Origin of the sequence: Streptomyces sp. NPDC014727, from assembly GCF_043083485.1 — a bacterium.
Classification (GTDB): Bacteria; Actinomycetota; Actinomycetes; order Streptomycetales; family Streptomycetaceae; genus Streptomyces.
Genome location: NZ_JBIBYR010000005.1, coordinates 56864 through 171583 on the forward strand (window position 1 = coordinate 56864; position 114720 = coordinate 171583).

Here is a 114720-nt window from a genome sequence, read left to right on the forward strand (position 1 = left end):
ACGGCAGGCAGAGCAGGACGTGCACGCCGGAGCCGCCGAAGTTGACGGCCGCGCGGGCGCACTCCTCGGAGATGATCGCCTCGAACTTGAAGGACTCCACACCGGCGCCGCCGTACTCCTCCGGCACCTCGATGCCGAATATGCCCAGCTCGGCGAGCTTGTAGTAGAAGTCACGGGGCACCTGGCCCGCCGCGAACCACTCGTCGTAGACGGGGGCGACCTCGGCCTGGATGAAGGCGCGGATGGTCTCCCGGAACGCCTCGTGGTCCTCGTTGAATACCGTACGGCGCACGGGGGTGCCTCCTTGGTCAGCTTCGATCGGCTTCGGGTGAGCTTCAGGCGAGCTTCGGCCAGGCCGGCTAAGCGCTTGCTCAGTCCTGGTCAAAAGTTACCCGGCGGTCATCGACGCTGTCCAGGGTGATGCTCAGCACGCCCCGAGCCGATCTTCCGGCCGCGGACGCGCGGGAGCCCTCCCCGGCCATCGGCCGGGAAGGGCTCCCGTACGTTCTGCCCACTCCTGCCTACTGGGGCTTGAAGGAGCGGATCTGGTAGCTCCCCTGGAGGTTGCCGCCGCTTCCGGCGGGGGTGGATCCGACCCGGGAGTTGTAGTTGGTCTTGGTGTAGTACTGAACGCGGTGGCCGGTCCCGTTCCAGACGGAGCGGACGTTCTGGCCCCGCTGGATGAAGGAGCAGTCGTCGGCGGTGTTCGCCCGCTGCTTGTCCGACCACTGGCAGCGGGTGCCACCTCCGTTCCAGTCGCTGTAGATACAGAAGTAGCCGGGGCTGCAGCTGTAGGACGCCGCGGCGCTCTCGGTGGTGGCGGGCCCGGTCCCGGCGTTCTCGGCGGCTCCGGCCGCGGCGGGCCCGGAGCCGAGGCCCAGGGCCAGGGCGATCGAGGTGACGGCGAGCGCGGCGATGCGGTTCATGGCGAAATCCCTTCATTCCCATGTGTGACGAAGTGGGCACTCTCGGTGATCACCACCGTGGCACGGCTGTTACCGCAGAAGCCAGGGCGGAGGGAGGGGCGCCCGAAGCGTGGGTCACGGCTCGGGGCGCCCCTGTCTACACCGGCGCGCACGGTCGCCGTTCGCCTGCCCGGACTACGGGGTCATGGGGGCAGGCCTCACGGGATCACTGAGTCGGGATCACCGAGTGCGGTAGGCGTCGATGACGGTCTGGGTGAGGGTGTTCCTCTCGGTGTCGGTCAGCACGGCGCGCAAAGAGACGCCGGTGCCCGCGCTCGGGTTGTGGATCTCGACGGCGCCCCGCTCGACCGGGACCCGGGTCCACGAAGTGCCACCGTCCACGGACACCGAGACCGCCACCGAACGTACGCGTCCGTTCGCGGCGGCGCCCAGCACGGTGACCGGGACACGGAGCGTCTCGTTCGCCGGCGCGGTGCCGGTCGGGCTGAGTTCGGGCGAGAACCGCACGGCGCTCACCGGCACCGGGACCGGACCCCTCGTCGTGTCCGAGGTGAAGGTCCACGACGTGGTCACCCGCGTGGCGACGCCGGGCGCGCCGCCGCGCTTCACCGTGCTGGTGAGCCGGTACGCCGCGCGCCCCGGCGCCACGGTGAACCCGGCCTTTCCGGGGATGCCGGTCTTCGTCCCGACGCGCACGCCGTTGCGGTGCAGAGTGGTCGAAGCCGTGTCGTACGACGGTGACGACGGCACGTGGCCGTCGCCGTCGGCGAGCAGCGGGACATCGACGGCGAGCCGGTCGCCGTCGCGCACGACGCCGGGGCGGTCGGTGAGATCGGGGCCGAAGACGGCGTTGTCGAAGGTGTGGGTGGTCGTACTTCCGGCGCGTACGGCGATGCCGTTGGCGCTGTAGCGGTTCGATGCCGCGCCGGGCGCGGTGGGGGCCCAGTAGGTGATGTCCCAGGTGCCGCGTTCAGGCGTCACGAAATAGGTGGCGGTCGCGGGGGTCGGCAGGGTCCGGGAGACGCCGAGGGTCGGTCCGGCAGTGGGCTGCAGGTCGACGGTCGCCCGCCCCTCGGTGCCCGGCCGCGCCGCGCCGCGGATCCGCACAGTGGCCAGGTCCTTCGCGGCGGGGTGCCGGACGAGCCCGGTCAGGGCGCGGCTGCCGGTGAAGGTGTGGCCGAGCGCGTATCCGGCGGTCTCGGTGCTCCAGTAGGAGTCGAACCACTGCGCCACCGATCCGGGTTCGCTGTCGGGGCCCAGGTGCGCGACGCGCAGGTTCGGTGTGCCGTTGACGAGGTTGGCGGTCCGGACCGCGCCATCGTGCTTGACCTGGACGAACATCACGCTGTGCTGGAAACCTGCGGAGCGGTCGGGCGGAGTCACGTCCACAGGGGCGGTGGTCCGCGCGTCGACGGTGATGGTGGTGTCGTGGTCGAGGTCGAGGCGCGGCTGGACGACCCAGTCCGTGCCGTCCGCCGCCGTGCCGGTGGTCAGGGCACTGTCCAGGAGGTACCGGCCCTTGGGCAGACGCACGGTGGTCGTGCCGGAGGCGTCGTACGGCTGGACGGCCTCGTCGGCACCCGGCCCGGAGACTCCGGTGACGTGGGTGGTGTAGTCCGCTGTCTTGTGGCCGGTGCGGTCGAGGTGATTGATCGTGAGGGTGTACGTCGCCGGCTCCGCGGCGAAGGCGGCGGTGTTCCACGCGGGCGTCGTGCTGCCGACCAGGGCGACGGCGAGAGCGAGTGTCCGGAGCGCGCTCCGGCGGGATACGGAAGAACTGTTCATGACTTGCACTGCGCTGCCGGGCGTCGGTGTTCCCGTGAGCTGAGTCACACGGGAAGCGGGGCGTGACCCCGGCGCGGGCACGCGTGTGGCGCACGTCACCGGAACCGGCGCAACGGGCGCGGCAGGGCAGAGTGTGGAATCACTCATGAGGAATCGCTTCCGCCGCGGAGACCGCGACGCTCTGGGGGAGCTGTACGACGAGCACGCCCAAGCGGTGTACCGCTATGCCCTGCGGGTGACGGGCAACTGGGCGGAGGCCGAGGACGTCGTCTCGTCGACCTTCCTGGAAGCGTGGCGCAGCCGCGAGAAGCTGCGCCCCGACGGGGACGGTCTGCGCCCGTGGCTGCTGGGCATCGCCACCAACATCATGCGCCGCAACGCGCGCACACGCCGAAGCCGCGAGACCGCGCTCGCCCGCGTCCCGGAACGCGGCTCGATCCCGGACTTCGCCGACGATCTCGTCACGCACCTCGCGGACAGCGAGCAACTGCGTGCCGCGCACGCCGCTCTCGCCCGCCTGCGGCGCCGGGACCGGGAGGTCTTCACGCTGGTGGTGTGGGCCGGCCTGGACTACGCGGCAGCGGCCGAGGCGCTCGGCGTGGCGGTCGGCACCGTCCGGTCGCGCCTGTCCCGCGCCCGTACCCGACTGCGCGAGCTCACCGAGGCCGAAACCCGCGCCACACGCGCGCGGGACACGCGGGCCGAAACCGAACGGTCACCCGCGGCGGGAAACGGAGCCCCCGCCGCGACCACCCCCGCCACCACCACCCCCGACAAGCCACTGCCGGGCCGCACCCCCGTGGCCCCGTTGCTGACCCAGGAGAACCACGGATGAACTTCACCTCGCGGCGCCGTACGCACCACCGGTCCGAGGAGACCGAAGGTCCCGGCCTCACCGCACTGCTGCCCCCGCCGTCGGTCCCCGGCCTGGACCCCGACCGTGAACTGCTGCTGAAGGAAGCGCTGCTGCGCGAGGCCGCCATCGCCGAACCGCGTGGCGGCCTCACCCCCCGGGCCTCGCGCCCGCGCCGACGTCTGGTCCGGGTCATGGTGCCCGCTGTCGCCTGCGCCCTGGCGGTCGGCGGCGTCGTGGTGGTCAACCTCCCGGACGCGCCGGGGCACGGCACCACCGCGGTCCCGGGCGGCCGCACCCCCGGCACGTCGAAGGCGGCCCAGCTCCTCGATCACATCGCGCTCGCCGCCGCCGGGGAGAAGCAACCGACGGTCCGCGCCGACCAGTTCGTGTACATCGAGAGCAAGGTCGCCTTCGCCGGGCAGGGCGCCGGGGGCGGCAAGGTGACCACGCCTTCCGCGCACACGCGGCAGGTGTGGCTGTCCGCCGACGGCAGCCGCCCCGGCCTGTTGCGCGAGGAGGGCGAGCCCGACTCCTCGCTCGGCGGCGACGCACCGGTCTACGACCTCGACCGCCGAGGGGCGACACCCCGACCCCGCACCGCACACAAGAAGGGCGCGTCGATCAGCGACCCGACGCACGCGTACGTCGCGTCGCTGCCCACCGACCCGGACGCGCTGCTGAAGCTGATCCGGGACGAGACCCACGGGCAGGGCCAGGACCCGGACCAGCGAGCCTTCACCGCGATCGGCGACCTGCTGGCCGAGACCTGGGCACCCCCGCAGGTCGGCGCCGCGCTCTACAAGGCCGCCGCGAAGATCCCCGGCGTCACGGTGATCGATGCGGCCACCGACGCCGCAGGACGCGAGGGCGTAGCCGTCGCCCGTACGGCACACGGGCAGCAGACGCAGTGGGTCTTCGACCGGACCACGTACGCGTTCCTCGGCGAGCGCACGGTCCTCACCGAATCCGGCGACGCCGGACCGGCCGGAACCGTTGTCGGCACCTCCGCGGTCCTCACCAGGGCCGCGGTCGACCGTACCGGCGAGACTCCCGCCCCGACGAGGGCGTAACACGGCAGCCCCGCACACTCGCGCGGCCTGAACGGCCCCGTCCCCGGTCCGTCTTCGCTGCGGGCCGGGGACGTGGCGTTCAGGTGGGGAAGCTGTCGTCCTTGACCGCGGCGACGAAGGCCGACCAGTCGGCCGCCGGGAAGACGAGGGCGGGGCCGTGCGGGACCTTGGAGTCGCGGACGGGGACGCCGGAGGGGTGACTGTCCAGGACCTCGACGCAGCTGCCGGATTCGCTTCCGCTGTGCGACGACTTGCGCCAGCCGCTGAGCGTGGATGCGTCCAGGACGGTGCGGTCAGTCATGGTGTGCGTATTCCTTCACTGTCGCCCTCAGCAGGGCTTGTGACTCCTTCAGCGGCAGGGCGTCGCTCAAAGCGAGATCGTAGCGGCTCTGCAACTGCCTCACCACGGACGGAGAGTCATGCACCTTCCCCATGCGTAGGGCCTCGCTGTACGCCACGGGCGGTTGGTCCTCGAACCACATCAGGGTGAGCATGCTCTCCATGAGCGGGTGAAAGCCCAGCGCGAAGGGCAGCACGTGCACACGGATCCGCTCGGTCTCGGCCAGCCGGACGATGTGCATGAGCTGCTCCGCCATGACGTCGGGCCCGCCTACGGGGCGATGCAGCACTGCCTCGTCAAGCAATGCCCAGACTACGGGCGTCACCGGATCATTCAGGATCTTGGCTCGTTCAAGGCGTGTGACGACGTGCTTGTCACGCTCTTCGTCGCTCTTGGGCGGGAACGCCGGGCCGAGCACCGCGCGAGCGTATCTCTCCGTCTGAAGGATGCCGGGCACGAAGTTCAGAGCGAACTCTCTGATCATCGTGGCCTGCTGTTCGAGCTGGCGCGCGGGCTCGAAGAAGTCGGCGATCGTGCCGTCATTCTTGCCCGGCAGAAAACTGCTCAGTACGTTCCCCGTGTTGAGGGCCTTGTCCAGGCGCCGGGCGTCCTCCTCCGACGGGATGCGGCGCCCCGCCTCGATGTGCGAGATGTGCGACCGCGTCATGATCGCCGCGTCGGCCAGCTCCTGCTGCGTCAGTCCGGCCGCTTCCCGCTGCGCCTTCAACCAATCGCCATAGGTATTACTCATGGTCAACTCCCGTGCGCCAAAGGGCCTGTCACCTGGAACCCCCTGGCGAGCCTAGTCCGGACCGTCTCACTCTGTGAGTGGATCGCTACACAGCGATGACTCGCCCGGACGTCGGCCGCCGCCGTCGCACGGTCCGGAAAACGGCCATCTACTTCAACGGAGTTGACGACGTGCTGCGCTGTATCGCCGATGCTTTTGAGCCGCCGCTGCGGTCCCTGTTGCTTGCCCAGGGGTGTCACCGGCCCATGGACTCGTATCGCGCCGCGTCTCCCGCAGGCGTACGCCCCGTGCCGGGCATCGGTATCGCGCCTCGCCCGATCCGTGGTGTCGAGGTGACCGCGTGATCGCCCCGAACGCCCCTGGCTCCGATTCGGTACGACTGCTTCCGTGGTCCGGCGTGGACGGCAACCCGTGTTACGTCATCGGTGACGGGACCGGATACGTCTCCCGCGTCGCCGACAACGTCGAGAGCGTGCAGCTCGGCATGGCCGCCGAACTCCTCGACCACGTCGACGACATGCTCGGCGATTCCGAGGTCACGTCGGTGCAGCTCCGTTATGTCGTGGCCCGCATGGCCGAGGCGCTGCGCGATGTGTGCCGCATTGCCGAGAGCCGGGGCCTTCGTCTCCGGGCCTCCGGCCAGGGGCCCGGCGTCCCGGACGCCGACGCGTGTCCTTCGGAGTCCTGAACCACCCTGAACCCAGCATGCCCCGGCCCGGTGATGCCCCTCGCGTCCTGGGCCGGAGGCGGTGCGAAGCCTCTTGGGAGGTCCGGGGTGACGAAGTCGGCGAGCGGGCCCGGTCGCACATGACCGTCTCAGCGGGGGAGTCGACCGTGAGCACCGATTCGCGCGACGGCGCAGACGACTACGCGTGTTCCTCATGGACGCGCCAAGCGCACACTCGTTCATAATGTGACTAATTGAAATATCTCTTTCAGTTGGTGGCAAAGCGGGAAATGAGGTGGGTGAAGGGCCCGGGAGGCCCGACACCAGCAGGCAGGACGGCTTCGGCCCCCCCCGACCCCCGCGCATCCGGCTCGACCGGCTCGACCGGCGAGCGTTGCGGCTTCTGCCGCATTCCATGAACCCGCGGGCGACACAGAGCGAAACCAAGGGCTTCTCCCGATGTTCCGGACACATCCGCGGCAATGCACCGCGGTTCGTGAGGGGCCCTGCCGTGCCGGAACCACGACACACGGAGGTGCCATGCCGAGGGTGGAGCACCCGGAGGCGAGCTGGGTGGAAGTGAACCTGGCTCCGCGGTCGAGTGCGTGGCCGCGTCTGTACGCCTGGCTCGCCGACACCGCGCGCGACCTCCTCGACGCGCACACCGCACACGCCTTCTTCTTCATGCACAAGCAGCCGGGGTTGCGCGTGCGCTTCCAGGCGTTCGGGGCGGACGACGCCGTAGGGCTGCGGGTCGAACTCCAGGGCCGCTTGACGGAGTTCGACGGGCTCATCGCCCCACCGGTGTACGCGGTGTACGAGCCGGAGTCTTATCTCTTCGGCGGCCCCGCCTCCATGCCGTGGGTGCACGAGGTGTTCACGGCGGACTCGCTGGCCTGGCTCGACCACCACGCCCGACGCTGGGACGGCGACGGGCAGGCGCGGGCCGACTGGCGGCTCTCCCTCCTGCTGATCCGCGAGATGTTCGACGGCCTGGGGATCGTCGAGCGGGAACACCGGAGCGTCTGGGAGGCGGTGCGCACGGACACCGGACGCGCCCTGGCCGACGGCCCCCGGGACATCGCGCTCCGCCAGGCCGCCCAGGGCATCCGCGTCTACTGGCAACGGCCGCGCGCCCAACTGCTGGACGGGATGCCGGAGGCCTGGCGCGCGTCGCAGGAGCTCCATGGTGAGGCCGTGCGCCGGGCGGCGGATCGCTGGCGCACCGGCTACTTCGAGTCGGGCGTCGCGGTGCGTGGACCGCGCCGTGCCGCCGCCCACGCCGTGATCTTCCACTGGAACCGGGGGCGGCTGTCGTACGCCCGGCAGAGCCTGGTCGCCGAGGCCCTGGCCGACGACGGGGCGGTGGACTGACATGGCCGAAGCCCGAATCCGCTCGCGTCACGCCGCGACCGGGGCAGGCTCCTCGGCGGTACCGCTCCGGGGCGCGCCTCCGGGGGCCCCTGTTCGACCATGCCGACGCGGTCGAGCGGCAGACATCAACTGCTGACGGCTCTCCACCCGGACATCACCTGTCCACCGCCGAGTTGAACGGAGCCACCCGGACCTATCCGGGTGGCTCCCCCCGACGAGGAGCTCCGATGTACCCAGGCAGCCAGGCCCCGCCGCGCCGCGCGGCTCTCGATAGCGCCGTCCGAATCGCCGTCCGACTGCTCGACGACTTCTCCGAGGGCGAGCATGCGACGCCCGATCCCGGCATTCCCGTACTTGCCTGTCTGGTCGCCGAGACGCGGGGTCCGGCGGCGCGGACGCCCGACCCCGTGGCGGCGGCGAGCGCCGGACGCGCGGTGGACGCGTGGGCGCGGGACATCGGCCGCGGCGCCTGCCATTGCGGGCTGTACGACGGCGGGTTGGCCGGAACGCTCGTCGGCCTGCGGCTCGGCGCCCGCATCCACCCACCCCTGCACCACGCCGCCGACCGGCTGCTCGACCACCTGCTGGACACGGCGGGGGCGCGCCCCTGGCGGACGGCGGACGTCGGCCTGTCCGACTACGACCTCATCAGCGGACCGTCCGGCACCCTGCTGGCACTCTGCGTCGGCACACCCCAGCCGAGACGGGGCCAACTCCTTCCATTCACGGCACACTTGACGGAGTTGTGCGACAGCGGTGACCTGCGCCGGCTGCGGGCCGGCCAGTACTCCGGCCACCCGCACCTGGGCTGGATGCAGGGCCGCGTGAACACCGGCATGGGGCACGGCGTGGCGGGGCTCGTCGCCGCGCTCACCGCCGCCGTCCGCCGCGTCGGTCCGGAGCAGGAGCTGCTGGACGCGCTGCGCGGTGCCACCCGTTGGCTGGTACGGCAGTCCTTCGACGACAACCGGTCCATCCGTAGCTGGGACCCGGCCGGGCTCGACGGCCTGCCTCCGTCCGGGGCTCGCTCCCGGCAAGCGTGGTGTTACGGCACCCCCGGTGTCACCTGGGCGCTGTGGGACGCGGCCGATGCCCTGGGCGACCGGTCGACGGCCGACTGGGCGGCGACCGCGTTCACCACCCTCGCGGAGCGGTACGACGAGGACCTCGACCTCTTCGGTGATCCTCTGACGGACCGACTCGGGCTGTGCCACGGTGCCGCGGGTGTGCTCGCCGTTGCGGACGCGTTCCACCGCTGGGCCGGCCTGCCGGCCGCCGCCATCCTCGGCGACCGCCTGGCCGATCACCTGGGCCGACGGCTCCCGGCGGCGCTCACCTCCGGCGCACCCCGAACCAACCGGCCAGGTGGGACCTCGGCAGCTCGGACCTCCCTGCTCGACGGAGCCCCGGGCGCACTGAGCGCCCTCCTCACCGCCGACCACAACGCCTCGCGCGACTGGCTGCCCTGCCTCGGGCTGCGGTAGCGGAACCAGGTGTTGCGGGACATGACGGTAGCGGCCATCAACGAGTGACTGCGGCCAGTGTGCTCGACACCTTCCCGGCACGGAGGGCCCTCTGCCCGGGTACAGATGCTGCACCGTCCGACCCCGGGGGCCGGCTTCCTTGAGCGATGGTGCACTCGGAACTGCATAAGCACGTTTGGCTGCGCCTGACCGGGCGACTGCCCGGACACAGGGCGCAGCTCTCACTGATCGAGGGTGCCGCAGTACGGCATCGGCCTGACGCGACGGCCGGTCAGACGCCGGTCAGGTGGTCAAGACGTTCGTGATCGTCTCCGCGACCACCAGGGCCTGGAGGTCGCGGCCGGTGCGGTTCGGGTGGACGTACCAGGGCAGCCGCATCCCGAGGGCGTCAACCTCGGACGGCTCCAGCATGGCGCCGATGCCCCGTCGATAGCCGTCGCACGCGGTGTGGGCGCCGGACTGGTGATAGATGTCGGCGAAGGTGACCCCTGCGGCCTGTGCCTCGCGGTCCATCAGGTCGTTGAGGGGTTCCTGGACTTTCCGGTCCAGGAACTTCAGGGCGTCCTGCTTGATGTCGGCGAGTGGCTTCTCGGTACCACCCGGGACGGCGTTGAGGCACCTGGCGGTGTCCTCGGGCACGATCCTGGGGTAGCCCACCAGCACGGTCTTCGCGTGGGGGGACGCTTCGTGGATCTCCTTGAACATCCGGCGCAGGTCTTTCTCGACCGTCGCGAAGCGTTCCTTGAGCCAGGTGGCCCCGTCACCGTGCTCGAAGAACTCGGCGCAGTCGGCGGCCGGGGAGTCCTCGTCCACGGGGGCGGCGGGCAGCAGCACTCCCTCGAAGCCCCGCAGCCGATCGGAGCACTGCTTCATGATGGGGGCGAAACCGACGGTGTTGCCGCCGAGACTGCCCACCACCAGCTGGGTGTCCGCGCGCAGGGCGTTCCGCTGCGGTTCGGCGCTCGTGCCGTCCACCAGTTGCTGCGGCTCCCACACATGGCGGATCTCCGCGCCGCCACAGGACACATCCGCCTGGACGTCGACGTCGACGCCCTCCTCGGCCAGCTCGTCGACGGCCACCGCAGGGTAGCTGTCCAGGGCCCGGAAGCACCAAGGGGCCGAGTGGTGGGTGGGCGCGATACCGAAGTTGGCGGTGTAGGAGTCGCCGATGAACACGGTGCGCACTGGCTCCGCCGGGGCACCGGCGGCCGGGGCCACGGCAGACAGACACGTTCCCAGTGCCACGAACGCGGCAACGATCACAGACTTTCGCACGAAGGATTCCTCCACGAAGGGGCGGCCTGAGCAGGGCCGAATGCGGCATGGGACGGTGCGGTGCGCCGATACGCACCAGCGGTGCCCCTGCCGGGTACGCCGACCTGATTGGTGCGACGCTGCCTCCCCGCTCGCTCATGACAGTGGCAGAGACAGAAGCCCAGGTGGCAGCGGTGATCGGCCATGTCACTCACAGGGGGCATGCGTCCGGCATTCCTCACACCAGTGGCAATCACGGCGCCTGGTCACTGCCCGGCGTACGCCGTCGGCTCACCAGCGGCTGCCCAGAGCAGGAAGTGCCTCGGGATCGACGACGCCGCAGGTCCGTGCGCTGGCGCTGTGTGAACCGCGTCGCGCTTCTGGGGTTCCCCCGCTGCGCGGAAGATGCTGATCAGCTGGCCAGGAGGGGGTGATGGGTGTTCAGGTTCGTTTGTTCAGCGGTCGCCTGCTTGGTGTAGTGCTTCTCCTCGAACTCGATCGGACTGAGCCAGCCGAGCCGCTCCTGGATGCGTCGGCTGTTTTAGAAGCCGTCGATGACGCGGCGGTGCTGGCCGCCTGGCGCTCCACTGCTCGGCGCCGCCGGACCGGGAACCGGCGGCCCAGAGGCCGTACGGCGCCCGCCCGCGAGGCCATCGGATCACCGCCGGGCCGGGCTGCTCGCAGCGGCGGTACCGCCGTCCGCAGGGGAGGCGGCGAATCCCGGCCCGGAGCATCAACGAGTGGCCGGAGTCCCCTCCGCGTAGCTCAGCCCGTGCCCGAACGAGTACAAGGGGTCGGCGGTGTCGAAGGGAACGTCGGAGCGGCTGGCCACGACGGCCTCCATCGACGACGGCAGATCGAAGGGCAGATTGCCCTGCGGCTCCGCCTCGCCGAACAGCACCTTCACGAACGCCTCTTCGGCGGCACCGAAGTTCACGGTGAGTGCGGCGGCGCCCTCGCTGAGACCGGTGAGGACGGCGGGGCGGTCGAGGTAGACGTCGATGACGGTGGGCACGGTCCGGCAGATGCGGCCCACCCGCTCGATCTCCTCCTCGGGGAAATCGAGGGAACCGGCGTGGAAGAAGGACTCCAAGGTGCCCTCCTCGCCGCGCTGCTCGAAGGGGGCGGCCAGGCGCAGCACGGCGACGTCGGCCTCTTCGGGGGTGCCGACGAGTTCGGCCCGAGTACCGACCGCGGCGGCGGAGAGGCCCTCGGCGTACAGGCGCAGCGGGCCCACGGTCAGGGGGAGCTGTGCCGGCCCGGCGGCGTTGGCGAGCAGGACGTGCGCGGCCGACTGGGCAGCGAGCCCGACGGCGCGCGCCCCGGCCGTACCGACGCGGACGTCGGCGCTGTCCGCGTCGACGAAGGGGTTGTCGAACAGGCCCAGGCGGAACTTCTCGCGCAGCAGACGGCGTACCGAGGTGTCCAGGCGCTCTTCGGTGACCTTTCCGGCCTTGACCAGGTCCGTGAGCACCTGGGGCCGGAACTCCCCGCCGAACTGGTCGACTCCGGCGTCCAGCGCCTTCAGCATGCGCTCCTCGAAAGAGAGGTGCTCCACACCCCAGTTCTTGTGGCTGAGGATCGACCAGTCGGTGCACACGATTCCGTCGTAGCCGAGCGTGTCGCGGAGCAGTCCGCTGATGATCCCCTTGTTGAAGCCGAAGCCGACCTCTTCGTGCTCGGTGCCGACCGGCATGCCGTAGTACGGCATCATCTGGGCGACACCGGCTCCGATGACGGCCTTGAACGGTTCGAGGTGGTAGTCGAAGTTGCCGCCCGGGTAGACCTGCTCGCGCCCGTAGTCGAAGTGCGGGTCCTCGCCGTCCAGTTGCGGTCCGCCGCCGGGGAAATGCTTGGCCATCGCCGAGACCGACTCCGGTCCGACCTGGTCGCCCTGGAGCCCCTGCACGTAGGCCACGGCCAGTTCGGAGGTGAGGGAGGCGTCCTCGCCGAAGGTGGTGCTGATGCGCGCCCAGCGCGGTTCGGTCGCGAGGTCGATCTGAGGGTGCAGCGCGACCCGGATGCCCACGGCGAGGTACTCGCGCCGCACGGTGTCGGACCACTTCTTCACGAGGTCGGGCGAACCGATGGCGGCGAAGCCGAGAGGCTCGGGCCACTGGGAGAACGGACCGGCCATCAGCGCGGTTGCGGGGTTGTCGGTGAAGGCATGGCGCGGGTCGCTGGAGATGGTCGCCGGGATTCCCAGCGGCTGTTCGAGGGCCATCCGCTGGATCATGTTGTGCCATTCGGCGAGCTCGCGGGCGCCCTTCGCCCACAGGATGTTGAAGTGGTTGATGCGCCTGGAGAGGAGGGTGGCCATGCTCGGCATCCCGAACAGACCGGGTTCTTCGAGGTCGGCGATGTTGCCCATGGCGTGGAACATCAGGCCGGCCTTGGTCTCGATCGGCATGCGGGCGAGCAGGTCCTCGACCCTCTGCTCGACGGCCAGTGTCGGGTCCTGGTAGGGGAAGCGGGATTCGGTACCCATGGCGGAGACGACCTTCTTCGGTTGAGGGGTGAGACGGGACATGGCTGGCAGGGGTGGGACGGGACGCGTCCCGGGTGCGCGTGCCGAGTGCGCTCGTCAGGCGGCGTTCTTGATCCGGGTGACGAGCAGGGCCCCGACGAGGCAGAACGCAGCGGCGACGGCGAACCACACCGAGTAGCCGGAGCCTGCGAACAGGGCGTCACCCATCGGGATGACGACGAGGCCGGCCAGGAACGGAGACAGGGAACTCGGCAGTGTGTTGGCGATGTTGAGCACGCCCAGGTCCTTCGCAGTGTCGTCCTTGTTGGGCAGCAGGCTGATGCTGAGCGCGTTGTCGACCGCGAAGAACATGCCGGCGCCACAGCCGAGAACGGCCTCCAGCACCAGCAGGGCGCCCAGTCCCGCACCGTCCATGAACGGCGTGACGGTCACGACGGCGAGTGCCGCGGCCATGACCAGGCCCGATCCGATCACGAACGGCTTGCGACGGCCGGTGCGGTCGGACAGCACCCCGCCGACGATGCTGAACACCACGAGTGCGGCCACGCTGACGCCGTTGGCGAGGGCGTTGAACCGCAACTGCTCATCGGTGTCCTCCATGCCGAAGTCCGCCGCGAGGAAGAGCGTCAGATAGCCGGTGAGCGCCCCGTAGCCGAGCAGGATGAAGAACTTGCTCAGCCAGACCCATCCCAGGTCGGGATGCTTGCGCGGGTCGAACACGAACGACAGCAACAGGCTGCGCATGTTCAGGGGTTGTGAGGGCGCCTCGGTGCGCACCCGGTCCGGCAGCCGGAAGGCGAACCAAAGCCCGAGCACGAGCGCGACGAGGGCCGGAACGAGGAACCGCAGCAGGTCGCTGGGGAGCGTGGACAGCAGAACCGCCCCCGCCAGCATGCCGACCGGCGTCACCGCGCCGACAATGCCGGACACACTGCCCCGTTCGGCGTCCGGCACCTGATCGGCCACGGTCGCCCCGGCAGCGGCGAAGGCGAAGTTCGCCGCGCCCTGGGCGACGCACCAGCCCACCAGCAGTACGGGTATGCCGGGCGCGACGGCGCAGACTGTCAGGGCCGCGGTCATGACGATCACCCCGCCGACGAGGAACGGCCGGCGCATGCCGAACCGGGAGGTGCAGCGGTCCGACAGGCGGCCGGCCAGCGGCTGGCACACCATCGCGAACGCCGCTCCCGTTCCCGTGACGAGCCCGAGGTACGAGGGGGCTGCGGCCACTCCGACCAGATGCTGGATCTTGACCGAGAGGCCACCGGTCACCGGGGCAAGTACCGCGAGGTACATCCCGAACTGTCCGATTGCCAGACGCCGCACGAAACCGTGCGGCGTCTGCACAGGCTCGGCCGCGACGGAGGGCGGGCAGGTGTCGAGCATGAGGGCTCCTATGAGGCCGGCCACGACGACGTGGCAGTTCGCCCAATTGCTACACGCGTGTAGCTTTCTGTCAAGCTCCCCTGATAGCGTTCGTTCATGCCCCCGTCAGCCAAGGCGCCGCCCCCCTCGCCCCGACCGTCCGCCGCCCACCGGCCCGGAGTGCAGCGGGGCGGCTACGCCAAGGGGCGCGCCCGCCGCGCCGCGATCATCCACACCGCCGCCGAGTACTTCGCGCAGCACGGATTCGCCCCGGTGACGATCGTCGACCTCGCCGTCGCCTGTGGCATCTCACGGGCCGGACTGCTGCGCTACTTCCCCGACAAGGAGTCACTGCTCCAGGCCGTCCTGGAGGACCGGGACCGCCTGGACCGCGACCGTTTCCAGCCCTATACGCAGATACCCGGTGGCCTCGGCATCCTGCGCGGAATGGTCGACCTGGCAGGCCACAACGAGCTCTCGCCCGGTCTCATCGCGCTGTTCGTACGCCTCTCCGCGGAGGCATCGGACCCGGACCATCCCGCCCACCCGTACTTCGCCGGGCGCTACGACCGCATCCGGCGCGGCACCGCCCACGCCTTACGAAAGGCCCGTGATGCCGGCCACGTGCGCCATGACGTGGATCCCGACGACGCCGCGGTTCGCCTGACCGCCCAGATGGACGGCCTGCAGGCGCAGTGGTTGTTCCACCGCGACATCGACATGGCCCACCACGTGCGCAGGGCGATACTCGACCTCCTGACCGAGCAGGGCAGAGCCGCGTTCGACGCCACGCACTGACACGACAGCGCCCACATCCCCAGGGCGGTGTGTCCGGCGGACACACACCCCGCCGGACACACCATGAACACCCCCATGGGACACGCCCCTTCGTCCGCGTCATCGGCCGGACGGCATTCGGCGCGCGCTGCTCGACGCGCCGCGCTCCTGTCACTCCCACCGCGAAGGCGGGCTCGGCCTGGAGCAGGCAGAACTCATTTCCCTCGGGGTCCTCGCCTCGCCCGGCCGGGCCGCCGGGCGACGGTAGTTCGAAGATGCGGCGCAGTCCCGGCCGTCCTGAGGGATCTCTCCCGTTTCGCCGTCGAGCAGGCCCGCGTTCACGGAGTCGGGGCCGGGTGCCAGGGTGCGTCGGGAAGGGTGGGGCGGGCGTCCGCGGCCAGCCGGAGCGCGTACACCGGGCGTTCGCCGGGCACGGGGCCCAGGTAGTCGTGGCCGACCATGTGGCACCAGGCAGGCAGGTCGAGGGGCGCGGCCGGGTCCGTCGCGATCACGTACACCACGGTGCCTGGCGGCGCTCCCTCGATCCGCCTGCGAAGACGCAGCAGGAGCGTGACGCACAGCAGTCCGGTGCCATCAACGGTGAGGTCCGCCGGGGGCGTCAGGTCGGGGCTCACCGGGGCAGGGTCTGGGTGACGCGCCACAGGCGGCGGGGCAGGTCGCCCTCCTCGAAGGCGTGGACCTCATCGAGCGTCCAGCCGTCGGCGAGGGAGTCGACCAGATGGCGGGGGAAGAAATGCACGGCGAAACCACCGTGTTCGTGGATGTCGTCGCCGTGTGCGGTGCCGGTGCCGTAATGGGCGTCGCCGGTGTGCCGGACGGTGTAGACGAGGGTCCCGCCGGGCCGCAGCACGCGACGGACCTCGCGCACGAGGCCGCGGATCTCCTCGGTGGACAGGGCCATGCACAGCAGCATGTGCGCGAAGACCGCGTCCACGGACGAGTCCGGCAGAGCCAAGGGCTCGCGTACGTCGTGGACCGTGGTGGTCACCCGCTCGGCGTCGTCGCTCATGTCTGCTTGCTTCCCGTTCCGGATTCCTCGGCAGCTTAAGGGCCGTCCTGGAGGGCGCTGGTCAACGCCTGGCGCAGCTGGTCGGCCGTCGGTACGCCGGCCAGGCCGTCCGGGGTCCGGTACATGCGGCAGGTCAGTCCGGGGGCGCGGCCGGGCTCGGCGAAGGGGTCGCGTCCGTCGATCAGGATCGTCGGCGAGCCGGTGAAATGCGCGGCCTCCGCCTCGTCCTGGCTGGTGAGGGTGTGGGTCCGGAACGTCACATGGTGCAGGTCCAGCCTGTCGAGCTCCTGACGGAGGAGGCCGGCGGCGGTCCGGGTGTTCGGGCAGTCGGGCACGACCAGTAGTTCGATGTTCATGGCGTTGTTGTGCGTGTTGTGCATGGTGTGTTCCCGTCTGGCTCAGGTTGCAGTGGCACGGGTCGGCCTCCGAGGCGGCGGCCGGTGTCGTGGCGTCGGTACGTCAGGAGTGTCGCGGCTCATCGCTGCCGCAACGCGAACCACAGCTCCGTCCGTACGTCCATGTCGTCCAGGTCCGCGTCCAGCAGTGTCGCGCAGCGGGCGATGCGCTGGCGGACCGTGTTGCGGTGGACCTGGAGGGCCGCGGCCGTGCGGTCCCAGCTGCCGTGCAGGCTCAGCCAGCAACGCAGGGTCTCGGCCAGGGGCTCGGTGAGCGGGGCGAGGAGGGCGCGGGCGTGGGCCTCCGCCTGGTCGGGAGGGATCAGGGCGGCCAGGCCGGCTCCGGCGCCGGTGTGGTGGTGGGCCAGTGGGGTGCGGGTGGCCACGGCGCGGCCCAGGGCGCGGGACGCCTGGCCGTCGGCGAGGTCGAGTGCCGTGATGGGTGCGGGGGAGGAGGCGCCGAGCGTCCAGCCGGGCTGCGGGGTGATCCGGTCGCCGCCGGGGACCAGGACCCTGACGGCGTCACGGCCCCGGCCCGCGTCGACCAGGGCCGAGCCGAGGGCGGCCCCCAGCGCCCCGGCGGTGAGCGGGTCGACCGGGCCGTCGCCGCTGCGGCGCGCGTGCACCACCGTCCACTGCTCGGCGCCGCCGAGCAGCGGCGCGACGTCCTGCGGGTCCGCGCCCAGCAGCAGCCGTACGAGGGCGGCCGACCGGCCCGCCGCGTCGGCGCCCTGGTGCGGGGCGGCCAGCAGGGAGAGCAGGACGACAGCGACCCCGGCGATGGTGTGGTCGCCCGCCTCGCGCCGGTCCGTCGCCAGCGCCAGGACGAGGCCCTGCCCGCCGCCCAGCGCGTACGCGGACAGGTGCGCCTCCCGCACAGTGTCGGTCGCGGACGTCGGGGCGGGGCGCGTCACCGTGGAGACCACCCGGGTGAGCCGGGTCAGCGCCGCCCCGATGTCGGGGGCCGGGCGGCGGCCCGCCGCGTGCAACTCCTCGCCGTCGGCGGAGAGCAGCACCGCCCGTCCCTCCAGCTGGGCCGCCAGCTGGTGCAGCACCGCGGGGATCGGGTCCGGCCTGGCCGCCGCCGTGGCCAGGGCCTGCTGGGCCCGGGTCACCCGGCGCAGTTCGCGGTGCCGGGCCTCGGCCATCAGCCGCCACACCGCCCGCGCGATCGCCGTGAACGGGACCTCGGGCGGCACCTCCACCAGCGGCAGCCCATGCCGGTCGCACGCCTCGATCAGCGCCTGTGGCACCGTGTCGAACACCGGCGTCACCCCGAAACCGAGCGCCGCCGCCCCCGCCTCCACCAGCCGGGCCACATAGGCGTCCGGGTCCTTGAGCAGCACCCCGGCGCTGAGCAGCAGCTCGCCGCCGAGCAGATACGGGTACGGGTCGGCCATCTCCGAGGTGTGCACCCACAACAGATCCGCCTCGGCCGGACCCGCGATCCGGTGCAGCCCGAGCTCCTCACGGGCGAGCAGTTCCGTGAGCGGGATCGGGGGCGTGGGGGGAGCGGAGAGGGGAGGGTGACTGGGCGGGGCGACCCCGGCCGAGGCTTCCGGCATGGACGGTCCATCCATCGAGGATTTCAATTATGGATGAAACGTACACTTCAGCGTCGCTTGCGGGCCACCTACCGTCTTCACCACATACGACGAGCGCACATGAGTGAAACGGAGGAAGCCCATGGCTGTCGACTACGCGGTGATCATCGTCTATCTGGCCGGCATGCTCGCCATGGGCTGGTGGGGCATGCGCCGCGCCAAGTCCAAGAGCGAATTCCTGGTGGCCGGGCGCCGCCTCGGCCCCTGGATGTACTCCGGCACGATGGCCGCCATCGTTCTCGGCGGCGCCTCCACCATCGGCGGCGTCGGCCTCGGCTACCAGTACGGGCTGTCCGGCGCCTGGATGGTCTTCACCATCGGCCTCGGACTGCTGGCCCTCTCCGTCTTCTTCTCGGCGCGCATCGCCCGGCTGAAGGTCTACACCGTCTCCGAGATGCTCGACCTGCGCTACGGCGGCCGGGCCGGGCTCATCTCCGGTGTCGTCATGTGGGCGTACACGCTGATGCTCGCGGTCACCTCGACCATCGCCTACGCGACCATCTTCGACGTGCTGTTCGACATGAACCGGACCGTCGCGATCATCCTCGGCGGCACCATCGTCGTCGCGTACTCGACGCTCGGCGGCATGTGGTCGATCACGCTCACCGACATGGTGCAGTTCGTCGTCAAGACCATCGGTGTGCTGCTGCTCCTGCTCCCCATCGCGGTGATCAAGGCGGGCGGCTTCAGCGAGATGAAGGCCAAGCTGCCGACCGAGTACTTCGACCCGCTGGGCATCGGCGGCGAGACGATCTTCACGTACGTGCTGATCTACACCTTCGGCATGCTGATCGGCCAGGACATCTGGCAGCGGGTGTTCACCGCGAAGAGCGACCGGACGGCCCGCTGGGGCGGCACCGTCGCCGGTACGTACTGTCTGGTGTACGCGATCGCGGGCGCCGTCATCGGCACCGCCGCCAAGGTCATGTACCCGAACCTGTCCAGCGCGGACGCCGCGTTCGCCACCATCGTCAAGGACGAACTGCCCGTCGGCGTACGGGGACTGGTCCTGGCCGCCGCGCTGGCCGCGGTGATGTCCACCTCCTCCGGTGCACTGATCGCCTGCGCGACCGTCGCCAACAACGACATCTGGTCCCGGCTGCGGGGCGTCGTGTCGCGGGGCGGCGGCGAGGAGCACGACGAGGTGAAGGGCAACCGCGCCTTCATCCTCCTCATGGGTGTCGCCGTCATCGCCATCGCCATCGCGCTCAACAACGTGGTCGAGGCCCTGACCGTCGCGTACAACCTCCTCGTCGGCGGCCTGCTGGTGCCGATCCTCGGCGGACTGCTGTGGCGCCGCGGAACCGCGGCCGGTGCGCTGGCCGCGGTGTCGGTCGGTGGCGTCGCCGTGATCGGCCTGATGGCGACGTACGGAATCCTCGCCAACGAACCCGTCTACTACGGTCTGCTGGCCTCGCTCGCGGTATATGTGATCGTCTCCCTGGCGACGAAGCCGACCGACGCCGCGGTGCTGGCCGCCTGGCGCGAGCGGCTGGCGGGACGGGGCGCGGAGCCCGCGGAGTCCGCCCCGGAACCGGTCACCACGTAAAGCCTGTGCCGGGGGGCGCCGGGCGGGCCCGATCCTGCCCCGGCCGTCCCCCGGCCCCGCACACTCGAATATCGTACGAACGCCCACAAAGCGCCGCACCACCTCCGCGTCACCCCGCATCGCAACAAGAAAGGCACCCGCCATGAGCAGCAACGAAACGCCGCGCGGTCCCGTCGACTCCTCCCGCGTCCCGCGGTACGCCGGACCCGCGACGTTCGCCCGGCTGCCCCGGCTCGACGAGGTCGGCACGGCCGATGTCGCCGTCGTCGGCGTGCCCTTCGACACGGGTGTCTCCTACCGCCCCGGTGCCCGCTTCGGCGGCAACGCGATCCGTGAGGCGTCGCGCCTCCTGCGTCCGTACAACCCGGCGCAGGACGCCTCGCCGTTCGCTCTCGCGCAGGTCGCCGACGCCGGTGACATCGCCGCGAACCCGTTCAACATCAACGAGGCGGTCGAGACGATCGAGGCCGCGGCCGACGATCTCCTCGCGACCGGCGCCCGTCTGATGACGCTCGGCGGCGACCACACGATCGCGCTGCCGCTGCTGCGTTCCGTCGCGAAGAAGCACGGCCCCGTCGCCCTGCTCCACTTCGACGCCCACCTCGACACCTGGGACACGTACTTCGGCGCCGAGTACACCCACGGCACCCCGTTCCGCCGGGCCGTCGAGGAGGGCATCCTCGACACCTCCGCGCTCTCCCACGTCGGTACCCGCGGCCCGCTCTACGGCAAGCAGGACCTGGACGACGACGCGAAGATGGGCTTCGGCATCGTCACCTCCGCCGACGTCATGCGGCGCGGTGTCGACGAGGTCGCCGACCAGCTCCGTCAGCGCATCGGTGACCGGCCGCTCTACATCTCCATCGACATCGACGTCCTGGACCCGGCGCACGCCCCCGGCACCGGCACCCCCGAGGCCGGCGGACTGACCTCCCGCGAGCTGCTCGAAATCGTCCGCGGCCTGTCCTCCTGCAACCTGGTCTCCGCCGACCTGGTCGAGGTCGCCCCCGCGTACGATCACGCCGAGATCACCTCCGTCGCCGCCTCCCACACGGCGTACGAGCTGACGACGGTCATGTCCCGCCAGATCGCAAAGGCCCGTACGAAGTGAGCCACGACCACCACGACGAGCGGCCGCAGCTGACCCCCGAGCAGATCGCGGCCGCCCTGAACCCGCCGGCCGGGCGCAACGGCGGCGACCTCGTCGTCGAAACCCTCCAGGGCCTCGGCGCGACCACCGTGTTCGGCCTGCCCGGCCAGCACGCGCTGGGCATGTTCGACGCGCTGCGCCGCTCCTCCCTCTCGTACGTCGGGCTGCGCGTCGAGAACAACGCCGGCTTCGCCGCCGACGCGTACGGCCGGATCACCGGGCAAGTGGCGCCTCTGCTGCTCTCCACCGGGCCGGGTGCTCTCACCTCCCTCGCCGCGCTCCAGGAGGCGGCGGCGGCCTCCGCCCCGGTGCTGGCGATCTCCAGCCAGATCCCGACCGCGGGTCTGGGCGGCGGACGCCATGGCTACCTGCACGAACTGCGGGACCAGAAGGCGTCGTTCCGCGATGTCGTGAAGTCGGTCCACCCCGTCCGTACGGCCTCCCAGATCCCGTCGGCGATCGCGGCCGCCTGGGAGTCCGCGCTGACGGCCCCGCACGGGCCGGTCTGGGTCGAGATCCCGCAGGACGTACTCCTCGCCGAGACCACGCTGCCCGTCGTCACGGCGATGGACGCCACCCCGCGCGCACTGCACGCCCGTCCCGAACTGACCGCCGTCGCGGCCGACCTGCTGTCGAAGGCCGAACGCCCGGCGATCATCGCGGGCGGCGGAGTCGTACGCTCCGACGCGTCCGGCAAGCTGCTCGCGCTCGCGGAGAAGCTCGACGCACCCGTCGTCACCACCTTCGGCGGCAAGGGCGCCTTCCCGTGGGAGCACCCGCTCTCGCTCCAGTCCTGGCTGGAGGACCGCTACACGACGGACTTCCTGGAGTCCGCCGACGTCCTGCTGGTCGTCGGCTCCGGACTCGGTGAACTCTCCTCGAACTACCACACGTTCGCCCCGCGCGGCCGGGTGATCCAGATCGAGGCCGACGCCGGGAAGCTGGAGTCCAACCACCCCGCGCTCGGCATCCACGCCGACGCCCGCGAGGCCCTGTCCGACCTCCTCGAAGCGGTCGGCCACCGCGAGGACCCGTCGGCGCCGGAGCGGGTCCGCACGGTCCTCGCAGCGGTACGGGACAGGATCGCCGCCCAGGAACTCACCCTGGAGCAGCAGCTCATCGCCTCGGTCCGCGAGGCGCTGCCCGACACGTCCCCGAGCTTCTGGGACATGACGATCCTGGCCTACTGGGCCTGGTCCGCCTTCGACGCCCGCCACCCGAACACGATGCACTCGGCCCAGGGTGCGGGCGGCCTCGGCTACGGCTTCCCGGCCGCGCTCGGCGCGGCGGCGGCCGACCGTGCGAGGCCGGTCCTGGCGGTCTCCGGCGACGGCGGCGCGATGTACTCGATCGCGGAACTGGCCACGGCCCGCCAGTACGATCTGCCGGTCACCTGGCTGATCGTCGACGACGGCGGCTACGGCATCCTGCGCGAATACATGACGGGCGCCTTCGGCGAGGCCACGGCGACGGAACTCTCCCGCCCCGACTTCGTCGCCCTCGCCGAGTCCTTCGGCGTCCCGGCGGTCCGCACAACCCCCGAGACGCTCGCCGCCGACCTGGCGAAGTCCCTCGCGGAGCCGGGCCCTTCGGTGGTCGTGCTCCCGGCCCTGCTGAGGATGTTCGAGCCGACGCATCTGTAGGAGGCGGGCCGCTCGCTGCCCGCCCGCGCTCCCGGACCCGGATGCGCGGGCGGGCCCGTTCATGCCGCCGACGGGCCGTGCGCCACGGACAGCCGGAACCTGTTTCCCTGTCCAACAGGCCGGTTGCGTAGGGTTGGCGGAGCATTCGATCAAGCGGCCGTCACGGGGGAAGCAATGTCGTTCGACGAGGAATGGGCCGGGCACAAGAACCGGGCGGCGATGCGGCTCAACGGGACCGGCGGCAGCGGCGGGGACGCCGATCTGAAGACGAACCACGCGGGCAAGGCCGCAGCCATCAAGGCCCTGTCGACCGAAATAGAGCCCGACACGGGGACGGCAGGGATCGTCGCCGACGACTCCACCGGGAGCGCGGTGACGGGGTTCAAGGGCTGGGCCACAGCGACCGGCCTCAAGGAGGCGCTGGAAGAGTGGGGCCTGCAGGTGAAGAGCCTCCAGGCGCGACTGGCCAACGACAAGGCCTCCCTCCAGGAGACGAAGCGGAACTACCTCCTCAATGACCACGAGGTCGGCAGCGAGTTGTCGAAGATCGGTGGCACGGGTCCGCTGCTGCAGGGTCCGTACGCGCCGGGCGCGCAAGGCTCCTACCCGGCGGGCGGGCAGCAGTCGCCGCCCGTCTACGGGCCGTACGTACCGAACGCCGACTGACACGCGCACCGCACACCGCATCGCCAAGGCGGAGACGACCAAGGATCTGATGGCGAAGAACATGGCCTCGCACGACCTGATCAACCAGTGGGCGGACGGCCGCGGCAAGGACTACGTGCACGACAAGGCGGTGCAGAACATGCGGGACGAGGCGTCTCAGACGTACATCACCGCACGGACGACGGCGCTGTCGGTACTGGGCAGGGACTGAAACACATGAGTACACAGGACAACGGCGGGCGCGGCGCGCACGGCATGCGCCGCAAGCTGGTGACCGGTGCGTCGGCCGTGGTGGCTCTCGCACTCATCGGCGCAGGGGTGTTCTATGCGACCGGTGGCTACGACGACTGGCGGGCGGACCGCTCCCTGGACCGGGCCTGCGACGGCCTGCTGGACACCTCGGAGCTGAAGGCGCTGCTCGGTGCGGACCGGCTGCACAGCCAGGGTGCGGACCCGGCGCACTGTTCCGTGTCCGATCCCGGCGACGGACGTGCCGCGCTCCGGGTGGAGATCACCCGGGGCGCGGCCCCCGCCAGGCTGCTGGGCACGCTTCGGCGCAACAACCCGCACCTCGGCGGAACGCTGATGTCCCCGGTCGGCAACGGCCGCCCGGCGATCCTGAAGACAGGGACGAGTACGGCGGCGGCCAGTGGGGTCCTGGCCTGCGGGCCGGGCGAGAGCGACAGCCTGACCGTGGTCATGACCGCGGTCCGCGACGGCTCGGGCACGGCGTTCGACCGGCCGGAGCAGCGCGCCCGGCTGGCCCGCGCGCTGACCGGCACCCTCGACCGGACCGCCGAGAAGTGGCACTGCGCCGGCGGATCGTCCGGCAGTGGCCGGATCACCACCGTCCCCGAGGACACCACCCGGACCCTGAAGACCGCCGACCGGACCACCGGCACCTGCAAGGGCATCGCGTCGTCCGCGTACGAGGCGGCCGCGGACGGCCCTGCCCCGGTCGAGGACTGCGTACTCGCCGACGCGTCCGGCACCCGGCTCTTCCAACTGTCCGCCTACTACGGGCCCTTCGCGAAGGCCGCCCGCCTGGAGACCGTCCGCGGCAAGCAGATCCTCACCGAGGCGGGCGGTGCGGACGGGCTGTACTGGACGACCTCGGCCTGCGAGGACGGCGGCGCTGCCCTGTTCAGCGTCGAGCCCCTGTTCGACGAGGAGACGAAGGCCTTCCGCCCGGCGGACCCGAAGCTCCAGCAGGCGGCGCTGCAGACGTTCGCGGAGAACTCGGCGGAACGCCACGGCTGTCCGTCTCCCAGACCGCTCCCGGCCGGCTGAACCGCACGCACGGCACGCACTCCGGGGTCCGCCCCGGCGCCAGGGCAGAGCGTCGGCAGCGCCCCGGGCGTCACAACCCCGTCACATGACCCGTGCCTGGTGCAACTTTTCGTACGCCAGGGAGTCATTCCTTTCGGGCGTGCCGGGGGCGCGCCCGTACAGATGACTCAGGGGACGGAAGCCTCATGACTGGATCCCACATAACCCGCCGTGCGCGGGGCGCGCTGTCCGTCGCGCTCGCCGCGGGCGTGCTCGTACCCGTGGCGCTCGGCGCCGCGCCCGCCGTCGCCGCGACGCCGACGGTGAGCTGCACGTCCGGCAAGGCGGGGCTGGCAGCCAAACTGTCGAAGGACATCACCGCCGCGCTCAAGGGGCGGAAGTCGACGACGGCCGTGGCCCTCTACGACCGGACCACCAAGACGAACTGCTCCCTGCGGGCGACGACGAAGTACGACTCGGCCAGTGTCGTGAAGGCGACCGTGCTGGCGACGCTGCTCTGGGACAACAAGAAGCACAACCGCTATCTCACCCAGCGCGAGATAAACCTCACCACCGCCATGATCACCAAGTCCGACAACAACGCGACCACCAGTCTGTGGAAGCAGCTCGGGGTGACCAAGGTCAAGGCGTTCCTGAAGGCCGCCGGGATGACGCACACCGTGCCCGGCTCCGGTGGCTACTGGGGACTGACCCAGATCACCGCCCAGGACGAGCAGCGGCTGCTGACCCTGCTGACCGCGAAGAACTCCGTGCTGAGCGACAACGCGCGCTCCTACGAGCTGGGCCTGATGCGCAAGGTCGTCTCCTCGCAGCGCTGGGGCACGCCCGCCGGCGCGCCGTCCGGCGTGACCGTCCAGGTCAAGAACGGCTGGCTGCCGCGCGCCACCCACGGCTGGCGGGTCCACAGCATCGGTGCCTTCACGGGCAAGGGGCACGACTACGCGATCACCGTGCTCACCCAGGACAACAAGACGATGAACGACGGCATCAACACCATCCAGGCCGTCGCCCGTGCCGTGCACAAGGACCTCAATCCGGCCGTCGCCGCGAAGACGACCTCCACCATCGCCCCGCCCGCCGCGCCGCAGGAAGCGGTGCCCGCGGTACCGGAGGCACCGGCCGTACGGATGCTCACCGCGACGCCGCAGCCGTAGCCGCAACCGGGCAGCGTGCCGGAGGCCGGCCGTCCGGTCCGGCCTCCGGCACCGGCCGGCCGTCCACCCCCCGAGCGGCCGGTCGTATGCCGGTCGTAGGCAGGACGTCGCACCGGCCTACGACCAAGGGCCCGTCTTTTGTGACAGCGGGATGAAATCCGCTGCCCACCGCGTTGGTGCCTTCCGGTAGAGCAGGTCGAACGGGGAGGTACCGGTGACGGACGCAGGGCACGCGGAGGGCGCGGCGCAGGCCTCGGGCTGGGCTCGGCGGCTGATCGGCTACGCCTGGCGCTACCGGCGCAATGTGCTGCTGGCGCTCGGCTCGTCGCTCGCCGGCATGGCGGTGATGGCGCTCGTCCCGCTGATCACCAAGGTGATCATCGACGATGTCGTCGTCGACCACACGCGTTCCCTCGCCGTCTGGACCGGGCTTCTCGTCGTCGCGGCCGTGCTGGTGTACATATCCACGTACATCCGCCGCTACTACGGTGGCCGGCTCGCCCTCGACGTCCAGCACGACCTCCGTACCGAGATGTACGGGACGATCACCCGCCTCGACGGGAAACGGCAGGACGAGCTGTCCACCGGACAGGTCGTCGGGCGCGCCACCAGCGACCTCCAGCTGATCCAGGGACTTCTGTTCATGCTCCCGATGACCATCGGGAACGTGCTGCTCTTCCTCATCTCCCTGGTGATCATGGCGTGGCTCTCGCCCCTGCTCACCCTGGTCGCGATCGCCGTCGCCCCCGCCCTCTGGTACATCGCCCGCCGTTCCCGCGCCCGCCTCTTCCCCGCCACGTGGTACGCCCAGGGGCAGGCCGCCGCCGTCGCCGGAGTCGTCGACGGGGCCGTCTCCGGAGTCCGGGTCGTCAAGGGCTTCGGACAGGAGGAGCAGGAGACCGGCAAACTGCGCGAGGTCGGCCGCAAGCTGTTCGCCGGACGGCTGCGGACGGTCCGGCTGAACTCCCGGTACACCCCGGCGCTCCAGGCCGTCCCCGCACTCGGCCAGGTCGCGATGCTGGCCCTCGGCGGCTGGCTCGCCACCCGGGGCGAGATCACCCTCGGCACGTTCGTCGCCTTCTCCGCCTACCTCGCCCAGCTCGTCGGCCCGGTCCGGATGCTCGCCATGGTCCTCACCGTCGGACAGCAGGCCCGCGCCGGCGTCGAACGCGTACTGGAACTGATCGACACCGAGCCGGCCATCAAGGACGGCACCAAGGAACTCCCGGCCGACGCCCCCGCGAGCGTCGAGTTCGACGACGTACGGTTCGGCTACGCGGACGACCGCCCCGTCCTCGACGGGTTCTCGCTGACCATCGAGCCCGGTGAGACCGTCGCCGTCGTCGGCGCGTCCGGCAGCGGCAAGTCCACCGTCTCGCTGCTGCTGCCCCGCTTCTACGACGTGACGCACGGCGCCGTCCTGGTCGGCGGCCACGACGTCCGCGAACTGACCCAGAGGTCCCTGCGCGCCGCCATCGGCCTCGTGCCGGAGGACAGCTTCCTGTTCTCCGACACCGTCCGCGCCAACATCGCCTACGGATTCCCGGACGCCACACAGGAACAGATCGAGCAGGCGGCCCGCGCCGCCCAGGCCGACCGGTTCATCGCGGACCTGCCCGAGGGCTACGACACCAAGGTCGGTGAGCACGGACTCACCCTGTCCGGCGGCCAGCGCCAGCGCGTCGCACTCGCCCGCGCCATCCTCACCGACCCCCGGCTGCTCCTCCTCGACGACGCCACCTCCGCCGTCGACGCCCGCGTCGAGCACGAGATCCACGAGGCGCTGCGCCAGGTGATGGCCGGGCGGACGACCCTCCTGATCGCACACCGCCGCTCCACCCTCAATCTCGCCGACCGGATCGCCGTGCTGGACCACGGCAGGCTCGCCGACATCGGTACGCACGAGGAGCTGGAGCGCCGCTGCGCGCTCTACCGGCGGCTGCTCACCGACCCGGACGAGCTCGGCGGCACCTCGCCCGGACACCACCCGCTGACCGCCGCCGTCGACACCACCCCCGAGGACGACCGCGCGCTCCAGGAGGAGCTGGACGCCACGTTCGACGCCGAGCGCGGCATCAGCCCCCACCTGTGGGTCCGCAAGGACGAGCCCCGCGATGCCGGGGCGGCCGGCATGCCCGCGACCCCGGAGCTGCTCGCCCAGGTAGAGGCCCTGCCACCGGCCACCGACACCCCCGACATCGACGAGGCGAGGGCCGTCCGGCCCGAGGAGTCCTACGGGCTGCGCAGGCTGCTGCGAGGCTTCGGGCTGCCGCTCCTGGTGAGCCTGGTACTGGTGGCGGTGGACGCGGGCGCCGGACTCCTGCTGCCCGTACTGATCCGGCACGGCATCGACCAGGGTGTCTCCCGGCTCGCCCTCGGTGCCGTCTGGGCGGCCTCCGCGCTGGCCCTGGTGGTCGTGCTCGCGCAGTGGGCGGCCCAGATCGGCGAGACCCGGATGACGGGCCGCACCGGCGAGCGGGTGCTGTACTCACTGCGGCTGAAGATCTTCGCGCAGCTCCAGCGGCTCGGCCTGGACTACTACGAGCGCGAGCTGACCGGCCGCATCATGACCCGGATGACGACGGACGTAGACGCGCTGTCGACGTTCCTGCAGACCGGTCTGGTCACGGCCTTCGTCTCCGTCGTCACCTTCTTCGGCATCATGGTCGCCCTGCTGGTCCTCGACGTGTCGCTGGCCCTCGTCGTCTTCGCCACGCTGCCCGCGCTGATCGTCGGTACGTTCTTCTTCCGCCGCAAGAGCGTCAAGGCCTACGAGCTGGCCCGCGAACGCATCAGTGTCGTCAACGCCGACCTCCAGGAGTCCGTCTCCGGACTGCGGATCGTGCAGGCGTTCCGCCGCGAGCGCGACGGCGCGGACCGGTTCGCGGAGCGCAGCGACCACTACCGCCGGGCCAGGGTCCGCGGCCAGTGGCTGATATCGGTCTACTTCCCGTTCGTGCAGCTGCTGTCGGCGGTGGCCTCGGCCGCCGTCCTGATCGTCGGCGCGGGCCGGGTCGACCACGGCACGCTCACCACCGGTGCGCTGGTCGCGTACCTCCTCTACATCGATCTGTTCTTCGCCCCGGTGCAGCAGCTCTCCCAGGTCTTCGACGGCTACCAGCAGGCCACCGTCTCCCTCGGCCGCATCCAGGAACTGCTGCGCGAGCCGACCTCCACCGACGAGGCGGACGAACCGCTGGACGTGCTGTCGCTGCGCGGCGAGATCGCCTTCGAGGACGTGTCCTTCGCCTACGGCTCGGGTGACGACGCCGAAGAGGCCCTGATCGGGGTCGACCTGCGGATACCGGCCGGCCAGACGGTCGCGTTCGTCGGTGAGACGGGCGCCGGGAAGTCCACCCTCGTCAAACTCGTCGCCCGGTTCTACGACCCGACGGGCGGCCGGGTCACGGCGGACGGCACCGATCTGCGCCGGCTCGACCTCACCGCGTACCGGCACCGGCTCGGAGTCGTGCCGCAGGAGGCGTACCTCTTCGCCGGTACGGTCCGCGACGCCATCGCGTACGGGCGGCCCGAGGCCACCGACGCGCAGGTGGAGGCGGCGGCGCGGGCGGTGGGCGCCCACGACATGATCGCCACGCTGGACGGCGGGTATCTGCACGAGGTCGCCGAGCGGGGCCGCAACCTCTCGGCCGGTCAGCGTCAGCTCATCGCGCTGGCCCGCGCCGAACTCGTCGACCCGGACGTCCTGCTGCTCGACGAGGCGACCGCCTCCCTCGACCTGGCCAGCGAGGCCCTGGTCAACCAGGCGACCGACCGGCTCACCGGCCGGCGCACCACCCTGGTCGTCGCCCACCGGCTGACCACGGCGGCCCGTGCCGACCGGGTCGTGGTGATGGACCACGGCCGGGTCGTCGAGGACGGCACGCACGACGAACTCCTCGCCCGCGACGGGCACTACGCCGTGCTGTGGCGCACCTTCATCGGGGAGGACGAGCCCGCCGGTGTGTGAACGGCGGGCCCGCCCGCTCCGTTCACCCGCTGATGCCGGAGATCTTGCCGGTCCGCAGGTCCGAGCGCACGGTCAGATACGAGTACGTGGGGTGCTTCCCGTTGCTCCAGGTGAGCCGCACCTTGGACCAGGTGTGGCCCGCGCCGCTGTCGCCGGAGGTGATCCGGAAGGCGATCGGGGTGTTCTGGGCGCGCAGCACACCGTCCGCGTGGTTGCGCCTCTCCCAGGTGTTCAGCTGGGTGCGCAGGTGGGGCGTCAGGTAGAACGACCTCAGGGCGGCGGCGAGCTTGCCGCCGCCCTCAGCCCTGACGGCATCGATGTAGGCGGCGTAGAAGTGGGCCACCTGCTGGTAGGCCGGGGTGCCGGCGTCGCTGCGCACCGGCGCCGCGGCCGTCGGTGCCTGCGAGGCCGACGCGGCGGCCGGGACCACGGAGACGACGGAGAGGAGTGCGGTGGCGAGCAGCGTCCTTGCGACGGCGCGCCGGCCGAGGGGGCCCTGTGCATTGCGGAGTCGGAGCATGGCAGTTCCTGCCTTTCCTGTGGCTCTGCCTGGTGGGAGCCATGCTGCGGCGATTCGGCTGCCCGGGAGGCGGAGCACGCCGGGTGCAACCTTCGGATGGCCTCCTGCGTCGTACGCATGTGTGCGTATGTACCGAGCAAGGGTGCAAATGTTCGATTAGCTGATGGGGCTGCTGGTGATCAGAAGGACCGGAAGGGCCGCAGGGGCTGGGGAGGCCGGAGCGTTCGATGCGGCCGGAGCGGCTGATGCGGTCGTCGACGCGGCCGACGCGGTCGGAACGGCCGGCCGGGGCGGAAGAAGCACCGGCATCGGACGCCGGATGCTCGCGTACCTGTTCGTCCTGCCGCTGGTGACCGTCGGCCTGCTGCTCACCGGCACCGCTGCGAGCAGCGCCCACGCCGCGACGGTCTGCCCCGGACGCCTCGCGAAGGCGGTCCCGTTCATGACCGGCGAGCTGCGCGTCTACAAGAGCCGCTCCTACGCCTGCGCCGTCGCGGTCGCCAAGAAGCCGGGCCCGCGCCGCACGATGTCCGTGACGATCCAGCCGCGCGGCGGCAGCCCTGTCGTCGACAGCGGCAAGTACACCCAGCAGGCCGGTCCGGTGACGGTCCACGCGCTGAACCGGTGCGTCCGGGCCTCGGCCACGATCTCGGGGAAGTCCGGTTCCACGGGCTGGATTCTCTGCTGACGGAGGGCGGGCCGACGGCGGCGGCCGGAGCGGTCGCCGAGGACCGACGGCCCGGGTCCGTGGTTCTCCCCTGGCATCTTTCCCCTGCAACAGGGTCTGGCGGCGCCGGTGTTGCCCCGCTAGGTTCACGACGAATGTTGTGAATCATGGGGAGGGTGCATGCGCAAGGCGCTCAGAGGGTTCCTGTCGCTCGCGGTGCTCATCGGCACGGTGAGTGCGACGGGTGCCTCGGCCGGGGCGGCCACCGCCGCGGAACCGACCGCGTTCCGGAGCACGGCCGTCGGCGACAACGGCACGAGCACGGACATCAAGGACCGCATCCTGGCCATCCCGGGAATGAGCCTCATCGAGGAGAAGCCGTACGCGGGCTACCGCTACTTCGTCCTCAACTACACCCAGCCGATCGACCACCGGCACCCGTCCAAGGGCACCTTCCAGCAGCGCATCACCCTGCTGCACAAGGACACGTCCCGCCCGACGGTCTTCTACACCGGTGGCTACAACGTCTCCACGACCCCCAGCCGCTCCGAGCCGACCCGGATCGTCGACGGCAATCAGGTCTCCCTGGAGTATCGGTTCTTCACCCCGTCCCGCCCGGCGCCCGCCGACTGGTCCAAGCTCGACATCTGGCAGGCCGCCAGCGACCAGCACCGCGTCTTCACCGCGCTGAAGCAGATCTACACCGAGAACTGGCTGACCACCGGCGGCTCCAAGGGCGGCATGACCGCCACGTACTTCGAGCGCTTCTACCCCGAGGACATGGACGGCGTCGTCGCGTACGTCGCGCCCAACGACGTGGTCAACAAGGAGGATTCGGCATACGACCGGTTCTTCGAGAACGTCGGCACCAAGGAGTGCCGCGACAAGCTGAACGGGGTGCAGCGCGAGGCGCTGGTCCGTCGCGGGCCGCTGGAGAAGAAGTACCAGGAGTACGCCGCCGCGAACAGCTACACCTTCGACACCGTCGGCTCGCTCGACCGGGCCTACGAGGCCGTCGTGATGGACTACGTCTGGGCGTACTGGCAGTACAGCCTGCTGTCCGACTGCGACACCATCCCCGCCGACGCCAAGAACGCCCCCGACCAGGCGATCTGGGACTCGATCGACTCGATCTCCGGATTCTCCGCCTACACCGACCAGGGCCTGGAGAAGTACACCCCGTACTACTACCAGGCGGGCACCCAGCTCGGTTCGCCGGACATCAAGCAGCCGTGGCTCGGCAAGCTGAGCCGGTACGGGTACCAGCCGCCGCGCACCTACGTGCCGCGCTCCATCCCGATGAAGTTCCAGCCGTCGGTGATGCGTGACGTCGACACCTGGGTGAAGCACCACGCCAACCACATGCTGTACGTGTACGGGCAGAACGACCCGTGGGGCGCGGAGCGCTTCCGGCTCGGTGCGGGCGCCCGTGACAGCTATGTCATGACCGTGGCGGGCGGCAACCACGGCTCCAACGTGGCAGGGCTCGACGCGGACGACAAGGCGACGGCCACCGCCGCCATTCTGCGCTGGGCGGGCGTCGCGCCGGCCGCCGTGCAGGAGGACCCGGCGAAGGCGAGGCCGCTCGCGAAGTTCGACGCGCGGCTCGACAAGCGGGACGTGACGAGCGAGCGCGGGCTGCGCCCGTGAGCAAGCGGTCCTGATGAGGCCGTCCTCGCGAACGCGGTTCTCGTGAGGACGGCCTCGCAGGGAGGGAAGGGGCTGTGCGTGCGCACAGCCCCTTCCCGGTTCCCGGGTCCTAGTACGTCAGCCCGTGACCGACCGGGTACAGCACCCGCGCCGGATCGTCGGCGCGCTGCACGGGCACCGGCAGGGTGCCCTCCGGCTCCGCGCGGCCCGCGATCACGCGGGCGGCGGCCCGCAGTTCGACATCGGTCCAGGAGTACGTGGCCAGGTTCGCCGCGAACCCGGTCCCGGCCAGCTGGGCGATGTCGTACGGATTGCGGATCGCTACGGTGATCACCGGGATGCCGGTCGCCGCGAGGGCGCTCACCAGGGTGCGCTGCGAGCTGGTCGCCGTGACGTTGTACGTCCCGACGATCACCGCGTCCTTGCCCTGTGCGGCCGCCACCGCCTCGTCGATCTTCGCCTTGGTGGGGGCGGTACCGGTGGACAGCGCCGTTGCCGTGTACCCCAGTTCACCGAAGGCGGTGGCCAGGGTGGTGGTCGGCGGTCCGGTGGTGCCGGACGGGGAGGCCGGGTCGGCGCCGACCACGAGCAGGTTCTTGTGGGACCGCCGCGAGAGCGGCAGCACCGCGCCGTCGTTGGCGAGCAGTGTGGTGGTGCGCTCGGCGATCCGGTCGGCGGCGGCGAGATGGGCCCGTGTCCCGACGGTGTGGTCCACGCCCTTGTGACTCACGAACGGGTCGTCGAACAGCCCGAGCTTCGTCTTCAGCCGCAGAATGCGCAGAATCGATTCCTCGATCCTGGCCTCGCTGATCTCACCGCTCTTCACGGCCTCCAGGACGGCGTTCCAGGAGACGTCCAGGTTCGGCGGGTTGAGCAGCTGGTCGACGCCCGCAAGCAGGGCGAGGACCGGCACGCGCTCGTCGCCGTACTTCGTCCGCACGCCCTCCATGCCGAGCGAGTCGGTCACCACGACCCCGTCGTAGCCGAGCTCCTCGCGCAGGATGCCGGTGAGGATCGGACGGGAGAGCGTCGCCGGGTCCTCGGCCGGATCCAGCGCCGGGACCACGATGTGCGCTGTCATGATCGAGTCGATGCCCGCCGCGATCGCGGCCCGGAACGGTGGCTCGTCCAGCTCTGCCCACTGCTCCCGGGTGTGGCGGATGACGGGCAGGCCGGTGTGGCTGTCGGTGCTGGTGTCGCCGTGGCCCGGGAAGTGCTTGGCGGTCGAGGCGATCCCGCTGCTCTGATACCCCTTCACCTGCGCGGCGACCATCGCCGCGACGGACTGCGGGTCGGAGCCGAAGGACCGTACGCCGATGACCGGGTTGGCCGGGTTGACGTTGACGTCGGCGTCCGGGGCGTAGTTCTGGTTGATGCCGATCGCTGCCAGTTCGGCGCCCGCGATCTGCCCGGCCCGGCGGGCGTCGGAGCGCGAGCCGCCCGCGCCCAGCGCCATCGCGCCGGGCATCAGGGTGGCGGGCTCGCCGACGCGGCAGACGATGCCGTGCTCCTGGTCGGTGGAGACGAGGAGCGGCAGGGGGGTCGGTCCGGAGAGGCCGGCGCGCTGGATGCCGTTGGAGAGGTCGGCGATCTGGTGCGGGTCGCGGGTGTTGTGCGCCCAGGCGAAGTAGATGATTCCGCCGACGTGGTACTTGGCGATCATCTCGGCGGCGGTGCGGACGCCGATCTCGGCCAGGTTGGCGTCGATGTCGGCCTGATCGGGCTCGGTGGCGGAGTGCCCGTACACCCGCATCACGAAGAGCTGCCCGACCTTCTCCTCCAGGGTCATCCGGGAGATGAGCCGCTTGAGGCGCTTGGTGGTGGCGGCTGAGTTCTGCTGCCCGCCGCCGGGCCCGCTGCTCGCGGACCTCTGGGCGGCGAGGGCGCCGGGGGCGATGACGCCGCCGGTGACGGCGACGGCGGCGGTCGCGGCGCTGGCGGTGAGAAGGGTGCGTCTGGAGGTGCGGTGGTGCACGTGAGCTCCTTCGGCCGTACTCGGGGACGAGAGAGAAGGTGAAAGAAACTTCCAAGGAGCACGGATATACAGAAAATAACTTCCGGTCAAGGGTCTGGACCGTTTTGAGCCTGTCCAGTGCTTGAAGGGGCGCCGGTGATTCGGTTCCGTCCGGCGGACGGGGGGCCACGACCAGGCGCGGGGGCGGACTGGAGACGGAGGCGGCCCCCGACAGCGGGGGGCCGCAGCCGTTCCTGGAGCGAGGTCCCCCGTAGCGGCCACCATCATCCGGCTCCGCAGGTAACCAGCGAGTCGGAACCGGGCTCGGACGCTGGAGGTGGAATCCGGGTGGGCGAGACCGAGAAGTGGTGGCCATTCCTGTCGGTGTGCAGAACTTTGCGGCAGTGTACGGCGTGCACGGCCCGCAGGTGCCGCGGTGGGAGACCCGCAGCGCGCCGACGTACGAGCGCGCGGCGCCCCGTTCCGGCACTCCAGGCCGCTTCCCCTTCGCCCCTGTGCTGCGATGGCTGACGCCTCCGCCATTGGCCTCGTCGTCACCGTTGATGGCGTATGGCGCGCCGGTGCCGCCATCTCAAGTTTTGCTCAAGTAATCCAGTAAATGCGCAAAGGGATCCACGAAGTTGTCTAGGTTGTGCAGAGACCCGCCCAGCCCACTGGGCGTCAAGTAGGGGGAATTCACGTGCGAAAAGCAACGATGCGGTACGTTCTCGCTCCAGTCGCGGCCTTGGTCCTCACTGCAGCACTGGGCACTTCGGCCGACGCGGTGGAGGAGTCGGTCGACGTAGCGCCTGAAGAAGTCGCCGCCGACCAAATCGCCACGCAGGAGTCGGCTGACACCGTGGTGGACGGCCCTTCCAAGTCGGCCGTCCTGGTTGCAGTCGATCGTGCTCTTGGTGCTCTGCCCGAGATAGGCGCCGACAGTGATGTAGGGCCCATGCGCTGCGACAACCCGGTCAAGCAGTGGGTCGAAGTGAGCAACATGAAGGACTACCACGTTCCGTCCTGGTGGAACGGCACCAACTTCAAGGACGGTCCGGGCGGATCAATGAGAGTCAGCGTCGAGAAGGCGGGGAAGATCGGGGTCGAGGTCTCCGGTACCGCGGGGGTCAGTGGCAGTGTCATTGTTGCTGAAGTCAAGGCGGAGTACACCGCCAAGGTGGTTTTGGAGGTGGGGGTCACCGTGGGGCATACATACACGCACGCCATCCCCGCAAAGAAGTACGGCCACATGCAGTACGGCTCGTGGGGCAGAAGGGTGAACTGGGCAAAGTACAAGACCAGTTCCGACCGTTGTGGCAAGGTGAAGATCGGCTCAGGCACTGCGAAGCTTCCCACCAGGTCAACCGGCTGGCGATACTGGACGACGAATTCATGATGACCCAACCACGCGCCCTGAGGCGCAGCCTCGCATTCTGTTGTGTCTCTGTAGCGGCCATTGCCCTCGTTGCCGGATGCAGCGACGGCTCCGACGGGGCAAGCGGGCCGAGCTCGCCGAAGAGCAGTCCTGGGCAGCATCGGAAGGACCCTGCCGAAGCGTCCGACCGTGTGGAGAAGAGACTCGGTGAGCAGGTCCAGCAAGCTCTGGGTACGGAGGAGGTCGGTGACAGCGACCCGCTGTTTGTCGAGGCCGGCCTCGAACGTGTCAGCGACGGAGTCCATACCGAGCCGGAACTGACGCGAGGGCGTTCGTACGAGTTGGCGGTCGCCTGCGCCGGAAAGGGCAGAATCACCCTGTCCATAGCCCTGAAGAATCCCGTCCGCCAGACCGTGGAATGTGACGGCGTCCCGCTTCGCCGACGCCTCACGGCCTCGGTGGCCAAGGTCAGCATCGACACCGAGGGGAAGCCGGGGGCTACGGGAATGGTTGCCTGGCGCCTGGACAAGGCCGACAAGTAGGCCGCAGGCCCACCCGGAACCCAGCACGGCGGGCATCTGGATCACCCCGGACCACCGGCCGTCGGGGTCGCCGCCGTGGCTGCTGGACACGCTGCTAGGAGGCGCCTGCGTCCAGGACGGTGGAGCGGGTGGCCTGTCCGGCGGTGGTGACGGCGTTGCGGAGCGGTGGTACGAGGGGCCGGGATCGGCGATCGTGCCGTACGGGCCGGCGGGGGGCGAGTAGGGCGGGGGCTGTTGCCGGGTTGTCGGTGGCGGCCCTCTCGCCGTACAGGCCTGTGGAATGGGAACCGATCCTCAATGCCCATGGAACACCTCCAGCCCCACCGCTGCCCCGTGCGCCTGGAGTGCCGACACGGCCGCCGTGATCGCGGGCCGCCGGGCCGCCTCCGTGCGCCACAACGCGTACAGCCGGCGCACCGGTACGGGGGTGAGCGGCACCGCCACCACTCCCGTCGGCAGCGGCCCCCGTCCCAGCCGGGGGATCATCGCGACCCCGAGACCGGCGGCGAGCAGGGCCAGTTGGGTGTGGTTCTCCTCCGCCTGGTGCCGGATGTCAGGTTCGTAACCCGCCGCGCGCAGCGTCCGTACGAGCCAGTCGTGGCAGACCGTCCCCGGCGGCTGGCAGATCCACCGCTCCTTCGCGAGCTCCTCGCGCCGCACCGCGTCCCGTCCGGCGAGCCGATGGCCCTCGGGCACCAGCAGGTCGCACAGGTCGTCACCGATCACCGCCTGCGCCACGCCGTCGGGAGCGGGCAGCGGGGCGATGTCCCAGTCGTGCGCGACCGCCAGATCGATCACGCCCTTGGCCACCAGGTCGACCGAGAGGTGCGGATCGACCTCGGTCATCCGGACATCCAGGGCGGGGTGGTCCCGGTCCAGCCCGGCCAGCATCCCGGGCAGCAGTCCGCGCGCCGCGGACGCGAACGCGCCGATCGACAGCCGCCCGGTCGGCAGCCCCCTGCGCTCCTCCAGCGTGGTCTCCGCGCGTTCCATGATCGCCAGCAACTGCTGGGCCGTCGCGGCGAGATGGAGCGCCTCCTCGGTCAGCGCCACACCGCGTCCACGGCGTTCGAGGAGCGTCGTGCGGGTCTCCCGTTCCAGCTTGGTGATCTGTTGCGAAACCGCCGACGGGGTGTAGCCGAGCGCGGCCGCCGCGCCCGCGACGGAGCCATGGACGGAGATGGCGTGCAGTGCGCGCAGCCGGGACAGATCGAGCACCGGAACCTCCCGGACGTGGGATCTCGTGATTCATTAGCAACACTCAATTCCACCATGAAGGAATCCGTGCTGGTGCTACATGGTCCGCCCGGGTGATCCTCGGTGCATGCGTCCCCTCCACATCGCCCTGGCCGCCCTGGTGGCCGCCGTCTGGGGTGTCAATTTCGTCGTCATCGAGATCGGCCTCGGGCACTTCCCGCCGCTGCTCTTCTCCGCCCTGCGCTTCCTGGTCGCCGCGCTGCCCGCGGTCTTCTTCGTCGGCCGGCCCAAGGTCGCCTGGAAGTGGATCGTGGGGGTCGGGCTCGTTCTCGGAGTGGCGAAGTTCGGTCTGCTCTTCATCGGCATGGACCGGGGCATGCCCGCCGGCCTCTCCTCCCTGGTGCTCCAGGTCCAGGCGGTCTTCACGGCCCTCTTCGCGGCGCTCGCGCTGGGCGAACGTCCGGGAAGAATACGGATGTCGGGGATGGCGGTGGCGCTGGCGGGCATCGGCGTGGCTGCGGTCGACGAGGGCGCGAGCGGGCCCGTGCTCGCCTTCTTCCTGGTGATCGCGGCGGCGGCCTGCTGGGGTGTGTCCAACGTGCTGACCCGCAAGGCCGCGCCGCCCGACTCCCTCAACTTCATGGTCTGGGTCTCGACCGTCCCCGTGCTCCCCCTGCTCGGCCTCTCGCTCCTCTTCGAGGGCTGGGACCGCGACGTCGACGCGCTGGCCGCGCTCGACTGGAGCGGCGTCGGAATCATCGTCTACGTCGCCTGGATCACCACCGTCTTCGGCTTCGGGGCCTGGGGCTTCCTGCTGCGCCACCACCCGGCGTCGTCGGTGGCCCCGTTCACCCTGCTCGTCCCGGTCTTCGGGATGTCGTCGGCCGCACTGCTGCTGGGCGAGTCGGTGAGCCCGCTGCGGTGGTGCGCGGCGGCGCTGCTGGTGGGCGGGGTGGCCCTGACGTCGCTGGCGGGGGCGCGCCGGACCAGCGCCGCGGTACCGGCGACGCCGGAAGGGATGCCGGAACCGGAATCGGAGCAGGCACAGCAACCGGAGCAGGAACCGGAATCGGAGCAGGCACAGCAACCGGAGCCGCGGCCGAAGGCGCGGGCCTGAACACGACCGCGACCGCGACTGCGCGGTGCCTGTGCCCGTGCCTGTGCCCGCGTCCGCCTACGACTTGGGCGCCCCCAGCCGCAGCAGATGTTCCCGTCCCGCGCTGAGCAGCCCCGGCAACTCGGCCGCGCCCGGGTGCCACCGCTTCTCGTACTCCCAGCAGACCCAGCTGTCCGGGTCCAGCGTGTCCAGGCAGTCCCGCAGGGGCAGCACGCCGGCGCCCAGCGCCAGTGGTTCGGTGTCCTCGGCCGACGCGATGTCCTTCACCTGTACGTAGGCCAGGTGCGGGGCCAGCACGGCGTGGCTGGCGGCCGGTTCCTCGCCCGCCAGCCAGGTGTGCATGATGTCCCACAGCGCCCCGACCTGCCGGTGCCCGACCGTTCCGACGATCCGGGCCACGTCCGCGCCCGCCCGGTGCGAGTCATGGGTCTCCAGCAGGATCCGTACGCCCCGGTCGGCGGCGTGCGGAGCGGCGGCGCCCAGCCGCCGGGCGGCGGTCGCGTCGGCCGCGGCGGGGTCCTGGTCGCCGCCGCCCGGGAAGACCCGGACGTACTGCGCGCCGAGGTCGTGGGCCAGTTCCACCAGCCCGGCGAGTTCGTCCAGCACGGGCCGGTCGTCCCCCTCGGCGGCGACCCGGACGTACCCCGCGACGGTCAGGATCTCGACGCCGCCCCTCTCGAACTCCTCGACGACGTCGGCGCGTCGGAGTGCCGAAAGACCCGGATGCACCGGCTCCTCGGGGTGGGCGCGCAGTTCCACCCCCTGATAACCGTGCTCGGCGGCGAGCCGGACGACCTCGGCCATCGGCATCCCCGGGACTCCGAGGGTCGAGAAGGCGAGCTTCATGTGCGGTGTTCCTTCCGTCGGTACGTGCCACCGCCCTGCGTGGACCGGACGGTGGCCGGCACATCATGGCCCCGGGACCTGCCCTGCCGGTACCACCGGCCCCGGGCGGAGCCTCACACCGCCCGCGGTGGTGCCGTCGACCCCCGCACCATCAGTTCGGCCGCGATCGTCGCGATGCCTCCCGGCGGCGGCGCCTCCTTGCCCATCGCCAGCCGCCCCGCCCGTGCGCCCGCCTCGAAGAGCGGCAGTCGTACGGTCGTCAGCGCCGGGACCGCGTCCACCGAGAACGGCAGATCGTCGAATCCCGCCACCGAGACGTCCTCGGGGATGCGCAGGCCCTGGTCCCGGATCGCCGCACTGGCGCCCAGTGCCACCGTGTCGTTGGCGGCGACGACGGCCGTCACCCCGGGTTCGCGGCGCAGGAGTTCGAGGGTCGCGTCATAGCCGGAGCGGCGGTCGTAGGGGCCGTGGACGGTGAGCCGGTCCTGCTCCCCCGCGCCCACCTCGTCGCCGATGAGCCCCGCCGCCCGCATCGCGGCGCGGTGGCCCTCGAGGCGGTGGCGGGTCGTCGTCCGCTCCAACGGGCCCGCGACATAGCCGATCCGCCGGTGGCCGAGCGAGAGCAGATGCTCGGTGAGACGTCGCCCGCCGCCGCGGTTGTCGAAGGCGAGCGAGGCCACGACCGCCTCGCTGCCCGGCAGCGGGGGCCGCCCGCACAGCACCACCCGGGTGCCCGCGTCCGCGAGTTTCGTCAGCTTGGCGGAGACCGCCGCCCGGTGCGCCGGGTCCTCCACGGCGCCGCCGGTCAGGACGACGGCGGCGGCGCGCTGGCGCTGGAGGAGAGTGAGATAGGTCAGCTCGCGCTCCGGGGAGCCGCCGGTGTTGCAGATGACGGCGAGCTTCTCGCCGCCCGCTCGGCCGGAACCGTCCCCGGGCCCGCCGATCTCGGTCTGCGCCGCCCCCGCCATGATCCCGAAGAACGGGTCGGCGATGTCGTTGACCAGGATGCCGACCAGGTCGGACGTGGCCGCGGCCAGTGAACTCGCGGGCCCGTTGAGTACATAGTCCAGGTCGTCCACCGCGCGCAGTACCCGCTCCCGGGTGGACGCGGCCACCGGGTAGTTGCCGTTCAGCACGCGGGAGACGGTGGCCGGGGACACCCGGGCGCGGGCCGCCACATCAGCCAGGGTGACTGTCATCGCTTTTCTCCGAGGAGTGTCGGGGGTGAGAGGAGTGAGAGAGGTTGCCGGCGCGCCCCCTCTTGTCCGGGCCGCTGTCGGCAGGCTAGCGTCATCTCCGATAGAAAGCGCTTGCTACGAGTGTATGGAGGAAACTTTCGTGACACGCAGGACAGTGCGCATTGCCATGAACGGCGTCACGGGTCGCATGGGACACCGGCAGCACCTGGTGCGCTCGATCCTCGCCATCCGCGAGCAGGGCGGCCTGGACCTCGGAGACGGTGACGTGCTGTGGCCCGAGCCCGTCCTGGTCGGCCGCCGCGCGCATGCGCTGGAGGAGCTCGCCGCGCAGCACGGTCTGACCGAGTGGTCGACCGACCTCGACGCGGTTCTCGCCGACGAGACCATCGACATCTACTTCGACGCCCAGGTCACCTCGGCCCGCGTCGAGGCGATCAAGAAGGCGATCGCCGCGGGGAAGCACATCTACACCGAGAAGCCCACCGCCACGGACGTCGAGGGTGCCCTGGAGCTGGCCCGGCTGGCCCGTGACGCGGGGATCAAGCACGGCGTCGTCCAGGACAAGATCTTCCTGCCGGGCCTGCTGAAGCTGAAGCGCCTCATCGACGGCGGCTTCTTCGGCGAGATCCTCTCCGTGCGCGGCGAGTTCGGCTACTGGGTCTTCGAGGGCGACTGGCAGGAGGCCCAGCGCCCGTCCTGGAACTACCGTGCCGAGGACGGCGGCGGCATCGTCGTCGACATGTTCCCGCACTGGGAGTACGTGCTCCACGAGCTGTTCGGCCGGGTCTCCACCGTCCAGGCGCACGTCCAGACGCACATCCCGCAGCGCTGGGACGAGCGCGGCAAGCCGTATGCCGCCACCGCCGACGACGCCGCGTACGGCATCTTCCAGCTGGAGAGCGGCGCCGTCGCGCAGATCAACTCCTCCTGGACGGTCCGCGTCAACCGCGATGAACTCGTCGAGTTCCAGGTCGACGGAACGCACGGCTCCGCCGTCGCCGGACTCCGCAACTGCCGCGTCCAGCACCGCTCGGCCACCCCCAAGCCGGTCTGGAACCCGGACCTCCCGGTCACCGAGTCGTTCCGCGACCAGTGGCAGGAGATGCCCGACAACGCCGTCTTCGACAACGGCTTCAAGGCCCAGTGGGAGCTCTTCCTGCGCCACATCGCTCTCGACGAGCCGTACACCTGGGACCTGATGGCCGGTGCCCGCGGAGTGCAGCTCGCCGAACTGGGCCTGAAGTCCTCCGTCGAGGGCCGCCGCCTCGACGTGCCGGAGCTGACGCTGTGAGGAGCCACCCGGCGTGCAGGGCGACGGAGCCGATCCGTTGACCGGCCACCTCGCGTACGGGACGTCGGAGGCGATCCCGTGACCATCCACCCCGCGTACGGAGCATCGGAGCCGACCCCGTGACCATCCACCTCCCGCAGGGCCTGTACGAGCCCCGCGCCACCCCGCTCGACCTCGCCCCCGGCGGCGCGCCGCTCGCCTCCCGTACGGTCTTCTCCGCCGCCCATGTCGTCGCCGACCCGTTCGCGGACATCAGCCCCGACTCACCGGCCGCCGTCGACTGGGACGCCACCCTCGCCTTCCGCCGTCATCTCTGGTCGCACGGTCTCGGCGTCGCCGAGGCCATGGACACCGCCCAGCGCGGCATGGGCCTGGACTGGGCGGGCGCGGCGGAACTGATCCGCCGTTCCGCCGCCGAGGCGAAGGCCGTCGGAGGCCGTATCGCCTGTGGTGTCGGCACCGACCAGCTCCCCGCCGGCCCGGCCTCGCTCGCCGAGGTGAGGGCCGCGTACGAGGAGCAGCTCACGCTCGTCGAGGAGAGCGGCGCCCAGGCCATCCTGATGGCCTCCCGTGCGCTCGCCGCCGCGGCGAAGGGGCCCGAGGACTACCTGGAGACGTACGCGCACCTGCTGCGCCAGGCCTCCGAACCGGTCGTCCTGCACTGGCTCGGCCCGATGTTCGACCCGGCGCTGGAGGGCTACTGGGGCTCGTCGGACCTGGACGCCGCCACCGACACGTTCCTGAAGGTCATCGCCGAGCACCCGGACAAGGTCGACGGGATCAAGATCTCGCTCCTGGACGCCGAGCGCGAGATCGACGTACGCCGCCGCCTGCCCGGCGGGGTCCGCTGCTACACCGGCGATGACTTCAACTACCCCGAGCTGATCGCGGGCGACGACCGGGGCTTCAGTCACGCCCTGCTCGGCATCTTCGACCCGCTGGGTCCGCTGGCCGCCCACGCCGTACGCGTCCTGGACACCGGCGACACCCAGGGCTTCCGCGAGCTTCTCGACCCGACGGTCGAACTGTCCCGCCACCTCTTCCGGGCGCCCACCCGCTTCTACAAGACGGGCGTGGTGTTCCTCGCGTGGCTCGCCGGGCACCAGGACCACTTCACCATGGTCGGCGGCCTGCAGTCCGCCCGCTCGCTGCCGCATCTGGCGAAGGCGTACGAACTCGCCGACCGACTGGGCCTGTTCCCCGATCCGGAACTGGCCGAGTCCCGGATGCGCGCCCTGCTCACGGTCAACGGAGGCACCCGATGAGCGACGGCCGTCTCTCCATCAATCAGGAGACCATCAAGCAGTGGTCGCTGCCTGAACTGGCTGAGGGCTGCGCCAAGGCGGGCATCGACAAGGTGGGCCTGTGGCGGGCCCCCGTCCAGGAGTACGGCGTGGAGCGCACGGCCGCCCTGCTCGCCGACAACGGACTGACCGTCACCAGCCTCTGCCGGGGCGGCTTCTTCACCGCCCTCGACCCGGCGGAGCGGGCCCGCGCCCTGGACGACAACCGCGCCGCGATCGACGAGGCGGCGGCCCTGTCCACCGACACCCTGGTCCTCGTCTCCGGCGGCCTCCCGGCAGGCAGCAAGGACCTGCACGGCGCCCGCGAACGCATCGCGGACGCCCTGGGGCAGCTCACGCCGTACGCGGCCGAGCGCGGCGTACGTCTCGCGATCGAACCGCTGCACCCGATGTTCGCCTCGGACCGCTGCGTCGTCTCCACGCTCTCCCAGGCCCTGGACATCGCGGAACGCTTCCCCGCCGACCAGGTGGGGGTGGTCGTCGACACGTACCACGTCTGGTGGGACGACCAGGCACCCGCCCAGATCGCCCGCGCGGGCGCGGCCGGCCGCATCCACTCCTTCCAGCTGGCCGACTGGATCACCCCGCTCCCGGCGGGCGTCCTGCTCGGCCGGGGGCAACTGGGCGACGGAGCCGTGGACTTCCGCGCTTTCCGCTCCCTGGTCGAGGCCGCCGGCTTCGACGGCCCGATCGAGGTGGAGATCTTCAACGAGGGCCTCTGGGCCCGCGACGGCGCCGAAGTCCTCGCCGAGGTCGCGTCCCGCTACGCCGAACACGCCTGCTGAAAGGGCCTTTTTGCCATCAGGGTAAAGAGATCGTCAAGGCGTGCAACCGTCCAGCACCCCGCCGAGTCATATCTGTCGTCGGGTGCTTCCGGGGAGGGATCCGGGGGGATCGGGAAGCCCTGACGGTGGGGGAAAGCGAGGGGGTCCGGTCTGCTGACCGGACCCCATTCCGCGTCTCCGGGCCTCTCATGCGGATTCCCGCGCTGCCGAACTCGTCCCTGTGGATTCCCGTACCCTGGAACTCGTCCCTGCGGATTCCCGCACTGCCAGGTCGTCCCGTTCAGGAGAGACCGCCTCGCCACAAGCCGATCAGTAGGCCGAGTTGACGTTGTCGATCGAGCCGTAGCGGTGGGCCGCGTAGTTGCAGGCGGCGGTGATGTTGGCGACCGGGTCGTAGATGTTCCACGAGGTGCCGGGGACGTGGTACGCCTTGAAGGTCGGGTCGATGACCTGGAGCAGTCCCTTGGACGGGATGCCCTTGGCGGCGTTGGAGTCCCAGTTGTTGATGGCGTTCGGGTTGCCGCTCGACTCGCGCATCAGGTTGCGGTGGATGCCGTTGTAGGAGCCCGGGATGCCCTGGGCGCGCATGACCTCCAGTGACTGGTTGATCCAGGTGTCGACGCTGCCGCCGAACCGGGCGGGGGCGGCGGCCGAGGCGGCCGGGGCGCCGGCGAGAGAACCGGCGACGACTGCGGCACCGGCGGCGGCCATGCCGAGCGAGATCTTCTTCGTCCGGGTCATGTGAGCGAACTTCTTGGACATCGCGGAGAGCTGCATTGGAAATTACCTCTTCCGTGGGGATGTCGGGAATTGTTAAGCGAGTTCCAAACTCCGGTCAATGACCCCCTTTACTATCGGGTTACGTACAGGGGATCAGTATCAGTGTGCGAAATCGCCGCAAAGGAGCCATCAAATGGGTTCTTTGTCCTACTAAGTCGCATCATGGTGACGCACGTCATATCGCCCGTATCACGCGACAGAAGTGTCAATTGCACCCAAACCGGACACGGGTGTATTGCCTGCGCCGAGCGAAAACTTCTCTATTCACCCCCGTGCAAGGAATGAAAAGCGCGGCGCAATGGAAGCGCGGTCGATCCATTCGGAACGGCCTTGGGGGGCAGGGCTGGAAATGGGAAGGCCCCTGGACTCGTCCAGGGGCCCGCGCTCCTCCATGACCGGAGCCCTTCCGCCGACAGGAGCCTGTGACTGTCGGCGGCAGCCGCGCGCAGCCTGTCGGCCGAGGCGACTACGGGTCCCGTCGGCGCCCCTGGACGGTCACGCGCTGCGGCGGCGCAGGGTGAGCCATGTGTGCCTTGCCGCCTGGCCGGGCTCCTCCGTGGCCCGCAGCTCGACCAGCTCGGGGAACCGGGCACGCAGTTCCGACTCGAGACGGGAGTGGAGGGTGAACCCGGCGGCCGGGCAGTGCGTGCACGTGCCCGCCATCCGCACCTCCGCGTGCCGGTCGTGGGCGGACACGATCCTCACTTCGCCACCGTGGGAGCGGATGTAGTCCCCGACGGATCCGTCCAGGACGTCTTGCAGCGCGGCGCGCAGCATGTCGTCCTCGGTGACCATCTCGGCCGGCCACCACCGCTGAGGGTGCTGGAGTGCGGCGCTGAGCGCGTCGCGCACTCGCGCTCCCGTGCCGGACCAGCTCCGGCCGTCGGCGAGCCGGATCACCACCGCCTGTGTCTCCACCTCGATGGAGGCGACGTCTTCGCAGCGGAGCATCTTCCCGAGCTCGTCCGGTGCGTCGGCGATCTCTCCGACGACCGGCAGCGTGCCGGCAGGGATCACCCAGCGGACGGCCTGCGGGTCGGCCGTGGCCTCGGGGTGCATGGGGACGACGCTCATGCCAGCAGTCCTACGAGGGTGTGCGTCAGGAAGGCCATGGTCCAGGCCAGCACGAACATGTAGCTGAAGGCGACTGCGGGCCATCTCCACGAGCCGGTCTCACGGCGCATGACCCCGATGGTCGACATGCATTGCAGCGCGTAGAGGAAGAAGACCAGCAAGGCGGCCGTCGTGGCCGGAGTGAAGAGCTTCTGTCCCTGATGGGGCCCGTCGGTGTACGTCATGTGTGCCAGGGTTTCGGCCGGCTGGTCGGGGTTCTGGGCGGCAGCGACCTGGCCGAGGGTGGCGACGAACACCTCGCGGGCGGACAGCGATCCCAGCACGCCGATGTTGATCCGCCAGTCGAAGCCGAGGGGTTCGAAGACGGGTTCGATGGCGTGACCGATGTCGGCGGCGTAGCTGTGGTTGACCTCATAGGCCGAGACCGCGGTCCGGTCGGCCGGGTCGACCCCGGCGGAGCGCAGTTGCGCATCGCTGTGCATGGGCAGGCTGAGCAGCAGCCACAGCCCGATGGTGACGAACAGGATGATCCGGCCGACCTTGTACAGGAAGCCCTTGCAGGCACTCCAGACGGCGTCCGCCACCGACCGCAGCCGCGGCAGCCGGTACGACGGCATCTCCATGTAGAACGGCAGCACCGGCCCGCCCCGGCTGCTGAACCGTTTGAAGACCCAGGCCGTCGCCATGGCCGAGAGCGCGCCGACGAGGTACAGGGCGAACATGACGAGGCCCTGGGCGCCGAAGGGCCCGACCCTGGTGTCGGGACTCACGAGCAGGCCGGTCAGCAGCACATAGACCGTCAGGCGCGCCGAGCAGGTCATCAGCGGCGCGCCCATCATGGTCGCGAAGCGGTCCTTGGCCGACGGGAGGGAGCGGGTGGCCATGATGCCCGGGATGGCGCAGGCGAGAGAGGAGAGCAGGGCGACGAACGCCCGGCCCTCCAGCCCGGCCTTGGCCATGAGCCGGTCCATCAGGAATGCCGCGCGGGAGAGGTAGCCGCTGCCCTCCAGCAGCGAGATCATCAGGAACAGCAGGGCGATCTGTGGCAGGAAGACCAGGACGCCGCCCACGCCGCCGATCAGGGCGCTGCCCAGGAAGCCGGAGAGCAGCGGGTTCGAGACGTATTCGGTGACCAGCGTGCCGAGCCGGTCGAAGAGGCTCTGCACCGCATCCTGCAGCGGTGTCGCGACGGTGAAGATGATCTGGAAGAACGCGAACATGGTCGCGAAGAAGATGAGCGTGCCCCACAGCGGGTGCAACAGCACGGAATCGATGCGCCGCGTGCGGCGGTCGACCTCGGGTACCTCGTAGCCCGCGCTCTGCAGCAGCGACTCCACCCAGGCCCACCTCTGTGAGGGATCGGTGGGCGGCGGAACGACCGGCCGCTCCCACGCGGCCGAGTCGAGCAGCATGGACTGCAACTGCGCCAGGTCGTTGCGTGACCCGCTCGTCACCCCGACGACCGGCACACCCAGAGCACGACGCAGGGCCGAGACGTCAAGGGTGCCGCCGCGACGGGCCAGTTCGTCACGGAAGGTGAGTACCACACAGATCGGCAGGCCTGTCTGCATGACTTGGGCGAGCAGCCCGAGGGAACGACGCAGCGTCGTCGCGTCGATCGTGACGAGAATCCCATCGGGTGTGCCGATGCCCGGGTTGTCCGGGTCGAGCGCATCGGCGACGACCTGCTCGTCCGGGCTGATCGGGTCGAGACTGTAGGTGCCCGGCAGGTCCTCGATGACCACCTCGTGCTCGCCGACACGCGCCATCCCCTCGTAGCGCGCGACGGTCACACCGGGGTAGTTGCCGGTCTTGGTCCGCAGGCCGGTCAGGGCATTGAAAAGCGTGCTCTTGCCCGAGTTCGGACTGCCGACCAGAGCCAGACGAGTCTTGCCGGTGACCGTCTGGGCCACCGGGCCGCAGTGTGCGCTCATGCAATGCGCCGTACATGAATGCCGACGGCCTGCGCTTTGCGCAGTGCCACCTCGTACTCCGCGATCTGGAAGACAACAGGGTCGCCGAGCGGCGCCTTCCGCAGCACGGTGACCTCCGCGCCGGGGGCGAACCCCAAGTCGAACAGTCGTCGCGCGGTGCTCGGCTCGACCGACTCGTCGATGTCGATCACCTGGCCACTCATCCCGGGCCGCAGGTCGGCCAGTCGCGCGTCCCCCGCTGAATCCGCCGGCGCGGACGGACCGCTCTTGAGGCGCGCACCCAACTGCAATGAGACCATCGACATCCTCAATCCCGGGACCCCTGAGCAACTTAGGGCAGGCTAACCATTTCTCCCGGTAGTAGCAATATGGGCCCTTTCCCGACGCCGGACCCCAGGGAAGGCCGCGGAACTCAGACCGCCGCAACAAGATCGCGCACGACGCGGGCCTGGTGGACGGAGACCCGGCGGAGGCAGCCCCGGTGATCACTGCCGCTGTCAGTCCCTCGTGCCAGGCTGTCGCCCATGAGTACTCCCGACCGCGTCATGCCACCCCTGGACGCTGACGAGCGGACCTCCCTGGCGAGCTGGCTGGACTTCTACCGCACCACCCTCGCCCAGAAGTGCGAGGGCCTCGACGACGAGCGGTTGCGTGAGGCATCCGTCGAGCCGTCGCCGATCAGCCTGCTCGGCCTTGTCCAGCACATGGCGGAGGTCGAGCGGAACTGGTTCCGTCGTGTCCTGGTTCAGGAGGACGCGCCGCCGATCTTCACCCCCGATGCCGAACCGTCGGGGCATGACGGCGGGTTCGACCTCGTCGAGGGGGCCGGCTACGAACAGGCGCTGTCGGCATGGCAGGCCGAGGTGGAGCGGGCCAGGGCGAACTGTGCCGCCCGGTCCCTCGACGACACCAGCCCGTTCATGGGCGGTCAGGTCACCCTGCGCTGGATCTACACCCACATGATCGGTGAGTACGCCCGCCACTGCGGGCACGCCGACCTCGTCCGCGAGCGCATCGACGGCCGGACGGGGGCCTGAGAGCCGGCCTGACCGGCCGGGAGAAGCTGCCCGACATGCCGGACGTGGTGAAGGTGGACTATGTGAAGCCGCACCGAAGCGGCGGTCCGGTGGGTCGCGGCGTGAGTGGGCGAGGAGGCGTGATGCGAACCAGCGACGAGATCTATCACCGGGTCCGCTGGGATCCGCGGTTCGACCCGGCCCGGTTCGTGCTGGGGATCAGCCGACGTGAGGGTGCCTGCACACGCATCCCGCTGCTTTCGTTCGTGCCCGGGGGCGACATCCCTTGGCACCGGGTGGTGTTCATCGAGGCGGACGGCGAGGTGGTCTGGGACCGGGCCATGGGCGTGGACCGCATCGATGCGTCGGGCGCCGGCCGGGCGCGGGACCCGCAGGCGGACCCGGGCTTCGACACGAGCTCCGGCAGGGGCGATCTTGTCGGCGTCCTCGACGTGCCCCCGACGGCCCGCACAGCGGTGGCCTGGATTCCGCCTGCGGAGCTGTGGCCGCCGATCCAGGACATCCGCCGGGATCACGATCCGCAGATCCACCGATGGCCGCCGCACGTCAATGTGCTCTTCGGCTTCGTGCCGGAGTCCGACTTCGAGCGGGCCGCCCCGCTGCTTGCCGCGGCGACGGCCGAGACGCCGGTCTTCACCGCCCGGCTGTACGGGGTGCGCACCTTCCGGCACAGGGCGTACTCCACCGTGTGGCTCGACCCGGCGGCAGCCGGCCAGGCGCCGTGGGCCGACCTGCACCGCATGCTGCAGCAGCGGTTCCCGCGCTGCAGTGGGCCCGCCGAGAACTTCACCCCACATCTGTCCCTGGGCCGGACCCGGGATCCGCGGCGAGTCACCGCCGACTGTGTCACCCGGCTCGACACCATGGCGGCGACAGTCCGGGAAGTCGTCCTGCTCTCACGCAGGGGCGACGGGCCGATGCGGCCACGGGCCACGGTCGCCCTGGGAACGGGCGAGGTCCGCCGGCTGCCCGAGCCCGGCCCCGGAGCGCCGGGCCCGGAGGACACGGCATGGCTCTCCGGGATCACCGACAGATGAGGCCATGGCCGGCTGGGGCAGAGCGCCGCCGGACAGCAGCTTCCCAAGGCGTTCCGACACCGCGGCGAGGTGCCGTAGCTGTCGTCGTGCGCCCGCCAGGGATTACGGGACAGCCCTCAGCCGCTGGTACGACCGCCCTCCTCGGCGAGCGTCTTGATGCCCTGGAGGGTGGTCTCCATCCCGGCACGCAGTTCCTTCAGCCGGAAGGCGATCACCTCCCGCTCCCGGTCCGGCCGGCTCTCGATGGCTGCGGTGATCCCGCTGCGGCCCGGACCGAGGCGGACCGCCTGCCGCAGCCGGGTGCCCGAACCCTCGGCCTCGATCTCGTAGCGCCAGGTCGCCATGGACCGCGCCGGGTCCAGCGTCACCTCGCCGTATCGGCCGTCCGCGTCCATGACGGCCCAGGCGAACACGCGTGGTTCGTCCGCCTCGATCACGTGGGAGACGGTCCGCCACTCGCCGAGCATCCGGTGGTGGTTGAAGCCCTCGAAGCGTGCGCCCACCACGGGCCCGTTCGCCCCGTCGAGCCAGGCGACGCACCGCAACTCCGGGCTGAACCGGGCCGGCAGGCGGATGTCCGTCACCAGCTCCCAGACCCGTGGTACGGCTGCCTCGACATGGACAACACTGTGCACGCTCGGACCATCGACGTATACCAAGGCGTCCTCCTCACACCGGAGTTGCTGATCATTCCGATCCTGGACCATGGACGCATCCTGGACCATGGACGCAACAGGCCCTGGCCCGGCTGTGCTCCCGGCGGTCCGGACAGCGCTGCTCAGGCGCCGTCACCACAGGAAACGGGCGACCTCCGAGGCCGGGAATGCGTTGTCGGTGGGAACCGATAGCGTCGGACCATGTCCAACATGGCCGTCCTCGAAGGTGTGCTTGAGCGGATCACCTACGCCAACGAGGAGAACGGGTACACGGTCGCGCGCGTCGACACGGGCCGGGGCGCGGGTGATCTGCTGACCGTCGTCGGCTCGCTGCTCGGCGCACAGGTCGGCGAGTCCCTGCGGATGGAGGGCCGCTGGAGTTCGCACTCCCAGTACGGCAAGCAGTTCACGGTGGAGAACTACACGACCGTGCTGCCCGCCACCATCCAGGGCATCCGCCGGTATCTCGGCTCCGGGCTGATCAAGGGCATCGGACCGGTGATGGCGGACCGGATCACCACGCACTTCGGTGTCGACACCCTCGACATCATCGAGCAGGAGCCGAAGCGGCTGGTCGAGGTCCCCGGGCTCGGGCCGAAGCGGACGAAGATGATCGCCGCCGCCTGGGAGGAGCAGAAGGCGATCAAGGAGGTGATGGTCTTCCTCCAGGGGGTCGGTGTCTCCACCTCCATCGCCGTCCGCATCTACAAGAAGTACGAGGACGCCTCGATCTCCGTGGTGAAGAACCAGCCCTACCGGCTGGCCGCCGACGTCTGGGGCATCGGCTTCCTCACCGCCGACAGGATCGCCCAGGCCGTCGGCATCCCGCACGACAGCCCGGAGCGGGTCAAGGCCGGTCTGCAGTACGCGCTGTCGCAATCCACCGACCAGGGACACTGCTTCCTCCCCGAGGAGCGGCTGATCGCCGACGGCGTGAAGCTGCTCCAGGTCGATACGGGGCTGGTCATCGAGTGCCTCGCGGAACTGGCCGAGGACCCGGAGGGCGTCGTACGGGAGAAGGTGCCGTCGCCCGAGGGCGGCGAACTGGTCACCGCGATCTACCTCGTGCCGTTCCACCGGGCCGAAGTCGCCCTCGCCGCCCAGGTGCAGCGGCTGCTGCGGACGCCGGAGGAGCGGATGCCGGCCTTCGCGGACGTGGACTGGGACAAGGCGCTGGCCTGGCTCGCCACACGTACGGGCGCGGATCTGGCCCCCGAACAGGAGGCCGCGGTACGGCTCGCGCTCAGCCGCAAGGTCGCCGTCCTGACCGGGGGGCCCGGCTGCGGGAAGTCGTTCACCGTCCGGTCCATCGTGGAGCTGGCCCGCGCCAAGAAGGCCAAGGTGGTACTGGCCGCGCCCACCGGGCGGGCGGCCAAGCGGCTCTCCGAGCTGACCGGGGCCGAGGCCTCCACCGTGCACCGGCTGCTCGAACTGAAGCCGGGGGGCGATGCCGCGTACGACCGGGACCGCCCGCTGGACGCCGACCTCGTCGTCGTCGACGAGGCCTCGATGCTGGATCTGCTGCTCGCCAACAAACTGCTCAAGGCCGTGGCACCCGGTGCCCATCTGCTGCTCGTCGGGGACGTCGACCAGCTGCCGTCGGTCGGCGCGGGGGAGGTGCTGCGCGATCTGCTGGCCGACGGCGGCCCCGTTCCTGCGGTCCGGCTGACCACGATCTTCCGCCAGGCCCAGCAGTCCGGAGTCGTCACCAACGCACACCGCATCAACTCCGGCGTACCGCCCCTCACCCAGGGCCTCAAGGACTTCTTCCTCTTTGTGGAGGACGAGACGGAGGACGCGGGCGTGCTCGCGGTGGATGTCGCCGCCCGCCGCATTCCGGCCAAGTTCGGGCTGGACGCGCGGCGTGACGTACAGGTCCTCGCCCCGATGCACCGCGGTCCCGCCGGCGCGGGCACACTCAACGGGCTCCTCCAGCAGGCCATCACTCCGGGCCGCCCGAACCTGCCCGAGAAGCGGTTCGGCGGCCGGGTCTTCCGGGTCGGCGACAAGGTCACGCAGATCCGCAACAACTACGACAAGGGGGAGAACGGCGTCTTCAACGGCACGGTCGGCGTCGTCACCGCCCTTGACCTGGACGAACAGAAACTGACGGTCCGCACGGACGAGGACGAGGAGATCTCCTACGACTTCGACGAGCTCGACGAGCTGGCCCACGCGTACGCCATGACGATCCACCGCTCCCAGGGCAGCGAGTACCCGGCCGTCGTCATCCCCGTCACGAAGAGCGCCTGGATGATGCTCCAGCGAAACCTGCTGTACACCGCCGTGACCAGGGCCAAGAAGCTCGTCGTGCTGGTCGGCTCGCGGCAGGCGATCGGCCAGGCGGTCCGCACAGTTTCCGCAGGCAGACGCTGTACGGCGCTGGATTACCGGCTGTCAGGGCGGCAGGGCGGAGGATCCCCGGAAAAAATGATCGATCAAATCGGTGGGAAACATCACGGAGGCCTTCCGGAACCGGAGTCAAGGGGGCAGGATGAGTAGGCTCGCGGCACTCAGTGCCGCGAGTAGGTCCAATGGACGACCCCGAGTGCACTCTCCTGAGCCAAATGGGGGAGGGTGGAGACAGTCAGGGAACCTCGAAGAAGAGGCACTACGTCGGTGAGGGATGACGTGAGCGAGCACACCAACAACGCTGTAGTACTGCGGTACGGCGACGGCGAGTACACCTACCCGGTGATCGACAGCACCGTCGGCGACAAGGGCTTCGACATCGGGAAGCTCCGGTCCAATACCGGTCTCGTGACGCTGGACAGCGGATATGGCAACACCGCAGCCTATAAATCCGCCATCACCTACCTCGACGGTGAGCAGGGCATCCTGCGCTACCGCGGTTACCCCATCGAGCAGCTCGCCGAGCGCTCCACGTTCCTTGAGGTCGCGTACACCCTCATCAACGGCGAGCTTCCCAAGGTCGACGAGCTGTCGGCCTTCAAGAACGAGATCACCCAGCACACGCTGCTGCACGAGGACGTCAAGCGGTTCTTCGACGGCTTCCCGCGCGACGCCCACCCGATGGCCATGCTGTCCTCGGTCGTCAGCGCGCTGTCCACGTTCTACCAGGACAGCCACAACCCGTTCGACGAGGAGCAGCGTCACCTCTCGACGATCCGGCTGCTGGCCAAGCTGCCGACGATCGCCGCGTACGCCTACAAGAAGTCGATCGGCCACCCCTTCGTCTACCCGCGCAACGACCTCGGGTACGTCGAGAACTTCCTGCGCATGACCTTCTCGGTCCCCGCCCAGGAGTACGACCTGGACCCGGTCGTCGTCTCCGCGCTCGACAAGCTGCTCATCCTGCACGCGGACCACGAGCAGAACTGTTCGACCTCCACCGTGCGTCTGGTCGGCTCCTCGCAGGCGAACATGTTCGCCTCGATCTCCGCCGGCATCTCGGCGCTGTGGGGTCCGCTGCACGGTGGCGCCAACCAGTCGGTGCTGGAGATGCTCGAAGGCATCCAGGCCAACGGCGGCGATGTCGACTCCTTCATCCGCAAGGTGAAGAACAAGGAGGACGGCGTCCGGCTGATGGGCTTCGGACACCGCGTGTACAAGTCCTTCGACCCGCGCGCCAAGATCATCAAGGCCGCCGCCCACGACGTGCTGTCCGCGCTCGGCAAGTCCGACGAGCTGCTCGACATCGCGCTGAAGCTGGAGGAGCACGCGCTCTCCGACGAGTACTTCGTCTCGCGCAACCTCTACCCCAACGTGGACTTCTACACGGGTCTGATCTACCGGGCCATGGGCTTCCCGACCGAGATGTTCACCGTGCTCTTCGCGCTCGGCCGGCTTCCCGGCTGGATCGCCCAGTGGCACGAGATGATCAAGGAGCCGGGTTCCCGCATCGGCCGCCCGCGTCAGATCTACACCGGTGAGGTCCTGCGCGACTTCGTCCCGGTCGAGGGTCGCTGACCTCGTACCACCCCGCACCGCCCCGGCCGTCGAGGCCGGTTGTCTTCGCCCCGTGTACCGCGCTTTCGCACAGAGCGCGGTGACCGGGGCGATTTGCATGCCCGGCCCCGTGCGGCCGCTGCCGGGTCGACAGCGAGAAGCGCCCCGCCATCGATCCCCCCACGGGCCGACAGCGAGGCGCTTCCCATATCCCCGAGCGGATTCCCCCCACGGGATCCGGCCGGGCGTCTGTGGGAGCCGAAGCTCCTGGGCGTTCCTCACCCACTGCGAACTGCGCTCTTCACTTGTACTTCCCGTGCGGTCCGCCGGGGTACGTACGCACGGGAGGGCCGCTCAAAGCTCCCCGGTGCACGTGCCCCGGCCAACGCTTGCCCGAAGCGTCCCCCAAGACACTTCGACGGACATCCCCCAAGACATCCTTGGCATCGCACTCTAAGACTCGCGAACCCACCAGATGGTTACCCTGAAACCGGTGTGATCTAAATCTCTTTGTGGAAGTTACGTGAAGGCACGCAACCGCAGGCTGTTCGTCACGACGAAGACCGATGAGAACGCCATCGCCGCTCCCGCAATCATAGGGTTGAGCAGGCCAAATGCCGCAAGGGGTAGGGCAGCAACGTTATAACCGAATGCCCAGAACAGGTTGCCCCTGATGGTGGTCAGGGTGCGCCGGGAGAGCCGGATCGCGTCTGCCGCCACCTTGAGATCTCCACGAACGAGGGTGAGATCGCTGGCCTCGATCGCGGCGTCCGTACCCGTCCCCATCGCCAGGCCGAGGTCGGCGGTGGCGAGGGCGGCCGCGTCGTTGACCCCGTCACCGACCATGGCGACGGTGCGCCCCCGGGCCCGGAGCTGCTCGATGACGTGGACCTTCCCCTCGGGCAGAACCTCGGCGTGGACCTCGTCGATCCCGACGGCGTGGGCCACGGCATCCGCCACGGCCCGGTTGTCGCCGGTCAGCAGAACGGGGCGGAGGCCGAGCCCGCGCAGCTCGGCGACGGCCGCCGCGCTCGACTCCTTGACCGCGTCGGCGACGGCGAGGACGCCGCGTGCCTGTCCGTCCCAGGCGACCGCGATCGCCGTACGGCCGCGGGCCGCCGCGTCGGCCACGGCGCCGGACAGGCTGTCGGGGACGTCGATGCCCGCGTCGGTGAGCAGCTGCGGACGGCCGACCAGTACCTGGTGCCCGTCGACCGTGCCGCGTACGCCGAGCCCCGCGACGTTGGCGAAGTCCACGGGGACGGGGAGGGGGCCGCCGATGCGTTCCGTGGCGCCGGCGGCGACGGCCTGGGCGATGGGGTGCTCGGAGGAGTGCTCCAGCGCCCCGGCCAGCCGCAGCAGCCGGCTCTCGTCGGTACCGGGTGCGGGGTGGACGTCCTGCAGGGTCATCCGGCCGGTGGTGACGGTGCCGGTCTTGTCGAGGACGATCGTGTCGATGCGATGCGTGGCCTCCAGGACCTCCGGTCCCTTGATCAGGATCCCGAGCTGGGCGCCACGGCCCGTACCGACCATGAGGGCCGTGGGAGTGGCGAGGCCGAGGGCACAGGGACAGGCGATGATCAGTACGGCGACAGCGGCGGTGAACGCGGCGGTCACGTCGTCCGTGACGAGCAGCCATGCGATCAGCGTGGCCAGGGCGAGCACCAGCACCACGGGGACGAATACCGCGGAGATCCGGTCGGCGAGGCGCTGCACCTCGGCCTTGCCGTTCTGGGCGTCCTCGACGAGCTTCGCCATCCGGGCCAGCTGCGTGTCGGCACCGACCCGGGTCGCCTTCACGACGAGCCGGCCCGAGGTGTTCACAGTGGCCCCGGTGACGGGGTCGCCCACGCCCACGTCGACCGGAACGGACTCGCCGGTGAGCATGGAGGCGTCCACGGCGCAGACGCCTCCGACGACGGTCCCGTCGGTGGCGATCTTCTCGCCGGGACGGACGACGAAACGGTCGCCCACGACGAGCCGGGCGACGGGGAGGCGTACCTCCGTACCACCCCGCAGGACGGTGACGTCCTTCGCTCCCAGGTGCATCAGCGCGCGCAGCGCGGAGCCGGCCTTCCGCTTCGACTTCGCCTCCAGGTAGCGGCCCAGCAGGATGAAGGTCACGACGCCGGCGGCGACCTCCAGGTAGAGGGTGGAGGAGGCTCCGGCGCGCGAGACGGTGAAGTCGAAGCCGTGCCGCATCCCGGTCATGCCCGCATCACCGAAGAACAGCGCCCACAGGGACCAGCCGAAGGCGGCGAGTGTGCCGACCGAGACCAGGGTGTCCATCGTGGCCGCACCGTGCCGGAGGTTGGTCCAGGTGGCGCGGTGGAAGGGCAGCCCGCCCCAGACGGTCACGGGGGCGGCGAGGGTGAGGGAGAGCCACTGCCAGTTGTCGAACTGGAGGGGCGGGACCATCGCGAGTACGACGACGGGGACGGCGAGGACGGCCGAGACGAGCAGACGTTGCCGCAGTGCGGCGAGGGCGAGGGCCGCGCTCCGTTCGGCGGGGTCGGTGCTCGGCTCGGAGAGACCGGCGGCGACTGCGGCGTCGACCCCCACTCCGGCTCCGGCTCCGGTGTCTGCCTCGGCGCCGGTCCGGAGGTCGCTGCCGGTGGCCGTCGAGTTCTCGGCGGCTCGAACGTTGGTGCTGCGTGGGCTGCCGTCCTCGGGAAGGTCCGTGACGGCGCCCGCGCGTGTGACCGGCGCGCCGCCCGAAGGGGGCGACACCGGCATGGCGGCTGACGCGGGCGTGGCCCGCGGCGGGGCGGGAGATGCCGGTTCGGGGCGGCGTACGGGCCGCGCCGTGTATCCGGTCTTCTCGACCGTGGCGATCAGATCCGTGAGGTCGATACCGGGACCGAAGGAGACGCGGGCCTTCTCGCTCGCGTAGTTGACGGTGGCGGTGACGCCGTCCATCCGATTGAGCTTCTTCTCGACACGGGCCGCGCAGGAGGCACAGGTCATCCCGCCGATCGCGAGTTCGGCCCGAGAACCTCCCGCTGCCGGGGTCTCGGCCTGTGTTGCGCTGTGCATGTCCGAACTCCTGTAACGCCGACCGGGCCGTACCCCACCAGTATCTGCTGGTGGGTCCGGCCCGGCGGTAAAGGGGGTGATACGGGTGATGCAGGTGATACGGGTGATTTCGTGTATCCGGCGTATCGGGTGTGTACCGGTGGCGTTCAGGCCTGGCCGACGAGCTCGTAGCCGGCCTCGTCGACCGCGGTGCGCACGGCGTCCTCGGTCAGCGGGGCCCGGGAGGTCACGGTCACCCGGCCGGTGGAGGCGACGGCCTTCACCGAGGTGACCCCCTCGATGCCGGAGATCTCCTCGGAGACCGCGCCTTCGCAGTGCCCGCAGGTCATGCCGGACACCTGGTACACGGTGGTCACGCCGTCCGCCGCCCGGTCGCCGGTGTCCGCGCCGTCGTGGCAGGAACCACTGGGCGAGCAGCAGGAGCCGGTGGCCTGGGGGAGCTGGGTCTCGGCGGTCATGGTGTTCTCCTCTTCGACGAGCACAAAAGGGCGTGGTGTCAGGGGTCCGGGAGGGCCGGCGTGCCCCGACAGTCATCACACTATACCCCTAGGGGGTATGAACGCGAGCTCCCCACCCTTCGCTGTGAGCGCCTCCCTGTCTGCTGCGCGCGCTCCGTGCCAGTGATCGCAGCCAGGCCAGTGCGACGAACGTGATCACGATGAGGCCGCCCACCGAGAACAGCGTGAACAGATGCTGCTGCTCCTCGGTGGGGGCCGGGATGTACCCCTGCGCGAAGAGTGCGCGGCTCAGGCCGGTGTCGGTGACCTGGGCGACCAGCCAGATCGCGATGCCGTGCATCGAGTCCCAGAGCGAGTGCAGCACGGCGACGCCGAGGTAGGTGGCGATCACGGGTGCGGCGAACCGGAAACGCCCGTTCGGTCTGCGGAAGGAGAGCAGGACACCACCGGCGATCGCCGTCCAGAGGCCGTGCCCGAACGGCGCGAGTACCCCGCGCAGTACCTCGGTCTCCAGCAGGGCGCGCAGATCGATGCCTTTCATGGTGACGGCGGCGTTGAAGACGTAGCCCGCGCTCTCGAGGGCGGCGAACCCGAATCCGACCGCCGCGCCGAGCACCAGTCCGGCTCGCATGCCGTGGATGTGGGTGTGGCGGCGGAGTACGAACATCAGCGCCGCGAGCTTCACGGCCTCCTCGATCAGCCCGACACCCAGGAACATCCAGAGCGACGGATTCAGCAGGTAGTACTCCATGACGGAGGCGCCGAGCACGCCCAGGATCCCGCCCATCAGGAAGCAGCCGAGAATGAGGTTCACCCCGAGGTCGCGGCCGTGTCGTTCGTACGCCCACAGGACGAAGGCGGCCGGGACCAGGAAGCTGCCGAGCAGGATGAGGGTCGGCAGCAGAGTGGTGTTCTGGGTGGCGTACGTGACGACCGCGGTCAGGATCCAGAGGACTGCGCCGCCCCACAGGCACCGTTTCCAGAGTCCTGGGCGCGGCTGTGGTGGCTCCGGTGGGTCCTGGGGGTGCGGTGGAACGGGTCCTGACCGCCGGCCGGAAGGGGTGGCGGGTGACGGATTGCCGGGATCGGTGTACCGGTTCATGCGTACTCCCTGCGCATATCTCCTGAATTGCCCGAATCCTATGAGGTATGGAGCTATCGGGCATTCGGGGGAGTGGGGGGCGGGGCGTCGCAGACCAGTGGCTCCAGGTGGAGCGCGAGTTCCCCGCGTCCCAGCCGAATCTGCTGCTGCTCGTGGACAGTGGCGGCGCATCGGTCGACGATCGACTCCAAGCACGCCATCGCCGACCGGCTGCCCTGGGCGGTGGGCATCATCGTCGTGGTGACGCTGTTCCTGGCCTTCCTGCTCACCGGAAGTGTGCTGATCCCCCTTCAGACGGTCGTGCTCAACGCGCTGAGTCTCACGGCGATGTTTCCCGGATCAAGGAGGAATACGACCGCACCGGGGAGCACGAGCGGTCGGTGACCTTCGGGCTGCGGCACACCGGTGGGCTGATCACCGCGGCAGCCGTGGTCCTGGCGGTGGTGATGGTCGCCATCGGCACCTCACGGGTGACCAACACCAAGATGCTGGGCCTCGGTATCGCGCTGGCCGTGCTGATGGACGCCATGGTGGTGCGCAGCCTGCTGGTTCCTTCCGTGATGAAGCTGATGGGATCCGCGCGGCTGCCCGGCTGCCCGTGGCGCAGGTGATCGTCGTCGAACCGTCGAAGGGCGGTCGCACGCCCCGGTGAAGGAGTGGGGTCCCGTGCGGCGGCGGGTGGGGACCGCTCGCCGTACGGGACCGGAGGCAATCAGTGACCGCGCCCTCTGTTGCCGGGTCTTGAAGCGACCCAGGCACGGATGGTGTCCGCGTACCAGTAGGGCTTGCCGCCCTCCACATGGTCGGGTGGTGGGAGGTGACCGTGTTTGCGGTAGGAGCGGACGGTGTCCGGCTGCACCCGGATGTGCGCGGCAATGTCCTTGTAGGACCAGAGTCTTCTGTCCGTCATAAGTGACACCTCTCTGCACTGCGGCGGCAGCCGGGGGAGGCCGCCGGGGGAGCCGCGGTATCGACGCTGACGATCACTCAGTCAGTGCCCGGTGCAACGAAACGGAGTGAGTTCCGGGGAGGGGCTGTCGAGCGCCTGTGACGAAAGCCCCGCGTACCGAAGACACCTGTGACGAGAGATGGATCTCTGTGACAGAAGGAGCACATGGTGTTCGAGGGATTACGGGACAACCCCTTGGCGAGAGGAGTCCGGCGACCGGAGTCACGACGGCGGATAGGGGAGAGGGGTGGTGCGACTCGGCCCCGCGTGCCAGAGCGCCGACCAGGTGGCCGGGGAGACCAGGCCGTTCGGTGCGAGCGGCGGGTGGTCCGCCTGGAAGCGCTGCACGGCGAGGAGGGTCTGCGGTCCGAACGTTCCGTCGAGCGCGGACCACGGCAGATAGTGGCGGTTGGCCAGCATGCACTGCACCTGGGAGACCCGCTCGCCCCGCTCCCCGAAGAAGGTCGGCCCGTCGCCGTCGTAGAAGGCGCAGACCGGGCTGGAGCCGGGCGGTGGCGGCGGGTTGTGCGCGTCGGCGGCGGCTCCCGGGGCCGTGGCGAGGGCGGCGGCCAGGACGATCGCGGCCAGGGCCGGGGCCCCGGCCGTCCTGCGGAACGACAGCATCTTTCGGATCATGGCGAGTTGCTCCTCGTGCGGTGGCGGGGCGTTCGGCGGCGGGCGCGGCCGGGACCGCGTACCGGCGTCTCGTCGAGCACAACACCGCGCGCCGTCACTTCGTCACTTCCCGGGATCGTTCGGCGTGTCCGGGCTCCGGCCGGGGCCGTCGGCGCGCGGGGCACCGCAGGAGCGGAGGAAGTCCCGGGTGCGGCGGGCGATGGGGAGGGGCTTGTCGGGCGGGCACGGATACATGTCCTGTTCGACGATGGCGAAGAGGTCCACGTCCAGTTTGCGGGCGGCGGCGAGTACGGGTTCCAGTGCGGGTACCCCGCCCGGCGGTTCGCACATCACGCCGCGTGCCACGGCCGGCCCGAACGGCACCTCGTGCGCCACGACTTCGGCCAGGATCTCCGGGTCGACCTGCTTGAGGTGCAGATAGCCGATCCGTTCGCCGTAGGTCTCGATCAGCTCGACGCTGTCACCGCCGCAGTAGGCGTAGTGACCGGTGTCGAGGCAGAGCGAGACCAGGTCGGGATCGGTGGCGTCGAGGAAGCGGCTGACGTTCTCCTCGCCGTCGATGTGCGTGTCGGCATGCGGATGGACGACGATGCGCAACCCGAAGCGTTCCCGCACCTCGCGGCCCAGCCGTTCCGTCTGGGTGGTGAGGTGACGCCACTGCTCCGCGGTCAGGCTGCGGTCCTCCAGGATCTCGCCCGTCCGGTCGTCGCGCCAGAACGACGGGATGACCACCAGATGCCCGGCACCCATCGCCCGGGTGAGTGCCGCGATGTCGGCGACATGCGCCCAGGTCCGGTCCCAGACGTCGGGTCCATGGTGCAATCCGGTGAAAACGGTCCCGGCCGAGACCGTGAGTCCGCGGCGGCCGGTCTCGTCGGCGAGGCGGGCCGGGTCGGTCGGGAGATAGCCGTACGGGCCGAGTTCGATCCACTCGTAACCCGCCGCGGAGACCTCGTCGAGGAAGCGCTGCCAGGGCACTTGCCGGGGATCGTCGGGGAACCACACCCCCCACGAGTCGGGTGCCGAACCGATACGGATACGGGCCGGAGCCAATGCGGAGGAGGTCATGCCGTCCAGCCTCCCGGCCCCGGGGGTGAGTGTCAATCATTCGTCCTTATGTCCGGACAAAGCATTGACAGGGTTCCGGGCGAGGGCTAGACCTGGGAACAGCCGCCCCGGTCGCCGGTCGAAGGGATGCGTATGCCTGAGCAGTACGACGTGATCACCATGGGCCGGATCGGCGTGGACCTCTACCCCCTGCAGACCGGTCTGCCGCTGGCCGGGGTCGACACCTTCGGGAAGTTCCTCGGTGGTTCACCCACCAATGTCGCCGTCGCGGCGGCCCGGCTCGGGCGACGGACGGCGGTGGTGACGCGCACCGGCCGGGACCCCTTCGGGGAGTATCTGCACCACCAGTTGCGGGAGTTCGGGGTCGATGACCGGTGGGTGACGCCCGTCGACGCCTGGCCGACACCCCTCACCTTCTGCGAGCTCTTCCCGCCCGACGACTTCCCGCTCTACTTCTACCGGCAGCCCAAGGCCCCCGATCTGGAGATCCATGCGTCCGAACTGGACCTCGACGCGGTGCGGTCCGCCCGGGTCTTCTGGATGACGGGCACCGGTCTGTGCGCCGAGCCGAGCCGTACCGCGACCCTCGCCGCACTCCGCGCCCGGGACCGGTCCGGCATCACCGTCTTCGACCTCGACTGGCGCCCGATGTTCTGGGACACCACGAAGGATCCCGCGTCCCGCCCCGCCCCGGCCGTCCGCTACCGGGAGGCCCTCGCCCATGCCACCGTCGCCGTCGGCAACCTCGACGAGTGCGAGATCGCGACGGGCGAGCGCGAACCCTACGCGGCCGCCCGCGCCCTGATCGCCGCGGGCATCGAACTGGCCGTCGTCAAGCGGGGCCCCAAGGGCGTCCTGGCCGTCCATCGCGACGGCACGGTGGCCGATGTGCCGCCGCTGCCCGTCGAGGTCGTCAACGGCCTGGGCGCCGGTGACGCCTTCGGCGGGGCGCTCTGCCACGGACTGCTCGCCGGCTGGGAGACGGAGCGCGTCATGCGGTACGCCAACGCGGCCGGCGCGATCGTCGCCTCCCGGCTCGCCTGCTCCTCCGCGATGCCGTTCCCGCACGAAGTCGAAACGGCCCTGGCCGAAGGCGCCGTCGCCTCCCGTCCCACCGGAGCCACTCCATGACGCCCGCGGCCTCCTCGGTCTCCGAACTCGTCCACCTGCGCGTGCGCCACCCCGAGGCCGTCGCGGAGGCCGCGGCGCGGCGCCGCCGCCGCCCCCTCGTCGGCAGCGGCGGACGCCTGATGATCATCGCGGCGGACCATCCGGCCCGTGGCTCCCTGGCCGTCGGCGACCGCGAACTGGCCATGGCCAACCGCTTCGAACTCCTGGAACGGCTCCGCCTCGCCCTCTCCCGTCCCGGCGTGGACGGAGTCCTGGCCACCGCCGACATCCTCGACGACCTGCTGCTCCTCGGCGCGCTGGAGAACAAGGTCGTCATAGGCTCGATGAACCGCGGCGGGCTCGCGGGCGCGGCCTTCGAGCTCGACGACCGTTTCACCGGCCACCGCCCCGAGGACCTCGCCCGTCTGCGCTTCGACGCGGGCAAACTGCTGCTCCGTATCGACTACGACGACCCCGGCTCGCTCGACACCATGCACGCCACCGCGCGTGCCATCGACGCCATGGCCGCGCACCGGCTGCCGGTCTTCGTCGAGCCGTTCCTCTGCCGCCGCGCGGACGGCCATGTCCGCAACGACCTCGGTGCTGAGGCGGTCACCACCTCGATCGCCATCGCCTCGGGGCTCGCCGGGACGTCCGCGTACACCTGGCTCAAGGTTCCCGTCACGGAGAACCCCGACGACATGGCCCGGGTGATGGAGGCCTCCACGCTGCCCGCCGTGCTGCTGGGCGGCGAGGTGCGCGACGACCTGGACGGCGCGTTCGAGAAGTGGCGCACGGCGCTGCGACTGCCCACCGTCCAGGGCCTGGTGGTGGGGCGTTCGCTGCTCTACCCGGCCGACGGAAAGGTGGCGGAAGCCGTCGACACGGCCGTGTCGCTGCTGGAGCCGAGAGAAACGAGCGAGAGCCCGGCACGGGGTAGGGAGTGGGTATGACGACGGACGAAGAACCGCGGTACCACCTCCGCGCCGGAAGCACGGCGAGCGGGCCCTATGCCCTCGACATCGATCCGGAGCGGGCCGGCTGGGACCGGTCGAGCCTGCGTGTGCTGGAGCTGGGACCGGGCGGAATTCACACGCTCGTCACCGGGGAGAGCGAGTGGATCGTTCTGCCGTTGACCGGTGGCTGTACGGTGCACACCTCAGGTGAGATCTTTGAACTGCTGGGCCGGGAAAGCGTGTTCAGCGGGGTGTCCGACTTCGCGTACGTCCCGCGTGACGCCCATGCACAGATCGCCTCCGGCGCAGGAGGCCGCTTCGCCCTGGCAGGAGCGAAGTGCGAGCGACGACTCCCCGCTCGCTACGGCCCCGCGCCGGAGGTACCCGTGGAGCTGCGCGGCACCGGGAACTGCTCCCGTCAGGTCAACAACTTCGCCGCGGCCGACACCTTCGAGTGCGACCGGCTGATCGCCGTCGAGGTCCTCACCCCGGGTGGCAACTGGTCGTCCTACCCACCGCACAAGCACGACGAGGACCGCCCCGGAATCGAGTCCGTGCTGGAGGAGATCTACTACTTCGAGGTGGCGGACGACGGGCTCGGCTACCACCGGGTGTCGCCGTCGAGGGACGGCGGTACGGACGTCCTCGCCGAGGTCCGCAGCGGTGACACGGTGCTCATCCCCGACGGCTGGCACGGCCCGTCCATCGCGGCCCCCGGCCGCACGCTGTACTACCTCAATGTGATGGCGGGCCCGGGCGAGCAGCGGGAGTGGCTGATCAGCGACCACCCCGACCACCGCTGGATCCGTGACACCTGGCCCGCGCAGCCGGTGGACCCCAGACTGCCGCTGTACGGGACGGTCCCGCCGCACGGTTCGGAGGCGAGCTCATGAGCGCACCACGCACCCGCAGGCTGACCACCGCCCAGGCCCTGGTGTCCTTCCTCTCCCGCCAGTACACCGAGCGCGACGGCCGACGACAGCGCCTGATCGGCGCCACCTGGGGCATCTTCGGCCATGGCAACGTCGCCGGGATCGGTCAGGCCCTCATCGAGTCGGGCCGCGCGATGCCCTATCTCCAGGGCCGCAACGAGCAGGCCATGGTGCACGCCGCCGTCGGCTACGCCCGGCAGTCCGGCAGGCTCTCCGCGCACGCCGTCACCACCTCCATCGGCCCCGGCGCCACCAACCTCGTCACCGGCGCCGCCCTCGCCACCATCAACCACCTCCCCGTCCTCCTCCTGCCCGGGGACACCTTCGCGACCCGGCCCGCCGACCCCGTGCTCCAGCAGCTCGAAGTCCCGTCCGCCGGCGACCTCTCGGTCAACGACTGCCTGCGCCCCGTCTCCCGCTGCTTCGACCGGATCACCCGCCCCGAGGCCCTGATCCCGGCGGCCCTCCAGGCCATGCGAACCCTGAGCGACCCGGCGGAGACCGGCGCGGTCACCCTCGCGCTGCCGCAGGACGTGCAGGCCGAGGCGTACGACTGGCCGGAGGAGTTCTTCGCCGAGCGCGTCTGGTACGTACGCCGCCCCGCTCCCGATCCGTACGAGCTCGACCGGGCCGTACGAGCCGTGCGCGGCGCCCGTCGGCCACTGATCGTGGCGGGCGGCGGCATCCATCACAGCGCGGCGGAGGAGACCTTGGCCGCGTTCGCCGCCGCCACCCGTATCCCCGTCGCCTCGACCCAGGCCGGCAAGGGTTCCCTGCGCCACGACCATCCCGCGGACGTCGGAGGCATCGGCCACACCGGCACCGCGACCGCCGACGAGCTGGCCCGCACCGCCGACCTGGTCATCGGTATCGGCACCCGCTACTCCGACTTCACCACGGCCTCCGCCACGCTCTTCTCGAACCCGGCGGTCCGCTTCGTCAACCTCAACATCACCGGCTTCGACGCCCACAAACTCGGCGCGCTGCCGCTCGTCGCCGACGCCCGCACCGCCCTCGAAGCCCTCACCGCCGCGCTCGCCGCACGCAACCACCGCGTCGACCCGTCCTACGAGACCGAGTACACCGAGGCCAAGGAGGAATGGGAGCGGCGCGTCACCGCCGCGTTCACCGCCGACGACCCGGACGCCCGCCCCACCCAGGCCCAGGTCCTGGGCCTCCTCGACACCCTGGTCACCGAGGACGACATCCTGATCAACGCGGCCGGTTCGCTCCCCGGCGACCTGCACAAGCTCTGGCGGGCCCGCTCCCCGCACCAGTACCACGTCGAGTACGGCTACTCCTGCATGGGCTACGAGATCCCGGCCGCGATCGGGGTCCAGCTGGCCGCCCCCGGCCGCCCCGTCTGGGCGCTGGTCGGCGACGGCACGTACCTGATGAATCCCACCGAGATCGTCACCGCGGTGCAGCAGGAGCTCCCGGTGAAGCTGGTCGTCCTCCAGAACCACGGCTACGCGTCCATCGGCTCCCTCTCCGAGGCGGTCGGCGGCGAGCGCTTCGGCACGGCCTACCGCCACCGGGCCGCGGACGGCACCTTCACCGGCCCCCCGCTCCCCGTCGACCTCGCGGCCAACGCAGGCTCGCTGGGGATGCGGGTGCTCCGTGCCAAGACCGTGCGTGACCTGCGCGAAGCCCTGGTCGAGGCGCGCGCGGCGGACTGTCCCACTTGTGTCTACGTCGAGACCGAAACGCCAGACACAGTGTCGGGCCCCCCTCCGGCGCAGGCGTGGTGGGATGTTCCCGTAGCCGAAACGGCCACCCGGCCGTCGGCCGTGAAAGCCCGCGAAGAGTACGACCGACACGTCGCCGACCGACGCCGCCACCTCTGAAGACGCCACTGAAGGAGTTCTGTCATGAAGACCGTCAACCACTGGATCGGTGGCAAGACCGTCGAGGGCGCGTCCGGCAACTACGGCCCGGTCACCGACCCGGCCACCGGCTCCGTCACCACGCAGGTCGCGCTCGCCTCCCTCGAAGAGGTCGACGCGGCGGTCGCCGCCGCCAAGGACGCCTACGCCACCTGGGGCACGTCCTCGCTGGCCACCCGCACCGCGATCCTCTTCCGCTACCGCGCGCTGCTGGACGCCCACCGCGACGAGATCGCCGCGCTGATCACCGCCGAGCACGGCAAGGTGCACTCGGACGCGCTGGGCGAGGTCGCCCGCGGTCTGGAGATCGTCGAGCTGGCCTGCGGCATCACCACCCAGCTCAAGGGCGAGCTGTCCACGCAGGTCTCCAGCCGGGTCGACGTCTCCGCGATCCGCCAGTCGCTCGGTGTCGTCGCCGGCATCACCCCGTTCAACTTCCCGGCCATGGTGCCGATGTGGATGTTCCCGCTCGCCGTCGCCTGCGGAAACACCTTTGTGCTCAAGCCCAGCGAGAAGGACCCCTCGGCCGCCAACCTGCTGGCCGAGCTGGCCTCCGAGGCCGGTCTGCCGGACGGTGTGCTGAACGTCCTGCACGGTGACAAGGTCGCCGTCGACGGGCTCCTCGCCCACCCCGACGTGGCCGCGGTCTCCTTCGTGGGCTCCACCCCGATCGCCCGCTACATCCACACGACCGCGACCGCCAACGGCAAGCGCGTCCAGGCGCTCGGCGGCGCGAAGAACCACATGCTGGTGCTGCCGGACGCGGACCTCGACGCAGCGGCCGACGCCGCCGTCTCCGCCGCGTACGGCTCCGCCGGTGAGCGCTGCATGGCGATCTCCGCCGTCGTCGCGGTCGGCTCCATCGCCGACGAGCTCGTCGCCAAGATCAAGGAGCGCGCCGAGAAGATCAAGATCGGTCCCGGCAACGACCCGACGTCCGAGATGGGCCCGCTGATCACCGCCGCCCACCGCGACAAGGTCGCCTCCTACGTCACGGGCGCGGCCGCCCAGGGCGCCGATGTCGTCCTCGACGGCACGGGCTTCACGGTCGACGGCTTCGAGGACGGCCACTGGATCGGCCTCTCCCTCCTCGACAACGTCTCCACCGACTCGGACGCGTACAAGGACGAGATCTTCGGCCCGGTCCTGTGCGTCCTGCGCACCGAGACGTACGAGGAGGGCGTCGCCCTCATGAACGCCTCGCCGTTCGGCAACGGCACCGCGATCTTCACCCGCGACGGCGGCGCCGCCCGCCGCTTCCAGCTGGAGATCGAGGCCGGCATGGTCGGCGTCAACGTGCCGATCCCGGTGCCGGTCGGCTACCACTCCTTCGGTGGCTGGAAGGACTCCCTCTTCGGCGACCACCACATCTACGGCAACGACGGCGTGCACTTCTACACCCGCGGCAAGGTCGTCACCACCCGCTGGCCGGACCCGGCCGACGCCCCGGCGGGCGTGGACCTGGGCTTCCCCCGTAACCACTGACCCGCAGCCCCACCCGACGGCCCGTACGGACGCTGTGTCCGTACGGGCCGTCGCATGTCCGCCGCACCCCCGCGCTGACGTGTCGCTGACGGCGCGGGCACATGGCCGTACCGCCGGTCCGACGGCGCTGGACTGCCCTCGTGCTCGTCGACTGGAATGGATCCGGCACCCACGAAGCGCGGTACCGGGGGCTCTTGCGGAGGCTCGACGTGGTGGAGGCGATGGCAGTGAGTGCGGTGGACGAACGCCCTTCGGGGCCCGAGACGGTGGGCGCCACCACGGTCGTGGAGGACCTGCTCGATCTCGCCCGGTCCGAGCGGCGGCAGGCCTTGGAGGACCTCGTCGTCGCCGAGTTCAAGATCGCGCTCCTCATGGAGGACGATGACGAACTCCCCATGGACGAGAGCTACTTCGACCTGGGGCTCACCTCGCTGACGATCACCGATCTGAAGCAGAGCCTGGAGTCGATGATCGGGCACGAACTCAGCGCGAACCTGCTGTTCAACAGCCCCACCGTGGGCCAGCTGATGGACCACATCTGCGACGAGCTGCTCCCCGGCCTGTTCCGCCCCGCGCGCGCGTCCGCGCCCGGCGCCGGAACCGCGTCCGGCGCCGCCCCCGGCCGCCGCGCCGCCGCCCCCGCCGACCCCTCGGCGGACGATCTGGTCGACGAAGCCCTCAAGAACCTCTACCAGGGACAGGGGTAGCAGACATGGCAGACCTGGACGACGCGACCACCGCCGATGCCCTGGAGCAGGCCAGGGAGGATCTGCGCAGGCAGCGTGAGCTCCTGAAGGAGCTGCTGCGGGAGAAGTACGAACCGATCGCGATCGTGGGCGTCGGCCTGCGCTTTCCCGGCGGGAACAACTCCCTGGAGGAATTCACCGAGTTCCTGCGCGAGGGACGCAGCGCCATCGGCCCGCTCCCGAAGGACCGCTGGGACGTCGAGGCATACGCGTCCGGTGAGGGCCGCGGCGTCATCCGGACCACGGGCGGCGGCTTCCTCGACGGCCTCGAACGGTTCGACCCCAAGTTCTTCAGGACGGCCCCGGCCGAGGCGCACTGTCTGGACCCGCAACAGCGGCTGGTGCTGGAGACGGCGTGGGAGTCCCTCGAACACGCGGGGATCGATCCGACCGCACTGCGGCACGGCAACGGCGGCATCTACGTGGGCGCCAGCTCCCTCGACTACGTGATGGAGATGGACGAGCTTCCCGACGACGAACTGGACGGGCGGATCGCGGCCGGGGTCTCGCACTCGGGCATCTGCGGCAGACTCTCGTACTTCCTCGGCTGGCGCGGGCCCTCCATCACCGTGGACACCGCCTGCTCGGCCTCCCTCGTGGCACTCCACCTCGCCGTCCAGGGGCTGCGCCGCCGCGAGTGCGACATCGCCCTGGCCGGCGGGGTCAACGCCATCCACCACCCCCGGAGCACCGCGCTCTTCTCCGATCTGACCGCGCTCTCGCCCGACGGCCTCTGCAAGACCTTCGACGACGCGGCCGACGGCTACGGCCGGGCCGAGGGCTGCGGCATGATCGTGCTGAAGCGGCTCTCGGACGCCAGGCGCGACGGCGACACCGTCCTGGCGCTCGTCCGTGGCAGCGCCGTCGGGCAGGACGGGGAGAGCGCCGGGCTCACCGTGCCCAACGGCGCTGCGCAGGAAACCCTGTTGCGGCGGGCGCTCAGCAGCGCCCGGCTGGAGCCCGGCGACATCCAGTACGTGGAGGCGCACGGCACCGGAACCCCTCTCGGGGACCCGATCGAGATCGGTGCGATCAGCGAGGTCTTCGCGGACTCGCACAGCAGGAACGATCCGGTGATCGTCGGCTCGTCCAAGACCAACCTCGGACACATGGAGCCGGCCGCGGGGATCGGCGGAGTCATCAAGGCCGTCGCCCAGCTCCGCAGCGGCGAGATCTTCCCGCACCTCAACTTCGAGAAGCCGTCGTCACGCATTCCCTGGGAGGTCTCCCCGGTCGAGATCCCCACGCGGACCCGCCCCTGGACGTCCGGCACCCGGCGCGCGATGGTCAACTCCTTCGGCTTCGCCGGAACTCTGGCGTCCGCAGTCCTCGAAGAGGCGCCCGCCGACGCGGACGCCCCCGCCCGCGAGCAGGCGGACCCGACCGGGGCCGCGAACCGTGAGACGGACGCCCGGTCCGGGGACGCGGACCGTGAGGCGGACGGGCGGCCCGTCGGCGCCGGCCGGGAGAGCGGTCATGTCTTCACACTGTCCGCGAAGTCGGCCCGCTCCCTCGCCCTGCAGATCGAGCGCTACCAGCGGCTGCTGGCCGACCGGCCCGACCTGCCCGTCGACGCCATCTGCCACACCGGCAACACCGGTCGCGCCCACTTCGACCACCGGATCGCCGGAGTCGTCCGCGATCACGCCGGTCTCTGCGCACTGCTCGCCGACCGGGCCGCCAGGCCCACGGCCGACAGGCCGGAGGCCGTACGCAAAGCGGTCTTCCTGTTCACCGGACAGGGCGCGCAGCACCCGGGCATGGGTCTCGCCCTGTACGGCCGCCACCCGCTGTTCCGCCGGACCGTCGACGAGCTGGACGAGCTGTTCGCCCCGCATCTGGGCCGCTCCATCAGGGAGTTGATGTTCGGCCGTACCGAGGACGCCGAGGAACTGCATCGCACCCGGTACACCCAGCCCGCCCTGTTCGTCCTGGAGTACGCGCTGGCGCGGCTGTGGCTCTCCTGGGGCGTGCGGCCCTCCGCCGTCATCGGACACAGCATCGGCGAGGTGGTCGCCGCGACCGTCGCCGGACTCTTCACCGTGGCCGACGCGGTGCGGCTGGTGGCGGTGCGGGCCCGGCTGATGGACTCGGTCACCGCTCCCGGCGGCATGGTGGCCGTCGGGGCTCCCGCCGAGACGGTGAACGCCTTGGTGGAGCCGTACGAGGACCTCGCCGTCGCCGCGTACAACGCACCCACGCAGTGCGTCATCTCGGGAGGCGCCGCCTCGCTCGACGCGGCGACCACCGCGCTGACCGCCAAGGGCGTGCGGGTCAAGCGGCTGCCCGTCTCGCACGCCTTCCACTCGCCGCTGATGGGCGCGGTCACCGAGGAGTTCCGGGCGGCCTTCGACGACATCGTCTTCCACGAGCCCGAGTTCACCCTGATCTCCAACCTCACGGGCCAGGTGGCCCGGTGGCGGGACATCTCCAAGCCCGACTACTGGGTCCGGCACATCGCCGAACCGGTGGACTTCGCGGCCGGGATGCGCACCGTGGCCCGGCGCGGCAGGCACGCGTACATCGAGATCGGGCCGTCCGCCACGCTGTCCTCGCTGGCCCGGGAGAACCTCGACGCCCCGGGCGACACCTGGCTGCCCAGCCTGCGCCCGGCCCAGCAGGACGACCTGGCGCTGCTGTCGTCGGTCGCCAAGCTGTACGCCGCCGGCTACCCGGTGTCCTGGACCGGCTTCCACTCGGAGCGGCGGATGCGGCGGGTGGTGCTGCCGGGCTATGCCTTCGACCGCCAGGAGTACTGGCTCCGGTCGGCGAACCCGCGCCGCTTCTCGCCCGGGGCCGGAGCGGGAGACCGGCCGAGCACCGCACCGGACGCCCCGGCGACCGTGCCCGTCGCCACCGCCCCGGCGGAGCTGGACACCGGACGGCTGCTCTCCATGGGCCAGGACGAACGGCTGGCCGCCCTCACCGGACACATCCGTGCGCTGATGGCCGCCGAGCTCCAGTTCGACGACCCCGCGGAGATCGAGCCCGGCGCGCACTTCCTCGACCTGGGTCTGGACTCGCTGGCCGCCGCCCGGCTCAGCGGGCAGCTGGGCACGGCCCTGGGCCGCAGGACCACGGTGTCCGAGGTGCTGGACCACCCCAGCGCACGCTCCCTGGCCGAGTTCGCCGAGCAACGGCTGACCTCGGACTGAACCCCGCGCCGCACCCGGACGGGCAGCAACCTTCCGATCAGCCGGACCTGTTGAGGGAGAGACCATGGACGAGGCCACGCCAGAGACACTCGCCGCCATCCCCGGACACCACGCCGCCGTCCGGCCCGATCATGTCGCCATGATCCACCTCGGCACCGAGGTGACGTACGCCGAACTCGACCGTGAGAGCAACCGCGCCGCGCACGCCCTGCTCGCCGCGGGGCTCGCTCCCGGCGACCGGGTCGCGTTCCTCGGCATGGAGTCGCAGTACTACTACGAGATCGCCTTCGCCTGCGCCAAGAGCGGCACCGTCCTGGTACCGGTCAACTGGCGGCTCACCGAGAGCGAGGTCGAGCACCAGTTGCGCGACTCCTGCGCCCGGCTGCTCTTCGTGGAGGAGGAGTACCGCGCCACCGCCGAGCAGGTCGAGGCCGACCTGCCGGAGCTGAAGACGATCGTCGGCATGGATGTCCGGGGACGGCGCGGCGCGGGTTACGCGGACTGGAAGTCCGCCTTCCCGGACTTCGGCACCGGCTATCGCCCCGATCCCGCCCAGCCCGTCGCCCAGATGTACACGAGCGGCACCACCGGACTGCCGAAGGGCGTGGTACTGCCCCACCGGAGCTTCTTCGCGCTGGGCCGGGCCATGGACGACAACGGCCTGGACTGGGTGGACTGGAAACCCGGCGACAAGAGCCTGATCGGGCTGCCGGGACTGCACATCGCCGGGCTCTCCTGGTCCATGCAGGGGTTCACCGCCGGCGTGACGAACGTGATCATGCGGATGTTCGTCGCGCAGGAAGCGGTCGCGCTGATCAGGGACGTGGGCGTCACCACCACGTTCGTCGCCCCGGCCATGCTCCAGATGATGCTGGCCGAGCCCGCCGCGTCCAAGGAGACCTTCGCGACACTGCGCAAGGCGGTCTACGGCGGATCGCCGATCGCGGAGGAGTTGCTGGTCCGCTCCCTCGACGTGCTGGAGGCCGATCTGGTGCAGGCCTACGCCGCCACCGAGACGGGCAACGCGGTGGCCCTGCTGCCGATGCCCGACCACATACCGGGAAGCCCCCGGCTGCGTGCCGCCGGGCGTGCGTGCCCGGGGGTGGAGATACGGATCGTCGCCGACGGCAGGACCTGTGCGGCGGGGGAGACCGGCGAGGTGTGGGTGCGGTCGGCCGCGGTCATGCTGGGCTACTGGAACCTGCCGGAGGCCACCGCGCGGACCCTGACGGACGGATGGCTGCGGATGGGCGACGCCGGCTACCTCGACGAGGACGGCTACCTCTATCTCTGCGACCGGATCAAGGACACGATCATCGTCGCCGGGGAGAACGTCTACCCCGGCGAGGTGGAGGAGGCACTCGGCAAGCACCCCGCGGTGGCCGAGGTGGCGGTCATCGGTGCTCCGCACCCTCGTTGGGGCGAGGCGGTGCATGCCTGCGTGGTGCTGAACGAGGGCATGCGGGCGACCCCGAGGGAACTGATGCTGTCCCTGAAGGGGCGGATCGCCGACTTCAAGATCCCCGTCCGGTACGACTTCCTGGACGGCCTGCCCCGCAACTCGACCGGCAAGGTGCTCCGCCGCGAACTGCGGGACCGGTTCTGGGCAGGGCGGGCCAGCAGGATCCACTGACGGCTGACGGTGGTACCGGTGCCGAAACCGAAACCAGCTTCGGCCCCGGGGGGGGGGGGGGGGGGGGGGGGGCGGGGGGCGCCCCCCCCGCGCGGCCCCCCCCCCCCCCGCCGGCCCCGCGGGGCCCGACCCCGCACCCCCCCCCCCCCCCCCGCCGCGCCCCCCCCCCCCCCCCCCCCGCCGCCCCCCCCCCCCCCCCCCCCCCCCCGGGGCCGGTGTCAGCCGCGGCGCGGGCCCGCCGCGCCGCGCCGCAGCCGGCGCGCCAGATCCGCGGCCACCGCCATGGCCTGCTCGTAGATGTAGAAGTGACCGCCCGGCAGCTCGTTGAGCCCCTGGAACGCGTCCGCCCGGTCCGCCCAGGCGCCCATGGCGCCCCCGCCCAGGAGCGGGTCCGAGGCCCCGCCGTAGGCCACCACCGGGCAGTCGACCCGCGCACGGTCGTCCGTGTATCCGTTGACCACGGTGAAGTCCGCGCGCAGCGTGGGGAGTACGAGGTCGAGCAGCTCGCGGTTCCCGGTGACCTCCGGCGGCAGGCCCCCGAACTCCTCGACACGGGCCAGGAATTCCTCGTCGGAGAGCTGGGCGACGGGCACCGGGCTCGGCCGGTGGGCGCTCCCCTCCCATCCGGAGACCGCGAGCAGCGCGGGGGCGGGTGCACCGTCCTTCTGCAGGGCGAGGGTCAACCGGTAGGCGATCAGCGCGCCCATGCTGTGCCCGAAGAACGCGAAGCGACGTCCGTCGAGGTCGTCCTCCAGGGCCTCGTAGACGGCCTCGACGAGGTCGTCCAGATCGGTGAACGCGGGGGTGGCGCGACGGTTCTGCCGGCCGGGCAGCTGGACCGCCGCGACCTCCACGTCGTCGGGCAGCATCTGCGCCCAGCGGGCGTACGTCGCGGCCGACCCGCCCGCGTGGTGGAACACGTACAGCCGGCACGCCGCGTCGGGCCGTGCCCGGCCGGTGTGGAACCAAGCGGCGCCGAGCCCCGCGTTCTCCTGGACCATCTGCCCCTCCCGCGCTTGTGCCGCGACGGGCGGGGACCTTGCCGCCACCGCCGCCTCGCGTCCGTACCACTCGACGCTAGGCAGCGGGCAGTGGCCGGAACAATTACCTGGCAGGTAATCGACACCCTCTCCACCGCGCGCGCAGGGTGGGGGGACTTGTACTGGTTCGAGCGTGGGGAAGAGCGCTGTGAACGACGCCAACACCGCACCACCGAAAGCGGGCCGCGCCACCGCCGAGGGAACCGGCTCCCTGGCGCTGCCGGTGATCCTGGCCGGCACCTTCATGGTCGTACTCGACTTCTTCATCGTGAACGTCGCGATCCCCGCGGTGCAGAGCGAGCTCGGCGCGAGTACGGCCCAGGTCCAGCTGATCGTGGCCGGATACGGGCTGGCGTACGCCTGTGGCCTGATCACGGCGGGACGGCTGGGTGACATCTTCGGCCGACGCCGTCTGTACGTCATCGGGCTGCTGCTGTTCACGGCGGCCTCGCTGGTGTGCGGGATCGCGCCCGACGCCCCGGTGCTGGTGCTCGCCAGGGTTGCCCAGGGCATCGGGGCCGCGGTGCTCTCGCCGCAGGTGCTGACCATTCTCGGGGTCACGTACACCGGCGCTTCCCGCGCTCGGGCGTTCACGGCGTACGGCCTGGTCCTGGCCTCGGCCTCGGTCGGCGGCCAGCTGATAGGCGGGGCGCTGATCCAGGCCGATGTCGCCGGGCTGGGCTGGCGCAGCTGCTTCCTGATCAATGTGCCGATCGGGGCCGCCGCTCTGCTGCTGACCCCGAAGCTGATCTCGGAGTCACGCGCGGAGGGGGCCAGCCGGCTCGACATCCCCGGGATGGTGCTGGTCACCCTGGGGCTGGTGGCCGTGGTGCTGCCGCTGGTCGAAGGCCGGGAGGCGGGCTGGCCGGCCTGGACCTGGGTGTGCCTGATCCTCGCCGTGCCGTTCCTCGGAGCCTTTCTGCTGCATCAGCGGCGGCTGTCGGCGAGCGGCGGCTCGCCCCTGCTGGATCCGGGGCTCTTCCGTCAGCGTGCGTTCACCGTCGGACTGCTCGCGGTGATCGTCTTCTATTCGGGGATGGCCTCGTTCTTCCTCGTCCTCGCGCTGTATCTGCAGCAGGGCCGCGGCCTGAGCGCACTGGACTCCGGTCTCACCTTCACGGTCATGGGCGTCGGGTTCTTCGTCACGTCCGTCTCCGGGCGGCGGCTCGGCGCTTGGCTGGGGCGACAGGCCCTGGCCCTCGGGGGCGTGCTCATCGCGGTCGGCCAGCTGCTGCTCTTCCTCACGGTGTCCCGCATCGGCGTCGAGGGGAACATCTGGCTGCTCGCCCCGGCCCTGCTGCTCGACGGAGCGGGGATGGGAATGGTGATGGCGCCGCTCAACTCGACGGTCCTGGCCGGTATTCCGCCCCGCCTGGCCGGTGCGGCCTCCGGGGTTCTGACCACGATGATGCAGGTGGGCAACGCGCTGGGCGTCGCGCTGATCGGCATCATCTACTACGGCAGCGTCGACGCCGCGCCGGCGAGCGCAGCGGACGGGCTGGACGCCGGGCTGGTGTACCTGGCCGCCCTCGCGCTCGTCCTGGTCGTCGCCATCCAGTTGCTGCCGGGAAAGCCCGCGCCGGCGAAGCCTGCAGAGCGCACGGGGGTCGAGGAGACCGTCTGAGCGCACGGCGGTCGAGAAGGCCTTCCGAGCCCACACCATCCGAACCCGAACCCGAACCCGAACCCGGACCCGAACCCGAACCCGGACCCGAACCCGGGCCTGCCGAGCGCACCCGGACTCGGACCCTTGAGCGCACCCGCGGTCGCGGGTGCGCTCAACGGCCGGTCGGCAGCAGGGGACAGCCCTCCGGAACCGCCGCGCGCAGATGTTCGCTCCAGTGGCGGGAGTGGAGCGTGGCGGCCGTGTGCGTGTCGGCGGGATAGAACGTCTCTATGGTCAGCTCGGCCAGTGTGGCGTCGGCGGGCGCCACGAAGGCGGTCACGGCACTGAAGAATCTCAACTCGGTCCCGAGCGCGCGGATGTGCAGCGGAATCGCGACATGGTGGGCTTCCGCGGGATCGAGGGTGCTCGCCTCCGACCCCAGCAGGCCCGACGGGTAGCGGTAGGCGCGGACCTCCTCGTACAGGGCACCGAGCCGCTCGTCGTTGGTGAACGCGGCATCGCGCCTCAGCCGGGAGAGCAGATGCCGGCGCCACTCGGCGAAGTTGGTGATCCGCCGCGCCATACCCATCGGATGCAGCCCGAGCCGCACGACGTTGACGGGTGGCAGCAGCAGCTCCTCGGCGACACCGTCCAGCAGCGCCATCGCCGACCTGTTGGCGCGGCACAGATCCGAAACGGTGTCGAAGACCAGGGCGGGGTACGGCTCGTGGCCGGTGAGGAGCCGCTCGACGGCCTCGTTGGCTCGATCCATGTGGGACTCACCGATCGGAGTCTCCTCATAGGCGGGCGCATATCCGGCGGCCATGATCAAACCATTGCGCTGACGCACGGGCACGTCCAACCGGTCGCAGAGCCGCAGGAGCAGTTCGCGACTCGGCCTGGCGCGTCCGGTCTCTATGAAGCTCAGATGACGGCTGGATGTCTCCGCCAGCAGGGCGAGCGCCATTTGGCTCAGATTGCGGCGGTGGCGCCACTCCCGGAGCATGGGGCCGATTCGATTGGGCTTCGTGTGTCCGCTGGGCATCGTGTGTCCGCGCATTTGTCCATGGTAGGCAGCCGGACTTCACCCTTCGCGGCCCGGCCGTGAGCTGTAATAAACTTTGGCCGGAATGATTCGCCCATGGCCGCAGGGCTTTTAATCGCCCGCCCAGGTGTTGTCCTCCTCGTAAATAAACGGCGAATCGACGGTAAGAATCCGGACTGTCCTGATCCCGGACGTGTGGCGTCGTGTCCGTCCAGTATCCGGATGGGTCAGTCGACCGTCAGGGCCGTATCAGTGCGCCCTGCCAGAATCGCCGACGTGCCGAGTCGCGCAGCTTTCGGCCACTTCCGTGTTTCCGCAGCCTTTGTCTCCGCAGCGTCGAGCATCCAGCACCTCGGAAGGAAGACGTCGAATCGTGGAATCTCCCACAGGGACCTTCGGACAAGTCGCCACGAGTGGTTCGCGACCGCCCCGACCCGTGTTCCTCAGCTACGACTCGTATATCGCCGGACATGAGGTGCCAGCGGAAAGACACGTCTACACGGTGAAGACGTCGTCGATTCTTGACGACGTCTTCAGGAGCCTGACACTCAAACGGAAACTGGAGCGTGGTAAAGCCGATCCCGCGGACGCGGCGGACTTTGTCGTGGGACGCTGCGCGCTGGCCGACGACCGCACGGTCGAAGAGGCGTCCCGCGAAGCGGCCGCGGCGGCTCCGGTGTGGGCACGGTTTCCGCTGGAACGGCGTCTCGCGCTGGGCCGGGGAATCCGCGAACGGCTGCTCCGCCACCACCTGGAGTTCGTCGATCTGCTCATCGCCGAAGGAAACCCCAGGGCGCTCGCCGAATGGCAGGTGGCCGGTCTGCTGGAGATCTTCAGCGAGGAGACCCTCGGCTGGTGCGCCCGGCAGATGGAGCAGAGCATCGAGCACGCCGGCCGACGGATGACCGTACGGCGTGTGGCGGACGGCGTGGTCGCCGTCAACCCGCCGCAGAACGCTCCCGCCAGCAGTGCCCTGTTCGGGATCACTCCGCTGATCGCCGGCAACGCCGTGGTCGTACGGGCACCGCGCAGCGCACCGCTCGGCGTCATGTACGCGATGCGTGAGCTGGTCGCCCCGGCGCTCGACGACATCGGCGCGCCCCCCGGGACGCTCAACGTCTTCTGCTCCCGCCCCGGACCGGCCATCAAGAGCTGGCTGGAGAGCCCGCACATCAACGACATCTTCTACACCGGGGGCGTGACCACCGGCCTGGAGCTGGAGCGTGACTGCGTCGCGCACGGCAAGAAGCCCGTCCTCGAACTCGCGGGCAACGACGCCGTGCTGATCTGGCACGACGCCGATCTGGAGGCCGCCTGCGAGGCACTCGTCGAGTGCTTCTTCGGCTCGGGTCAGATCTGCATGGTGCCCAACCAGGTGATCGTGCACCCCGCCGTCGCCGAGCAACTGCTGGAACGCCTGCGGCTGACCGCGTCACTGATCCGCCCGGGACTGCCCGAGGACCCCGGCGCGCTGCTCTCCCCCGTGCTGCGCAGCGAGCGCTTCTACGCCTACGTCCAGGACGCACTGGACAAGGGCGCCACCCTGATCCACGGCGCCCGCCGGATGGAGACCGACGGCACGCCCTCCGACACGGGCCTCTTCCTGGAGCCGACCGTCCTGCGGGTGGACGGCCTCGAACACTGCCGGGACATCGAGGCGGTCGCCGAGGAGACGTTCTTCCCGCTGCTGCCGGTCATCGTGCCCGAGCAGGCCCCCGACGGCGAACTGCTCGACCGGATGCTCGCCTATGTCAACAGCAACCCCTACGGGCTGCGCAACTCGCTGTGGACCAAGGACGAGGCCGTCGCCGACCGCTTCGTGAACGAGGTCTCCAACGGCGGTCTGCTCAAGGTCAACGACTCGCACATCGGTTTCCTGCCCTATCTGCCGACGCACGGCGGCACCGGACGTACCGGCGGCGCCTTCGGCGAGGCCAACTACCCGATGCTGCGCACCACTCACCTGCAGGGCGTCTCCCGCGCCACCGGGGTAAGGCCGCGCGAGGCGGTGTTCGGAGCGTACGCCGAGCTCGCCGGGATGCGTCCGGGGCCGCTGCCGACCGCCACGCCGGAAAACAACTCTGAGGAGCAGTAATGCAGTTCATGCAAGCCGACCGCGATACCTGTGACGCGCTGCTGCCCGGCCTGCTGGACCGGCTGGCCGAAGTTCCCTTCGCCGAACTGGAGTCCGGCGACAGCCCCGCCGTCGGGATCTTCCGCGACCACGGCGGATCCAATCTGCTGGTGCCCGCCGCGTTCGGCGGGGCGGACGCCACCGCGCTCCAGGCGGCCCGGGTGGTGCGCGCCCTGGGCGCCGTGGCTCCTTCCCTCTCCGTGGCGACGGCCATGCACCACTTCTCGATCGGCACGCTCTTCGGTGTCGCCGACACCTTCGCGGACGGCACGGACCTCGACGAGCTGCTGCTGAAGCGGGTCTCCCAGGAACGCCTGCTGGTGGCCTCGGCCTTCGCCGAGGGGCGCACCGAACAGGGAATCCTCAGCCCCACCATGGAGGCCCGGCCGGTGGACGGCGGGTATCTGCTGACCGGCTCCAAGAAACCGTGCAGCCTGTCGAAGTCCATGGACCTGATCACCGCGAGCGTCGGGATGCGTCGGCCGGACGGCTCGGTCGACATGGGCTTTCTGATCCTGCCCGCCGACACCCCCGGCATCAGTGTGCATCCCTTCTGGAAGACCAGCGCGCTGCAGGGCACCGAGAGCAACGAGGTGCGTCTGACCGATGTGTTCGTGACCGATCGTCAGATCCTTCAGCCGCCGGCCGAACTGGCCGAGGAGCTCAGCGAGCTCCAGGAGGTCGGCCTGATCTGGTTCCAGATGATCGTGTGCGCCGCCTACACCGGCATGGCCAGCTCCCTGGTCGACCGGGTACTCAAGCGCGGACGCGGCTCCGCCTCCGACCGCGGGGCGCTCGCCGTCGGCATCGAGACCGCGGCCGCGCTCACCGAGGGACTGGCCCGGCGCGTCATGGACGGCGACACCGACAACGACGGGCTCGCGGCCGCGCTGGTCACCCGGTTCGGTGTGCAGAAGCTGATCGCCGAGATCACCTCACAGGCCGTGGAGATGCTCGGTGGCATGGCCTTCATCTCCTCCTCCGACATCGCGTACCTCGCCGCGGCGACCCACGCGATCGCCTTCCACCCGCCGTCGCGCACCAGCACCGTCGACGGCCTGCTCGACTACTACGCCGGCCAGCCGCTGGTCGTGGCATGACACCGGGAGCGTCCACGATGACCACCACGTACACCGACACCGCGCCGGCCCCCGCCAAGGACCCGTACGCCGACCTCGTCACCCGCTACCGCCGCTTCCTGAGCAAGGGCCGTGCCTCGCTCGGCGAGATGTTCGGCGGCGATGTGGAGGTCGCCGCCGAGGGCCCCTGGATCCACACCGCGTCCGGGAGCCGCATCCTCAACTGCGGCGGATACGGCGTCTTCCTGATGGGCGCCCGGCACCCCCGGGTCGTCGCCGAGGTGACCCGGCAGCTCAACGCCAACCCGGTCGCCACCCGGCTGCTCCTCGAACCCGCCGTCGTCGACGCGGCCGAGGCGCTGATCGACGTCGTTCCCGCCGGGCTGCAGAAGGTGCACTTCGCGGGATCCGGCGCGGAGGCGGTGGAAGGCGCCATCAAGCTGGCGCGCGCCCAGGGCCGCGGCCGTCTGATCTCCATGGACCTCGGCTACCACGGCAAGACCATGGGCGCCCTCAGCCTCACCGCGAAGGACGTCTTCCAGGAGCCGTTCCGGCCGTTGCTGCCGCAGGTCTCGCACGTGCCGTACGGCGACGCCGCCGCCCTGGAGGCCGAGCTGGCGCGCTTCCCCGGAGAGGGCTGCGTCATCGTCGAGCCGGTGCAGGGCGAGGCCGGCGTGATCGTGCCGCCGGAGGGCTATCTGCGGGACGTCGCCCGGCTCTGCCGCGAGTACGGCGCGCTCTTCGTGCTCGACGAGATCCAGACCGGCCTCGGCCGCCTCGGCACCTGGTGGGGCGCCGACCGGGAGGGCGTCGTGCCGGACATCCTCCTGGTGGGCAAGGGACTGGCCGGCGGTGTGGTGCCGGTCTCGGCACTGGTCGCGACCCCTCAGGTGTTCCGGCCCTTCGACAAGGACCCGTTCATCCACACCTCGACCTTCTCCGGCAACCCGCTCGCGATGGCCGCCGCCCGCGGGGCGCTCGCCGCCATCAAGGAGGACTCCCTGGTCGAACGGTCCGACGAGCTGGGGCGGCTGCTGCTGACCGAGCTGGAGCGGATCGCCCGCGAGGTGCTCGGCCACCGGCTGCTCGAAGTACGCGGAGCGGGACTGCTCATCGGTCTGGAGTTCACCGTGCCCGGACTGGCAGGGGACCTGCTCCTGGAGCTGATCGGCGCCGGTGTCCTCGCCAACCACTCGCTCAACTCCTCCACCGTCATGCGGCTGACCCCACCGGCGGTGCTCAGCCAGGACGACGTGCAGTTCCTCCTCGACGCCTTCGAGAAGGCCGCCCGCGCCGTCCTCGCCTAAGGGCGGTAACCCCTGGCGGGCGCGCGACGACAGCTACGGCACCTCGCCGCATTGTCGGAACGTCCGCATACATCCAGTATGCGGATGTCCTCCGCCTCGCGATGCACCGCATCTGACGCCGCGCGCTGATCCACCAGGGATTACAGGACAGCCCTTGGCCACCGGACCGTACGGCCGCCCTTCCCCCTCCGACAACTGGAGCAGAATCACCGTGAGAAGCATTCACCTCCTGGTGGCCCTGGACACCGAGAACCCCTCGGCGGCCTTCGAGACCATCGCGGACTTCACCCGCTTCGCGGACATCGCGGAGGACATCCACGTCGTCGAAACCCATCGGCCCACCGCCCCGGACGCACCCCGCGACAGCGACTGGGAGGTCAACTTCCGGCGCGGCATCATGCGCTGGAACGAGGCGGAGATCCTCGATCCGGAGAAGCTGAGGATCGAATTCGACCAGACCGACGGCGACTTCGAGGAATTCCGGGGCAGCTGGCAGCTCACCCCGGCCGGCTCCGGCATCGAGGTCCGCTTCGAGGTCACCTACGACTTCGGCATCGAGAGCCTCGTGGGAATCATGGACCCCATCGCCGAACGCGTGATCAAGCGGGCCATCTGCTCCGTACTCGAAGGGCTCTTCGGTTCCATCACGGTGCTGGAGGGCGGCGAGGCGCTCACCGATCTGCCCGGTCCCGCTCCGGAGCCGGCCCACTCGCTCTCCGCCCGAGGAGGCGCCTGATGGATGCGCTGAACCGCTTCGACACCAGGACCACCTACCGGCTGATCCGGCTCGAATACCTCTTCGCCCTCGGTGTCAGCTTCTACTTCTTCTTCCGGCACCTGGGCGACATCCGCTGGTGGCCCTTCGCCCTGCTCTTCGTCTACATCGACCTGATCGGCTACATCCCCGGCGCCATCGCCTATCACCGCAGCAAGACCAAGCGGATACCGAAGGCGTACTACGTGCTGTACAACACCATGCACAGCATGGCGACCCAGGGCGCCGTCGCCCTGCTGTGGATCCTGCTGATCGGCAACGAGTGGGCGCTGCTCGCCCTCCCCATCCATCTGTGCGGCGACCGGGCCCTGTTCGGCAATTTCCTGAAGCCGTTCGGCGTCAGCTTCGAGCCCGTCGTCCATCCGCAGTTCGCCGCGCTGGAAGCGGCCGTGGAGCAGGGACCGGGAAGGCCCCCGGCCTCCGCCCCCGCCCCGGCTCCCGCCCGTCAGTCCGCCACCTCATGAGCTCGCCGATCGGCACGGCGCACCGGCCGGTCGTCGAGACCACGGTGTGGAGCGCGGCCCGGAGGTTCCCCACCGGGGTGTCGGTGGTGACCGTGGGCAGCGGGGACGCGGTGCACGGCAGCACGGTCAGCGCGTTCTCCTTCGTCTCCCACGAACCTCCGCTGATCTCCGTCTGTCTGCAGAACGACAGTTCGCTGCTCCCGCGCATCACGCAGCACCGCGACTTCACCGTCAATGTGCTCGCCGCCCACCAGTCCGCGCTGGCCCGGCACTTCGCCAGCCGCTCCAAGAGCCCGGGACGCGCCCAGTTCCAAGGGGTGCAGTGGACGCCGGGCGAGGGCGGTGTGCCGAGGCTGCGGTCCGCCCTGAGCTGGCTGCACTGCCGGGTGCACGAATGCGTTCCGGCCGGTGACCACATGGTCGTACTGGCCACCGTGACGGCCTGCGCGGCCGAGGGCGGCGGAGCCCCACTGCTGTACTTCGCCGGGCATCTTCACCCCGGTCACATCCGGATCGAGGAGGAAACCACATGACCACGCAGATTCCCGCCGAGGCGGACTGGGACCAGGCCCCCGGGCTGCTCGAAGGCGCCATGGACCTGGAGCTCACCGCGGCGGACTGCAACCTCCGCTACTGGCTGCAGGCCGTACCGCAGGGCACCCTGCGCGGCCGGCCGGACGGACACGACCCCGCGCTCACCGTGGCCCCGTACATGCTGGAGGGGCCGTTCTTCGAGGCCATCACCCAGGAGTACGCCTTCCGGGCACTGGCCGAGGAGAAGGCCACCCGGGTGCTGTCGTACCTGGTCCCGATCGCTCCGGACAACGACACCATGGAGTTCTACGCCACCCAGGTGCTGGACGAGTGCCGGCACGCCATGGTCTTCCGCAACCACCTGCTGGCGCTGGGCATCGCCCCCGAGCGGCTGGTCGAGGCCGTCGACACCTTCGCCTCGCCGTACAAGGACAGCGTGCTGGGGCCGCTGGAGCAGTGCAGCCTGGAAATCATGCGTGACGACCGCGACTTCATCGGCGGCGTGGTGATGATGACCATCATCCTGGAGGGCGCCCTCGCCCCCGCCGCCGAACTGAGCGAGCGCAAGTGGCGTCCCCTCGACCCGGCGGCGGCGGAGATCGACAAGGGCGCGGGCATCGACGAGATCCGTCATCTGACGGTCGGGGCGGACATCGCGCGCCGTCATCTGGTCGACCACCCGCAGGACAAGGACCGGGTCGTCGAACTCATCCGCCGCGGCATGGACATGTGGGAGGAGCTCCCCACCCACGACATGGTGCACTGGCGCGAGGAGAGGTTCCAGGAGGGGCTGCGCCGCCACGGTGACGTGGTGGGCGACTACGAGATCTGGCCGGGCCGGCGGCTGATCGACACCACCCCGCAGGAGCGGCAGGACACCGCCGACCAGTGGTCCGACGACATGAAGGCCAAGCGCCTGAAGTACATGGGGCTGGAAGAGGCCCTCGCATGACGGGCCCGGCCGCGGCCGGGCGGCCGACCGGCCCGGCCGCGGTGCTGTGCGGGCTCGGCGCCTGGCTGCCGCCCCGGGTGGTGACCAACGAGGAGCTCGTCGCCCGGATGGACACCTCGGACGAGTGGATCCGGACCCGTACCGGCATCCGGCAACGCCATGTGATCGAGCCCGGGATGTCGACCGGTTCGCTCGCCGTCGAGGCCGGGGCCAGGGCCCTGAAGTCGGCGCAGCAGGAATCCGTCGGCGCGGTGGTCCTCGCCACCACCACCCCGGACCGCCCGTGCCCGGCGACCGCCCCGGAGGTGGCCGCGCGGCTCGGTCTGGACGGCGTCCCGGCCTTCGACATCGGGGCCGTCTGCGCCGGATTCGTCTACGCACTGGCGACCGGGGCGGGCCTGATCGCCTCCGGTACGGCGGACGACGTCCTGGTGATCGGCGCGGACGTCTACTCGACACTGCTCGATCCCCAGGACCGCACCACCGGCCCGATCTTCGGGGACGGTGCCGGAGCCGTCGTACTGCGCCGCGGCGAGGCGGACGAGCCGGGCGCGCTCGGCGGGTTCGACCTGGGCACCGACGGGCACCTCTCCGATCTGATCGAGGTACCGGCCGGAGGTTCGCGCCAGCGGGGCAGCGGAGTACCGGCCGGGCCCCGGGACCACTACTTCGCCATGCAGGGCAAGCAGGTGTTCCGGCACGCGGTGCTGCGGATGACCGGCTCCGTGCGCAAGGTCGTCGACCGGGCCGGCTGGACCGTGCGGGACCTCGACCGGCTCGCCGCCCACCAGGCCAACTCCCGCATTCTCGACGCCCTCACCGAACAGCTCGGGCTGCCGGGCGAACGCGCCCTGTCCAACATCGACCGGGTCGGCAACACCGCGGCGGCGTCCGTTCCGCTGCTGCTCGCCGACTCGGTGGCCGACGGCACCCTGCGCGCCGGCCACTCGGTGGTGCTCACCTCCTTCGGAGGCGGCCTCGCCTGGGGCTCCACCACGCTGCGCTGGCCGCAGCTGGACGCCGTCTGACGGCAGGCACTGGCACACCGTCCCCCACCCGTCCCGTCCCACCCCCCCGTGCGTACATCGTTAAGGAGACAGAGATGCCCAGCGTTCTCGACCGGATCACCGAGGTTCTCGTCAGCCGGTTCGGAGTCGAGCCGGAGGAGGTCACCGAGGACACCACGATGCGCGATCTCGACCTGGACTCGCTGGCCCTGGTCGAATTCGCCCTGGTCGCCGGCGGTGAGTTCGGCATACAGATCGACGACGAGGAGGTCGGCGCCGAATCGTCGGTCAAGGACCTGATCGCCCTCATCGACAGCAAGAGCGCCGTGCTGTGATCCCCGACCGCGACGGCGCCGGGGCCCGTGACATAGCGGTCACCGGCCTCGGCCTGGCGACTCCCGCGGGCATCGGGGTGGCGGAGAACTGGACGCGGGTCCTGGACGCCGAACCGACCGCGGCCCGCGATGCCGCTCTGGCGGGGCTGCCGGTCGACTTCAGCTGCCGCGCCGCCGACTTCGACCCGGTGGCCCACTTCGGCAAGCGGCGGGCCTGGCGGCTCGACCGCTATGTGCAGCTGGCCCTGATCGCCGCGGCAGAGGCCGTCCACGAGAGCGGGCTCGACCCCGCCGACTGGGACGGAGCCCGGGTCGGCGTGGTCCTCGGCAACGCCCTCGGCGGCACCGCCACCTTCGAGCAGCAGGTCCGCACCCTCGACCGGCAGGGAGCGGCCTCCGTCTCACCGATGCTGGTGCCGATGTCCGCGGTCAACATGGTGTCCGGTTACGCGGCCATGGAGTTCGGCGCCCTCGGTCCCAACCTGGTCACCGCCACGGCATGCGCCTCGGGCGCCACCGCCATCGGCACGGCGCGGGACCTGCTGCGGTCCGGCACCTGCGACGTGGTGATCACGGGCGGCACCGAGGCGAGCCTGACCCCGACGGTACTGACCGGGTTCGCCCGGATGGGAGCACTCTCCCGGCGGAGCGACGATCCGGCCGCGGCCTCCCGCCCGTTCGACACCGACCGGGACGGATTCGTGGCGGCGGAGGGCGCGGGGGTGCTGGTGCTGGAGCGGGAGGCCGACGCCCGCGCCCGCGGCGCCCGGGTACGGGCCCGGCTGAGCGGGTACGGGGCGTCGGCCGACGCCCATCACGCCACCGCCCCCGACCCCGAGGGGCGCGGCGCCGAACGCGCGATCCGCACGGCACTGCGCGACGCGGGGGTGGCCCCGGACGAGGTCGACCATGTGAACGCGCACGGCACCTCGACCCCGCTCAACGACCTCACCGAGGCCCGGGTGCTGAAACGGGTGCTCGGGACGCGCCCCGCCGTGACCTCGTCCAAGGGCGTGACCGGGCACTCGCTCGGCGCCGCGGGAGCCATCGAGGCGGCGCTCACCGTCCTCGCCCTGGAACACGGGACCGTGCCGCCCACCGCCAACCTCGACAGCGTCGACCCCGCCATCGAGGTCGACATCGTGGCGAAGGCGCCCCGGGCCCTGCCGATCGGAGTCGCGCTGAGCAACTCCTTCGGATTCGGGGGACAGAACGCCGTGCTCGTGTTCACCGCGGCCTGACCGCGGAGCCATTCGGCTCGACATGAAGGAGAACGCTCATGCCTGCCCGACAGGACTCGCTGACCATCTCGCCGACAGGCTCCTTCGAGGAGCTGTCCGAACAGGTCAAGCAGGCCGGGCTGATGGATCCCCGGAAGGACTACTTCACCTTCAAGATAATCTCCAACCTCGTTCTGTTCGGGGCCTGCTGGGCGGCCCTGTTCTGGTTCGGGGACACCTGGTGGCAACTGGTGACGGCGGTCGTGCTGGGACTGGCCTTCGTCCAGACCGGCTTCATCGCGCACGACACGGGCCACAAGCAGATCAGCAAGGCCAAGGTGCCCTCCGAGGTGCTGGGCGCCATCCACATGAATCTGCTGATGGGCACCGCGTACGGCTGGTGGATCAACCACCACAACCGGCACCACAGCAACCCCAACAACCTCGACCGCGACCCGGACACGATGCGCCGTCAGGTCATCTTCGACGTGGACGAGATGCCGGCGAAGGCGACGAGCGGCTTCCGGCGGTTCGTCATCCGCTTCCAGTCGGTGATGTTCTTCGTGCTGCTGGGGCAGGAGGCCTGGCGACTGCACGCGTCCGGCTTCAAGGCGGCGCGCGCGGGTGGGCTGCGCCGGCCCGTCCTGGAGCTCGGGCTGATCGGGGTGCACGCCGTGGTCTGCCTGGCCGCCGTGTTCACCGTGCTGTCACCACTGACCGGCGTGGTGTTCGTGCTCCTCAACCAGGCGGTGTTCGGCCTGTATCTGGGAGCCGTCTTCGCCCCGAACCACAAGGGCATGGTCGTCTACCGCAGCGATGTCCAGCTCGACTGGCTCCACCGTCAGGTGCTGACGTCGCGGAACATCCGGTCCAGCCGGCTGACCGACTTCATGTACGGGGGGCTGAACTACCAGATCGAGCATCATCTGTTCCCCGCCATGCCCCGCGTCAATCTTCGGCATGTGCGGCCGATGGTCATCGACTACTGTGCGGAGCACTCCATCCCGTACCGCGAGGTGTCGGTCTGGGCGTCGTACCGCGAGGTGGCCGCCTTCCTCGGGAAGGTGAGCGACGAGGCCCGCAACGGCGCGGAACCGCAGGCTGCGTGAGTGTCACGGCCGGGTCCGACGGTGCCGGACCGCGCGTCGCCGCGCGGCATCGGGTGCCGCCGGGCCCGTGTGCCGGATGGTACGCGGACGCTCAGCCGTACCGGCCGACGCACAGGTATTCTTGGCTGTTTTTTTGCACACCGCGCTGAGAATGGGTTTTATCACGACCCCGGTGCGGCGTCAATTACTGAGTGGGTAATGGACTTTGCCAATTGCCCTCCTGCACAGTTGGTCGAGCGAGGGGCATGCTCGATATCTATTCGACGAGTGGCGGCCCTTCCCGACGGTCAACGGACGATTGGACGCGGGGGGATTCGTGACATTCAGGGTTCTTGGCTCAGTTGGAATAACAAGCGGAACCGGCCTGACCGCTTTACGGGGTGCCCGTCAGTGCACACTGCTCGCGCTGCTGCTCCTGAAGGCGGGTGAGCCGGTGACCAAGGAGCAGTTCTTCGAGGAGCTGTGGGAGGAAGGAATACCGAGTCAGCCCGGAAACGCATTACAGGCCCAGGTGGCCCGGCTGCGGAAGGTGCTCCGCGCGGAGCTCGGCGACGAGTTCGTCTGCCGGCGGCTCATCACCCGCCCGTCCAGCTACGTGCTGGACGTCGATCCGCTGGAAGTGGACGTCCATCTCTTCGGCTCCCTGACGAAACAGGCACGCGGGCTGATGCGGAATGACCCCGTCGCCGCGAGGGAGCTGTTCGACCGGGCCCTGTCGCTCTGGCGCGGCGCACCGCTGGAGGGTGTCACGGGCGGCCCGATCTGCCAGAGCGCCGCCGCCCAGTTCGAGGAGAACCGGCTTTCGGCCGTGGAAACACGGATACAGCTCGACATCGCGATCGACGGATACGCGCAGGCCGTGAGCGAGTTGAAGATGCTCGCCTACCTCGCCCCCTGGCGGGAGCGGCTGTTCGAGCTGTTGATGGTGTGCCTCTACCGGCTCGGCCGTCAGGCCGAGGCCATACAGACCTACAACCAGTTGCGCAGCCGCCTGGTCGAGGAGTTCGGGATGGAGCCCTCGCCGAGCGTCAAGAGCTGCATGATGGCGATCCTCAACCAGGACCCGGCGCTGGGCGGCGCCGAACGGCTCGTGGTGGCACGTACCCCGCTGTGCGGTACCGCGGTCGCGTCCTGACCCGACGCCCCGGCACACCGCTCCCTGCTCCACGCACCCCGGAAAGCGATTGTCGATGACGGAGGAATTTCTCGTGACGAAGCCCGACCGGACCACTTCGCCGGATGCGCCGACGACGGAACTCGACGATGTGCGCGATCTGATTCTGCGCTACCCCGGCGTCGCCCGTGCGCGACTGGAGCGGACAGCCGCGGGCCGGCTGACCGCGCGCATCCAGGGCTGGGACAACGCGAATGACCTCTCACCGGCCGGGCCGCTGAGCGAACTCGCCGAGATAAACCCGCACGAAACACGTTTTCTCTACGACGAGATATTTTCCGCCGAATCCTACTTGCAGGGCGGTATTACTCTCCGCGAGGACGCCGTGGTCTTCGACGTGGGCGCGAATATCGGAATGTTCAGCCTCTTCATCGGTGCCCGCTGCCCCTCGGCCAGCGTTTTCGCCTACGAACCGGTGCCCGACGTCTTCGACGTGCTGCGCAGCAACGTCGAGCGGCACGGTGTCTCCGCGCGGCTGCTGCCCTTCGGGCTGTCCGACCGGGAGCAGGAGATCGTCTTCAACTTCTATCCGGGCATCTCGATCATGTCGTGCCGCAGTGACTACGCGGACCTGGACAACGAGGTCGACCTGATCAAGCAGTACGTCGCGAACACCCGGGAGACCGGCGCCTCGGGCCGGGACGACCACCTGGCCCAGGTGGAGGCCCTGGTCGCCAAGGACTTCGAACTCACCGAGCGGCGCTGCCGGCTGAGGGCGCTCTCCGATGTGATCGAGGAGACCGGAGTGGAGCGCATCGATCTGCTGAAGATCGATGTGCAGCGGGCGGAGCTGGACGTCCTGCGGGGCGTCCACGAGCGTCACTGGTCCCTGATCCAGCAGATCAGCATGGAGGTCCACGACGAGAAGGGCACCCCGACCGAAGGCCGGGTGCAGCTCGTGACGGACCTGCTGACCGCGAACGGTTTCCGGGCCGCCGTGGCCGAGGAGGACCTGCTGCGCGGCACCGGCCGGTACGCGGTACAGGCGGTTCGCCCCGAGTACGCGGACGATCCCCGGCCGGTGGTGGCCTCGGCCGATTCCGGCAAGCCGCGCCTCGATCCGCGGGCCATCCTCGACTGGCTGGCCGAGCAACGGCCCGCCGGGCCGGTTCCGGACGAGATCGTGCTGGTCGACGGCCTGCCGCCGCAGGACTGAGCGACCCGACCCGGGCCGACGCCCGAACATCGCACAGGGGCCCGCCGGACCGGATCCGGGGGGTCCCTGTTCGTCCTGCACACACTGCCCGCACGGCCGGGTGCCGGACGGGACACGGTGCGCACGGCGCGGAAGACCCCCGGGACCGGTGAGGTCCCGGGGGTCTTCCGGACGGCGAGGGGTGACCGTCCGGCGGTGGTTCTTCAGGCGGAGGCCCGTTCGGGCGCCGTGGCCAGCAGTGCGTCCAGCTCCGCCAGCGCCAGGTCCGCCGCCGCGGCGGCGGCGGCGCTGTCCGGGTCGCCGGCCAGGCCGAAGAAGGTGTTCAGCAGCTGCCCCTCGGCGGCTTCCAGCTGCTCCGGTGTCGGTCCCATGACAAGCTCCCGGGTCTCGGATCGGGTCGGACGGATGTGGCGCCGCCTCAGACGGCGTTGGCCGCCTTGAAGATGTGAAGGAGCCCGCTCAGCCGGGCCTCGCCCTGGAAGGCCACGTACTCCGGCAGCACCAGCGGCGCCCACTTCTGCTTGTAGGCCAGCTGCGTCTGAGCCGGGTACACGGCCGCGCCATTGGCCAGCAGCCACCGCATGAACCAGGCGAACCCCTTGCTGGCGCCCGGCACTTCGTACTCCTCGTCCAGCCCGGTGAACGGGGTGAACCCGAAGTGCAGCCAGTCGGCCCCCTCGGAGACGAAGGTGTCGATGGCCGTCCGGTTGATGGCCTCCATGATGCCCGGCACCTTGTCCGGAAGCCGGCGGCTGAGGTCGTGCAGCCAGCCGCTGCGGCTGCCGTGGGCGGGGGAGTAGGAGATGTACCCGACGGGCTTGCCGTCGATCCGGCCCACGAAGAGACGGCGCAGCGCCTGCGCCTCGCCGCCCAGTTCACCCACCAGGAACTCCAGCGGCTTGGCGTGCTCGCCCTTGCTGCCCAGCCAGGCGCGGTCGACCTCGGCCACCGCCTCCGCACAGTCCGCCAGAGGGCTCTCCGTCACGGTGAGCCCGGCCCGGAACGAACGGGCGATCTTGTTCCGCAGCTGCATGAAGCGCGTGCCGCGCAGGCTGAAGTCGGCCAGATCGATGGCATACGACGCGCCCACCTGGTTCACGGTGAAGCCGTGCTCGGTGTACAGGCCGGTCTCCGCCCGCTGGAGCTGGACCGACACGACCGAACGATTTTGCGCGGCGGCGAACTCCAGAAAGCCCTTGAGCAGCCGGCCCGCGGCGTCCGGGGGAGAGAAGGGGCCGCCGAACTGCACCAGATAAGGGCCGGAGGTCCGGTACACGATCACTCCGGGCACACCCGGTAGTGAGAAGCGGGAATTACCGCTGCTGAGGGCCAGGAACGCGCTGGGATTGTCGCTGAACTCCGCCACGGCGCGGAGCGTGTTGTCGAAGTCGATGCTGTCTGCTGTGACACTGGAAGTCATCCTGCACGCCCCACGAGAATAGACGGGTAATGCGGTCTGCCGCCGCGCAGCGGGAAGTCAGACAGATCCGGCCCTGCTCCTGGTGGAGTGCAGGGCCGGATCCATTGCTGCGTGCTGCGGAGAGGGCAGGATTCGAACCTGCGTGGACCTTTGCGGGCCCGACCTTGCTTGCGCGCGGTCCCCGATAAACCACTCCGGGCACCTCTCCGTGTTCCCGGTCCGGTTTCCCGTCCCGTTCACAGGTAAGAGTCTGCCAGAGGGTCCTGACATGGCCCTGACGTCCCGCTGATGGAGCGCCGGCCCGGCCCGCCCCGGCCCGGCGCACCCTCACATGCGCCGCAGGCCCGCGTACTGGAGCGCCCCCATCGCCGCCACCACCAGGCCCTGGAACACGATCCATCCGTTGCCGATGCCCGTCGCGCTCAGCGAGTCCATGGCGACCGTCGCGACGCTGAGCACGGCCCAGGCCACGTTCATGGTGATGATGACCGAGACCGCGCCGCGGTTGATGTTCTCCTGGCGGGAGACGACCAGCACCCACAGGGCATACACGGTGAGGAACACGCCCACCGGGTACTGCACCGCGAGGCGCACTCCCAGGAACGAGTCCAGGACCGTGGCGAGTGCGAGGTAGCCGATGCCGTTCGCACCGGTGAGGACCACGTCCGCCACGAGGGCGAACCGCAGGAGGCTGTCGGAACGGGCGGCACCCGTCGCCGGGACCGTACCCGCGTTCTGGGACGACGTCATGAGGTCTTCCTTTCGTTGTCGTGCTGCTGATCCGGAGGTGTGTGCAGGGTGGAGCCGGCCGTGCCCCCGGCGTCGGAGAGCACCGGGGTGGGTGAACCGAGGAGGACCCGGGTCTCGGTGTTCGCCGGAAGGAACGATTCGAGTGCGATGCCGCTCAGCGGACCGCAGGGGAGATCGGAGAACAGAGTGCCGGGGCGCTCCCCGAACGAGGTGACGATGTGGAAGAAGGTCATCAGGCGCCCCTCCCGGTTCAGTTCGATGGGAAGAAGCAGCCGGTCCGCCTCGCCGGAATCAGTGAATTCAGATTCCTCGGAGGCGGATAATTCCGCGCCCCGCGCCTCCGGAAGACCTTCTATGGACGCTTCCAATTCGCGCAGGCGGGCGTCCCCGGTGATTTCGCTCCAACGCCGGAGCATGCGTATGACGTGGTAACGGACCTGAGCGAGATTGGTCAGGTGAGGCGCCAGTCCATCCGGGTGAAGAATGATGCGGAGGAAATTTGCGGGTGCCAGGAGGTGGCCCGGGATGTCGCTCATCAGCATTTCCATCGTGTGATTGAGAGCCACGATGTTCCAGCAACTGTCGGTGACCATGGCCGGATACGGTTCATGACCGGTCAGCACCTTCTCCAGGACCGGGCGGACGTCATCCGGCAGCGGAGGCACGCTGTCGTACCAGCGCAGCCTTCCCGCCGCGCTCGCACGGGCGATGAGTTGCTGTCGGTGCGCGGGCGGCAGCCCGAGCGCCTGGGCGATGTGGAGAACCGTCTCGGCGTCGGGGGTCTGCTCGCAGGCCTCGATCCGCCTCAGGTGGCTCAGGGAAAAACCGGCCCGCTCGGCAAGCATCTGCTTGCTGAGCGATTTCTGGCGCCGCAGGTCACGCAGAAGCAGCCCCAGGACGCCGTCGTCTTCGGAGGAACGCATGCCCATACGGGGACGGTAATGACCGGCGCGCGGCCATCTCAATTACCTCTCAGGTAATCGTCGTCCGCTCGGTCGCGGAAGTTCGGACGCGCTCGGCGGCACCGGCTCCGGTTCCTTGCTTCCTCGCCGGATCGCGCCGCCTCGTACCGCCGTGGCCAGGGCCGGAACAGGCGGGAGCCGGCTCGTTCGCGGTGCGGGGCTCGCGAGTCCGTGCCGGGCCCGTCCGCTGCGGCCGGAAAGCGGCCGGAAAGCAGCCGGAATGCGGCTGGAAATCGGCCGGGGAACAGCAGAGAAAGGGAAGCCGCGAAAGCGGCTCCCCTTCTCGGTCCCACCGTGTCACCGGGCGACGTCCGCGGCCCTCCCGGCGCCGACCGCCTCCGCGATCATCCGCTCCATGGGGACGGCGCCGACCCGCCCCGAGACCAGGAACGCGAACACCAGCGTCGCCACCATGATCACCGTGCCGAGCCACACCATCGTGTCCACCGGAACCGTGTAGGCGCCCACGGTCCGCACGACGCATTCACCCAGCAGCGCCGCGCCCCACACCGCCGAGAACCGCATCTCCGCCCGCCGGAACGCCGCCGACTCCACCGAAAGCCGTTGCCAGGCGGCGCTCTTGGCCGCGTCACCCTTGACCAGCCACGGCCGCATGCCCGCGCTCATCATCGGCTGCCCCTTCAGCGCGGTCACCAGGACGACGATCCCGATGATGCTGCTCACCCCGCTGTCCTTGGCGAGCATCAGCCGCGGGTCACCGACCACCAGGCTCGTCAGCAGCCCGACCGTGTTGACCGTCACCATCAGCGCCGCCGGCCCGTTGAGGCGACGCCCGCGCACCACGCCCCACACGGTGCGCACGGCCGGCAGCACGCTGCTCCAGGCCAGCGCGGCGAACGTGCCCGTACCCGCCGCCTTCAACGCGTAGTACGAGACGAGCGGCACCCCCACATCCACGAGCAGCGGCATCATGCTGTCCAGCAGCGCCTTGCGAGGAGCGAACGGGGCGGCGGCCGGAGCATCTGCGACAGAGGTGGTGGCTGTGGCTGCCGGGCTGGTCATGACAGGTTCCTCTCCCGTGTGGGCGGGCACCTTCGCGACCCCGCTCCCGATACGTACAGACTGGCCGCCGGGCCCCGTTGCCCGGCAGAGCCGCGTGTACCGAGGTCCGTATGACGAATGTCAGCCGTCGCCGATGACGGAACGGGTGTCGGCCGGGCGGCTCGACGACGCGGCGGAACTCCTGCCGCCCGAGTCTCCCTGTCCGTCGGCCGACGCCCCGCTCTCCGTGGGGGCCGTGATCTGACCCGTGACCCCGGCAGAAGAGTTAATGCCCGATAAATAACATATACAGCGATACGCTCCGCAGATGATCCCCCATGCCATCTCCCTGGCGGCAACCGGCCTGAAGATCGACTGGACCAGGATGCCGACGTACAACACGATCATGTCGGTGGCCGCCGGTGCCGGGCTGTTGCTCGTGGTGATGCTGGGGCGTCAGCTCCTCACGCCCGGACGCACCATCACCCCCGACGGCTGGGTGCTGGCATTCGGGGCCATCGGCTTCACCCTGGTGACCACCGGCCTCCACATGACCCTGACCTGGCCGCTGGCCGGACAGGGCTTCCCGTTCGACAACGTCATCTTCGGCGAGCCGGCACTCGCCTTCGGGGTCTTCCTGCTCGCCGCGAGCTTCTACCTCTGGAAACGCGGCGCCGAACTCAACAGCGCCGATCGCATCGTCCGCACGGCCCGCGTCGCCTCGCCCATCTCCGTCTTCGTGTTCGGCCTCGGGCTCGCCTGTTTCGGGATCGCCGCCGCAGGCTGGAAGTACACCCTCTTCGCCGCGCCGCCGGAGGAACCCATCTCCGGGGAGTTCGCGAAGTGGCCGGTGCTGGAGGCGAGCTTCATGTCCGGGCTCTACGTCCTGGTGGGCATCGGCGCGCTCCTGTTCCCGTTCGCGCTGCGTCGGCCCAGAAGCCGGATGAGCCCGGTCATCGGGGTCGTCTGGGGTCTGGCCGGACTGGCGTTCCTGTTCTTCGGGGGGCTGAACTACTTCACCCACATCGGACTCATCGTCAACACCATGTGAACCGCCCCCGACGCTGCTCGGGCAGCGGGCCGGGACCGGCCGGCACTGCGAAGAGCGCCCGGCGCACGCACTCTTCGCAGCGACGTACCGCAGGAGGCTGCCGCCTTCACGGCGAAAGCACCGTCCCGCTCGTGCCCGCCGGATCCGTCCACCCCGTCACGGCCACCACCTCGCGCGCGATGTCCGTGACCTTCCTGCCGTCCGTCGCCAACCGGACCGTGTCCGCCGGTGAACGTTCGTCCAGGAGACGGGCCTTGCGGACGCTGTTCGCCACTTCGCGGTCGAGTTCCGAGCCGATCTCGCGGCCCGCGAGCCGGCCGTACGTCGTGGTGTCGGAGGCGGTGAGCAGGACCCGGACGATCCGTACGTCCGCACCCATCGCATGCTCGAACATCGCCGCCGACTCCGGCAGCACACTCACCGTGTTCGTATAGATTAGGCGCCGGTAGCCGAGGTCCGCGAAGTTGGACCAGACCGCCGTCAGGTTGCGCTCGGTGATTCCCGCCCGGTGCGGATCGCCCTCCGGCGCGGGATGGACCTGGCCCATCAGATCGCCCTCCATTACGGCGTGCGCCGCCTGGACGGCCCGCAACTGTGCCGAGACCTCCCAGGCCACCGTCGACTTGCCTACGCCCGCGCGCCCGCCGATGAGCAGTACCTCTGCGTGATCCATGTCGGCAGGGTGCCAGCCCGTGTGGTCTCCCGCGATCCGATTGCGCGGGCGCGCCGGGCGGGGCCGCCCGAACGCGCCCTCCCGAGCCGCGCGGCATACCGCGTACGGAGTACGGCGGAGGGACGCCGTACTCCGCAAGGAGGCGGGAGAGTTCCCCCCTGGCGGCCGCCCCCACACGGCGGACGCCCGCTTAGAGTCGGGAACCATGCAGACCCCTGATGCGCGTACGTCCCGGTGGTGGCGACCGCCGCCCCGTAAACGCGGCCGATGGGCCGCGGCACTCGCGGTGCTCGCCGTGCTGGCCGGTGCGGGGGTCTGGACCGCCGCGGCCGACGACGGCGGGCCCGCCGTGCACCGCCAGGACCGGATGATGCGGATCGACGGGGTGTCCATCGACACCTCGTACTTCACCACCGGGGGCACGGAACGCCGGCCGGCCGTGCTGATCGGGCACGGGTTCGGCGGCAGCAAGAACGACGTGCGGGCGCAGGCCGAGCAGCTGGCCGGTGCCGGATACGCCGTGCTGACCTGGTCCGCCCGCGGGTTCGGGAAGTCGGGCGGAAAGATCTCGCTCAACGCCCCCGACCGCGAGGTCGAGGACGTGTCCCGGCTGATCGACTGGCTGGCGGACCGGCCCGAGGTCGAGCTCGACGCGCAGGGCGACCCGCGGGTCGGGATCACCGGGGCCTCCTACGGCGGAGCCGTCTCGCTCCTCGCCGCCGGGTACGACAAGCGCGTCGACGCCATCGCACCGCAGATCACCTACTGGAACCTGGCCGACGCGCTGTTCCCCGACGGGGTCTTCAAGAAGCTCTGGGCCGGAATCTTCATCACCACCGGCGGCGGCTGCCAGAGGTTCGAGCAGCGGCTCTGCGCGATGTACGAACGGGTCGCCGCCGACGGAAAGCCGGACGCCGCCGCGCGTGCGCTGCTGACCGAGCGTTCCCCGAGCGCCGTCGCCGACCGCATCAAGGTGCCCGCGCTCATCGTTCAGGGTCAGAGCGACTCCCTCTTCCCGCTCGGTCAGGCCGACGCCATGGCCAGGGCGATCAGCGGCAACGGCGCACCGGTCGCCGTCGACTGGATCGCCGGCGGGCACGACAGTGGTGAGACGGAGACCGACCGGGTGCGGCAGCGGATCGCCGGTTGGTTCGACCGTTACCTGAAGGGCGACAAGGGTGCCGACACCGGCCCGGGATTCCGCGTCACCCGGACCGGCGGCGTCGACTCCACCGACGGGGCGGTACTCACCCGAGGGGCCACCAGCGATACGTACCCGGGGCTGACCGGCGGCGGTGAGAGCTTCGACCTCGGGCGTCGGACCCGGACGTTCCGTAACCCCGCCGGGGCCAACCCGCCCGCCGTCTCCGCCGTTCCCGGCATCGGCGGCGGTCTCTCCCGGCTGTCCTCCCTCGGCGTCGGCCTCTCGATCGACTTCCCCGGACAGTTCGCCCGCTTCGACTCGGCCCCGCTGGACACGTCCCTGCGCGTCACCGGTTCCCCGACCGTGCGGGTCCGCGTCGACGCGGGGCGCGGCGACGCCGTGCTGTTCGGCAAGGTGTACGACGTGTCGCCGGACGGCAGACAGCAGGTGCTGCCCTCGCAACTGGTCGCACCCTTCCGGATCACCCCGGACCGCCAGGGCGGACCCGTGACCCTGACCCTGCCCGCCATCGACCACTCGTTCGACGCGGGACACCGGCTCCGCCTGGTCCTCTCCGCCACCGACCTCGGCTACGCCTCACCGGCCGAGCCGACGACGTACAAGGTCACCACCCTCGGCCCGCTGACCGCCCCCACCGTCCCCGCGCTGAAGACCGCACCGGCCGCCCTGCCCGGGTGGACCTGGTGGCTTCCGGCCGCCGCCCTCGTGATCGCCGCCCTGCTGCTGCTCACCGCCCGCCGCCGTACCGCCACACCCGCACCCGATCCGGCGCTCGCCGAGGTGCCCCTCCAGATCACCGGTCTGTCGAAGAAGTACGCCAGGTCCGCCGACAGGTATGCCGTGAAGGAGCTGTCCTTCCGGGTCGAGAAGGGGCAGGTGCTCGGGCTCCTCGGACCCAACGGCGCGGGCAAGACCACGACCCTGCGCATGCTGATGGGCCTCATCACGCCCGACGACGGCGAGATCCGCGTCTTCGGGCAGGCCATCCGGCCGGGCGCGCCCGTGCTGTCGCGCGTCGGCTCGTTCGTCGAGGGCGCGGGCTTCCTGCCGCACCTGTCCGGACGCGCCAACCTGGAGCTGTACTGGCAGGCCACGGGGCGCCCCGCCGAGGACGCGCACATCGAGGAGGCCCTGGAGATCGCCGGTCTCGGCGACGCCCTGGCCCGTGCCGTCCGTACGTACTCGCAGGGCATGCGGCAACGGCTCGCCATCGCCCAGGCCATGCTCGGCCTGCCGGACCTGCTCATCCTCGACGAACCGACCAATGGACTCGACCCGCCCCAGATCCGGGAGATGCGCGACGTGATGATCCGGTACGCGGCCGGGGGCCGGACCGTCATCGTCTCCAGCCACCTCCTCTCCGAGGTCGAACAGTCCTGCACCCACCTCGTGGTCATGGACCGCGGCCGGCTCGTCCAGGCGGGCCCCGTCGCCGAGATCACCGGCTCCGGCGACATGCTGCTCGTCACCAGCGCGCAGGACGTGGCCGAACCCCTCGTGGAGAAGGTGGCGGCGCTGCCGGGGATCGGCTCGGCCGTCCGTACGGACGACGGACGCGGGCTGCTCGTCCGGCTCGACGGAGCCACCTCGTCCGAGCTGATCGCCGAACTGGTCCGGCTGGACGTGCCATTGACCGGTGTCGGCCCCCACCGTCGCCTGGAGGACGCGTTCCTCACCCTGATCTCCGGAGGCTCCGCATGAGTGCCGCAGCCGATCTCACCGAAGCCGCCGAGGCCCCGGGCTACCGCGCCCGGCGCACCCTGCCGCTGCGCGTCGAGGCGGTACGTCAGCTGCGCAGGCGCCGCACCCTGCTCATGGGCGGGGTCCTGGCCGCACTGCCGTTCATCCTGATCGCCGCGTTCGCGATCGGCGGCACGCCGTCCTCACGGGGCGGCGGCGACCGGATCACGCTGATGGACACCGCGACCGCGTCCGCCGCGAACTTCGCCGCGACCTGCCTGTTCGTGTCCGCCGGGTTCCTGCTCGTCGTACCGGTGGCACTGTTCTGCGGGGACACCGTCGCCTCCGAGGCCAGTTGGTCGTCGCTGCGCTATCTACTGGCGGCGCCCGTGCCACGGGCCAGACTGCTGTGGAGCAAGCTCGTCGTGGCGCTCGGCTTCAGCCTGGCCGCGATGGTGCTGCTGCCGCTGGTCGCGCTGGCCGCGGGAGCCGCCGCGTACGGATGGGGGCCGCTCGAACTCCCCACCGGCGGCGCGCTCGCGACCTCGGCCACCGTGCCGCGTCTCGCCCTCGTCGTCGCGTTCGTCTTCGTCTCCCAACTCGTCACCGCCGGGCTGGCGTTCTGGCTGTCGACGAAGACCGACGCCCCGCTGGGCGCGGTCGGCGGTGCGGTCGGACTGACCATCGTCGGCAATGTGCTGGACGCCGTCACCGCGCTCGGCTCCTGGCGCGAATTCCTGCCCGCGCACTGGCAGTTCGCCTGGGCGGACGCGCTCCAGCCCGATCTGGAATGGGGCGGCATGGCGAAGGGCGCGGCGATCTCGGTGACGTATGCCCTGATCCTGTTCGCCTTCGCCTTCCGGGGGTTCAGCCGTAAGGACATCGTGTCCTGAGCTCGACATTCCGCCGATTCCCCGGACTCCGTTGCCGCATCGAGATTCATCCGCAACGCGGCGCCCGCCGCGTCGGGCGGCGCCGCCCGACCGCGACGGCGCGAAGCAGCGGGACGCCGTCGGCCCCGGTCCGCGTCGAGGGTGCCAACAACCGGGTCGTCCTGCTCTCCGACGCCCTCGCCAACACCGGCGCGACCGATGCCGAAGCCATCCTCGAACGCATCGGCACCGCCCCTGCCGCCACGCAGCGCGCGCGAGATGGACTGACCGGGGGAGCCGGCGGGCCGCGCCGGCCCGCCGAACGGCCTCGCGGACCGGGGAACGGACCGCCCGCAACGGCGCCGGTCGCACAGACCTGCGAAAGTCGGCTGTGCGGCCTGCTCGCCGACGCCATGATGGGCGTCATGTCCTCCCTGTTCCTGGCGCTCGCCGTGATCACGACCGGCCTCTACGCCGGATTCCTGCTGACGTTCCTGATCGCGATCATGCCCGGCATCGCGGTACTGCCCGACGAGCGGTTCACGGCCGCGATGCGCCGCTTCAACGAGAAGGTGCCCGGACCGGTCTTCCTGGTCCTCTTCCTCGGCGTGATCGCCTTCCCGGCCGCCGTGGCCGTCGTCGGGGACGGCGGCATCGGCCGACTGCTCGCCATGGCGGCGCTGGCGTGCGCGGTCGGCAGTCACCTGATCACGATCGCCGGGAACATCCCGTTGAACAAACAGCTCGCGGAGTCCGAGGGCGGTGACGACGGCGCGGCCCGCGCGGCGTTCGAGTCCCGCTGGAACAGCCTCCACCGGATCCGGACGGTCCTGTCCCTCGCCGCGTTCGTGCTGCTGGCCGTGGCCGCCGCGTAGGACAGGGCGCGCGCAGGACGGCGGGCCGGTTCCTTCCTGTGAAGGGGCCGGCCCGCCGTGCGTCATGCGAGGTGGAAGACCTCGCTTGAGCAGGAAGCGGACGCGCTGCATCGTGTGGGCCCCTGTGTCCGCTCAGAAGTTGAATGTGTCGATGTTCTTCCGGTCGAAGACGGTCGGCTCGCCGAGGACGACCTCGCCGTCCTTGCCGATCGTGTACTCACCGAGCTTTCCGGCCTTGAACTTCTCGCCCTCCGCGCCGCTGATCTGCCCCGACGCCAGCGCGGCGGCGGCGTACGAACCGAGATGACCCAGCTCCTGCGGGTTCCAGAGCGAGAACTGCTCGACCGTGCCGTCCTTGACGTACGTGCGCATCTGGTTCGGCGTGCCCAGCCCGTTCAGCACGACCTTGCCCTTGTACGAGGAGTCGCTCAGGTAGCGGGCGGCGGCGGCGATGCCGACCGTGGTCGGCGAGATGATGCCCTTGAGGTCCGGGTACGCCTGCATCAGGCCCTGCGTCTGCTGGAACGACTTCTGGTCCGCGTCGTCCCCGTACGCCACCTTCACCAGCCGCACGTCCTTGTACTTGGGCAGCTTCAGCTCGTCCTTCATGAACTCGATCCAGGTGTTCTGGTTCGTGGCGTTCTGCGTGGCCGAGAGGATCGCGACCTTTCCCTTGTAGCCGATCTGTGCACCGAGGTGCTGGACCAGGCTGCGGCCGATCTCCTCCGAACTCGCCTGGTTGATGAAGAGCTGGCGGCAGTCCTTCGCCGTGTCGGAGTCGTACGCGACGACCTTGATGCCCTTGCGCATGGCCTGCTTCAGCGGGCCGCACACCGCGTTCGGGTCGTTGGCCGCGACCAGGATCGCGTCCTGGCGCTGCTGGATCAGCGTGTTGATGTAACTGACCTGATGAGGGTGGACTTGCCCGCGCCGTTCTCTCCGGCGAGCGCGTGGACCTCGCCGGGGCGCAGGGACAGGGACACGTCCTGAAGGGCGCGTACGGCACCGAAGGACTTGCTCACGTCGCTCAGCGCCAGGACCGGGGCGGCCCGGTCCGTGGCCGGGGACGGGCCCGTGGCGGGCTGGTTCATGGGTGCTCCTCAGCGGTGGGATGCGTCGGCGGGACGCGATGGTCCCCACGCCATGAAAGGTTTCAGTGAGACAGCTCGGAAGCTAGGCGGGGACTGCTCACGCAGTCAATGGGTCGGTGACGAGAACTTCGCGCGGTCGAGGGTGGGGAGTGATGCGAATGAGGAGAGAAATCTGAAACGATTCATGTTGTCAGTCGGATGCCGTTCGTCAAGGCTTCGGTCACTGCGACAGCGTCCGCTCGATGCCCGTCCGGACGAAGGAACGCGCGAGGCGCCCCCGTTGGACGCGCCACTTCGGGGAGGCCGGGCGCGGGTCGGCTCCGTAGCGGCGGCGGTGGATGTCGGCGACGACCTCTGCGGGCGCACCCGACTCGGCCAGCACTTCCAGCGCCTCCCCCTTGGTGATGAGCCGCCCCTCCCGCAGGGTCACCGATGCCCGCGCGAGGGTCAGCAGTCCGTGGTCCACCCAGACATCGCGGAGCCAGAGGGACGGCTTGGCGCTCGCCGGATACCAGTAGTCCTTGAGATCGCTCCGGATGAACTCCGCCAGCTCCTGGTCGGAGACCTCCGGGACGAGCCCGGCGGGTCCCGGTCCCAACAGCGACAGCCCGCCCGTACTCAGTTCCCGTCGGCCGACCGCGGTGACCGGCCGCTCGAACAGCCGCCCCTGTGCCCAGGTCACATGGTCGCGTCCCACCTCCGGGAGCGTCGAACGCACCACGTAGGAGCAGTGCAGCAGCGAGGCCCCCGGCACATCCGCGATCAAGGTGCGGTGCAGAAGCCCGAGTTGCCGCCTCTGGGAGTCGCTGACCGCCGACGCCACGAGGGCCACGAGGTCGAGGTCGCTGCGTCCGTGCCGGTAGTCCCCCAACGCCAGGGACCCGTGCACCCAGACCGCCTCCAGGGGCACGACACGACCGGCGTCGGCGATGAAGCGGTCCAGAAGAGGCCCGGCGGGCCGTTCCTCGTCGGCGTCCATGGAATCGACTATGGCACGGGGCGCTCGGCGGCGCGGGGGTTACGGACGATCGGATCGGTACGCACCCACCGGAACCGCTGGAGCAGGAGATCACGCGCGGGGGCGGCCATGGCACACCTCCTTCTTCGCACGGTCGCAGCCGCCGGTCGGATTCCTCAGTGGTCCGCGTTCGCACGTCAACGCCCTTGAGGTGGAGGAGCTGTGACGGTCCATGCCGAAAACGCAACCCTCGGCCGTGCGTGTCGGTCTGAGTCTGCACAGTGCCCGGTGCCCGGCGCACCGCACACCCCCCAACTCCGAACGAACGAAGGAGTCCACGTGGCACACCGTGCTCTCGGATCCACCGTGGCCCTCGCCATCACCGTGGCGACCGCCGTGATCACCCTCCCCGCCGCCCAGGCATCGACGCCCGCCCCCGTCACGGCCTCGGCGTCCCCCGCGGGGGCCGTGCCCACCCCGGCCCCGCGACGCGACGACTTCAACGGCGACGGCTACCTGGACGTGGCGTTCACCGCGCCCGGTGCCACCGTCGGCGGGAAGGCCGGAGCCGGGTACGTGGGTGTGGTGTACGGCTCCAAGTCCGGTCCGCAGACCTCCACCAAGCAGGTCTTCACCCAGGACTCGCCCGGAATCCCGGACACCGCCGAGGCCGGTGACGCGTTCGGCAGCTCGATGGTCTCCGCGGACCTGGACCGGGACGGGTACAGCGACCTCGTGGTCGGCGCCGGGGCCGAGAAGGTCGGCACGGCCGACGCCGCCGGTTCGCTCACCGTGATCTGGGGCGGCCCGCAGGGGCTGTCCGGCGGCGCGACCCTGCTGACCGGCGACGAGCGGTACGCGGGGATCGGCGCCAAGACCGTCGTCGGCGACTTCGACGGCGACGGAGCCATGGACATCGTCACCCTCGGCATGGGCGACCTCCACGTCCTGTCCGGCCCGTTCAAGCGCGACGGCAGCGCCGCGGCCCCCGCGCGGGTGATCCGGGACATGGACGATCTGCGCCATCTCGACTTCGCCGCAGGCGACTTCAACGGCGACGGCCGCGACGACCTGGCCGCCGTCGTCCACGACGGCGACGAGTTCGACGCCCGGCGCATCCTCATCCGCAACGGCGGAGCCAAGGGCCTCGCCGAGAAGTACACCGTCGTCAACCGGCCGAACGGCTTCCGCCTCCAGGGCGGCGAGACCATAGCGGCCGGGCAGATCAACGGAGACAAGTACGCCGACCTCGTCGTGGGCCGCACGATCGAGGGCTACGACAGTGACCTGGACTATCCGCTCGCCCTCGGCGGCATGATCACCTACGTACCGGGCAGCGCCACCGGCCCACGGGGCGACCGGGCCAAGGTCTTCAACCAGGACACCGCCGGAGTCCCCGGTGCCGCCGAAGTCCACGACGGCTTCGGCGCGTCACTGTCGATCGGCGATGTGAACGGCGACGGCTACGGCGACATCGCCGTCGGTGTCCCCTACGAGGACCTGGGCAGGACGAAGAACGCCGGTTCCGTCCTGGTCCTGCCCGGCACCGCGTCCGGCCCCACCGGGAAGGGCACCGTGGGCTTCAACCAGGACACGCCGGGCGTCCCCGGCGGGGCGGAGGCGAACGACCAGTTCGGCGGAGCTGTCAAACTGGTCGACGCCAACCGCGACGGCCGCTCCGAGCTGGTCGTCGGCGCCCCCGGCGAGAACGCGGACGCGGGCTCCCTGTGGGTCTTCCCGACCACCGCCTCCGGTGTGACGGCCAAGGGCTCGTTCACCTTCGGCCATGGCGCGCTGGGCACGGTGGCGAAGGCCGCGAAGCTGGGCTCCTCCTTCAACCGCTGACCGACCTGAGGCCCCCGTCGCCGGACCGCCGCGCACTGCGTGGCGTCCGGCGACGGGGGCCGGCCCGGCGAGCCGGTCGGGGTCGTGCAAGCCGGTGCGGGAGAGGGCGTCACCGGACCGGCCGTGGTGCCCGCCGCTCGTGCCGGGGCCCGGGGCGTCGGCCCGCCTCTTCCCGGGAGCGGCGTCGTGCCCCGTAGGCACACCGTGTGCAGGCTCCGTCCTGTCCGGTTCCGCGGTTGCGGCGGCTTCGGCTCTGCGATCATGGCGACGAAGGCGGAACACACGGCCGAGGGGGGCACGGTGATTTCTGAACCGGAGATGGCGGGGGAGTTCGATTCGGTCGAGACCCGCGAGGTGATGGGCGGCTTCGACCGGGAACAGGCCGGGGGGCGACGACGGCGAAGACCGTGGTTGTGGGCGCTGGGCGGCGCGGTGACGGCGTCGGCCCTCTGGGGGGCGGCGCTCTTCCTGCACGGCCCGGGCGACCGAGAGCCCGACACGCACGGATACCGGCTGGACCGGGATCCTTGCCCGTCCCTGCGACTGAAGTCGATCGGCGCGGCGATCGCGCCGAGAGAGCGCACCAACGTGGCCGACTCGGCGATGTTGCACCATGCCGTCCTCGACCAGACCCAGTGCTTCATTCCTCTTCGTTCCCGGACCCGGGGGGAGCGGGCCGGGAAGGGCTGGTCCCTCCACTACACCGTGGGAATCAAGGTGGAACTGCACAAGAAGACCGATCCCGCCCCGGAATTCGAGGCGCGGCGGCAGGTGACCGATCTCGGATTCGATCCCGAAGCGAAGCTGGAGACGGTTCCGGACCTCGGCGACAAGGCGTATCTGCTGACCGGGGACGACGGCAACGCGGAGCTGCGGGTGCTGGAAGGCGGAGCGGTCTTCTCGCTGAGCCTCTCCTCCTTCACGCAGTACCTGGGCGACGGCCACGGCGAGGACGACGGCGAGGGCATGGCCGTCGGCGAGGGCATGGCTGTCGGCGGTCCGGACAACACGGACCTTTCCCCGTACCAGTCGGCCATGATCAGTGATATGCGCGACCTGATGTCGGGCCTCAAGCGCTGAACCCGAGGCCGAACCCCGGGCGGACCACACCCCCACCAGCACGTCCGCAACGCCTTACGCCACCACTACGCCAAGCTCGCTAACGTGCCTCCGGCCGCGAGAAAAAAGCCCTCCGGGCGGAGGGCCTCGCAGTCGTACGGGCTGTGCGCCCCCGGCAGGACTCGAACCTGCGGCCAAGCGCTTAGAAGGCGCCTGCTCTATCCACTGAGCTACGGGGGCCGGATGGTGGCCTCGGCGGCCTGGAGCCCTGAGGCCTGGCCGGTCGGTGACCTGCCGGGACAAGGATAGGGCTCCGATCGCCTCGACCCGGTTGCTTCACCTGCGTGGCACGATGTGGAGGTTCGGTGAAGCGAACCGATAATCGCAGGTAGGTGGGATTCGCGCATCGCTTTTGACGCCTCGCGCCCCGGGTGTTGTGCACTCGTTATGCCTGCGCCCCACTCGTCCCCTCTGTCCGGACTCCGCCCCAGGGGGAGAACCGGCGCGCAGAGGCGGCTATACGCTTCAAAAAGGCTTCAAAATTGGGCATTCTTCGCATGTGGTGACCTTGGACGTACGGCCTCAGCTCATCGACGCACTTTCCGCCCTGCGCGACCGTGTCGCTGCCGTGCGTCTTCCCCTTCCGCTGCCGGGAGCCCCACGCGCTCGCCTGACCCGGAGTGAGCTGCTCGCCCAGCTCGACGACTATCTGCTTCCCCGGCTCAGGGATCCTGAAGCACCCCTGCTCGCGGTCATCGGCGGTTCCACCGGGGCCGGGAAGTCGACGCTCGTCAATTCACTGGTGGGACGGCCGGTCAGCGAGGCCGGGGTGCTGCGGCCGACCACGCGGACACCCGTGCTCGTCTGTCATCCGGACGATCACCACTGGTTCGCCGGGGGGCGCGTGCTGCCGCAGCTCACCCGGGTCTGGCTGCCGCCGGAGGAGCCGGGTGCGCAGGGCCGGTGCGACGAGCTGGACGCCCTCGACGGATTCGACGGGAGCGGGGACGAGGACGCAACCGTGCTGCGCGTCGAGACCGCCACCGGGTTGCCGCGCGGGCTCGCGCTGCTCGACGCGCCCGATATCGACTCGCTGGTGGTGCGCAACCGGATGCTGGCCGCCCAGCTGATCTCCGCCGCTGACGTGTGGGTCATGGTGACCACGGCCTCCCGGTACGCGGACGCGGTGCCGTGGCATCTGCTGCGTACCGCCAAGGAGTACGACGCCTCGCTCGTCACCGTCCTCGACCGGGTGCCGCACCAGGTGATCGGCGAGGTCTCGCGGCAGTACGGGGCGCTGCTCACCAAGGCGGGCCTCGGTGAGGTGCCACGCTTCACCATTCCCGAGCTGCCCGAATCGGCCGGCGGCGGCAGCGGGCTGCTTCCCACCACCGCGGTCGCCCCGTTGCGGGCCTGGCTCACCCACCGCGCCCAGGACCCGGCGGCCCGCCAGCAGGCGGCCGGGCGCACGGCGGCCGGGGTGATCGCCTCGCTGGACGCGCGGATGCCCGCGCTGGCCGGGGCCGTCGCGGCGCAGCACGCGGCCGCCGTGCGGCTGACCGGTGTGGTCGAGGACGCGTACCGCACGGAGGGCGCCCGGGTCCGGCGGCGCCTGGCGAACGGCGGTGTGCTCGCCGGGGACGCCCGCACCCGATGGCGCGGATACCCGCTGTACAGCACCTCCGAGGAACTCCTCGAAGCGCTGGTGGAGAGTCTCGCCGCGCTTCTGCAGTGCGCGGTGGCAGCCGCCGACGAACAGATCCGCACGACCTGGCGGCGCGAGCCCGCGGGCGGGGTCTTCGGTTTCGAGGACGTCGGCCGGGAGGCCGGGGGGTGGGGGCCGGCCGAGGACATCCGGGGCCGGATCGCCATGGCCGTACGACGCTGGTGGCGGGTGCTGGAGGAACTCGCCGAGGAGGAGGTGCGCCGACTCGAACGCAACGCCGCGCCGGACGCCGGGACCGTGACGGCGCTCCTGGCCGCCGCGCTGCTCGGCGGCCGGCGCACCCGCGGCGCCGGCGAACAGCTTGCCGAACGGATCGGTGCCCAGGGTGCGCTGCGGCTGCGGGACAAGGGCGGCGCCCTGCTCACCGACTGCCTCGACCGGGTGCTGGACGGCGAGCGCGACCGGCGGCTCGCGCCGCTCGACGCACTCGACGTGGCCCCGGAGCCGCAGGCCGAACTGATCGCCGCCCTGTCCGTACTGCAGAAGGAGAGGTGGCAGTGATGACTGCCGTCATCGACGAGGGGCCCGGCCGGGGCGAGAGTCCCGCTTCTCACGAGGACCGCGACCAGGACCGCCCCGCCCGGGGCCGGGCGCCTCAGGCGCGCGGCGACTGGAACGACGGGCTCATCGCCCGGCGCGCGGCCGTCAAGGCGGCGGGCTCCGAGCCCGGCGCCGCCCCGGACGACGATGCGCGTCCGCCGCAGGTCGAGGCGTACGTACCCTCCGGCGGACCGCTCGGGCCGCGGCTCGACGCGCTGCGTGAACTCGTCGGACTGTCCAGGGCCAGGCTCGACCGGGCCACCCTCGCCGAAGCGGGGCGCGTGCTCGACGAAGCGGCGGCCCGTCGGCGGCTCTCCTCCCGGCACACCGTCGTCGCCATCGCCGGAGCGACGGGCAGCGGCAAGTCGACGCTCTTCAACTCCCTCGCGGGCGTCCAGATCTCCGACACCGGGCTGCGCAGGCCGACCACCGCCGCCCCCATCGCCTGCTCCTGGACCGACGGGGCCGCCGGACTGCTGGACCGGCTCGCCATCCCCGGACGGCTCCGGCGCAGGCCGCTGCAGGGCGGTCCGGACGCCGACGAGGCGCTTCAGGGGCTCGTCCTCGTCGACCTGCCCGACCACGACTCGGCGGCCACCGGGCACCGTGATCAGGTCGACCGGGTGCTCGCGCTGGTCGATGCGGTGATCTGGGTCGTCGACCCGGAGAAGTACGCGGACGCGGCCCTGCACGAGCGCTACTTGCGGCCGCTCGCCGGACACGCCGAGATCACCTTCGTGGTCCTCAACCAGATCGACCGGCTGCCCGGCGACGCCGCCGACCAGGTACTCGACGATCTGCGCCGACTGCTCGACGAGGACGGCATGGCGCTCGGCGAACACGGCGAACCGGGCGCCACCGTCATGTCCCTGTCCGCGCTCACCGGCGAAGGCATGGGCGAACTGCGCGAGGTGCTCGGCCGGTTCGTGCAGGAGCGCACGGCCGCCGCACGCAGGCTCTCCGCGGACGTGGACGCCGCAGCGGCCAGGCTGCGTCCGGTGTACGTCGCCGAGGGGCGCCCCGGTCTGGGCGAACGTGCCCGCGAGGAGTTCGCCGACCGGCTCGCGGAAGCCGTCGGGGCGGGCGCGGCGGGTCAGGCGGCCGAGCGCGAATGGCGCAGGAACGCCGGGCGGGCGTGCGGCACGCCGTGGTTGCGGCTGTGGCGCTGGTACGAGTCCGCCCGGCGGCCGGGGGGCCTGGAGTGCCCGGTGCGGCCCGCACCCCCCGAGGAACAGCTCACCGCCCGGCAACGCGTCGAACAGGCGGTGCGGACGGTGGCGGACGGAGCCGCCGACGGGCTGCCCGGTCCCTGGGCCCAGGCGGTCCGCGAGGCCGCGGTGAACGGTGCCGAGGGGCTGCCGGAGGCGCTCGACGAGCTGGCGGAGAGGACCGGCGCCGTGGACGGGCGCGGGCGGCCGACGGGCGGTGCCGGTGACGTGGGCGGCGATGCCGGTGAGGCGGGTCCGGGTGGTTCGACGGTCGTGGCGACCGGGGTGGCCGGGGCCTCCGGCGTGGCGCACAGCGGCCGCGTGGGCGGGAGGCCGCCGCGGCCCAGGTGGTGGCCCGCCGCCGTGCTGGCACAGGCGTCGATGACGCTGCTGCAGATCTTCGGCGGGCTCTGGCTGGTCGGCCAGATCGTCGGGGTACTCGAACCCGGGTTCCTCACGCCCGCCCTGGTGATGCTGGCCGGGGTCGTCGGAGGCCCGCTGGTGGAGTGGTCGTGCGCGGTCGCGGCCCGGGGGCCCGCGCGACGGTACGGACAGGAGGCCGAGCGGCAACTGCGCGAGGCGGCGGCGGCCTGCGGGCGGGCGCGGGTACTCGATCCGGTGGCCGCGGAACTCGTGCGGTACCGCGAGGTGCGGGAGCGGTACGTGACGGTGACGGAGTTTTCCACAACCGTCCGGTAGTCCACAGGCATCAGCGGCATTTCCGCCTTCCCTTCAACCTGGTACCGGTGACCGCGCGGGTGCGGTCGCCGGAACCGAAGGCCGAAGGGGAGGCGGAGTCATGAATGACACCTTGGTGACACTGGTGGGAAACGCGGCGACGGGCGTGGAGTTCCGGGAGACCGCGACCGGCGGAATGGCGCGATTCCGGTTCGCGGTGACACCGCGCCGTTGGGATCGCGTGAAACAGCTCTGGACGGACGGGCACACCAGTTTCTACACCGTGTGGGCCTGGCGGACCCTGGCGTCGAATCTGTCCGCTTCCGTCTCGGTCGGAGAACCGCTCGTCGTGCACGGCAGGTTGAAGGTCCGTGAGGAGGAACGGGAGGACCGGCGCCGCACGTTCGTGGACATCGAGGCGGTCGCCGTGGGACACGATCTGACACGGGGGACGGCCGCGTTCCGGCGGGTGATGAGGAGCGAGCCGGGGCCGGTGGCACGCCGGGGGAGTGTGGACGGGGCGTTGGGCCGGGGCGACGGACCGGGGCGCTCGGACGAGCCGGACTGGTCGGGCGGCCCGGCGCGGGAGACACGGGAAGCACAGGAGGTGAGCGAGGCGCGGCCGGGTGGACCGCGCGAAGCGTCACGGGCCGAGGGGGACGAGCGGGAAGGAGGGAGTGAACAGTCCGAGCGGGTGGAGCAGTCCGAGCAGGCCGAACGGGTCGGCCGACAGCGGGTGCGGCGGCCGACGGTGCGTCAGAAGCGTGGCCAGGAACTCGCGTCGGTGTCGTGACCGGACGGGCGAGGGGGCTGAACTGACGGGGAGTCGGATCGGGAGGGTGTCGAGGCGCCGCGCGCGATACCGGCGATAACGATTCTGATTCGGAATGGTTGTACGACGGTATGACGGGGGATTGTTCATCTCTTCCTCCTTAGGATTCCCCCGTACTCACGGGGCACTTGAGTCGACTGGCGAGGCAATCCCCACACGCGCATCAGGCGCGGAGGGCCTCGCCCGGAGGGGAATTCTGTGTTTTCTGCTTCTTCAGCGACCGTTTCGTCGTCCATGGAGACGACTCGTACTCCACGGCGGCGGGGCATGGCCCGGCTGGCCGCGTCGGTGATGGCATCCGGTCTGGTCATGGCAGGCACCCTTGTCGGCGCCGGCAGCGCGGTCGCCGACGAGGCGCCGCAGCATCAAGGTGGCGCGGCCGCGGTCCTGGACGGGTTGAAGACCTACGACCGTGCCGTGCTCCACGCGGGCGGCAGGAACCAGCAGCTGCCCGCCGGACTCTTCGAGATGACCGTCGACGGCGGCGGCAAGCTCAAGACGTACTGCATCGACATCCACAACCCCACCCAGGACCAGGCGAAGTACCTGGAGACCCCCTGGAACCAGAGCTCGCTCGGCAGCAACAAGAACGCGGGCAAGATTCGCTGGATCCTGGAGCACTCCTACCCGCAGGTCGACGACCTCGCGGCGCTCGCCGAGCAGGCCGGCACCGGACCGCTCACCGAGAAGACCGCGGCTGCGGGCACCCAGGTCGCGATCTGGCGCTACTCGGACGATGCCGATATCGACGCGACCGACAGCCAGGCCGAGAAGCTCGCCGACTGGCTGGAGCAGAACGCCGCCGACCAGGCCGAGCCCAAGGCGTCCCTCGCCCTGGACCCGGCCGCGGTCTCCGGCAAGTCCGGTGAGCGGCTCGGCCCGATCACCGTCCACACCAACGCGGGTCAGGTCTCCGTGACCCCGCCCGCCGACGCCGCCAGCGGTGTCAAGGTCACCGACAAGGCCGGCAAGCCCGTGACCGCCGCGGCCGACGGTGCCCAGCTCTACTTCGACATTCCGGAGGGCGCCACCGACGGTTCGGCCTCGCTGACCGTCCAGGCCACCACGTCGGTGCCGGTCGGCCGGGTCTTCGCCGGGGTGACCAAGAGCCAGACCATGATCCTGGCCGGCTCCAGCGAGTCCACGGTCTCCGCGACCGCCAACGCGACCTGGGCCAAGCAGGGTGCGATCCCGGCCGTGTCGGCGAAGAAGAACTGCACCAAGGGCGGGGTGGACGTCACCGCGACCAACAAGGGCGACGAGGCGTTCACCTTCGAGCTGGCCGGGGCGAAGCACACCGTCGAGGCGGGCAAGTCCGAGACCGTGACCGTCCCGGTCGCCGAGGACCAGGCGTACGACATCACGGTGACCGGCCCCGGTGGCTTCACCAAGACGTTCAAGGGCGTCCTGGACTGCAAGACCAGCGGCAGCGGCACCGGCGGCACCGACACCCAGACCGGCGGTGACAAGCCCGCCCCGGCCACGACCGGTGGCGGCTCGACCGGCGGCTCGGGTGACCTCGCCGAGACCGGTGGCTCCAGCGCCACCCCGGTCATCGCGGGCGTCGCGATCGCCCTCGTCGTCGTCGGCGGCGGCGCGGTCTTCATGCTCCGCAAGCGCAAGACGCAGTCCCCCGCCCAGTAGTCACCGCACGGATGACGTCGGCGATCACACCGGTGACCGCCGAGTGACGGACGGCGGGCGGACTGTCACGACGGTCTGATGACGGCCCCGGTACGCGGACGCGTACCGGGGCCGTCGCATGCCGGAAAGCGGAGTGCGATGCGAGCCGGCTGACGGGATCGGGCGTACCGCGAGCCGGACTGGTTTCCATCCGGGGATGGACGTCGGCAAAACCGACGTCGGCGCGCCGATCAACGGGCCCGACGAGCACAACGTGTCCGAGCCGCTGACCGGTCTCGGAGCGGGCGGCGGGCTCGTGGTGGTTCCGGCCACCAACTTGCTGGTCGCGTACGGACAGTGAGCAGCGGGGGTGGTGGCCGGTCCCGGCGGCCACCCTCTGGCCCCGGCCACCGTCGACCACGCCGGTGCCTGGGGCCGTCCCTGGCCGTGCGAGGGCGCTCGTCGGCGCTCGTCGGAGACAGTCAGTGACGGATCGGCTACGAGCGGGTCGGTGGAGGGGCAGGTTCGGCTACGAGCGGGTCGGTGGAGGGGCAGGTCACAGGCCCCTGGTGAGACTGGTTTCCGTCCCGGGATGGACGTCAGGCAAGATGGGGTGTATCTGCCCACACATCGATAGCCGGACGGTTTCTCTTGGCTGAGTACATCTACACCATGCGCAAGACGCGCAAAGCGCACGGCGACAAGGTGATCCTCGATGACGTCACCCTGAACTTCCTGCCCGGCGCGAAGATCGGTGTCGTGGGCCCCAACGGCGCCGGTAAGTCCACGGTGCTGAAGATCATGGCGGGCCTGGAGCAGCCGTCCAACGGCGACGCGTTCCTGTCGCCGGGGTTCAGCGTCGGCATCCTCATGCAGGAGCCGAAGCTCGACGAGTCGAAGACGGTCCTGGAGAACGTCCAGGACGGCGCCGCCGAGATCATGGGCAAGCTCAAGCGCTTCAACGAGGTCGCCGAGCTCATGGCGACCGACTACTCCGACGCGCTGATGGAGGAGATGGGCAAGCTCCAGGAGGACCTGGACCACGCCAACGCGTGGGACCTGGACGCCCAGCTGGAGCAGGCCATGGACGCCCTGGGCTGCCCGCCCGGCGACTGGCCGGTCGTCAACCTCTCCGGTGGCGAGAAGCGCCGCGTCGCGCTCTGCAAGCTGCTGATCGAGGCCCCCGACCTGCTCCTCCTCGACGAGCCCACCAACCACCTCGACGCCGAGTCGGTCAACTGGCTGGAGCAGCACCTCTCGAAGTACGCGGGCGCCGTGGTCGCGGTCACCCACGACCGCTACTTCCTGAACAACGTCGCCGAGTGGATCCTCGAACTCGACCGCGGCCGCGCCCTGCCCTACGAGGGCAACTACTCCACGTACCTCGACAAGAAGGCCGCCCGCCTCAAGGTCGAGGGCCGCAAGGACGAGAAGCGCGCCAAGCGGCTCAAGGAAGAGCTGGAGTGGGTGCGCTCCAACGCCAAGGGCCGGCAGACCAAGTCCAAGGCACGTCTCGCCCGTTACGAGGAGATGGCGGCCGAGGCGGACAAGATGCGGAAACTGGACTTCGAGGAGATCCAGATCCCGCCGGGCCCGCGGCTCGGTTCCATCGTCGTCGAGGTCGAGAACCTCTCGAAGGCCTTCGGCGACAAGGTCCTCATCGACGACCTGTCGTTCACGCTGCCGCGCAACGGCATCGTCGGCGTCATCGGTCCGAACGGCGCGGGCAAGACCACGCTGTTCAAGATGATCCAGGGCCTGGAGACCCCGGACACCGGCTCCATCAAGATCGGTGACACGGTCAAGATCTCCTACGTCGACCAGTCGCGTGCCAACATCGATCCGAAGAAGACCCTCTGGGCCGTCGTCTCGGACGAGCTGGACTACATCAACGTCGGCCAGGTCGAGATGCCCTCGCGGGCGTACGTGTCCGCGTTCGGCTTCAAGGGCCCGGACCAGCAGAAGCCGGCCGGCGTCCTGTCCGGTGGTGAGCGCAACCGCCTCAACCTCGCGCTGACGCTCAAGGAGGGCGGCAACCTGCTGCTCCTCGACGAGCCCACCAACGACCTCGACGTCGAGACCCTGTCCTCGCTGGAGAACGCGCTGCTGGAGTTCCCGGGCGCCGCGGTGGTCATCTCCCACGACCGCTGGTTCCTGGA

96 protein-coding genes, 2 tRNA genes and 4 pseudogenes (2 of these 102 only partly in view) are annotated in these 114720 nt (G+C 70.5%); 61 read left to right on the top strand and 41 right to left on the bottom strand.

The features are described 5' to 3' along the window. The 3 genes from ACF1B9_RS10525 to ACF1B9_RS10535 form a co-directional block, all read right to left on the bottom strand. On the bottom strand, nt 1-292 hold the start of the coding sequence (locus ACF1B9_RS10525; RefSeq protein WP_391741010.1) for an acyl-CoA dehydrogenase family protein. Its footprint begins 866 nt before the window's first position; 292 of the gene's 1158 nt are visible here — the first part of the coding sequence; its start codon is at nt 290-292; the stop codon falls past the left edge of the window. 229 nt (nt 293-521) lie between these two features. Then, on the bottom strand, nt 522-926 hold the full coding sequence (locus ACF1B9_RS10530; RefSeq protein ID WP_391741009.1) for a peptidase inhibitor family I36 protein: 405 nt from the start codon (nt 924-926) through the stop codon (nt 522-524). 219 nt (nt 927-1145) lie between these two features. After that, nucleotides 1146-2711, bottom strand: a complete 1566-nt coding sequence (locus ACF1B9_RS10535; protein WP_391741008.1) for a serine protease — start codon at nt 2709-2711, stop codon at nt 1146-1148. A gap of 145 nt (nt 2712-2856) precedes the next feature. On the opposite strand from ACF1B9_RS10535, the gene ACF1B9_RS10540 reads away from it, so the two are divergent. After that, nucleotides 2857-3546, top strand: a complete 690-nt coding sequence (locus tag ACF1B9_RS10540) for an RNA polymerase sigma factor (protein ID WP_391741006.1) — start codon at nt 2857-2859, stop codon at nt 3544-3546. Further along, nucleotides 3543-4637, top strand: a complete 1095-nt coding sequence (locus ACF1B9_RS10545) for a CU044_5270 family protein (RefSeq protein ID WP_391741004.1) — start codon at nt 3543-3545, stop codon at nt 4635-4637. The genes ACF1B9_RS10540 and ACF1B9_RS10545 overlap by 4 nt, the downstream gene beginning before the upstream one ends. A gap of 79 nt (nt 4638-4716) precedes the next feature. Here ACF1B9_RS10545 and ACF1B9_RS10550 read toward each other — a convergent pair whose 3' ends face one another. Further along, nucleotides 4717-4938 (bottom strand): DUF397 domain-containing protein, encoded by a 222-nt coding sequence (locus ACF1B9_RS10550; RefSeq protein ID WP_391741003.1) that lies wholly within the window; start codon nt 4936-4938, stop codon nt 4717-4719. Beyond that, nucleotides 4931-5728, bottom strand: a complete 798-nt coding sequence (locus tag ACF1B9_RS10555) for a helix-turn-helix domain-containing protein (protein ID WP_376270244.1) — start codon at nt 5726-5728, stop codon at nt 4931-4933. Before ACF1B9_RS10555 ends, ACF1B9_RS10550 begins: the two co-directional genes overlap by 8 nt. A gap of 340 nt (nt 5729-6068) precedes the next feature. Between ACF1B9_RS10555 and ACF1B9_RS10560 the strand changes: the two genes are divergently transcribed. The 3 genes from ACF1B9_RS10560 (at nt 6069) to ACF1B9_RS10570 (ending at nt 9253) form a co-directional block, all read left to right on the top strand. After that, complete coding sequence (locus ACF1B9_RS10560) at nt 6069-6416, top strand: hypothetical protein (RefSeq protein ID WP_391741002.1); 348 nt, start codon at nt 6069-6071, stop codon at nt 6414-6416. 519 nt (nt 6417-6935) lie between these two features. Continuing rightward, nucleotides 6936-7769 carry a thiopeptide-type bacteriocin biosynthesis protein gene (locus ACF1B9_RS10565; RefSeq protein WP_391741001.1) on the top strand — a complete coding sequence of 278 codons (834 nt, stop codon included), beginning with the start codon at nt 6936-6938 and terminating at the stop codon, nt 7767-7769. Nucleotides 7770-7996: 227 nt separating this feature from the next. Then, nucleotides 7997-9253 (top strand): lanthionine synthetase LanC family protein, encoded by a 1257-nt coding sequence (locus ACF1B9_RS10570; protein WP_391741000.1) that lies wholly within the window; start codon nt 7997-7999, stop codon nt 9251-9253. Nucleotides 9254-9535: 282 nt separating this feature from the next. On the opposite strand, the gene ACF1B9_RS10575 is transcribed toward ACF1B9_RS10570, so the two are convergent. The 3 genes from ACF1B9_RS10575 to ACF1B9_RS10585 form a co-directional block, all read right to left on the bottom strand. Further along, entirely contained in the window at nt 9536-10528 is a 993-nt protein-coding gene (locus ACF1B9_RS10575; protein ID WP_391740999.1) for an SGNH/GDSL hydrolase family protein, read from the bottom strand. Nucleotides 10529-11240: 712 nt separating this feature from the next. Continuing rightward, entirely contained in the window at nt 11241-13037 is a 1797-nt protein-coding gene (locus tag ACF1B9_RS10580) for a glycoside hydrolase family 3 protein (protein ID WP_391740997.1), read from the bottom strand. A 54-nt stretch (nt 13038-13091) separates the two neighbouring features. Continuing rightward, nucleotides 13092-14381, bottom strand: a complete 1290-nt coding sequence (locus tag ACF1B9_RS10585; RefSeq protein WP_391740996.1) for an MFS transporter — start codon at nt 14379-14381, stop codon at nt 13092-13094. 96 nt (nt 14382-14477) lie between these two features. Here ACF1B9_RS10585 and ACF1B9_RS10590 point away from each other — a divergent pair, with 96 nt between their 5' ends. Beyond that, nucleotides 14478-15158 carry a TetR/AcrR family transcriptional regulator gene (locus ACF1B9_RS10590; RefSeq protein ID WP_391740995.1) on the top strand — a complete coding sequence of 227 codons (681 nt, stop codon included), beginning with the start codon at nt 14478-14480 and terminating at the stop codon, nt 15156-15158. A gap of 317 nt (nt 15159-15475) precedes the next feature. Here ACF1B9_RS10590 and ACF1B9_RS10595 read toward each other — a convergent pair whose 3' ends face one another. From ACF1B9_RS10595 to ACF1B9_RS10610, 4 genes are all read right to left on the bottom strand, one after another. Next, a complete protein-coding gene (locus ACF1B9_RS10595; RefSeq protein ID WP_391740994.1) occupies nt 15476-15772 on the bottom strand; it encodes a sulfurtransferase TusA family protein in 297 nt (98 codons plus the stop codon). After that, nucleotides 15769-16167, bottom strand: coding sequence for a methyltransferase domain-containing protein (locus ACF1B9_RS10600; protein WP_391740993.1), 399 nt, complete (start codon nt 16165-16167; stop codon nt 15769-15771). Before ACF1B9_RS10600 ends, ACF1B9_RS10595 begins: the two co-directional genes overlap by 4 nt. Nucleotides 16168-16202: 35 nt before the next feature. Further along, nucleotides 16203-16547, bottom strand: coding sequence for a hypothetical protein (locus tag ACF1B9_RS10605; RefSeq protein WP_391740992.1), 345 nt, complete (start codon nt 16545-16547; stop codon nt 16203-16205). Between the two features lie 95 nt (nt 16548-16642). Beyond that, nucleotides 16643-18127 carry a PucR family transcriptional regulator ligand-binding domain-containing protein gene (locus tag ACF1B9_RS10610; RefSeq protein ID WP_391740991.1) on the bottom strand — a complete coding sequence of 495 codons (1485 nt, stop codon included), beginning with the start codon at nt 18125-18127 and terminating at the stop codon, nt 16643-16645. A 121-nt stretch (nt 18128-18248) separates the two neighbouring features. On the opposite strand from ACF1B9_RS10610, the gene ACF1B9_RS10615 reads away from it, so the two are divergent. The 8 genes from ACF1B9_RS10615 (at nt 18249) to ACF1B9_RS10650 (ending at nt 29588) form a co-directional block, all read left to right on the top strand. Continuing rightward, nucleotides 18249-19715: a sodium:solute symporter gene (locus tag ACF1B9_RS10615; RefSeq protein ID WP_391740990.1), complete on the top strand. Its 1467-nt coding sequence runs from the start codon at nt 18249-18251 to the stop codon at nt 19713-19715. Nucleotides 19716-19857: 142 nt separating this feature from the next. After that, on the top strand, nt 19858-20826 hold the full coding sequence (speB, locus tag ACF1B9_RS10620) for an agmatinase (RefSeq protein WP_391740989.1): 969 nt from the start codon (nt 19858-19860) through the stop codon (nt 20824-20826). Beyond that, entirely contained in the window at nt 20823-22508 is a 1686-nt protein-coding gene (locus ACF1B9_RS10625; RefSeq protein WP_391740988.1) for a thiamine pyrophosphate-binding protein, read from the top strand. Before speB ends, ACF1B9_RS10625 begins: the two co-directional genes overlap by 4 nt. Nucleotides 22509-22682: 174 nt before the next feature. Further along, nucleotides 22683-23174: a hypothetical protein gene (locus ACF1B9_RS10630; RefSeq protein ID WP_391740986.1), complete on the top strand. Its 492-nt coding sequence runs from the start codon at nt 22683-22685 to the stop codon at nt 23172-23174. Between the two features lie 49 nt (nt 23175-23223). Then, nucleotides 23224-23385 (top strand): hypothetical protein, encoded by a 162-nt coding sequence (locus tag ACF1B9_RS10635; RefSeq protein WP_391740985.1) that lies wholly within the window; start codon nt 23224-23226, stop codon nt 23383-23385. Between the two features lie 5 nt (nt 23386-23390). Next, entirely contained in the window at nt 23391-24464 is a 1074-nt protein-coding gene (locus tag ACF1B9_RS10640) for a hypothetical protein (RefSeq protein WP_391740983.1), read from the top strand. A gap of 185 nt (nt 24465-24649) precedes the next feature. Then, nucleotides 24650-25618: a serine hydrolase gene (locus ACF1B9_RS10645; RefSeq protein WP_391740982.1), complete on the top strand. Its 969-nt coding sequence runs from the start codon at nt 24650-24652 to the stop codon at nt 25616-25618. A gap of 214 nt (nt 25619-25832) precedes the next feature. Continuing rightward, nucleotides 25833-29588 carry an ABC transporter ATP-binding protein gene (locus tag ACF1B9_RS10650; RefSeq protein ID WP_391740980.1) on the top strand — a complete coding sequence of 1252 codons (3756 nt, stop codon included), beginning with the start codon at nt 25833-25835 and terminating at the stop codon, nt 29586-29588. A 22-nt stretch (nt 29589-29610) separates the two neighbouring features. On the opposite strand, the gene ACF1B9_RS10655 is transcribed toward ACF1B9_RS10650, so the two are convergent. Continuing rightward, a complete protein-coding gene (locus ACF1B9_RS10655; protein ID WP_391740978.1) occupies nt 29611-30108 on the bottom strand; it encodes a hypothetical protein in 498 nt (165 codons plus the stop codon). Nucleotides 30109-30271: 163 nt separating this feature from the next. Between ACF1B9_RS10655 and ACF1B9_RS10660 the strand changes: the two genes are divergently transcribed. After that, complete coding sequence (locus tag ACF1B9_RS10660; protein ID WP_391740977.1) at nt 30272-30796, top strand: hypothetical protein; 525 nt, start codon at nt 30272-30274, stop codon at nt 30794-30796. A gap of 159 nt (nt 30797-30955) precedes the next feature. Beyond that, nucleotides 30956-32425, top strand: a complete 1470-nt coding sequence (locus ACF1B9_RS10665; RefSeq protein WP_391740976.1) for a S28 family serine protease — start codon at nt 30956-30958, stop codon at nt 32423-32425. 109 nt (nt 32426-32534) lie between these two features. On the opposite strand, the gene ACF1B9_RS10670 is transcribed toward ACF1B9_RS10665, so the two are convergent. Further along, the gene (locus ACF1B9_RS10670; RefSeq protein WP_391740974.1) at nt 32535-34400 is read right to left on the bottom strand and encodes a glycoside hydrolase family 3 protein; all 1866 of its coding nucleotides are present in this window, start codon (nt 34398-34400) and stop codon (nt 32535-32537) included. A gap of 679 nt (nt 34401-35079) precedes the next feature. On the opposite strand from ACF1B9_RS10670, the gene ACF1B9_RS10675 reads away from it, so the two are divergent. Together ACF1B9_RS10675 and ACF1B9_RS10680 are read left to right on the top strand one after the other, a co-directional pair. Further along, nucleotides 35080-35775, top strand: coding sequence for a hypothetical protein (locus ACF1B9_RS10675; RefSeq protein ID WP_391740973.1), 696 nt, complete (start codon nt 35080-35082; stop codon nt 35773-35775). Nucleotides 35776-35945: 170 nt separating this feature from the next. Beyond that, on the top strand, nt 35946-36296 hold the full coding sequence (locus ACF1B9_RS10680) for a hypothetical protein (protein WP_391740972.1): 351 nt from the start codon (nt 35946-35948) through the stop codon (nt 36294-36296). Between the two features lie 294 nt (nt 36297-36590). Here the strand turns inward: ACF1B9_RS10680 and ACF1B9_RS10685 are convergent, their stop codons facing one another. Further along, nucleotides 36591-37514 (bottom strand): LysR family transcriptional regulator, encoded by a 924-nt coding sequence (locus ACF1B9_RS10685; protein WP_391740971.1) that lies wholly within the window; start codon nt 37512-37514, stop codon nt 36591-36593. 106 nt (nt 37515-37620) lie between these two features. Between ACF1B9_RS10685 and ACF1B9_RS10690 the strand changes: the two genes are divergently transcribed. After that, nucleotides 37621-38610, top strand: a complete 990-nt coding sequence (locus tag ACF1B9_RS10690) for an EamA family transporter (RefSeq protein ID WP_391740969.1) — start codon at nt 37621-37623, stop codon at nt 38608-38610. A gap of 57 nt (nt 38611-38667) precedes the next feature. Here ACF1B9_RS10690 and ACF1B9_RS10695 read toward each other — a convergent pair whose 3' ends face one another. Continuing rightward, the gene (locus tag ACF1B9_RS10695; protein ID WP_391740967.1) at nt 38668-39456 is read right to left on the bottom strand and encodes a sugar phosphate isomerase/epimerase family protein; all 789 of its coding nucleotides are present in this window, start codon (nt 39454-39456) and stop codon (nt 38668-38670) included. 113 nt (nt 39457-39569) lie between these two features. Then, nucleotides 39570-40655, bottom strand: coding sequence for a LacI family DNA-binding transcriptional regulator (locus tag ACF1B9_RS10700; RefSeq protein WP_391740966.1), 1086 nt, complete (start codon nt 40653-40655; stop codon nt 39570-39572). A 139-nt stretch (nt 40656-40794) separates the two neighbouring features. Here ACF1B9_RS10700 and ACF1B9_RS10705 point away from each other — a divergent pair, with 139 nt between their 5' ends. From ACF1B9_RS10705 to ACF1B9_RS10715, 3 genes are all read left to right on the top strand, one after another. Then, complete coding sequence (locus ACF1B9_RS10705; protein WP_391740965.1) at nt 40795-41946, top strand: Gfo/Idh/MocA family protein; 1152 nt, start codon at nt 40795-40797, stop codon at nt 41944-41946. Nucleotides 41947-42065: 119 nt separating this feature from the next. After that, nucleotides 42066-43211 carry a dihydrodipicolinate synthase family protein gene (locus ACF1B9_RS10710; protein ID WP_391740964.1) on the top strand — a complete coding sequence of 382 codons (1146 nt, stop codon included), beginning with the start codon at nt 42066-42068 and terminating at the stop codon, nt 43209-43211. Next, the gene (locus ACF1B9_RS10715; protein ID WP_391740963.1) at nt 43208-44035 is read left to right on the top strand and encodes a sugar phosphate isomerase/epimerase family protein; all 828 of its coding nucleotides are present in this window, start codon (nt 43208-43210) and stop codon (nt 44033-44035) included. Before ACF1B9_RS10710 ends, ACF1B9_RS10715 begins: the two co-directional genes overlap by 4 nt. 309 nt (nt 44036-44344) lie before the next feature. Here ACF1B9_RS10715 and ACF1B9_RS10720 read toward each other — a convergent pair whose 3' ends face one another. From ACF1B9_RS10720 to ACF1B9_RS10735, 4 genes are all read right to left on the bottom strand, one after another. Beyond that, nucleotides 44345-44812, bottom strand: a complete 468-nt coding sequence (locus tag ACF1B9_RS10720; protein ID WP_391740962.1) for a transglycosylase SLT domain-containing protein — start codon at nt 44810-44812, stop codon at nt 44345-44347. Between the two features lie 498 nt (nt 44813-45310). After that, nucleotides 45311-45889, bottom strand: a complete 579-nt coding sequence (locus tag ACF1B9_RS10725; RefSeq protein ID WP_391740961.1) for a NifU family protein — start codon at nt 45887-45889, stop codon at nt 45311-45313. Continuing rightward, nucleotides 45886-47823 (bottom strand): ferrous iron transporter B, encoded by a 1938-nt coding sequence (locus ACF1B9_RS10730; RefSeq protein ID WP_391740960.1) that lies wholly within the window; start codon nt 47821-47823, stop codon nt 45886-45888. The genes ACF1B9_RS10725 and ACF1B9_RS10730 overlap by 4 nt, the downstream gene beginning before the upstream one ends. After that, nucleotides 47820-48128 (bottom strand): ferrous iron transport protein A, encoded by a 309-nt coding sequence (locus ACF1B9_RS10735; protein WP_391795900.1) that lies wholly within the window; start codon nt 48126-48128, stop codon nt 47820-47822. The genes ACF1B9_RS10730 and ACF1B9_RS10735 overlap by 4 nt, the downstream gene beginning before the upstream one ends. A gap of 219 nt (nt 48129-48347) precedes the next feature. On the opposite strand from ACF1B9_RS10735, the gene ACF1B9_RS10740 reads away from it, so the two are divergent. Continuing rightward, nucleotides 48348-48860, top strand: a complete 513-nt coding sequence (locus ACF1B9_RS10740) for a DinB family protein (RefSeq protein ID WP_391740959.1) — start codon at nt 48348-48350, stop codon at nt 48858-48860. A gap of 122 nt (nt 48861-48982) precedes the next feature. After that, nucleotides 48983-49897 carry an RNA repair domain-containing protein gene (locus tag ACF1B9_RS10745; protein WP_391740958.1) on the top strand — a complete coding sequence of 305 codons (915 nt, stop codon included), beginning with the start codon at nt 48983-48985 and terminating at the stop codon, nt 49895-49897. Nucleotides 49898-50013: 116 nt separating this feature from the next. Here ACF1B9_RS10745 and ACF1B9_RS10750 read toward each other — a convergent pair whose 3' ends face one another. Then, entirely contained in the window at nt 50014-50532 is a 519-nt protein-coding gene (locus ACF1B9_RS10750) for an SRPBCC family protein (protein WP_391740957.1), read from the bottom strand. Nucleotides 50533-50754: 222 nt separating this feature from the next. Here ACF1B9_RS10750 and ACF1B9_RS10755 point away from each other — a divergent pair, with 222 nt between their 5' ends. Both ACF1B9_RS10755 and ACF1B9_RS10760 read left to right on the top strand, forming a co-directional pair. Then, nucleotides 50755-53055 carry an ATP-dependent RecD-like DNA helicase gene (locus ACF1B9_RS10755; protein ID WP_391740956.1) on the top strand — a complete coding sequence of 767 codons (2301 nt, stop codon included), beginning with the start codon at nt 50755-50757 and terminating at the stop codon, nt 53053-53055. A gap of 129 nt (nt 53056-53184) precedes the next feature. Beyond that, complete coding sequence (locus ACF1B9_RS10760; protein WP_361439705.1) at nt 53185-54483, top strand: citrate synthase; 1299 nt, start codon at nt 53185-53187, stop codon at nt 54481-54483. 498 nt (nt 54484-54981) lie between these two features. On the opposite strand, the gene ACF1B9_RS10765 is transcribed toward ACF1B9_RS10760, so the two are convergent. The 3 genes from ACF1B9_RS10765 to ACF1B9_RS10775 form a co-directional block, all read right to left on the bottom strand. Then, complete coding sequence (locus ACF1B9_RS10765; RefSeq protein WP_391740955.1) at nt 54982-57498, bottom strand: heavy metal translocating P-type ATPase; 2517 nt, start codon at nt 57496-57498, stop codon at nt 54982-54984. A 146-nt stretch (nt 57499-57644) separates the two neighbouring features. Next, nucleotides 57645-57956 (bottom strand): heavy-metal-associated domain-containing protein, encoded by a 312-nt coding sequence (locus ACF1B9_RS10770; RefSeq protein WP_391740954.1) that lies wholly within the window; start codon nt 57954-57956, stop codon nt 57645-57647. 88 nt (nt 57957-58044) lie between these two features. Continuing rightward, on the bottom strand, nt 58045-59058 hold the full coding sequence (locus tag ACF1B9_RS10775) for a PrsW family intramembrane metalloprotease (protein WP_391740953.1): 1014 nt from the start codon (nt 59056-59058) through the stop codon (nt 58045-58047). A 180-nt stretch (nt 59059-59238) separates the two neighbouring features. Between ACF1B9_RS10775 and ACF1B9_RS10780 the strand changes: the two are divergent. After that, nucleotides 59239-59639 (top strand): annotated as a pseudogene (locus ACF1B9_RS10780) (MMPL family transporter); the annotation flags it as partial. Nucleotides 59640-59770: 131 nt separating this feature from the next. Here ACF1B9_RS10780 and ACF1B9_RS10785 read toward each other — a convergent pair. From ACF1B9_RS10785 to ACF1B9_RS10795, 3 genes are all read right to left on the bottom strand, one after another. Next, a complete protein-coding gene (locus ACF1B9_RS10785) occupies nt 59771-59968 on the bottom strand; it encodes a MerR family transcriptional regulator (protein ID WP_351080521.1) in 198 nt (65 codons plus the stop codon). A gap of 261 nt (nt 59969-60229) precedes the next feature. Continuing rightward, nucleotides 60230-60643: a peptidoglycan-binding protein gene (locus tag ACF1B9_RS10790; protein WP_391740952.1), complete on the bottom strand. Its 414-nt coding sequence runs from the start codon at nt 60641-60643 to the stop codon at nt 60230-60232. 102 nt (nt 60644-60745) lie between these two features. Next, a complete protein-coding gene (locus ACF1B9_RS10795; protein ID WP_391740951.1) occupies nt 60746-61711 on the bottom strand; it encodes a sugar phosphate isomerase/epimerase family protein in 966 nt (321 codons plus the stop codon). 132 nt (nt 61712-61843) lie between these two features. Here ACF1B9_RS10795 and iolC point away from each other — a divergent pair, with 132 nt between their 5' ends. The 8 genes from iolC (at nt 61844) to ACF1B9_RS10835 (ending at nt 73614) form a co-directional block, all read left to right on the top strand. Continuing rightward, nucleotides 61844-62842, top strand: a complete 999-nt coding sequence (gene iolC / locus ACF1B9_RS10800) for a 5-dehydro-2-deoxygluconokinase (protein WP_391740950.1) — start codon at nt 61844-61846, stop codon at nt 62840-62842. Then, nucleotides 62839-63774: a deoxyribose-phosphate aldolase gene (locus ACF1B9_RS10805; protein WP_391740949.1), complete on the top strand. Its 936-nt coding sequence runs from the start codon at nt 62839-62841 to the stop codon at nt 63772-63774. The genes iolC and ACF1B9_RS10805 overlap by 4 nt, the downstream gene beginning before the upstream one ends. Beyond that, nucleotides 63771-64670 (top strand): 5-deoxy-glucuronate isomerase, encoded by a 900-nt coding sequence (gene iolB / locus ACF1B9_RS10810; RefSeq protein ID WP_391740948.1) that lies wholly within the window; start codon nt 63771-63773, stop codon nt 64668-64670. Before ACF1B9_RS10805 ends, iolB begins: the two co-directional genes overlap by 4 nt. Beyond that, nucleotides 64667-66556, top strand: a complete 1890-nt coding sequence (iolD, locus tag ACF1B9_RS10815) for a 3D-(3,5/4)-trihydroxycyclohexane-1,2-dione acylhydrolase (decyclizing) (protein ID WP_391740947.1) — start codon at nt 64667-64669, stop codon at nt 66554-66556. The genes iolB and iolD overlap by 4 nt, the downstream gene beginning before the upstream one ends. A 24-nt stretch (nt 66557-66580) precedes the next feature. Next, entirely contained in the window at nt 66581-68080 is a 1500-nt protein-coding gene (locus ACF1B9_RS10820) for a CoA-acylating methylmalonate-semialdehyde dehydrogenase (protein WP_391740946.1), read from the top strand. 221 nt (nt 68081-68301) lie between these two features. Further along, nucleotides 68302-68787: an acyl carrier protein gene (locus ACF1B9_RS10825; RefSeq protein WP_391740945.1), complete on the top strand. Its 486-nt coding sequence runs from the start codon at nt 68302-68304 to the stop codon at nt 68785-68787. A gap of 5 nt (nt 68788-68792) precedes the next feature. Beyond that, nucleotides 68793-71981: a type I polyketide synthase gene (locus ACF1B9_RS10830; protein ID WP_391740944.1), complete on the top strand. Its 3189-nt coding sequence runs from the start codon at nt 68793-68795 to the stop codon at nt 71979-71981. A gap of 64 nt (nt 71982-72045) precedes the next feature. Beyond that, nucleotides 72046-73614, top strand: coding sequence for a long-chain-fatty-acid--CoA ligase (locus ACF1B9_RS10835; protein ID WP_391740943.1), 1569 nt, complete (start codon nt 72046-72048; stop codon nt 73612-73614). Nucleotides 73615-73832: 218 nt separating this feature from the next. Here the strand turns inward: ACF1B9_RS10835 and ACF1B9_RS10840 are convergent, their stop codons facing one another. After that, nucleotides 73833-74615, bottom strand: a complete 783-nt coding sequence (locus ACF1B9_RS10840; RefSeq protein ID WP_365689626.1) for an alpha/beta fold hydrolase — start codon at nt 74613-74615, stop codon at nt 73833-73835. A 187-nt stretch (nt 74616-74802) separates the two neighbouring features. On the opposite strand from ACF1B9_RS10840, the gene ACF1B9_RS10845 reads away from it, so the two are divergent. After that, a complete protein-coding gene (locus ACF1B9_RS10845; protein ID WP_376270163.1) occupies nt 74803-76278 on the top strand; it encodes an MFS transporter in 1476 nt (491 codons plus the stop codon). 154 nt (nt 76279-76432) lie between these two features. Here ACF1B9_RS10845 and ACF1B9_RS10850 read toward each other — a convergent pair whose 3' ends face one another. Then, nucleotides 76433-77320 (bottom strand): helix-turn-helix domain-containing protein, encoded by an 888-nt coding sequence (locus ACF1B9_RS10850; RefSeq protein WP_391740942.1) that lies wholly within the window; start codon nt 77318-77320, stop codon nt 76433-76435. A 460-nt stretch (nt 77321-77780) separates the two neighbouring features. Between ACF1B9_RS10850 and ACF1B9_RS10855 the strand changes: the two genes are divergently transcribed. From ACF1B9_RS10855 to ACF1B9_RS10915, 13 genes are all read left to right on the top strand, one after another. After that, a complete protein-coding gene (locus ACF1B9_RS10855) occupies nt 77781-79400 on the top strand; it encodes an aldehyde dehydrogenase family protein (RefSeq protein WP_391740941.1) in 1620 nt (539 codons plus the stop codon). Further along, entirely contained in the window at nt 79400-80539 is a 1140-nt protein-coding gene (locus tag ACF1B9_RS10860) for an acyl-CoA dehydrogenase (protein WP_391740940.1), read from the top strand. Before ACF1B9_RS10855 ends, ACF1B9_RS10860 begins: the two co-directional genes overlap by 1 nt. Before the next feature lie 17 nt (nt 80540-80556). Next, the gene (locus tag ACF1B9_RS10865) at nt 80557-81825 is read left to right on the top strand and encodes an aspartate aminotransferase family protein (protein ID WP_376270159.1); all 1269 of its coding nucleotides are present in this window, start codon (nt 80557-80559) and stop codon (nt 81823-81825) included. 211 nt (nt 81826-82036) lie between these two features. After that, nucleotides 82037-82561 carry a type II toxin-antitoxin system RatA family toxin gene (locus tag ACF1B9_RS10870; RefSeq protein WP_376209634.1) on the top strand — a complete coding sequence of 175 codons (525 nt, stop codon included), beginning with the start codon at nt 82037-82039 and terminating at the stop codon, nt 82559-82561. After that, the gene (locus tag ACF1B9_RS10875) at nt 82561-83064 is read left to right on the top strand and encodes a hypothetical protein (protein ID WP_391740939.1); all 504 of its coding nucleotides are present in this window, start codon (nt 82561-82563) and stop codon (nt 83062-83064) included. The genes ACF1B9_RS10870 and ACF1B9_RS10875 overlap by 1 nt, the downstream gene beginning before the upstream one ends. After that, nucleotides 83061-83597 carry a flavin reductase family protein gene (locus ACF1B9_RS10880; RefSeq protein WP_376209633.1) on the top strand — a complete coding sequence of 179 codons (537 nt, stop codon included), beginning with the start codon at nt 83061-83063 and terminating at the stop codon, nt 83595-83597. Before ACF1B9_RS10875 ends, ACF1B9_RS10880 begins: the two co-directional genes overlap by 4 nt. Beyond that, complete coding sequence (locus ACF1B9_RS10885) at nt 83594-84550, top strand: VlmB-like protein (RefSeq protein WP_391740938.1); 957 nt, start codon at nt 83594-83596, stop codon at nt 84548-84550. The genes ACF1B9_RS10880 and ACF1B9_RS10885 overlap by 4 nt, the downstream gene beginning before the upstream one ends. Then, a complete protein-coding gene (locus ACF1B9_RS10890; protein ID WP_391740937.1) occupies nt 84547-85578 on the top strand; it encodes a beta-ketoacyl-ACP synthase III in 1032 nt (343 codons plus the stop codon). Before ACF1B9_RS10885 ends, ACF1B9_RS10890 begins: the two co-directional genes overlap by 4 nt. 74 nt (nt 85579-85652) lie before the next feature. Beyond that, nucleotides 85653-85892, top strand: coding sequence for an acyl carrier protein (locus ACF1B9_RS10895; RefSeq protein ID WP_351080480.1), 240 nt, complete (start codon nt 85653-85655; stop codon nt 85890-85892). Further along, nucleotides 85889-87133, top strand: coding sequence for a beta-ketoacyl-[acyl-carrier-protein] synthase family protein (locus tag ACF1B9_RS10900; RefSeq protein ID WP_391740936.1), 1245 nt, complete (start codon nt 85889-85891; stop codon nt 87131-87133). The genes ACF1B9_RS10895 and ACF1B9_RS10900 overlap by 4 nt, the downstream gene beginning before the upstream one ends. A gap of 38 nt (nt 87134-87171) precedes the next feature. Beyond that, on the top strand, nt 87172-88221 hold the full coding sequence (locus tag ACF1B9_RS10905; RefSeq protein WP_376209627.1) for a fatty acid desaturase family protein: 1050 nt from the start codon (nt 87172-87174) through the stop codon (nt 88219-88221). 316 nt (nt 88222-88537) lie between these two features. Next, nucleotides 88538-89356 carry a BTAD domain-containing putative transcriptional regulator gene (locus ACF1B9_RS10910; protein WP_391740935.1) on the top strand — a complete coding sequence of 273 codons (819 nt, stop codon included), beginning with the start codon at nt 88538-88540 and terminating at the stop codon, nt 89354-89356. A 73-nt stretch (nt 89357-89429) separates the two neighbouring features. Beyond that, on the top strand, nt 89430-90551 hold the full coding sequence (locus ACF1B9_RS10915; protein ID WP_391740934.1) for an FkbM family methyltransferase: 1122 nt from the start codon (nt 89430-89432) through the stop codon (nt 90549-90551). Between the two features lie 203 nt (nt 90552-90754). On the opposite strand, the gene ACF1B9_RS10920 is transcribed toward ACF1B9_RS10915, so the two are convergent. The 6 genes from ACF1B9_RS10920 to ACF1B9_RS10945 all read right to left on the bottom strand — a co-directional run bounded on the left by ACF1B9_RS10920 (nt 90755) and on the right by ACF1B9_RS10945 (nt 94706). Next, nucleotides 90755-90922, bottom strand: a complete 168-nt coding sequence (locus ACF1B9_RS10920; protein WP_391740933.1) for an ABC transporter ATP-binding protein — start codon at nt 90920-90922, stop codon at nt 90755-90757. Between the two features lie 47 nt (nt 90923-90969). Continuing rightward, nucleotides 90970-91971 carry a DUF2156 domain-containing protein gene (locus ACF1B9_RS10925; protein ID WP_391740932.1) on the bottom strand — a complete coding sequence of 334 codons (1002 nt, stop codon included), beginning with the start codon at nt 91969-91971 and terminating at the stop codon, nt 90970-90972. A gap of 117 nt (nt 91972-92088) precedes the next feature. Continuing rightward, a tRNA-OTHER gene (locus ACF1B9_RS10930) sits at nt 92089-92179 on the bottom strand. Nucleotides 92180-92298: 119 nt separating this feature from the next. Continuing rightward, nucleotides 92299-92721, bottom strand: coding sequence for a hypothetical protein (locus ACF1B9_RS10935; protein WP_351080467.1), 423 nt, complete (start codon nt 92719-92721; stop codon nt 92299-92301). Further along, on the bottom strand, nt 92718-93650 hold the full coding sequence (locus ACF1B9_RS10940) for a helix-turn-helix domain-containing protein (protein WP_391795901.1): 933 nt from the start codon (nt 93648-93650) through the stop codon (nt 92718-92720). The genes ACF1B9_RS10935 and ACF1B9_RS10940 overlap by 4 nt, the downstream gene beginning before the upstream one ends. Nucleotides 93651-93980: 330 nt before the next feature. Beyond that, entirely contained in the window at nt 93981-94706 is a 726-nt protein-coding gene (locus tag ACF1B9_RS10945; protein ID WP_391740930.1) for a VC0807 family protein, read from the bottom strand. 307 nt (nt 94707-95013) lie between these two features. Here ACF1B9_RS10945 and ACF1B9_RS10950 point away from each other — a divergent pair, with 307 nt between their 5' ends. Beyond that, entirely contained in the window at nt 95014-95736 is a 723-nt protein-coding gene (locus ACF1B9_RS10950) for a DUF981 domain-containing protein (RefSeq protein ID WP_391740929.1), read from the top strand. A gap of 106 nt (nt 95737-95842) precedes the next feature. On the opposite strand, the gene ACF1B9_RS10955 is transcribed toward ACF1B9_RS10950, so the two are convergent. After that, nucleotides 95843-96409, bottom strand: coding sequence for an AAA family ATPase (locus tag ACF1B9_RS10955; RefSeq protein ID WP_391740928.1), 567 nt, complete (start codon nt 96407-96409; stop codon nt 95843-95845). Between the two features lie 205 nt (nt 96410-96614). On the opposite strand from ACF1B9_RS10955, the gene ACF1B9_RS10960 reads away from it, so the two are divergent. From ACF1B9_RS10960 to ACF1B9_RS10970, 3 genes are all read left to right on the top strand, one after another. Further along, nucleotides 96615-99275: an alpha/beta fold hydrolase gene (locus ACF1B9_RS10960; protein WP_391740927.1), complete on the top strand. Its 2661-nt coding sequence runs from the start codon at nt 96615-96617 to the stop codon at nt 99273-99275. Next, the gene (locus ACF1B9_RS10965; protein ID WP_376288992.1) at nt 99272-100147 is read left to right on the top strand and encodes an ABC transporter permease; all 876 of its coding nucleotides are present in this window, start codon (nt 99272-99274) and stop codon (nt 100145-100147) included. The genes ACF1B9_RS10960 and ACF1B9_RS10965 overlap by 4 nt, the downstream gene beginning before the upstream one ends. 404 nt (nt 100148-100551) lie before the next feature. After that, nucleotides 100552-101001: a DUF1772 domain-containing protein gene (locus tag ACF1B9_RS10970; RefSeq protein WP_391740926.1), complete on the top strand. Its 450-nt coding sequence runs from the start codon at nt 100552-100554 to the stop codon at nt 100999-101001. Nucleotides 101002-101133: 132 nt separating this feature from the next. On the opposite strand, the pseudogene rhaS reads toward ACF1B9_RS10970, so the two are convergent. From rhaS to ACF1B9_RS10985, 3 genes and pseudogenes are all read right to left on the bottom strand, one after another. Next, a pseudogene (gene rhaS / locus ACF1B9_RS10975) lies at nt 101134-101910 on the bottom strand (rhamnose ABC transporter substrate-binding protein); the annotation flags it as partial. Next, nucleotides 101901-102092 (bottom strand): annotated as a pseudogene (locus ACF1B9_RS10980) (ATP-binding cassette domain-containing protein); the annotation flags it as partial. The pseudogenes rhaS and ACF1B9_RS10980, both read right to left, overlap by 10 nt. Nucleotides 102093-102312: 220 nt before the next feature. Beyond that, a complete protein-coding gene (locus ACF1B9_RS10985; RefSeq protein ID WP_391740925.1) occupies nt 102313-103071 on the bottom strand; it encodes a nucleotidyltransferase in 759 nt (252 codons plus the stop codon). Between the two features lie 318 nt (nt 103072-103389). Between ACF1B9_RS10985 and ACF1B9_RS10990 the strand changes: the two genes are divergently transcribed. Continuing rightward, nucleotides 103390-104895, top strand: coding sequence for an FG-GAP and VCBS repeat-containing protein (locus tag ACF1B9_RS10990; RefSeq protein ID WP_391740924.1), 1506 nt, complete (start codon nt 103390-103392; stop codon nt 104893-104895). A gap of 300 nt (nt 104896-105195) precedes the next feature. Next, a complete protein-coding gene (locus tag ACF1B9_RS10995) occupies nt 105196-105975 on the top strand; it encodes a hypothetical protein (RefSeq protein WP_391740923.1) in 780 nt (259 codons plus the stop codon). A 146-nt stretch (nt 105976-106121) separates the two neighbouring features. Here ACF1B9_RS10995 and ACF1B9_RS11000 read toward each other — a convergent pair. Beyond that, nucleotides 106122-106194: transfer RNA gene (locus ACF1B9_RS11000), tRNA-Arg, on the bottom strand. A gap of 328 nt (nt 106195-106522) precedes the next feature. Here ACF1B9_RS11000 and ACF1B9_RS11005 point away from each other — a divergent pair. The 6 genes and pseudogenes from ACF1B9_RS11005 to ettA all read left to right on the top strand — a co-directional run. After that, a complete protein-coding gene (locus ACF1B9_RS11005) occupies nt 106523-108181 on the top strand; it encodes a dynamin family protein (RefSeq protein WP_391741099.1) in 1659 nt (552 codons plus the stop codon). Further along, the gene (locus ACF1B9_RS11010) at nt 108181-110127 is read left to right on the top strand and encodes a GTPase (protein ID WP_391740922.1); all 1947 of its coding nucleotides are present in this window, start codon (nt 108181-108183) and stop codon (nt 110125-110127) included. Before ACF1B9_RS11005 ends, ACF1B9_RS11010 begins: the two co-directional genes overlap by 1 nt. Nucleotides 110128-110227: 100 nt before the next feature. After that, nucleotides 110228-110620: pseudogene (locus tag ACF1B9_RS11015) on the top strand (single-stranded DNA-binding protein); the annotation flags it as partial. Between the two features lie 552 nt (nt 110621-111172). Continuing rightward, entirely contained in the window at nt 111173-112582 is a 1410-nt protein-coding gene (locus tag ACF1B9_RS11020) for an LAETG motif-containing sortase-dependent surface protein (protein WP_391740921.1), read from the top strand. 196 nt (nt 112583-112778) lie between these two features. Then, nucleotides 112779-112922, top strand: a complete 144-nt coding sequence (locus ACF1B9_RS11025; RefSeq protein ID WP_391740920.1) for a hypothetical protein — start codon at nt 112779-112781, stop codon at nt 112920-112922. A gap of 290 nt (nt 112923-113212) precedes the next feature. Continuing rightward, nucleotides 113213-114720 carry the 5' portion of an energy-dependent translational throttle protein EttA gene (gene ettA, locus ACF1B9_RS11030; protein WP_351080428.1) on the top strand. It continues 157 nt past the right edge of the window, so the window shows 1508 of its 1665 coding nt (coding positions 1-1508); it begins with the start codon at nt 113213-113215; the stop codon falls past the right edge of the window.

What these genes read in the sequence shown, in the direction of transcription:
- ACF1B9_RS10530 (WP_391741009.1), bottom strand. Translation starts at nt 926, where the DNA reads ATGAACCGCATCGCCGCGCTCGCCGTCACCTCGATCGCCCTGGCCCTG.
- ACF1B9_RS10535 (WP_391741008.1), bottom strand. Translation starts at nt 2,711, where the DNA reads ATGAACAGTTCTTCCGTATCCCGCCGGAGCGCGCTCCGGACACTCGCT.
- ACF1B9_RS10540 (WP_391741006.1), top strand. Translation starts at nt 2,857, where the DNA reads ATGAGGAATCGCTTCCGCCGCGGAGACCGCGACGCTCTGGGGGAGCTG.
- ACF1B9_RS10545 (WP_391741004.1), top strand. Translation starts at nt 3,543, where the DNA reads ATGAACTTCACCTCGCGGCGCCGTACGCACCACCGGTCCGAGGAGACC.
- ACF1B9_RS10550 (WP_391741003.1), bottom strand. Translation starts at nt 4,938, where the DNA reads ATGACTGACCGCACCGTCCTGGACGCATCCACGCTCAGCGGCTGGCGC.
- ACF1B9_RS10555 (WP_376270244.1), bottom strand. Translation starts at nt 5,728, where the DNA reads ATGAGTAATACCTATGGCGATTGGTTGAAGGCGCAGCGGGAAGCGGCC.
- ACF1B9_RS10565 (WP_391741001.1), top strand. Translation starts at nt 6,936, where the DNA reads ATGCCGAGGGTGGAGCACCCGGAGGCGAGCTGGGTGGAAGTGAACCTG.
- ACF1B9_RS10570 (WP_391741000.1), top strand. Translation starts at nt 7,997, where the DNA reads ATGTACCCAGGCAGCCAGGCCCCGCCGCGCCGCGCGGCTCTCGATAGC.
- ACF1B9_RS10580 (WP_391740997.1), bottom strand. Translation starts at nt 13,037, where the DNA reads ATGTCCCGTCTCACCCCTCAACCGAAGAAGGTCGTCTCCGCCATGGGT.
- ACF1B9_RS10585 (WP_391740996.1), bottom strand. Translation starts at nt 14,381, where the DNA reads ATGCTCGACACCTGCCCGCCCTCCGTCGCGGCCGAGCCTGTGCAGACG.
- ACF1B9_RS10590 (WP_391740995.1), top strand. Translation starts at nt 14,478, where the DNA reads ATGCCCCCGTCAGCCAAGGCGCCGCCCCCCTCGCCCCGACCGTCCGCC.
- ACF1B9_RS10600 (WP_391740993.1), bottom strand. Translation starts at nt 16,167, where the DNA reads ATGAGCGACGACGCCGAGCGGGTGACCACCACGGTCCACGACGTACGC.
- ACF1B9_RS10605 (WP_391740992.1), bottom strand. Translation starts at nt 16,547, where the DNA reads ATGCACAACACGCACAACAACGCCATGAACATCGAACTACTGGTCGTG.
- ACF1B9_RS10610 (WP_391740991.1), bottom strand. Translation starts at nt 18,127, where the DNA reads ATGCCGGAAGCCTCGGCCGGGGTCGCCCCGCCCAGTCACCCTCCCCTC.
- ACF1B9_RS10615 (WP_391740990.1), top strand. Translation starts at nt 18,249, where the DNA reads ATGGCTGTCGACTACGCGGTGATCATCGTCTATCTGGCCGGCATGCTC.
- speB (WP_391740989.1), top strand. Translation starts at nt 19,858, where the DNA reads ATGAGCAGCAACGAAACGCCGCGCGGTCCCGTCGACTCCTCCCGCGTC.
- ACF1B9_RS10630 (WP_391740986.1), top strand. Translation starts at nt 22,683, where the DNA reads ATGTCGTTCGACGAGGAATGGGCCGGGCACAAGAACCGGGCGGCGATG.
- ACF1B9_RS10635 (WP_391740985.1), top strand. Translation starts at nt 23,224, where the DNA reads ATGGCGAAGAACATGGCCTCGCACGACCTGATCAACCAGTGGGCGGAC.
- ACF1B9_RS10640 (WP_391740983.1), top strand. Translation starts at nt 23,391, where the DNA reads ATGAGTACACAGGACAACGGCGGGCGCGGCGCGCACGGCATGCGCCGC.
- ACF1B9_RS10645 (WP_391740982.1), top strand. Translation starts at nt 24,650, where the DNA reads ATGACTGGATCCCACATAACCCGCCGTGCGCGGGGCGCGCTGTCCGTC.
- ACF1B9_RS10655 (WP_391740978.1), bottom strand. Translation starts at nt 30,108, where the DNA reads ATGCTCCGACTCCGCAATGCACAGGGCCCCCTCGGCCGGCGCGCCGTC.
- ACF1B9_RS10660 (WP_391740977.1), top strand. Translation starts at nt 30,272, where the DNA reads ATGGGGCTGCTGGTGATCAGAAGGACCGGAAGGGCCGCAGGGGCTGGG.
- ACF1B9_RS10665 (WP_391740976.1), top strand. Translation starts at nt 30,956, where the DNA reads ATGCGCAAGGCGCTCAGAGGGTTCCTGTCGCTCGCGGTGCTCATCGGC.
- ACF1B9_RS10690 (WP_391740969.1), top strand. Translation starts at nt 37,621, where the DNA reads ATGCGTCCCCTCCACATCGCCCTGGCCGCCCTGGTGGCCGCCGTCTGG.
- ACF1B9_RS10695 (WP_391740967.1), bottom strand. Translation starts at nt 39,456, where the DNA reads ATGAAGCTCGCCTTCTCGACCCTCGGAGTCCCGGGGATGCCGATGGCC.
- ACF1B9_RS10700 (WP_391740966.1), bottom strand. Translation starts at nt 40,655, where the DNA reads ATGACAGTCACCCTGGCTGATGTGGCGGCCCGCGCCCGGGTGTCCCCG.
- ACF1B9_RS10715 (WP_391740963.1), top strand. Translation starts at nt 43,208, where the DNA reads ATGAGCGACGGCCGTCTCTCCATCAATCAGGAGACCATCAAGCAGTGG.
- ACF1B9_RS10720 (WP_391740962.1), bottom strand. Translation starts at nt 44,812, where the DNA reads ATGCAGCTCTCCGCGATGTCCAAGAAGTTCGCTCACATGACCCGGACG.
- ACF1B9_RS10725 (WP_391740961.1), bottom strand. Translation starts at nt 45,889, where the DNA reads ATGAGCGTCGTCCCCATGCACCCCGAGGCCACGGCCGACCCGCAGGCC.
- ACF1B9_RS10730 (WP_391740960.1), bottom strand. Translation starts at nt 47,823, where the DNA reads ATGAGCGCACACTGCGGCCCGGTGGCCCAGACGGTCACCGGCAAGACT.
- ACF1B9_RS10735 (WP_391795900.1), bottom strand. Translation starts at nt 48,128, where the DNA reads ATGTCGATGGTCTCATTGCAGTTGGGTGCGCGCCTCAAGAGCGGTCCG.
- ACF1B9_RS10740 (WP_391740959.1), top strand. Translation starts at nt 48,348, where the DNA reads ATGAGTACTCCCGACCGCGTCATGCCACCCCTGGACGCTGACGAGCGG.
- ACF1B9_RS10745 (WP_391740958.1), top strand. Translation starts at nt 48,983, where the DNA reads ATGCGAACCAGCGACGAGATCTATCACCGGGTCCGCTGGGATCCGCGG.
- ACF1B9_RS10755 (WP_391740956.1), top strand. Translation starts at nt 50,755, where the DNA reads ATGTCCAACATGGCCGTCCTCGAAGGTGTGCTTGAGCGGATCACCTAC.
- ACF1B9_RS10765 (WP_391740955.1), bottom strand. Translation starts at nt 57,498, where the DNA reads ATGCACAGCGCAACACAGGCCGAGACCCCGGCAGCGGGAGGTTCTCGG.
- ACF1B9_RS10770 (WP_391740954.1), bottom strand. Translation starts at nt 57,956, where the DNA reads ATGACCGCCGAGACCCAGCTCCCCCAGGCCACCGGCTCCTGCTGCTCG.
- ACF1B9_RS10775 (WP_391740953.1), bottom strand. Translation starts at nt 59,058, where the DNA reads ATGAACCGGTACACCGATCCCGGCAATCCGTCACCCGCCACCCCTTCC.
- ACF1B9_RS10785 (WP_351080521.1), bottom strand. Translation starts at nt 59,968, where the DNA reads ATGACGGACAGAAGACTCTGGTCCTACAAGGACATTGCCGCGCACATC.
- ACF1B9_RS10790 (WP_391740952.1), bottom strand. Translation starts at nt 60,643, where the DNA reads ATGATCCGAAAGATGCTGTCGTTCCGCAGGACGGCCGGGGCCCCGGCC.
- ACF1B9_RS10795 (WP_391740951.1), bottom strand. Translation starts at nt 61,711, where the DNA reads ATGACCTCCTCCGCATTGGCTCCGGCCCGTATCCGTATCGGTTCGGCA.
- iolC (WP_391740950.1), top strand. Translation starts at nt 61,844, where the DNA reads ATGCCTGAGCAGTACGACGTGATCACCATGGGCCGGATCGGCGTGGAC.
- ACF1B9_RS10805 (WP_391740949.1), top strand. Translation starts at nt 62,839, where the DNA reads ATGACGCCCGCGGCCTCCTCGGTCTCCGAACTCGTCCACCTGCGCGTG.
- iolB (WP_391740948.1), top strand. Translation starts at nt 63,771, where the DNA reads ATGACGACGGACGAAGAACCGCGGTACCACCTCCGCGCCGGAAGCACG.
- iolD (WP_391740947.1), top strand. Translation starts at nt 64,667, where the DNA reads ATGAGCGCACCACGCACCCGCAGGCTGACCACCGCCCAGGCCCTGGTG.
- ACF1B9_RS10820 (WP_391740946.1), top strand. Translation starts at nt 66,581, where the DNA reads ATGAAGACCGTCAACCACTGGATCGGTGGCAAGACCGTCGAGGGCGCG.
- ACF1B9_RS10825 (WP_391740945.1), top strand. Translation starts at nt 68,302, where the DNA reads ATGGCAGTGAGTGCGGTGGACGAACGCCCTTCGGGGCCCGAGACGGTG.
- ACF1B9_RS10830 (WP_391740944.1), top strand. Translation starts at nt 68,793, where the DNA reads ATGGCAGACCTGGACGACGCGACCACCGCCGATGCCCTGGAGCAGGCC.
- ACF1B9_RS10835 (WP_391740943.1), top strand. Translation starts at nt 72,046, where the DNA reads ATGGACGAGGCCACGCCAGAGACACTCGCCGCCATCCCCGGACACCAC.
- ACF1B9_RS10840 (WP_365689626.1), bottom strand. Translation starts at nt 74,615, where the DNA reads ATGGTCCAGGAGAACGCGGGGCTCGGCGCCGCTTGGTTCCACACCGGC.
- ACF1B9_RS10850 (WP_391740942.1), bottom strand. Translation starts at nt 77,320, where the DNA reads ATGCGCGGACACACGATGCCCAGCGGACACACGAAGCCCAATCGAATC.
- ACF1B9_RS10860 (WP_391740940.1), top strand. Translation starts at nt 79,400, where the DNA reads ATGCAGTTCATGCAAGCCGACCGCGATACCTGTGACGCGCTGCTGCCC.
- ACF1B9_RS10865 (WP_376270159.1), top strand. Translation starts at nt 80,557, where the DNA reads ATGACCACCACGTACACCGACACCGCGCCGGCCCCCGCCAAGGACCCG.
- ACF1B9_RS10875 (WP_391740939.1), top strand. Translation starts at nt 82,561, where the DNA reads ATGGATGCGCTGAACCGCTTCGACACCAGGACCACCTACCGGCTGATC.
- ACF1B9_RS10880 (WP_376209633.1), top strand. Translation starts at nt 83,061, where the DNA reads ATGAGCTCGCCGATCGGCACGGCGCACCGGCCGGTCGTCGAGACCACG.
- ACF1B9_RS10885 (WP_391740938.1), top strand. Translation starts at nt 83,594, where the DNA reads ATGACCACGCAGATTCCCGCCGAGGCGGACTGGGACCAGGCCCCCGGG.
- ACF1B9_RS10890 (WP_391740937.1), top strand. Translation starts at nt 84,547, where the DNA reads ATGACGGGCCCGGCCGCGGCCGGGCGGCCGACCGGCCCGGCCGCGGTG.
- ACF1B9_RS10895 (WP_351080480.1), top strand. Translation starts at nt 85,653, where the DNA reads ATGCCCAGCGTTCTCGACCGGATCACCGAGGTTCTCGTCAGCCGGTTC.
- ACF1B9_RS10905 (WP_376209627.1), top strand. Translation starts at nt 87,172, where the DNA reads ATGCCTGCCCGACAGGACTCGCTGACCATCTCGCCGACAGGCTCCTTC.
- ACF1B9_RS10920 (WP_391740933.1), bottom strand. Translation starts at nt 90,922, where the DNA reads ATGGGACCGACACCGGAGCAGCTGGAAGCCGCCGAGGGGCAGCTGCTG.
- ACF1B9_RS10925 (WP_391740932.1), bottom strand. Translation starts at nt 91,971, where the DNA reads ATGACTTCCAGTGTCACAGCAGACAGCATCGACTTCGACAACACGCTC.
- ACF1B9_RS10935 (WP_351080467.1), bottom strand. Translation starts at nt 92,721, where the DNA reads ATGACGTCGTCCCAGAACGCGGGTACGGTCCCGGCGACGGGTGCCGCC.
- ACF1B9_RS10940 (WP_391795901.1), bottom strand. Translation starts at nt 93,650, where the DNA reads ATGGGCATGCGTTCCTCCGAAGACGACGGCGTCCTGGGGCTGCTTCTG.
- ACF1B9_RS10945 (WP_391740930.1), bottom strand. Translation starts at nt 94,706, where the DNA reads ATGACCAGCCCGGCAGCCACAGCCACCACCTCTGTCGCAGATGCTCCG.
- ACF1B9_RS10950 (WP_391740929.1), top strand. Translation starts at nt 95,014, where the DNA reads ATGATCCCCCATGCCATCTCCCTGGCGGCAACCGGCCTGAAGATCGAC.
- ACF1B9_RS10955 (WP_391740928.1), bottom strand. Translation starts at nt 96,409, where the DNA reads ATGGATCACGCAGAGGTACTGCTCATCGGCGGGCGCGCGGGCGTAGGC.
- ACF1B9_RS10960 (WP_391740927.1), top strand. Translation starts at nt 96,615, where the DNA reads ATGCAGACCCCTGATGCGCGTACGTCCCGGTGGTGGCGACCGCCGCCC.
- ACF1B9_RS10965 (WP_376288992.1), top strand. Translation starts at nt 99,272, where the DNA reads ATGAGTGCCGCAGCCGATCTCACCGAAGCCGCCGAGGCCCCGGGCTAC.
- ACF1B9_RS10970 (WP_391740926.1), top strand. Translation starts at nt 100,552, where the DNA reads ATGTCCTCCCTGTTCCTGGCGCTCGCCGTGATCACGACCGGCCTCTAC.
- ACF1B9_RS10985 (WP_391740925.1), bottom strand. Translation starts at nt 103,071, where the DNA reads ATGGACGCCGACGAGGAACGGCCCGCCGGGCCTCTTCTGGACCGCTTC.
- ACF1B9_RS11010 (WP_391740922.1), top strand. Translation starts at nt 108,181, where the DNA reads ATGACTGCCGTCATCGACGAGGGGCCCGGCCGGGGCGAGAGTCCCGCT.
- ACF1B9_RS11020 (WP_391740921.1), top strand. Translation starts at nt 111,173, where the DNA reads ATGGAGACGACTCGTACTCCACGGCGGCGGGGCATGGCCCGGCTGGCC.
- ACF1B9_RS11025 (WP_391740920.1), top strand. Translation starts at nt 112,779, where the DNA reads ATGGACGTCGGCAAAACCGACGTCGGCGCGCCGATCAACGGGCCCGAC.